General features: G+C 70.8%; 89 protein-coding genes and 23 tRNA genes (2 of these 112 cut by a window edge). 54 read left to right on the top strand and 58 right to left on the bottom strand.

Annotation, left to right across the window (positions count from 1 at the left end; genetic code table 11):
- On the bottom strand, positions 1–1,663 hold the 5' portion of the coding sequence (locus ABEA24_RS10490) for a pyruvate dehydrogenase (protein ID WP_345430493.1). 77 nt of this gene lie to the left of the window's left edge; only the first 1,663 of its 1,740 coding nucleotides appear in the window; its start codon is at positions 1,661–1,663; its stop codon lies off the left edge, out of view.
- A 921-nt stretch (positions 1,664–2,584) separates the two neighbouring features.
- Between ABEA24_RS10490 and ABEA24_RS10485 the strand changes: the two genes are divergently transcribed.
- Positions 2,585–3,715, top strand: a complete 1,131-nt coding sequence (locus tag ABEA24_RS10485) for a hypothetical protein (RefSeq protein WP_345430492.1) — start codon at positions 2,585–2,587, stop codon at positions 3,713–3,715.
- A gap of 137 nt (positions 3,716–3,852) precedes the next feature.
- Here the strand turns inward: ABEA24_RS10485 and ABEA24_RS10480 are convergent, their stop codons facing one another.
- On the bottom strand, positions 3,853–4,473 hold the full coding sequence (locus ABEA24_RS10480; protein ID WP_345430491.1) for a hypothetical protein: 621 nt from the start codon (positions 4,471–4,473) through the stop codon (positions 3,853–3,855).
- A gap of 494 nt (positions 4,474–4,967) precedes the next feature.
- Complete coding sequence (locus ABEA24_RS10475; RefSeq protein WP_345430490.1) at positions 4,968–6,002, bottom strand: PP2C family protein-serine/threonine phosphatase; 1,035 nt, start codon at positions 6,000–6,002, stop codon at positions 4,968–4,970.
- Between the two features lie 404 nt (positions 6,003–6,406).
- Here ABEA24_RS10475 and ABEA24_RS10470 point away from each other — a divergent pair, with 404 nt between their 5' ends.
- Positions 6,407–6,772 (top strand): histone-like nucleoid-structuring protein Lsr2, encoded by a 366-nt coding sequence (locus tag ABEA24_RS10470; protein ID WP_345430489.1) that lies wholly within the window; start codon positions 6,407–6,409, stop codon positions 6,770–6,772.
- Positions 6,773–7,225: 453 nt separating this feature from the next.
- Here ABEA24_RS10470 and ABEA24_RS10465 read toward each other — a convergent pair whose 3' ends face one another.
- Complete coding sequence (locus tag ABEA24_RS10465; RefSeq protein ID WP_345430488.1) at positions 7,226–10,771, bottom strand: FG-GAP-like repeat-containing protein; 3,546 nt, start codon at positions 10,769–10,771, stop codon at positions 7,226–7,228.
- Between the two features lie 217 nt (positions 10,772–10,988).
- Between ABEA24_RS10465 and ABEA24_RS10460 the strand changes: the two genes are divergently transcribed.
- Positions 10,989–11,600 carry a class I SAM-dependent methyltransferase gene (locus tag ABEA24_RS10460; protein WP_345430487.1) on the top strand — a complete coding sequence of 204 codons (612 nt, stop codon included), beginning with the start codon at positions 10,989–10,991 and terminating at the stop codon, positions 11,598–11,600.
- Between the two features lie 19 nt (positions 11,601–11,619).
- On the opposite strand, the gene ABEA24_RS10455 is transcribed toward ABEA24_RS10460, so the two are convergent.
- From ABEA24_RS10455 to ABEA24_RS10425, 7 genes are all read right to left on the bottom strand, one after another.
- On the bottom strand, positions 11,620–12,450 hold the full coding sequence (locus ABEA24_RS10455; protein ID WP_345430486.1) for an ABC transporter permease: 831 nt from the start codon (positions 12,448–12,450) through the stop codon (positions 11,620–11,622).
- Positions 12,447–13,568, bottom strand: coding sequence for an ABC transporter ATP-binding protein (locus tag ABEA24_RS10450; RefSeq protein WP_345430485.1), 1,122 nt, complete (start codon positions 13,566–13,568; stop codon positions 12,447–12,449). Before ABEA24_RS10450 ends, ABEA24_RS10455 begins: the two co-directional genes overlap by 4 nt.
- An 11-nt stretch (positions 13,569–13,579) precedes the next feature.
- Complete coding sequence (locus ABEA24_RS10445) at positions 13,580–14,524, bottom strand: Nif11-like leader peptide family natural product precursor (RefSeq protein ID WP_345430484.1); 945 nt, start codon at positions 14,522–14,524, stop codon at positions 13,580–13,582.
- Positions 14,525–14,560: 36 nt separating this feature from the next.
- Positions 14,561–17,821: a type 2 lanthipeptide synthetase LanM family protein gene (locus ABEA24_RS10440; protein ID WP_345430483.1), complete on the bottom strand. Its 3,261-nt coding sequence runs from the start codon at positions 17,819–17,821 to the stop codon at positions 14,561–14,563.
- Between the two features lie 228 nt (positions 17,822–18,049).
- A complete protein-coding gene (locus tag ABEA24_RS10435; protein ID WP_345430482.1) occupies positions 18,050–18,286 on the bottom strand; it encodes a cinnamycin family lantibiotic in 237 nt (78 codons plus the stop codon).
- 37 nt (positions 18,287–18,323) lie between these two features.
- A complete protein-coding gene (locus ABEA24_RS10430) occupies positions 18,324–18,644 on the bottom strand; it encodes a DurN family substrate-assisted peptide maturase (protein WP_345430481.1) in 321 nt (106 codons plus the stop codon).
- Positions 18,645–18,733: 89 nt separating this feature from the next.
- Positions 18,734–19,513 (bottom strand): AfsR/SARP family transcriptional regulator, encoded by a 780-nt coding sequence (locus ABEA24_RS10425; RefSeq protein WP_345430480.1) that lies wholly within the window; start codon positions 19,511–19,513, stop codon positions 18,734–18,736.
- Between the two features lie 291 nt (positions 19,514–19,804).
- Here ABEA24_RS10425 and ABEA24_RS10420 point away from each other — a divergent pair, with 291 nt between their 5' ends.
- The 4 genes from ABEA24_RS10420 to ABEA24_RS10405 are packed head-to-tail and all read left to right on the top strand — an operon-like array spanning position 19,805 to position 25,514.
- On the top strand, positions 19,805–21,055 hold the full coding sequence (locus tag ABEA24_RS10420; RefSeq protein ID WP_345430479.1) for a hypothetical protein: 1,251 nt from the start codon (positions 19,805–19,807) through the stop codon (positions 21,053–21,055).
- Positions 21,048–21,815 carry a hypothetical protein gene (locus ABEA24_RS10415; RefSeq protein WP_345430478.1) on the top strand — a complete coding sequence of 256 codons (768 nt, stop codon included), beginning with the start codon at positions 21,048–21,050 and terminating at the stop codon, positions 21,813–21,815. Before ABEA24_RS10420 ends, ABEA24_RS10415 begins: the two co-directional genes overlap by 8 nt.
- Positions 21,808–22,449: a hypothetical protein gene (locus ABEA24_RS10410; protein WP_345430477.1), complete on the top strand. Its 642-nt coding sequence runs from the start codon at positions 21,808–21,810 to the stop codon at positions 22,447–22,449. Before ABEA24_RS10415 ends, ABEA24_RS10410 begins: the two co-directional genes overlap by 8 nt.
- Positions 22,446–25,514 carry a hypothetical protein gene (locus ABEA24_RS10405; protein WP_345430476.1) on the top strand — a complete coding sequence of 1,023 codons (3,069 nt, stop codon included), beginning with the start codon at positions 22,446–22,448 and terminating at the stop codon, positions 25,512–25,514. The genes ABEA24_RS10410 and ABEA24_RS10405 overlap by 4 nt, the downstream gene beginning before the upstream one ends.
- 186 nt (positions 25,515–25,700) lie before the next feature.
- Here ABEA24_RS10405 and ABEA24_RS10400 read toward each other — a convergent pair whose 3' ends face one another.
- Together ABEA24_RS10400 and ABEA24_RS10395 are read right to left on the bottom strand one after the other, a co-directional pair.
- Positions 25,701–27,161, bottom strand: a complete 1,461-nt coding sequence (locus tag ABEA24_RS10400) for an AMP-binding protein (RefSeq protein ID WP_345430475.1) — start codon at positions 27,159–27,161, stop codon at positions 25,701–25,703.
- 170 nt (positions 27,162–27,331) lie between these two features.
- Complete coding sequence (locus ABEA24_RS10395; RefSeq protein WP_345430474.1) at positions 27,332–27,967, bottom strand: TetR family transcriptional regulator; 636 nt, start codon at positions 27,965–27,967, stop codon at positions 27,332–27,334.
- Positions 27,968–28,248: 281 nt separating this feature from the next.
- Here ABEA24_RS10395 and ABEA24_RS10390 point away from each other — a divergent pair, with 281 nt between their 5' ends.
- Positions 28,249–28,698, top strand: coding sequence for a cupin domain-containing protein (locus ABEA24_RS10390; RefSeq protein ID WP_345430473.1), 450 nt, complete (start codon positions 28,249–28,251; stop codon positions 28,696–28,698).
- Positions 28,699–28,743: 45 nt separating this feature from the next.
- Here ABEA24_RS10390 and ABEA24_RS10385 read toward each other — a convergent pair whose 3' ends face one another.
- Both ABEA24_RS10385 and nhaA read right to left on the bottom strand, forming a co-directional pair.
- Positions 28,744–29,010 carry a hypothetical protein gene (locus ABEA24_RS10385; protein ID WP_345430472.1) on the bottom strand — a complete coding sequence of 89 codons (267 nt, stop codon included), beginning with the start codon at positions 29,008–29,010 and terminating at the stop codon, positions 28,744–28,746.
- A 94-nt stretch (positions 29,011–29,104) separates the two neighbouring features.
- Positions 29,105–30,991, bottom strand: a complete 1,887-nt coding sequence (gene nhaA, locus ABEA24_RS10380) for a Na+/H+ antiporter NhaA (protein ID WP_345430471.1) — start codon at positions 30,989–30,991, stop codon at positions 29,105–29,107.
- Positions 30,992–31,163: 172 nt separating this feature from the next.
- On the opposite strand from nhaA, the gene ABEA24_RS10375 reads away from it, so the two are divergent.
- Together ABEA24_RS10375 and ABEA24_RS10370 are read left to right on the top strand one after the other, a co-directional pair.
- Positions 31,164–31,454, top strand: a complete 291-nt coding sequence (locus ABEA24_RS10375; RefSeq protein WP_345430470.1) for a hypothetical protein — start codon at positions 31,164–31,166, stop codon at positions 31,452–31,454.
- A complete protein-coding gene (locus tag ABEA24_RS10370) occupies positions 31,451–32,062 on the top strand; it encodes a hypothetical protein (protein ID WP_345430469.1) in 612 nt (203 codons plus the stop codon). The genes ABEA24_RS10375 and ABEA24_RS10370 overlap by 4 nt, the downstream gene beginning before the upstream one ends.
- A gap of 87 nt (positions 32,063–32,149) precedes the next feature.
- Here the strand turns inward: ABEA24_RS10370 and ABEA24_RS10365 are convergent, their stop codons facing one another.
- Both ABEA24_RS10365 and ABEA24_RS10360 read right to left on the bottom strand, forming a co-directional pair.
- Positions 32,150–33,478, bottom strand: a complete 1,329-nt coding sequence (locus ABEA24_RS10365) for an alginate lyase family protein (RefSeq protein ID WP_345430468.1) — start codon at positions 33,476–33,478, stop codon at positions 32,150–32,152.
- A 155-nt stretch (positions 33,479–33,633) separates the two neighbouring features.
- Entirely contained in the window at positions 33,634–33,822 is a 189-nt protein-coding gene (locus ABEA24_RS10360) for a hypothetical protein (RefSeq protein ID WP_345430467.1), read from the bottom strand.
- Positions 33,823–34,049: 227 nt separating this feature from the next.
- Here ABEA24_RS10360 and ABEA24_RS10355 point away from each other — a divergent pair, with 227 nt between their 5' ends.
- The gene (locus tag ABEA24_RS10355) at positions 34,050–34,322 is read left to right on the top strand and encodes a GntR family transcriptional regulator (RefSeq protein WP_345430466.1); all 273 of its coding nucleotides are present in this window, start codon (positions 34,050–34,052) and stop codon (positions 34,320–34,322) included.
- A gap of 122 nt (positions 34,323–34,444) precedes the next feature.
- Here ABEA24_RS10355 and ABEA24_RS10350 read toward each other — a convergent pair whose 3' ends face one another.
- Positions 34,445–36,937 (bottom strand): discoidin domain-containing protein, encoded by a 2,493-nt coding sequence (locus ABEA24_RS10350; protein ID WP_345430465.1) that lies wholly within the window; start codon positions 36,935–36,937, stop codon positions 34,445–34,447.
- 253 nt (positions 36,938–37,190) lie between these two features.
- Here ABEA24_RS10350 and ABEA24_RS10345 point away from each other — a divergent pair, with 253 nt between their 5' ends.
- On the top strand, positions 37,191–38,135 hold the full coding sequence (locus ABEA24_RS10345; RefSeq protein ID WP_345430464.1) for a ricin-type beta-trefoil lectin domain protein: 945 nt from the start codon (positions 37,191–37,193) through the stop codon (positions 38,133–38,135).
- A 101-nt stretch (positions 38,136–38,236) separates the two neighbouring features.
- Here the strand turns inward: ABEA24_RS10345 and ABEA24_RS10340 are convergent, their stop codons facing one another.
- The 5 genes from ABEA24_RS10340 to ABEA24_RS10320 all read right to left on the bottom strand — a co-directional run bounded on the left by ABEA24_RS10340 (position 38,237) and on the right by ABEA24_RS10320 (position 44,702).
- The gene (locus tag ABEA24_RS10340) at positions 38,237–38,635 is read right to left on the bottom strand and encodes a PPOX class F420-dependent oxidoreductase (protein WP_345430463.1); all 399 of its coding nucleotides are present in this window, start codon (positions 38,633–38,635) and stop codon (positions 38,237–38,239) included.
- 69 nt (positions 38,636–38,704) lie between these two features.
- Positions 38,705–39,505, bottom strand: coding sequence for a DUF4253 domain-containing protein (locus ABEA24_RS10335; protein ID WP_345430462.1), 801 nt, complete (start codon positions 39,503–39,505; stop codon positions 38,705–38,707).
- Between the two features lie 187 nt (positions 39,506–39,692).
- Positions 39,693–40,547 carry an SGNH/GDSL hydrolase family protein gene (locus tag ABEA24_RS10330; protein WP_345430461.1) on the bottom strand — a complete coding sequence of 285 codons (855 nt, stop codon included), beginning with the start codon at positions 40,545–40,547 and terminating at the stop codon, positions 39,693–39,695.
- A gap of 144 nt (positions 40,548–40,691) precedes the next feature.
- Positions 40,692–41,672, bottom strand: coding sequence for an alpha/beta hydrolase (locus ABEA24_RS10325; RefSeq protein ID WP_345430460.1), 981 nt, complete (start codon positions 41,670–41,672; stop codon positions 40,692–40,694).
- Positions 41,673–41,888: 216 nt separating this feature from the next.
- Entirely contained in the window at positions 41,889–44,702 is a 2,814-nt protein-coding gene (locus ABEA24_RS10320; RefSeq protein WP_345430459.1) for a family 20 glycosylhydrolase, read from the bottom strand.
- Between the two features lie 248 nt (positions 44,703–44,950).
- Here ABEA24_RS10320 and ABEA24_RS10315 point away from each other — a divergent pair, with 248 nt between their 5' ends.
- On the top strand, positions 44,951–45,673 hold the full coding sequence (locus tag ABEA24_RS10315; protein ID WP_345430458.1) for a TetR family transcriptional regulator: 723 nt from the start codon (positions 44,951–44,953) through the stop codon (positions 45,671–45,673).
- A 170-nt stretch (positions 45,674–45,843) separates the two neighbouring features.
- On the opposite strand, the gene ABEA24_RS10310 is transcribed toward ABEA24_RS10315, so the two are convergent.
- Entirely contained in the window at positions 45,844–46,173 is a 330-nt protein-coding gene (locus ABEA24_RS10310; protein WP_345430457.1) for a putative quinol monooxygenase, read from the bottom strand.
- Positions 46,174–46,237: 64 nt separating this feature from the next.
- Here ABEA24_RS10310 and ABEA24_RS10305 point away from each other — a divergent pair, with 64 nt between their 5' ends.
- Complete coding sequence (locus ABEA24_RS10305) at positions 46,238–46,597, top strand: MerR family transcriptional regulator (RefSeq protein WP_345430456.1); 360 nt, start codon at positions 46,238–46,240, stop codon at positions 46,595–46,597.
- A gap of 67 nt (positions 46,598–46,664) precedes the next feature.
- On the opposite strand, the gene mctP is transcribed toward ABEA24_RS10305, so the two are convergent.
- Both mctP and ABEA24_RS10295 read right to left on the bottom strand, forming a co-directional pair.
- Positions 46,665–48,284, bottom strand: coding sequence for a monocarboxylate uptake permease MctP (gene mctP / locus ABEA24_RS10300; RefSeq protein WP_345430455.1), 1,620 nt, complete (start codon positions 48,282–48,284; stop codon positions 46,665–46,667).
- A gap of 4 nt (positions 48,285–48,288) precedes the next feature.
- Complete coding sequence (locus ABEA24_RS10295; RefSeq protein ID WP_345430454.1) at positions 48,289–48,522, bottom strand: DUF3311 domain-containing protein; 234 nt, start codon at positions 48,520–48,522, stop codon at positions 48,289–48,291.
- A 359-nt stretch (positions 48,523–48,881) separates the two neighbouring features.
- Between ABEA24_RS10295 and ABEA24_RS10290 the strand changes: the two genes are divergently transcribed.
- Together ABEA24_RS10290 and ABEA24_RS10285 are read left to right on the top strand one after the other, a co-directional pair.
- Positions 48,882–51,020: an anthranilate synthase component I gene (locus ABEA24_RS10290; protein WP_345430453.1), complete on the top strand. Its 2,139-nt coding sequence runs from the start codon at positions 48,882–48,884 to the stop codon at positions 51,018–51,020.
- 184 nt (positions 51,021–51,204) lie between these two features.
- A complete protein-coding gene (locus ABEA24_RS10285; protein ID WP_345430452.1) occupies positions 51,205–52,323 on the top strand; it encodes an amidohydrolase family protein in 1,119 nt (372 codons plus the stop codon).
- Here the strand turns inward: ABEA24_RS10285 and ABEA24_RS10280 are convergent.
- The gene (locus ABEA24_RS10280) at positions 52,320–52,901 is read right to left on the bottom strand and encodes a TetR/AcrR family transcriptional regulator (RefSeq protein ID WP_345430451.1); all 582 of its coding nucleotides are present in this window, start codon (positions 52,899–52,901) and stop codon (positions 52,320–52,322) included. The genes ABEA24_RS10285 and ABEA24_RS10280 overlap by 4 nt on opposite strands.
- 172 nt (positions 52,902–53,073) lie before the next feature.
- On the opposite strand from ABEA24_RS10280, the gene ABEA24_RS10275 reads away from it, so the two are divergent.
- Entirely contained in the window at positions 53,074–53,751 is a 678-nt protein-coding gene (locus tag ABEA24_RS10275) for a DUF2218 domain-containing protein (protein WP_345430450.1), read from the top strand.
- A 31-nt stretch (positions 53,752–53,782) separates the two neighbouring features.
- The gene (locus ABEA24_RS10270; protein ID WP_345430449.1) at positions 53,783–54,595 is read left to right on the top strand and encodes an alpha/beta fold hydrolase; all 813 of its coding nucleotides are present in this window, start codon (positions 53,783–53,785) and stop codon (positions 54,593–54,595) included.
- Position 54,596: 1 nt separating this feature from the next.
- On the opposite strand, the gene ABEA24_RS10265 is transcribed toward ABEA24_RS10270, so the two are convergent.
- Positions 54,597–55,241, bottom strand: coding sequence for a carboxymuconolactone decarboxylase family protein (locus ABEA24_RS10265; protein WP_345430448.1), 645 nt, complete (start codon positions 55,239–55,241; stop codon positions 54,597–54,599).
- Between the two features lie 77 nt (positions 55,242–55,318).
- Between ABEA24_RS10265 and ABEA24_RS10260 the strand changes: the two genes are divergently transcribed.
- Positions 55,319–55,687: a winged helix-turn-helix transcriptional regulator gene (locus ABEA24_RS10260; protein ID WP_345430447.1), complete on the top strand. Its 369-nt coding sequence runs from the start codon at positions 55,319–55,321 to the stop codon at positions 55,685–55,687.
- A gap of 151 nt (positions 55,688–55,838) precedes the next feature.
- Here ABEA24_RS10260 and ABEA24_RS10255 read toward each other — a convergent pair whose 3' ends face one another.
- The 4 genes from ABEA24_RS10255 to ABEA24_RS10240 form a co-directional block, all read right to left on the bottom strand.
- Entirely contained in the window at positions 55,839–56,507 is a 669-nt protein-coding gene (locus tag ABEA24_RS10255; protein WP_345430446.1) for a hypothetical protein, read from the bottom strand.
- Positions 56,508–56,561: 54 nt separating this feature from the next.
- Positions 56,562–56,705 (bottom strand): hypothetical protein, encoded by a 144-nt coding sequence (locus ABEA24_RS10250; RefSeq protein ID WP_345430445.1) that lies wholly within the window; start codon positions 56,703–56,705, stop codon positions 56,562–56,564.
- An 86-nt stretch (positions 56,706–56,791) separates the two neighbouring features.
- The gene (locus tag ABEA24_RS10245; protein ID WP_345430444.1) at positions 56,792–58,816 is read right to left on the bottom strand and encodes a molybdopterin-containing oxidoreductase family protein; all 2,025 of its coding nucleotides are present in this window, start codon (positions 58,814–58,816) and stop codon (positions 56,792–56,794) included.
- A complete protein-coding gene (locus ABEA24_RS10240) occupies positions 58,813–59,316 on the bottom strand; it encodes a hypothetical protein (RefSeq protein WP_345430443.1) in 504 nt (167 codons plus the stop codon). Before ABEA24_RS10240 ends, ABEA24_RS10245 begins: the two co-directional genes overlap by 4 nt.
- 96 nt (positions 59,317–59,412) lie before the next feature.
- On the opposite strand from ABEA24_RS10240, the gene thyX reads away from it, so the two are divergent.
- Complete coding sequence (gene thyX, locus ABEA24_RS10235; RefSeq protein WP_345430442.1) at positions 59,413–60,210, top strand: FAD-dependent thymidylate synthase; 798 nt, start codon at positions 59,413–59,415, stop codon at positions 60,208–60,210.
- 9 nt (positions 60,211–60,219) lie between these two features.
- On the opposite strand, the gene ABEA24_RS10230 is transcribed toward thyX, so the two are convergent.
- The 3 genes from ABEA24_RS10230 to ABEA24_RS10220 all read right to left on the bottom strand — a co-directional run bounded on the left by ABEA24_RS10230 (position 60,220) and on the right by ABEA24_RS10220 (position 63,445).
- Positions 60,220–60,615, bottom strand: coding sequence for a PaaI family thioesterase (locus ABEA24_RS10230; RefSeq protein ID WP_345430441.1), 396 nt, complete (start codon positions 60,613–60,615; stop codon positions 60,220–60,222).
- Between the two features lie 98 nt (positions 60,616–60,713).
- Positions 60,714–62,090 (bottom strand): glucosylglycerate hydrolase, encoded by a 1,377-nt coding sequence (gene ggh / locus ABEA24_RS10225; protein ID WP_345430440.1) that lies wholly within the window; start codon positions 62,088–62,090, stop codon positions 60,714–60,716.
- Positions 62,091–62,257: 167 nt separating this feature from the next.
- On the bottom strand, positions 62,258–63,445 hold the full coding sequence (locus ABEA24_RS10220; RefSeq protein WP_345430439.1) for an ROK family transcriptional regulator: 1,188 nt from the start codon (positions 63,443–63,445) through the stop codon (positions 62,258–62,260).
- Between the two features lie 370 nt (positions 63,446–63,815).
- On the opposite strand from ABEA24_RS10220, the gene ABEA24_RS10215 reads away from it, so the two are divergent.
- On the top strand, positions 63,816–64,619 hold the full coding sequence (locus tag ABEA24_RS10215; protein ID WP_345430438.1) for an MmyB family transcriptional regulator: 804 nt from the start codon (positions 63,816–63,818) through the stop codon (positions 64,617–64,619).
- A gap of 248 nt (positions 64,620–64,867) precedes the next feature.
- On the opposite strand, the gene ABEA24_RS10210 is transcribed toward ABEA24_RS10215, so the two are convergent.
- The gene (locus ABEA24_RS10210) at positions 64,868–65,962 is read right to left on the bottom strand and encodes a globin domain-containing protein (RefSeq protein WP_345430637.1); all 1,095 of its coding nucleotides are present in this window, start codon (positions 65,960–65,962) and stop codon (positions 64,868–64,870) included.
- Between the two features lie 477 nt (positions 65,963–66,439).
- Here ABEA24_RS10210 and ABEA24_RS10205 point away from each other — a divergent pair, with 477 nt between their 5' ends.
- Positions 66,440–67,168 (top strand): gamma-glutamyl-gamma-aminobutyrate hydrolase family protein, encoded by a 729-nt coding sequence (locus ABEA24_RS10205; RefSeq protein ID WP_345430437.1) that lies wholly within the window; start codon positions 66,440–66,442, stop codon positions 67,166–67,168.
- A gap of 119 nt (positions 67,169–67,287) precedes the next feature.
- A complete protein-coding gene (locus ABEA24_RS10200) occupies positions 67,288–68,076 on the top strand; it encodes an enoyl-CoA hydratase/isomerase family protein (RefSeq protein WP_345430436.1) in 789 nt (262 codons plus the stop codon).
- Here ABEA24_RS10200 and ABEA24_RS10195 read toward each other — a convergent pair.
- Positions 68,069–68,641: a TetR/AcrR family transcriptional regulator gene (locus tag ABEA24_RS10195; protein WP_345430435.1), complete on the bottom strand. Its 573-nt coding sequence runs from the start codon at positions 68,639–68,641 to the stop codon at positions 68,069–68,071. The two genes, ABEA24_RS10200 and ABEA24_RS10195, sit on opposite strands and share 8 nt — an antisense overlap.
- A gap of 103 nt (positions 68,642–68,744) precedes the next feature.
- Here ABEA24_RS10195 and ABEA24_RS10190 point away from each other — a divergent pair, with 103 nt between their 5' ends.
- Together ABEA24_RS10190 and ABEA24_RS10185 are read left to right on the top strand one after the other, a co-directional pair.
- Positions 68,745–69,095: a hypothetical protein gene (locus tag ABEA24_RS10190; protein WP_345430434.1), complete on the top strand. Its 351-nt coding sequence runs from the start codon at positions 68,745–68,747 to the stop codon at positions 69,093–69,095.
- 496 nt (positions 69,096–69,591) lie between these two features.
- Positions 69,592–70,854: an MFS transporter gene (locus ABEA24_RS10185; RefSeq protein WP_345430433.1), complete on the top strand. Its 1,263-nt coding sequence runs from the start codon at positions 69,592–69,594 to the stop codon at positions 70,852–70,854.
- A 74-nt stretch (positions 70,855–70,928) separates the two neighbouring features.
- Here the strand turns inward: ABEA24_RS10185 and ABEA24_RS10180 are convergent, their stop codons facing one another.
- From ABEA24_RS10180 to ABEA24_RS10155, 6 genes are all read right to left on the bottom strand, one after another.
- Complete coding sequence (locus tag ABEA24_RS10180; protein ID WP_345430432.1) at positions 70,929–71,591, bottom strand: DUF6461 domain-containing protein; 663 nt, start codon at positions 71,589–71,591, stop codon at positions 70,929–70,931.
- Positions 71,592–71,768: 177 nt separating this feature from the next.
- A complete protein-coding gene (locus ABEA24_RS10175) occupies positions 71,769–72,953 on the bottom strand; it encodes a cytochrome P450 family protein (protein WP_345430430.1) in 1,185 nt (394 codons plus the stop codon).
- 203 nt (positions 72,954–73,156) lie between these two features.
- Entirely contained in the window at positions 73,157–74,395 is a 1,239-nt protein-coding gene (locus tag ABEA24_RS10170) for an ROK family transcriptional regulator (RefSeq protein WP_345430429.1), read from the bottom strand.
- Positions 74,396–74,638: 243 nt separating this feature from the next.
- Positions 74,639–76,294 (bottom strand): hypothetical protein, encoded by a 1,656-nt coding sequence (locus ABEA24_RS10165; protein ID WP_345430428.1) that lies wholly within the window; start codon positions 76,292–76,294, stop codon positions 74,639–74,641.
- 16 nt (positions 76,295–76,310) lie between these two features.
- Positions 76,311–79,439: a GH92 family glycosyl hydrolase gene (locus ABEA24_RS10160; RefSeq protein ID WP_345430427.1), complete on the bottom strand. Its 3,129-nt coding sequence runs from the start codon at positions 79,437–79,439 to the stop codon at positions 76,311–76,313.
- 173 nt (positions 79,440–79,612) lie between these two features.
- Positions 79,613–83,236 (bottom strand): glycoside hydrolase family 3 C-terminal domain-containing protein, encoded by a 3,624-nt coding sequence (locus ABEA24_RS10155; protein ID WP_345430426.1) that lies wholly within the window; start codon positions 83,234–83,236, stop codon positions 79,613–79,615.
- A gap of 298 nt (positions 83,237–83,534) precedes the next feature.
- On the opposite strand from ABEA24_RS10155, the gene ABEA24_RS10150 reads away from it, so the two are divergent.
- On the top strand, positions 83,535–84,686 hold the full coding sequence (locus ABEA24_RS10150) for an ROK family protein (protein ID WP_345430636.1): 1,152 nt from the start codon (positions 83,535–83,537) through the stop codon (positions 84,684–84,686).
- A 74-nt stretch (positions 84,687–84,760) separates the two neighbouring features.
- On the opposite strand, the gene ABEA24_RS10145 is transcribed toward ABEA24_RS10150, so the two are convergent.
- From ABEA24_RS10145 to ABEA24_RS10135, 3 genes are all read right to left on the bottom strand, one after another.
- The gene (locus ABEA24_RS10145; protein WP_345430425.1) at positions 84,761–86,818 is read right to left on the bottom strand and encodes an MFS transporter; all 2,058 of its coding nucleotides are present in this window, start codon (positions 86,816–86,818) and stop codon (positions 84,761–84,763) included.
- Positions 86,815–87,282: a MarR family winged helix-turn-helix transcriptional regulator gene (locus tag ABEA24_RS10140; protein WP_345430424.1), complete on the bottom strand. Its 468-nt coding sequence runs from the start codon at positions 87,280–87,282 to the stop codon at positions 86,815–86,817. The genes ABEA24_RS10145 and ABEA24_RS10140 overlap by 4 nt, the downstream gene beginning before the upstream one ends.
- A gap of 104 nt (positions 87,283–87,386) precedes the next feature.
- Complete coding sequence (locus tag ABEA24_RS10135) at positions 87,387–88,139, bottom strand: SDR family NAD(P)-dependent oxidoreductase (RefSeq protein ID WP_345430423.1); 753 nt, start codon at positions 88,137–88,139, stop codon at positions 87,387–87,389.
- Positions 88,140–88,178: 39 nt separating this feature from the next.
- Between ABEA24_RS10135 and ABEA24_RS10130 the strand changes: the two genes are divergently transcribed.
- Positions 88,179–88,835, top strand: a complete 657-nt coding sequence (locus ABEA24_RS10130) for a GntR family transcriptional regulator (protein ID WP_345430422.1) — start codon at positions 88,179–88,181, stop codon at positions 88,833–88,835.
- Positions 88,836–88,903: 68 nt separating this feature from the next.
- Here ABEA24_RS10130 and ABEA24_RS10125 read toward each other — a convergent pair whose 3' ends face one another.
- Genes ABEA24_RS10125 through ABEA24_RS10115 form a run of 3 tightly spaced genes read right to left on the bottom strand, consistent with a single transcriptional unit; the run spans position 88,904 to position 92,181 of the window.
- Positions 88,904–89,731: a fumarylacetoacetate hydrolase family protein gene (locus ABEA24_RS10125; RefSeq protein WP_345430421.1), complete on the bottom strand. Its 828-nt coding sequence runs from the start codon at positions 89,729–89,731 to the stop codon at positions 88,904–88,906.
- A gap of 2 nt (positions 89,732–89,733) precedes the next feature.
- Positions 89,734–90,786, bottom strand: a complete 1,053-nt coding sequence (locus ABEA24_RS10120; RefSeq protein ID WP_345430420.1) for a (Fe-S)-binding protein — start codon at positions 90,784–90,786, stop codon at positions 89,734–89,736.
- Positions 90,787–92,181 carry an FAD-binding oxidoreductase gene (locus ABEA24_RS10115; protein ID WP_345430419.1) on the bottom strand — a complete coding sequence of 465 codons (1,395 nt, stop codon included), beginning with the start codon at positions 92,179–92,181 and terminating at the stop codon, positions 90,787–90,789. It abuts the gene before it with no gap.
- 121 nt (positions 92,182–92,302) lie between these two features.
- On the opposite strand from ABEA24_RS10115, the gene ABEA24_RS53460 reads away from it, so the two are divergent.
- On the top strand, positions 92,303–92,602 hold the full coding sequence (locus tag ABEA24_RS53460; protein WP_425551157.1) for a LysR family transcriptional regulator: 300 nt from the start codon (positions 92,303–92,305) through the stop codon (positions 92,600–92,602).
- Between the two features lie 46 nt (positions 92,603–92,648).
- Here ABEA24_RS53460 and ABEA24_RS10110 read toward each other — a convergent pair whose 3' ends face one another.
- Positions 92,649–94,880 (bottom strand): alpha-galactosidase, encoded by a 2,232-nt coding sequence (locus tag ABEA24_RS10110; RefSeq protein ID WP_345430418.1) that lies wholly within the window; start codon positions 94,878–94,880, stop codon positions 92,649–92,651.
- A gap of 333 nt (positions 94,881–95,213) precedes the next feature.
- Positions 95,214–96,917, bottom strand: coding sequence for an HAL/PAL/TAL family ammonia-lyase (locus tag ABEA24_RS10105; protein ID WP_345430417.1), 1,704 nt, complete (start codon positions 96,915–96,917; stop codon positions 95,214–95,216).
- A 404-nt stretch (positions 96,918–97,321) separates the two neighbouring features.
- Between ABEA24_RS10105 and ABEA24_RS10100 the strand changes: the two genes are divergently transcribed.
- From ABEA24_RS10100 to ABEA24_RS09985, 24 genes are all read left to right on the top strand, one after another.
- Positions 97,322–97,396 (top strand) — tRNA-Trp (locus ABEA24_RS10100).
- A 279-nt stretch (positions 97,397–97,675) separates the two neighbouring features.
- Positions 97,676–97,749: transfer RNA gene (locus tag ABEA24_RS10095), tRNA-Ala, on the top strand.
- A gap of 293 nt (positions 97,750–98,042) precedes the next feature.
- Positions 98,043–98,114 (top strand) — tRNA-Arg (locus tag ABEA24_RS10090).
- Between the two features lie 25 nt (positions 98,115–98,139).
- A tRNA-Gly gene (locus ABEA24_RS10085) sits at positions 98,140–98,211 on the top strand.
- 116 nt (positions 98,212–98,327) lie between these two features.
- Positions 98,328–98,403 (top strand) — tRNA-Pro (locus ABEA24_RS10080).
- 1 nt (position 98,404) lies between these two features.
- Positions 98,405–98,476 (top strand) — tRNA-Lys (locus tag ABEA24_RS10075).
- A gap of 159 nt (positions 98,477–98,635) precedes the next feature.
- Positions 98,636–98,711, top strand: a tRNA-Leu gene (locus ABEA24_RS10070).
- Positions 98,712–98,820: 109 nt separating this feature from the next.
- Positions 98,821–98,896: transfer RNA gene (locus ABEA24_RS10065), tRNA-Leu, on the top strand.
- Positions 98,897–99,193: 297 nt separating this feature from the next.
- Positions 99,194–99,802, top strand: a complete 609-nt coding sequence (locus tag ABEA24_RS10060) for a group I intron-associated PD-(D/E)XK endonuclease (protein WP_345430416.1) — start codon at positions 99,194–99,196, stop codon at positions 99,800–99,802.
- A gap of 41 nt (positions 99,803–99,843) precedes the next feature.
- Positions 99,844–99,917, top strand: a tRNA-Gln gene (locus ABEA24_RS10055).
- A gap of 77 nt (positions 99,918–99,994) precedes the next feature.
- Positions 99,995–100,066 (top strand) — tRNA-Gly (locus ABEA24_RS10050).
- Positions 100,067–100,071: 5 nt separating this feature from the next.
- Positions 100,072–100,146, top strand: a tRNA-Leu gene (locus tag ABEA24_RS10045).
- A gap of 5 nt (positions 100,147–100,151) precedes the next feature.
- Positions 100,152–100,239, top strand: a tRNA-Ser gene (locus ABEA24_RS10040).
- A 5-nt stretch (positions 100,240–100,244) separates the two neighbouring features.
- Positions 100,245–100,318: transfer RNA gene (locus ABEA24_RS10035), tRNA-Ile, on the top strand.
- Positions 100,319–100,323: 5 nt separating this feature from the next.
- Positions 100,324–100,411 (top strand) — tRNA-Ser (locus ABEA24_RS10030).
- 5 nt (positions 100,412–100,416) lie between these two features.
- Positions 100,417–100,506: transfer RNA gene (locus tag ABEA24_RS10025), tRNA-Ser, on the top strand.
- 118 nt (positions 100,507–100,624) lie between these two features.
- Positions 100,625–100,695, top strand: a tRNA-Lys gene (locus ABEA24_RS10020).
- A 21-nt stretch (positions 100,696–100,716) separates the two neighbouring features.
- Positions 100,717–100,793 (top strand) — tRNA-Arg (locus ABEA24_RS10015).
- A gap of 191 nt (positions 100,794–100,984) precedes the next feature.
- Positions 100,985–101,060 (top strand) — tRNA-Asp (locus tag ABEA24_RS10010).
- A gap of 1 nt (position 101,061) precedes the next feature.
- Positions 101,062–101,136 (top strand) — tRNA-Val (locus ABEA24_RS10005).
- Between the two features lies 1 nt (position 101,137).
- Positions 101,138–101,209 (top strand) — tRNA-Arg (locus tag ABEA24_RS10000).
- A gap of 33 nt (positions 101,210–101,242) precedes the next feature.
- Positions 101,243–101,314 (top strand) — tRNA-Val (locus tag ABEA24_RS09995).
- Positions 101,315–101,316: 2 nt separating this feature from the next.
- A tRNA-His gene (locus ABEA24_RS09990) sits at positions 101,317–101,397 on the top strand.
- Between the two features lie 2 nt (positions 101,398–101,399).
- Positions 101,400–101,483 (top strand) — tRNA-Tyr (locus ABEA24_RS09985).
- A 268-nt stretch (positions 101,484–101,751) separates the two neighbouring features.
- Here the strand turns inward: ABEA24_RS09985 and ABEA24_RS09980 are convergent.
- The 4 genes from ABEA24_RS09980 to ABEA24_RS09965 form a co-directional block, all read right to left on the bottom strand.
- A complete protein-coding gene (locus ABEA24_RS09980) occupies positions 101,752–102,645 on the bottom strand; it encodes a hypothetical protein (RefSeq protein ID WP_345430415.1) in 894 nt (297 codons plus the stop codon).
- Positions 102,646–102,756: 111 nt separating this feature from the next.
- Positions 102,757–103,002, bottom strand: coding sequence for a hypothetical protein (locus ABEA24_RS09975; protein ID WP_345430414.1), 246 nt, complete (start codon positions 103,000–103,002; stop codon positions 102,757–102,759).
- A gap of 248 nt (positions 103,003–103,250) precedes the next feature.
- The gene (locus ABEA24_RS09970) at positions 103,251–104,867 is read right to left on the bottom strand and encodes an FAD-binding oxidoreductase (protein WP_345430413.1); all 1,617 of its coding nucleotides are present in this window, start codon (positions 104,865–104,867) and stop codon (positions 103,251–103,253) included.
- Between the two features lie 316 nt (positions 104,868–105,183).
- Positions 105,184–105,381, bottom strand: a complete 198-nt coding sequence (locus ABEA24_RS09965) for a hypothetical protein (RefSeq protein WP_345430412.1) — start codon at positions 105,379–105,381, stop codon at positions 105,184–105,186.
- 350 nt (positions 105,382–105,731) lie between these two features.
- Between ABEA24_RS09965 and ABEA24_RS09960 the strand changes: the two genes are divergently transcribed.
- Positions 105,732–108,998 (top strand): S8 family serine peptidase, encoded by a 3,267-nt coding sequence (locus ABEA24_RS09960; RefSeq protein WP_345430411.1) that lies wholly within the window; start codon positions 105,732–105,734, stop codon positions 108,996–108,998.
- Between the two features lie 66 nt (positions 108,999–109,064).
- Here the strand turns inward: ABEA24_RS09960 and ABEA24_RS09955 are convergent, their stop codons facing one another.
- The 3 genes from ABEA24_RS09955 to ABEA24_RS09945 are packed head-to-tail and all read right to left on the bottom strand — an operon-like array spanning position 109,065 to position 114,102.
- On the bottom strand, positions 109,065–110,381 hold the full coding sequence (locus ABEA24_RS09955) for a hypothetical protein (protein ID WP_345430410.1): 1,317 nt from the start codon (positions 110,379–110,381) through the stop codon (positions 109,065–109,067).
- Positions 110,382–110,413: 32 nt separating this feature from the next.
- Complete coding sequence (locus ABEA24_RS09950) at positions 110,414–111,634, bottom strand: S53 family peptidase (protein ID WP_345430409.1); 1,221 nt, start codon at positions 111,632–111,634, stop codon at positions 110,414–110,416.
- Between the two features lie 11 nt (positions 111,635–111,645).
- Entirely contained in the window at positions 111,646–114,102 is a 2,457-nt protein-coding gene (locus ABEA24_RS09945) for a hypothetical protein (RefSeq protein ID WP_345430408.1), read from the bottom strand.
- A 362-nt stretch (positions 114,103–114,464) separates the two neighbouring features.
- Here ABEA24_RS09945 and ABEA24_RS09940 point away from each other — a divergent pair, with 362 nt between their 5' ends.
- Positions 114,465–115,343, top strand: partial view of an SDR family oxidoreductase gene (locus ABEA24_RS09940; RefSeq protein WP_345430407.1) — the 5' portion only. It continues 192 nt past the right edge of the window; only the first 879 of its 1,071 coding nucleotides appear in the window; the start codon lies at positions 114,465–114,467; its stop codon lies beyond the right edge, outside the window.

The following is a 115,343-nucleotide window of genomic DNA, read 5'->3' as shown; positions in this document are numbered from 1 at the left end:
GGCTCGCGGACAGGGCGAAGCCGGTCACCTGCTCCAGGGTGATTTTGGGCGGGACGGCGAGGGCGCCAGGGTCGGTGACGACGTCCACCAAGGCGGGGCCGTCGTGCGCGAAGGCCTCGCGCAGGGCCTCGCGTACCTCCCCGGGTCGCTCGACCCGAATGCCGTGCGCGCCGGCGGCCGTGGCGACGGCCGCGAAGTCCGTGTGCGGATAGCTGGTGCCGTACGGAGGCAGGCCGTCGACCATCATCTCCAGGTCGACCATGCCCAGGGACGAGTTGTTGAAGACCACCACCTTGACCGGCAGCCCGTACTGGACGAGCGTCAGGAAGTCACCCATGAGCATCGAGAACCCGCCGTCTCCCGACAGCGAGACCACCTGGCGGCCGCGGTCGAGGAACTGCGCGCCGATGGCCTGGGGCAGCGCGTTGGCCATCGAACCGTGGACGAAGGAGCCGAGGATGCGGCGCCGTCCGTTCGGAGTCAGATAGCGGGCAGCCCAGACGCAGCACATGCCGGTGTCCACGGTGAAGACCGCGTCGTCGGCGGCCTCCTCGTCGAGCACGGAGGCCACGTACTCGGGGTGGATCGGAGTGTGCTTCTCGACGTCGCGGGTGTAGGCCCCGACCGCACCCTCGAGGGCGTGCACGTGTCGCTCCAGCATCTGGTCGAGGAACCGGCGGGAGGATTTCTCGCGGACCGCCGGAGTCAGGCAGCGCAGGGTCTCGCGGACGTCTCCCCAGATCGCGAGGTCCAACTGGGTGCGCCGGCCCAGGTGTTCGGGCTGGATGTCGATCTGCACGGTCCGCACGTCGCGTGGCAGGAAGTCCGTGTACGGGAAGTCCGTGCCCAGGAGCAGCAGCAGGTCGCACTCGTGCATCGCCTGGTACGCGGCACCGTACCCGAGGAGGCCGGACATACCGACGTCGTAGGGGTTGTCGTACTGGATGTGCTCCTTGCCGCGCAGCGCGTGGCCGACGGGCGCCTTGACCTTCTCGGCGAAGGCCATCACCTCCGCGTGGGCTCCCGCGACACCACGGCCGCAGAAGACGGTCACCCGCTCGGCGGCGTCCACGAGGCGGACGAGGCGGGCCAGTTCATCGTCGCCGGGACGGACCGCGGGCCGGTCCAGCGGGATCGCGAGTTCGGCGCCGTCCGGGGACTCCTGGGCGGCGACGTCGCCGGGCAGGGCCACGACCGACACGCCCCGTCGGCCGACCGCGTGCTGGATGGCCGTCTGCGCCACACGCGGCATCTGGTGGCGTGAGGAGACCAGCTCCGAGTAGTGGCTGCATTCGGCGAAGAGCCGGTCGGGGTGCGTCTCCTGGAAGTACCCGGTGCCGATCTCGCTGCTGGGAATCTGCGCGGCCAGGGCGAGGACCGGGGCCATCGACCGGTGCGCGTCGAACAGACCGTTGATCAGGTGGAGGTTGCCCGGGCCGCAGGAGCCCGCACAGGCGGCCAGGCGGCCCGTCAGCTGTGCCTCCGCGCCGGCGGCGAAGGCGGCGACCTCCTCGTGCCGGACCTGGATCCATTCCAGGTCGCCGTGTCGCCGGACGGCGTCGACGACCGGGTTGAGGCTGTCGCCGACGACGCCGTACATGCGGCGCACCCCGGCATTGGCCAGGAGGTCGACGTACTGCTCGGCAACGGTCAGCTTGGCCATGACGCTCCTCATGATGATCGGTGCTGGATCCCGGTCAGGCTAGGAGGCGTCGGCGGGTCGGCTTGTCCGCCCGCGCACCGCCCGGAGTCGGACAGTGCACTCGTGTGGGACTGAGGTCGCCGTGTTCTTCTGCGTTCATGGGCGGTGCGTTCCCGGACAAACCGTCTCGGCGACCGGCTCCTAGGTTTCAAGCCGGAGTCCGCAGCGGCGCTTCCAGGCGCCCGCCCGCCGACGTACTGTAACGGAGAGTCACATGGTACTGCTCGCGCCGGTCCCGGGGAGACTGCGACCTGCCCGGACCGATGGTCCGGCCGTCGACCGGGTGCCTGACGACCGGTCGTCAGGCACTCTGGACGACCTGCGCGGGGGCCTGGCGATGGGGACGGCTCGCCTCCACTGAGCGGACGGCGAACGCGCCAGGGGGCTGTGCACGCGCGGCCCCATCGTCATGCACGCAGGGAACAGCCGCCCGCGTGCGGGCGGACAGAATCGGCATCAAGCTGGACGCCGCGGCCCGCAGACGACAGGGCCGGAGCCGACGGCGCCGACCGGCCGTTGCGTGCACGGGCCGCCGAGCAGTCGTTGATCGGCGCCGAGCTTCCGCCTCCAGGAGGCCGGGGTTCGTGCCGTACCTGAGGGACCACATCTCGGTCGGCGTCAGCGGCGCGGATCAGATCTTCCGCGCGGTCACGGTGGCCCCTGAGCCGCCCGGTTTCCGGCCTCCGGTCACGCCGAGCAGTCGCGGCCCGGCCGCCCGTCATGGCGTCCGCTTTACCGAAGCCGGGCCGACCTGGGCATTGACGGGACGGTTTTCTGCGCGCACCGTCGAAAGTGGAGTTTCGCCTTCACTCTCTGAGGTGATTCGACGCGATGCCTGGTCCGGTCCCGTCTTCCGGCGTGTCCCCGAGGCCGAGAGGGAGAGTGCACGGTGACGCCGTCACCGTGCTCGCCGACCGTGTCTTCGCGCACACCCGCCCGTCCGACGCGTCCGACGTGGTCGCGTTGGTCGGCCCGGACGACGGCGGGCTCGTGCTGACCGGCGCCAACCCCGTCCGCGCGGCCCGGCGATGCCGCGAGGAGCAGGCGTTCAGCGGTCCTATCCTGTTCGACCTCGCGGCGGCCGAAAGGAAGATCGCCACCCGGGAGCGGCCCTTCGACGAGAGCGGCGACCGGCTGGTGGAGACCACGCTGGAGGAACACGTCCAGGGACAGATCGACGCGGGCGCCGACGCGGCGCTCACCCCGACCCTGTACCTGCGGGCGGGAGACTTCGGCGCCCTGGAGGCGGCCGCCGAGGGCGCGACCGGGCTCGGCCGCGACGACGTCATCCTATCGCTGCCGATGGACGCCGGATGGCTGGCACCCGGCCTGATCGACAAGGTCATCGGCCTCCTCGTCGGGGTGCCCCTCGCCAAGGCGGTCATGCCGGGCGGCCAGTTCAACCCGCCCCAGCGGGTGATGGACGGCGCCCTGGGCCTGCGCCGCCTGGTCACCGAGGTGCCGAACGTCGCCCTCTTCCGCACGGACCTGGCCGGGCTGGACGCCGTGGCCCAGGGCGCCCTGGCCGCGTCGATCGGGACCAGCAGCGCGCTCCGGCACATCGTCCCGCCGGGGGAGTCCGCGGCGTACGGACAGGCGAACGGGAGGCCGGAGGACCGGTCGCCGAGCGTCCTCGTCCGGGACCTGATGGCGTACGTGCGCGGAAGCGCGCTCGCCGGGCGGTTCGGCGACCGCCCCGCGCCGCCGTGCCGCTGCGCCCGATGCGGCGGCCGGAGCATCGTCAGCTTCCTCCGTCAGGAGGACTGGAAGGACGCGCGGCTGCACGGTGTGGCGGTCTGGTCCGAGTGGGCGCGCAACCTCCTCTACCCGGACTCGCCCGCCGGCCGCCGCCGCTACTGGCGGCAGCTGTGCCGCGACGCGATCGCCGCGCACGCCCGCTACAACACGCTCGTACGAGCCCGCGAACCGGTGTTCGTGCCGCCCGAGTCCCTGTGGGTGTGGGCCGGCGAGGACACCGCGCCCGCGCCCGCCGCGGCGACTCCGGCGCGGTGAATGTCGGCAACTGGAGCTCTTCGAACCGCCGTGGCTACTGCGGCGCGGTGAGCGTCCGGTTGCTGGAGCTCTTCGGACCGCCGCCGCTACTCCGGCGGAGTGAATGTCCGAAGGTGGAGTTCTTCGAGCCGCCGTGGCTACTGCGGTGTGGTGAGCGTTCGCAGGTGGAGTTCTTCGGCGAACACCCATCCGGCGGGGGTGTGCGCCCGGTCGCGGAACGGCTCCGGCGGCACGACGACCTGGGTCCCGGCCGCAAGCCCGACACCCCAGTAGTCGGCCTCCGCCCGCGCCTCATCCAGATTCGCAGGGAGGCTCGGCAGGGAGACCAGCCGCGCGCAGTAGGCGCCGAACCGGCCCGCGCGGTCCAGCCCGGACCGCCACGACATCGCCCGGACGATGGCGAGTTCGGCGCGCACCGGCCGCCGCAACAACCGGACAACGCCCGCCGGGGTGAGATCGGCGCACCCGGCCGGCAGCTCGCGGACGGCACGGATCTCCTTGGCCGAAAGGGCCTCCCAGGGGACCCTCCCTCCGGCCGGCAGTCCGAGCAGGACGTCGAGCAGGTCGACGCGGGTGACGCCGGTGAGGCCGACGGCGGCCCGGCGCCGCTGCTCGGCCTCGTCGGGAGCGTAGGCCATCGTGACGTCGACACCGCGCATCCGCACGCGCGCCAGCCGCGGGCCGGCCGCCGATGACGCCGCCCCGAGCAGGGGTGGCGCGTCCGCGGGGGTGGCAGCTCGGGAGCCGGTCGCCGTCATAGCGGTCCAGCCTCCCACGAATGGCCGGTACGGTCGCACGCGGCCTCACCTTCGCCCAACCCCGAGCCACGCCTCCGCCCGCCTACGGCCTCACCGTCGCAGGGCACGAGGCCGTACCGTCGCGGCGCCCCGGGTATCGCGTTCGTTCGATCCCGGTCGAGCCTGCGCCGCCTTCGGCCGCGTCCGCAGCGCCCGTGCCTTCGTCGGACCTGTGCGGTGTCTTCGTCCACCGACGCCCGCACCGTCGCCGCACCAGTAATCGACCAGGGCCGCATCTGCGCCGTCCGCGGCAGCACGGTCGCCCGACCCGGGCCGCATCTGCGCGCCGTCCGTGCCCGCACCGTCGCCCGGCCCCGGCCGCACTTCGCGCACCCGTGGCCTCACCGTCGCCGGAGACCGGGCCGTACCGTCCGGCGGGCCTCGGCCGCGCCTTCGTCCACCCGTCACCTCATCATCGCCGGGCACCGGCCGTGCCGTCGCCGGATCGGTCGTGTTCACCGTCGCCGGATCAGGAGCATCGCGGCGTCATCGGCGATGCGGCCGCCGACGTGCCGGAGCACGTCTGCGCGCAGGTCGGCGAGTGCCCGCTCCGGGTCGGCGGCCGCGAGCAGGTGCGCACGCTCGGCCAGCGGGTAGAAGCCGCCCGCGCCGTCGCGGGCCTCGATGACCCCGTCGGTGTACAGCAGCATCTGGTCCGCGGGCGCGAACTTGATCGTGTACGGGCGGGGGTGCGCGTCGACGAGGTCGGACAGCCCGAACGGCGGTGCGACGTCCTCCGGTTCGGCGAACGCACCGTCGCCGCCGCCGCGCAGGATGAACGGCGCCGGGTGGCCATAGTTGAGCAGCGTCACGGTCTCGCCCTCGCCGAACTCGGCGAGGACGGCCGTCACGAACTTCTCTCCGGCGCTCTCGTCGACCGGTCCCTCGGACCGCTGTGCGGACAGCCGCCGTCGCAGTGCCGCCTCGATGCGCGTGGCGACACCGGTGAGATCGGGCTCGTCGTAGGCGGCCTCCCGGAAGGCCCCGAGGACGTCGGCCGCCGTCTCCACCGCCTCCAGCCCCTTGCCCTGGACGTCGCCGACGATGACGCGGACGCCGGAAGGGGTCAGGGTGACCTCGTAGAGGTCGCCGCCGATACGGGCCTCGGCTGTCGCGGAGGTGTAGCCGACGGCGATGTGCATGGGGCCGACACGCCGGGGGACCGGGCGGAGCAGCACCCGCTGTGCCACCTCGGCGATGGACCGGACGTCGGCGAGGAGACGCTCGCGTCTCTGCCGGTCGGCGCTGGCGAACACACTCGCCGCGGCCACGCCGGTCATCGTCATGAGCGTGAGCGTGTTCTGTTTGCGGCCCAGCGTGTGGTGGTGGTAGCTGAGAGCCGCGCACAGGCCTAATGCGGTGAGCCCCACGATCGCGGTGCGCCGGATGCCGCACCACAGGCTCGCGAACGCGGGACCCAGGACGAGCATGGGCCGGAATATGATGTCCGGGCCCGCCCAGAAGTCGATCAGGGCGACGATTGAGAGCATGCCGAACGGCAGGCACCGCAGTCGTGGCCCGGGCCTCGAGCCTGGCTTCTCGCTTATGGCGCACCCCCAGCTCGTGAGTCCGTTTGTGGGGAGAATAGCGTCGGCGTGCGGTCGGCTCCGTGCTTTCCAGCAGGTCGGTCGGCTCGGGCGATATGCCGGTCGCCGCTCGAGACTTCGCATGCGACGGGTGATGAGCGGGATATTGCCAAATAATACCGCAAAGAGAGAGGAGAGGGAAAAGTCGTCGAGTGAATGGCGTCCGCCGTGCGGCGATTCCGGGGATCCGTCCCCGGCTGCGGAGCCACCAGGGCCGATGGCCTGTGGCGCGCTGGCGTGCGTCACGGACTGTCGTACGCTCGTATTATCCTATCCCCCGACAAAGTAAGCTGAGAAAGGAACACCTCGTGGCGACGAAAGTCGTAATGGTGGATGATTTGGATGGGCATGACGGCGAAGACGTCGCGAAGCGGGATTTCGAGGTTTCCGGCGTAACGTACACCATCGATCTCGGCGATGAGAACTTCAAGCGCCTCGAAGAGCTCCTCGACGCGCTGGCGCCGTATATCGAGAAGGCGGTCAAGGTCAGGCAGGCGGGCCGGGCGCGCAAGGGCACGGCCGACACGGCGCCGCGCCTGCGCGGCTACTCCAACAGCGACGTTCGCGAGTGGGCCACCGCCGAGGGCATCGAGGTGAGCGAGCGCGGAAAGATCGCCGACGAGGTCTACGAGAAGTTCATCGCCGCCCACCCGGACGCCAAGCCCGAGGAGTGAGGCCGAGCCGCCGCGCGGCCGCCGAAGACGCCCCAGGGCCACCGTCGGCCGGGGGCGGCCGGGCGACGTCCGGTCGAGGTAACGACCGGTCGGGAGGCGCGAGGTGACGACCGGCCATGAACCCTGGCCGGCTCAGCACCCTGTCGGCAGGGCGACGCCTGGCCGACAGGGTGACATCCGGCCGGCAAGGGACCTTCTGTCGACAGGGCGACGTCCGGCTGGGTACACCGTGGCCGACTCGGCCCGCGGGCCGCACGACTGGCCGGTGGGGTGATCTCCGGTCGGCGGGGGACGCCCCGTCGACGGGGCGGCGTCCGGCCGCGCACTCTGGCCGAGCGGGGGTGACGTCGGGCTGGGTACACCGTGGCCGACTCGGCCCGCAGGCCGCACGACCGGTCGGCGGGGTGACGTCCGGTCGGCGGCCCTTGAGCGTCGCCTTCTCGGTAGGGGCTTTCAGAGAGTCACCGGCGGGCCGAGGTTGCCCGCGTCGTCGACGGCCTGGATCACGACCCGCCGCGCGCCCGCCGGAATGGCGATGCTCTGCCGGCCGCCCGCGCCGACCGTCGCGGTGACGGTGGAGACCCGGCCGTCGGCGCTGACGCGGTAGCTCGCGGCACGGCCGGCGTACCGGTCGTCGCCGGGCGCGACGAAGGTCACGGTCGTGCCGTCGCGTCGTAGGTCGCGCAGGACGCCGGGCGGTCGGGTGTCGGTCCCGTACCGTCCGGTGCGCTGCTCGTCGTGATGGTAGGCCCACGACTCGGCGTCCGGCCGCCCGTCGGTCCGCCAGGCGAACAGATAGCCCTCGCGGGTCGTGGTGACCAGGTCCGTACGCCCGTCGCCGTCCAGGTCGCCCGCGGCCGGCGAGAACAACGTCCAGCCGCCGGTGAACTTCGGGAAGCCCGCGGCCTGCCCGGATGAGGTGTACGCCTGCACCGTCGAGGTGTCGCCGCCGTCGACCACCTCGGCCCGGCCGTCCCCGGTGACGTCGGCGATCAGCGGTGCGCCGAGGAAGTCCAGGCCCGCCCGCGCGTGCGGGTACCCCGTCACGGGCAGGGTCGTGGCGGCGTCGTATCCGCGCTCATAGTTTCCGATGGCGGTGCCGCTGCCGGGATACAGCAGCGCGGCGACCAGCGACACGGCACCCGACCCGGACTCGGCGTAGCCGAGCCGTCCGTCGGCGCCGAACCTCCCGAACGCGCCGCTGGTGGTGAATGACGCCGGCAGGTCGATCGCAGGCGACGGCGACGACCCGGTCAGCAGCGCGCGTACGGCGGCCGCGTCGCGGTTCAGCAGCCCGGACGCCGGGTTGTTCAACGGCCCGTACGCGCCTCGGATCGTGCCGTCGCCGCTGACGAGGAAGGTCGCGGAGAACGACGGGCCGGTGGCCACCTCGTCCTTGCCGTCGCCGTCCACGTCCGCGACCGCGGGGCTGTTGGCGGCCTCGGTGATGAACTCCTGCGCGCTCCCGTAGTAGGTGACGATCGACGGCAGGCGCACCGGCCATCCCTTCACCGGCGAGCCGTCGGCGTGGTACGCGTACACGTAGTTCGCGCCGAACGCCTGGATGCCCGCGCCATGGCTCTCGGAGTGCTGGGAGCGTACGACGATCTCCGGCCGGTGGTCGCCGTCGAGGTCGGCCAGGGCCGGGGTGGCGTCGAGCTTCGCGTCGTCGATCGCGGTCAGCCCGGACGCCGGCTTCGGCGGATCGGCCACGGTCACCGGCCAGCCGGGCACGTCGGAGCCGTCGGCGTGCCAGGCGTGCACCCGCCCGTCCCATCCGGCCTGCACGACCTCCAGCCCGGCCTTCCCGTCCAGGTCCGTGAGGACGGGGGAGGCCGTCGCGCCCTGATGGGGGAGCCGGGTGTAGGCCAGGGCGGGCCGGGGGATCGCGGGCTTGGCCACGCCCGTGTCGAGCGTCTTCGGCCAGCCGGGCAGGAGCCGGCCCTGGGCGTCGAACGCGTACGTCCGGCCGGTCGTGCTGGTGGCCACGACCTCCTGACGGCCGTCGTGGAACAGGTCGCCGACCGCGACCGGGGCGACGATCGGCTCATGGCCCGGATCGAAGCCCGGGATCCGGGTCCGGCTCGCGTTGGTCGTCACGGGCCAGCCGGACAGCTCCTGCCCGCTCACCCCGTCGAGGGCGTGCACGCGGCCGTCGGCGTCGCCGAACACGATGTCCTGGTGGCCGGTGCCGCGCAGGTCGGTGAGGGCGGGCTGGCTCTCCCCGCCGATCCCGAAGCGCAGCGGGAAGCCGGTCCGCAGGGTGGCGTCGTGGTGGACGGCGATCGCGCGCCGCTCTTCGCCCATCCGGCCCGCGTCGTCCCAGACGCGCAGCCGCAGCGTCACGGTGTACTGCTCGGTCGACGACAGCTCCTTGTCGCCGGGCATCGCGTACGCCTTGTCCCAGAAGGATGCCGGCAGCCGGCTCAGGTCCAGCGTGCCGACCTTCCCGTCGTACGCCCCGGTGCCCTGGCCGTCGCCGGCCTTGATGAACGCCGAGTCGGCCGGTTCGATCCCCGGCGCGAACCCGAGCTCGTACCGGAAGCTCTTCGCACGGCGCGCCTCGACGTGCCCGGTGACCGGCACGGACGAGGTCGTCTCCGGGTCGTACAGGGCGTACCAGTCCGGGCTGTCGATCCAGGCCGCGGGCGGGATGTCGCCGTGCGCGACCGCCGCGAGGGCCTTGGTGGCGTTCGGCCGGCCGTAGCCGTACTGCCGGTCCCAGCCCGGCCGGCCCGGCCAGCCGAGGCTCGCGTCGTCGACGTCGCTCGCGGTCGCCCGCAGCACCTGCACGGCCTCGGCGTTGGTCAGCGGCCGGTCGATCTTCTTCTCCTTCGCGGCCTGCGCGCCGTACGACAGCAGCAGGCCGAACAGCCCGCCGGTGGTCGGCGTCGACTCGGACGTGGAGCCGCCCTGCGTGGCCACCGAGAACATCGCCTTGGCGCCGTAGGAGGTGAGGTTGGAGCGCTCGCGGTAGGTCGAGGTCAGCACGTTGGCGAGGGCGCCCGGCGCGCCCGCCGCGTTGGCGACCAAGCCGTTGCCGGGGATCACGTGCGGCCAGAACATCCCGCCCTGATGGTCGGTGGAGTCGAAGTCGTTGCTGGACTCCACCATGACCACGCCGTCGTTCCAGAGCTTGTCGACGGCGCGGCGCATCGTGGAGGAGTACCCGAGGTCGGCCGTGGTGCTGACGATGACCTTCGCCCCTGCCCGGCCCGCGTACAGCCACGCCGCCGCGAGGTCGTCCGTACGGTCGAGCGCCTCCGCGCCGGCGCGGATCGGCAGCAGCCGGCACTTCGGGCAGATTCCGGCGCCCAGTTTCCCGTTGTCGGTCTGCGCGGCCGCGACCCGCTGCTGGTCGTTGGCGTGGTCGTACGTCGAGTCGGGTGTGGCCGGGTCGTTCTGGTCGTCGTAGAAGTCCCAGCCGGAGATGTCGTCGGGGAAGCCGTTGCCGTCGTCGTCCTTGCCGTCGGAGAACGCGACGATGAGGTCCTCGGGGTCGATGACACCGTTGCCGTTCGCGTCGCGTACGCGGGGGTCGCCGTCGTAGTCGGCGGCGGTGACCGCGCCGTCGCCGTTCTTGTCGTACGTCGCGGATCCGGCCGGCTTGGGCAGTTCACCGGTGTTGAGGAACACCTTGTCGGCGAGGTCGGCGACGTCCCCGGCGTGCCAGTTGATCCCCGCCTCGACGTAGGCGATCACCGTGTCCGGCGATCCGGTGGTGTAGTCCCGCCAGGCCGTGTCCACCGACATCCCGGCGGCGCCCTCCGGGTCCTTCGCGCCGGGGGTGCAACGCGGCAGGAAGGAGTAGAGATTGTGCTGCTCTCCGCCCGGAGTGGCCGTGGTCAGGCAGCTCACCGGCGCGCCGTTCTCGACCGGAGCGTAGCTCGGATCGTTCGGCGACCCCGCCGGGAAGCCGCTCGCCGCGACGCCCGGCCGGGCCAGCAGGACGAGCAGGGCGGGGACGACGGCGAACGCGACAGCCGGGAGACGCCTCATGGGACCACCTCGAAGAGTTGACCGTGGATCACTGTCCGCCAACCCTCAGGTGATGAGTAGTCCTCTGGCCGGATGAGGACATGAGTTTTTCTCGCGTTAGTCCCGGAGATCGCGGTCTCGGTCAGGTGCCTCGGCACCGGTCAACGAGGACGTGAACGGGCGCCGCGTCCGGACGGTCGGTTTCCCGGCCCGGCGATCGTTCCGAGATCATTAACCGGTGACCCACACTGACGACTACTGGAACCACAACACGCACTACCACCGGCTCGTGCTCGGCGCGATGCCGGACCCGTGCGACGCGGCGCTGGACGTCGGATGCGGTGAGGGCCTTCTCGCCCGCAGGATCGCCGGCCGGGCGCGCCACGTGACCGGTGTCGACCTCTCCGCGGAGATGATCGAACAGGCGCGTGAGCGCGCCGCCGACTCGAGCGCGTCCGGGACGATGGAGTTCGTCCAGGCGGACTTCCTTCGGCACCCGTTCCCCGAGGGCGCGTACGACTTCGTCTGCTCGGTGGCGGCCATCCACCACATGGACTTCGAGCGCACCCTGACCAGGATGGCCGAGCTGCTGCGGCCGGGCGGGACGCTGGTGGTCGTCAGCCTCGCCCGAAACCGTACGCCCCTGGACTGGGTGCTCAGCGGCGCCGCGCTGCCGGCCGTCAAGGTCATCGACCGCGTGCGCGGTGTGGGAGGTCCGGCGGGCATGCCGGTGATGGACCCCGAGATGAGCTGGGGGCAGGTCCGGCGAGAGGCGCTACGGCTGCTGCCCGGCGCGCGGTTCCGGCGGCGCCTGCTGTGGCGCTACTCGGTGCACTGGCGCAAGCCCTGACGATCGCCCCGGCCGTCCGTCAGTCGAGGCGGGAGAACCGGTGGGCGGAGACGGCCAGGCAGATGGCGATGAAGGCGGCGACTACCCCGAGCTCGGCGAGGGGCGGTGGGTGCCAGCCACCCCAGGCCACCGGCTGGAACAGCAGGGATGACGGGCGTGCCCGCGCGGCGATGGTCTGCCGCATGGCGTCGACCGCGTAGGTCAGCGGGTCGGCCAGCGCGGCCCACGCCATCCAGCCGGGCATCGCGCTGACCGGGAACATCAGCCCAGACAGGAAGACCAACGGAGTCATCAGCACGCCGAGCACCGTGCTGAAGGTCCGGGGCCGCCTGATGGTGACCGCGACCATTGCTCCGAGCAGGGTCATCGCCAGCCCGGTCAGCGCCAGCTCCGCCGACAACAGGGCCACCAGCCCGAGCCGATACGGCAGGTGGACCAGGCCCCCGCAGGCCAGAACGATCATCCCCTGGCAGGTCGCCACCGTCGCGCCGCCGAGACACTTGCCGGTCAGGAGAGTGCCCCGGCGCACCGGGCTGACCAGCATCTCGCGCAGGAAGCCGCTCTGGCGATCCCAGACGATCGACGCGCCGACGGATATCGCGGGCGGTTGCGCGGCCATCACCAGGACCCCTGGGAAGAGGAACATCAGGTAATCGGAAGTGTGGCCACCTCCGGCACCTGCGAACATCCGAGCCAGGCCGATGCCGAGCACGAACAGGAACAGCAGCGGTTGCAGCAGTGAGACGAGGCTGGCGGCACCGCCGCGCACGAAGTGCAGCAGCTCCCGGAGCCAGACCATCCGCGCGGCGCGCAGTTCGGCGGCGCAGCGCGCCGTGACGACGGCGGTCACCGTGCGCCGCCCACCGGCTCGTCGCGGATGCTGCGCCCGGTGTGGTGCAGGAAGACGTCGTCGAGGCTCGGCCGGGTGACCGTCACCTCGTACACCGGGACGTCGAGGCCGGCGCACAGCCGGGGGACGAGGAGCGCGCCGTCCTCGGTGTGGACGCGCAGGCCCTGCGGGCCGGCGACGGCCGCCAGCCCGAATCGGTCGAGCAGAGCGGCGGCCGCCTTCTCGTCGTCGCCGGTGCGCAGGTCGACCCGGTCGGCACCGAGCACCGACTTCAGCTCCGCCGGGGAACCCTCCGCGATGATCCGGCCGTCGTCGATGATGGCGATGCGGTGGCAGCGCTCGGCCTCCTCCAGATAGTGCGTGGTCAGGAACAGCGTGGTGCCCTCGCGCTCGCGGACCTCCTCGAGGTGGTCCCACAGCAGGGCTCGCGACTGCGGATCCAGGCCGGCCGTGGGCTCGTCGAGGAACAGCACGCGCGGTCGGTGCAGGATGCCACGGGCGATCTCCAACCGGCGGCGCATGCCGCCAGAGAGGGTGCGTACGAGACGGTCCCGCGACGCCGTCAGGCCGGTGAGGTCGAGCAGGGAGTCCACCCGCGCCGCCAACTCCGCCCGCGGTATGGCGTACAGGTCGGCGTGGAAGCGGAGGTTCTCGGCGGCCGTCAGGTCACCGTCGAGTGTGCTCTCCTGGAACACGAGCCCGATGCTGCGGCGCACGAGCCCGGGCGCGGTGCGCGTGTCGTGACCGGCGACCTCGACCCGTCCAGCCGTCGGGCGGACCAGGGTGCACAGCATCGCGATCGTGGTGGTCTTGCCCGCGCCGTTCGGGCCGAGGAAGCCGAAGGTCTCGCCCTGGGCGACGGTGAGGTCGATGCCGCGCACGGCCTCCACGCCGGGGTACGACTTGCGCAGCCCGCTAACCCGGATCGCCGGCGCGCCGCCGGCCGGAACGTCCGCCATCAGGGTGCCCGTCGTCAAGGCGTCGGCGGCCGTGGCGTCGGCGGCCGTGGGCCTCCTGACGAGGGCGCCCGCCCGGGGAGAGGCACCGGCCTCGGGAGGGACGCCGGCCGGGTCGGTCGCCGCCCGGCGTGCGGCCGGCGGCCGTCTGGCTCTCAGCATCCGGCCGCCCTTCACGCTCGTACGGAGAGTCGGGCCATCCAGTCGTCCGGCACGACGAACCCGAAACTCCACCGATGCCGGGTGGTCGGATTGACGATGCAGTGCCAGAACAGCCGGGTGGGGTCCTGCTCGGCCTTGAAGAACCGCACCATCCGGGGGCTCTCGCGGAGCGTCACGATCTCCTCGGTGTATGGGTTCATGTACCGGAAGAACGACGTTTCGGCCGGGTCGGGGAACGGTTCGTCGTGGTCGACGATGTACATCCGCCAGCCTGGCTGCGTCTCGTTGGTGTGCCACAGGCGGTAGCTCTCGGGCGGGTACCACAGGCTGCCGGAGAAGCGCACCTCGGTGCCGAACGCGGCCTCGAGCTCCGCGATCGTACGGTGCTTCGCCGCGAAATAGCGGTCATATCCCGGATGGTCGACGTGTTCGTCGAGGTTGATGAGATGGAAGTCGCGCCGGGGAGCGTCCGGGCCGACGGCCGGATCGCGCCATCCGGTCCGGGCCCTCTCCTGATGCCAGGCGCGATACTCCGGGTCGGCCGGGGACCGGTCCGTGGAGCGGAGGTCCTCGTCCCGGAACGTCCGCCGGAACCGGCCCATGTCGACCGACGACGGCTTGATCTTCAGGTGCTGCAGCTGCTCGGCGACGCCGCCGAAACCGGGCAGGTCGGTCAGGCGGTATTCATGGTGCAGGATGCGGGTCGGCGTCGGGTCCGGGCGCGCGGCGGCCCGGATGTCGCGAGTGGCGGGGGCGGTCGCCGCTGGGCGCCCGGCCGCCGGCCCCGGTGCCGTGGAGGACGACGCCTCCATCAGCTCGGGAACCGTGAAGGTGTACCCGTGACGGGAGCCGAGGCGCACCAGCTCCTGGACTCCGGTCATCGCCCGAAGCTGCTCCGACAGCTCGGGCGTGCCGTACGCGATCCGCAGGAACGCCTGGCCGGCTTCGACGGACATCGTGCCTTACCTCCTGGGTCGATCGATCGGGCGACGTCATCGGTCTTCCGGTGATGCGGACGGCGGGTCGAGCAGGAGCACCGAGGGCACCCGGTCCGGCGCGGCGAGCCTGAGGAAGTGCATCCCGAAGCCCGACATGCCGACCATCAGCCCGGGGAAGAAGCCGGCGCTGTGCTCCACGACGCCGGCATCGGCGTCGTCGATGCTGCGCCACTGGGTCCGCACCTGGACGTTGGCCTCCAGCCGGAAAGCGGGTTCGTCCCGCAGGAGCGCGAACCGCAGGAGCAGTTCGGCGTTGCCGGAGCGGCCATGGCAGAGCGTGTCGTTCATCAGCCGGGGGAAGTTGCGCATCGTGGCGGAGAGCGCCTGGTACGCCTCGCGGAGCATGGATTCGTCATCGCCACCGAGCGCCGCCCAGCTCGCGATGCGGCTCAGGCCGATGCCGGAGGCTCCGTTGCACCAGGCGTTGGCGTAGCGGCGTCCGTTGCGGAGTATCCCGCCGGCGACCGTGCGCAGGTCGTACCAGTCCTGGTCGACCGGGTCGAAGTGGCGGGCCTCGTAGGCGAAGGCGCGGCGCCCGGCGTCGACGTACGACGGCCGGTCCGCGAGCCGGCCGAGCTGGATCAGCGCCCACCCGGCACCCGCGGCGCCGTGGGCGAAACCGGTGAGGTTGGCCGCCGCATCGCCGGGATCGGCAAGCGGCCAGCTGAGGGTGTCGCCGTCCGCGTCGGCGTGGCGGAGGAGCCGGGCGGCGCAGCGATGGGCGGTGTCGAGCCCCCGGCCGTCGGTCTCCCGGGCGAGGCCGAGCAGCACCGGGATCAGCCCGGCGCTGCCGCCGAACACGTCGAAGCGGGTGTCGGCGTCCACCCCGCCGGGCAGATCGCGGCTCAGCCGCTCGGTAAGTTCGAGCAGACCGCGGTCCTGCCAGAGGTGATGCAGGTGGGTCAGCAGGTAGATGAGGCCGCCCACGCCGGAGAAGGCGCCGATGTTCTCGCGGTCGGCGCGCGCGATGGCGTGGGACAGGGCCCGCTCGGCGGCCCGGCGGAACTCCGGGCGTGGGACCAGTGAGTCGAGGTAGGCGAGGAACAGGGCGATCCCACCGGACCCGTGGTACAGGTCGCCTTCGACGTCGGCCTCGGTGATCGTGCCGCCCGCGAGCTCGTACGAGGTCCAGGGCGAGGGCGCCGACGGCTCGCGCAGGCCCGCGCACAGGCGCTCGCCGATGCGCGCCGCGTAGTCGAGGCACGCGGTGACGAAGGCCGGGCTGGTCACCTCCCCGGCCGCCAGCCCGGCGGTGATGTACTGGCGCTGCTGCGCGCGATTGCGCGCCGACAGCCGCCGGATGCGCTGCGCGGCGTGGTCGACGGGGGAGACGTCGAGGAAGGACGGCAACTCGGTGGCGTGGTCGTGGACGAGCCGGTGGCCGTGGGCGTCGGTGGTGAAGATCGGGATGTCGAGCCGCCACAGGGAGATGAGCTCGCGGTCGGCCAGGACGCCCTCGTGGTCCCAGGTGCGCGGGAACGTCCGCACGGTGTTGGCGAGAAGGTCGACTTCCAGAGGATCGACGAGGCATTTCGGGTGCCGCGCGGACAGCAGCAGCTGTGCGTAGATCTGCGTGCCCCAGTTGATGAACCGCACCGACGCGTCGGTGAAGGTCTCCGAGATGAAGCGAACCGCGTCCTCCGGCCGCTGCTCGAACCACGCGTAGACGCGGTCGAACCCGTTCATGATGGCGTCGGTGAAGTCCTGCGGCTCCGTCAACCGGTCGCCGAGGAAGACCCGGTTGGACGCCTCCGACTCGACGTGCACGTCGGTCCGGTGGGTCACCGAGGCCTCGAAGCCGAGGCGGGGACCGTCCAGCCGGGGGACCGGAACGGGCACGTCGTACCCCTCGCCGCCGGAGTATCCGCTGATCCGCATCTCGGCGGCGGAGGTCGTGGCCCGCGGCCACTCGAGCAGGCCGGTCTTGAAGACGGAGTCGAGCAGTGTGCCGGCCGGGCGTTCCTGTCCGCGGGGCAACACCGCGAGAGCGGTCTCGCAGTCGCACACGTGGGCGTGGCCGTCGGCGACGAGGATGTTCTCGAAATGCAGGTCGCCGCCGCCGAGCACGTAGAAGATCGCCAGGTGCCCGCCGAGCTCCCGGTAGACGTGCTCCACCTGCTCCCGGGAGTCGAGGTGGTTGCGGCCCGCCGGGATCAGCGCCTCATATCCGTACCCCTGCCGGGGCAGGACCGGACGGGACGCGAAGCCGAGCACGCCGTCGTGGTGCAGCCGGTCGAGTAGTCGTTGCATCGCCGCCTCGGACCTGATGCAGCGCGGTTTGTACACGAACGATCCGGTGCGGCCGGAGGCGAGCTCGACGTCGACGATCGCTACGGTGCGCGCTCCGGCATGGTGATCGGACCGGCCTTGGCGTATGGACCGGAAGACCGCGATCTCCTCGCCGAAGATGGCGTCGCCGATGTCGGCGGCGTCGGCCGCGAGGCGGTGGACGAGGCTCGTGCCGAAGTCGGAGAGCAGCTCGGTCACGTGGGCGAGCCACCGCCCGAGCACGGGGAACGCGAGGTAGAAGCGGTGGTAGGCGGCCGCGTCGGCGAACGTCGCGTCGAGGTAGGCGAGGTAGTCGTCGCGCGTCGCCCGCGCCTTGTCGATGCCGTGCCGGGCGCAGTGCACATTGGCGTGCGCCTCGAGCGCCCAGGCCAGGGGGAGTTCGAAGCGGTCGAGGAGATGCCCCTGGAAGTCGTCGACCAGCCGCCGGTCGAACAGCCCGGGATGGCGGGTGCGGGCCTCCTCCAGCCGACGCCCCAGCTCGAGCAGGAAGGGCTCACACGCCTTGGCCCGTCGGCCGTAATACACATCGGTGGCGCGCCAGCTCGGGTCGGCACCCTCGGCGGAGGCCTCCGCCCGTACGGCGGTGGATCCGGGGTCGGGATCACCGAAGCGGCTCAGGGCCGCCTGGTAGGTCGGCAGCCAGGAGGCGTGTACGCCGGCGAACACCGACCTGGTCGACGCGTCCGCGGTGGCCATCCCCAGCTCGTGCCGGCGGTACGCGGTGAGGATCTCCACCAGGCGCGCCCTGCCGGGGCGGGCCGGACCGGAGCGGTTCAGCGCCTCCTTGCCGAACTTGGCCTCGAGCCGGTCGGCCATCCGCGCGATGTGCCACGCGTCGAACGACGTGAGGGACGGAACCGGATCAGGAGGGGTGCCGCCCCGGCTCTCCAGCGCGGCGACGATTCGCATCCGCTCCGCCAGGTTCGCGGCCCGTGCGGCGAGATCGAGGTAGGGGTGGTCACCCATGGGACTGGCTCCTGCTAGGGCATCGGGAGGAAGGACCGGGAACGGTCCCGCGGTGACGGCTGGATGACCCGGGGCCCCTTCCGGCCATGGGCCGAAGGGCCTCCGAGATCCTGCGGGCGAGATCCGGCGGCATTCCGGGACGGCAGGCTGCCGGCCGCTCGTTGCGTCGGGACGGTGGGCCGGCCGGGCCGACCCACCGCGGCGAACCGAGAGACGTGGTGCGGACGCCTACTTCGTGGTGCCGTCGCAGATGAAGGTGAGGGGCCCGAAGCTGCACGTGCTCGCGCAGGCGTAGATCTCCACGGCGGCGGCGCCCTCGGTCCAGAAGTCCAGCGACTCCTGGTCCGGCTGCTCGACCGGGGCGGGCAGCGTCGACACTGACACGCCGAAAGCGTCCGGGTCGGCGAGCATCTCGGCGCGGAATCCGTCGTCGACGACGGCCCTAAGGGCCAATTCTGTGGACATGGAGTACCTCCCTGTGAAACGTGGTGATGGATGTCGGTCAGGCCTTCTCGGCGGTCAGTTTCACGCCGATCTGTCGCTCGACGTTCGTGAGCTCCTGAATGGCGGCCGCCATGTTGTCAGTGTTGTTCTGCCAGTCGACCAGCTCCTTCACCTCGGGGCCGACGCCTTCGGACGCCCAGAGGGCCTCGAGCCACGCCTTGACGGCGTGCGGATGCAGATCCTCCATGGGCGTGACACGGGAGAGAATGGGCTCTTCGTGCAGGGACAGCGCGAGCTCGATGGCCTCACGCAGTTTTCCGTCCGGGGGCAGCAGCGAACACAGGATCACTAGCCCTTGAATTCGCCGGATGATGTCCACGCCCGGGTATATGGTGGGGCCTTTCGCGCTCATCGTCGACCTTTCTCGCTCGGCGGATACCACGCTAGGAAAGGCCTCTTTCAACGCTCTTACACTTTGCTGTCGCTCCGGACCGCCACCAAGGGAACGCCGCGCAGGATCGCCGTGTGCAGGTCGCGCGTCTCCGGGCCCGGGCACACGCCGAGCCGGTCACGCAGGCACGCGCTCATCGCGGCGTACGCCTCCAGCGCCTCCGCCGACCTTCCGCACCGGCACAGCGCGAGCATCAGGTGCCGCCAGAACCGCTCGTGCAAGGGGTGCCGGCCGGTGAGAGCGCGCAGCTCGCCGATGAGGCGGTCGTGACGCCCGAGGGCGAGGTCGGCCTCGTGGCGCCGGTCGAGGGCCCGAAGCCGCTCCTCGATGAGACAGGGGACGACGTCGCGGTGCAGGGAGTCCGAACGGACGTCCGGCAGGACCGGCCCCCGCCACAGGGACAGCGCCTCGGCGAGGTCGGCCGACTCGCCGGCGATGTCCCCGCGCTTGCCCGCGGCCCGGGCCCGCGCGACGAGCTCGCGGAACCGGATGAGATCCAGATCGGCGGGAGAGACCTCGATGAGGTACCCCGCGGCCGAGGTATGGATCAGGCCGGCGGTGGGTCGGCCCAGCGTCTGGCGGAGCCGTGTGACGTAGGTGTGCACCGCCCCGCGTGGCCGGCGCGGCGGGGAGTCGTCCCACAGGCGCTCGGTCAGTTCGTCGAGCGACACGATCTGGTTCGCGCCGAGGAGGAGGGTCGCGAGCAGGGTGCGCTGCTTTCCCGCGGGCACGGGGACGCGGCACCCGTCGGCGGTGACCTCCAGGGGACCGAGGATTCGGAAGGATGGACGGTGCACGGCTGGGCTCCCGCTCGTGTCGCAGGCGATTCGGCTGGCGTTCGCGTCGAAGGTGGGCTGTCCGGCGGTCGGGGGCGGATCGGTTGACGCCTTCTTGAGATTAACGCAAAGTAGCAAGATCTTACTTTGCGTAGTTGGTTCACGGTGTGCGACAGGGCCCGGGATCATGTCGTTCGCCGACCGCGGGCGGCGACGCTCTCGGTGCACGGGATGTCCGCCGACTGGGCTACGGTCGTGCTCCGGACGGCAGGGGGGGTCCGGACGACAGGGGGGTGACGAATGACCGGGCAGATGCGCTTCGAACACGACGACGTGATCGCCGTGCGCGAGGCGTTCCACCGACGGCTGAAGGCGTTCGCCGCGCCGGTCGCCGGCGACCGCGGGGCGGTCACCGAGGACCTCGACCAGCTCGAGGTGGCGCGCGCGATCCACGCCGCGTTCGGCGACCATGAGGCGTACGGCGGCCTCACGCGCGCCGAGCTGGCCCAGGCCTGCGCCCACATCTGCGGCCGCTCACAGTTCGACCGGTACTTCGAGCTGTTCTGCAAGATGGACCTGATCGAGCCGTTCACCCAGCGCGACTACGAGTGGCGTTACGTCCTCAACCCGGCCTCGTCGGCGGCGCTGCTGGTGTTCCGCCGACTGGAGGCCAGCGGCGGTCTGCAGGAGCTGGTCACGCTCCTCGACGCCACCTACCGCGAGTTGGAGCGCGGCAGCGCGACGAGCCGCGAGGTGGCCGAGGCGCTCGTGCAGGCGCGCCGCGAGTTCACGATCCGGTCCGGGCACCTGCGCCGACTCGTGCGCCACCGGCCCTTGGAGGAGCTGATCGCCGAGCAGCGCCACCACGGCGACGCCAAGCGGCTCTTCACCCAGGCCGAGCGCATCGTCGAGCGGGTCAACCGCGACTTCGGCGAGCACCGCCGGGCCGCCGAGCGGATGGCCGAGGCCGCCCTGCAGTACGTCAACGCCGTGCAGGAGTACATGGCGCGCCTTCTCGACCAGGCGGCGCAGCGCCGGGACTTCACCCTCCTGGACGCCGAGGCCTACCTCACCGCCGCGATCACCGGCAGCCCCGAGGCCCTCGCCGCCGTCTTCGAGGGCATCGTGTTCGACCCGCCCCGGCTCCACCTGTCGCCGCACGAGATCCTCCGGACGATCGAGACGCACCAGCCGCGCCCGCGGCCTCGGCAGCGCCGCCCGCGGCGTGAGGACCCGCTGCCCGAGGGCGACCCGGTCGAGGAGGCGGCCGAGCGTCTCCGCGATTACCAGGCGTCCCGGCGCGCCGCGATCGAGGCGCACATCGGGCCGGCGGACGCCGTCGACCTCACCGACCGGCTGCGGGGCACGCCGTGGCGGCAGGCGGCGCGTGTCATCGCCGACGTCCTTGTCTCCGCGACCGACCCCGACCTGCCGTTCGAGCCGGTGCTGGGCGACCGGCTGCACGTCGCCGCCGACGCGCCGACGACGTACGTCAGCGAACTCGGCGTGCGCACGACCGAGTCCGACCGGGCCACGACGACCCAGGGTGACCGCGATGGCTGAGCCGGCCCCCTCCGCCCTGGCACTGGCTCGGCTTCGGGCGCTGGGCGGCGCGTCCGCGGAGACGTCGACGGCCGTGTCGGCGGCCGCCCGCGCGGCCGGGCGCGAGATCGTTCTGGCGCCTGGCGCAGCAGGCCAGGTCGCGCTGCTGACCTGGCCCGCCGACATCGACCTGGCAGAGCAGGCGGACCACTCGCTGTGGGCGACGCCGTCGACCGCCCTGCAACTGACCTTCGCCGCCTGTGTGCGGCTCTGCTGGGAGGACCCGCACCTGCACCCCTACCCGGGACGTGTCGTCGCTCCGGAACGCGTGTTCGCGCTGCTCGCCCGCGTCAACGCCCGCCCGGACGAGGCGATCCCGATCTTCGACAACGCGCCGAAGCGCTCCCTGGCGTGGCTGCGGCGCGCGGCGTGGATCGACCAGGACGACGAGGGCGTACGGTTCGGCGTACGGCTGGCGGCACTGCCCGACGACGATGTGGCCGCGCTCCGTCGCGTGTACGAGGCGATGCCGGGCCCCCAGGACGAGGAGGCGGCGACTCCTGGGGACGGGGCGGTGCCGGGTCGCGAGGACGAGGAGGCGGCGACTCCTGGGGACGGGGCGGTGCCGGGTCGCGAGGACGAGGAGGCGGCGACTCCTGGGGACGGGGCGGTGCCGGGTCGCGAGGACGAGCAGGCGGCGACTCCTCAGGATGAGGTGGTGCCGGGTCGCGAGGACGAGCAGGCGGCGGCTCCTGAGGACGGGGAGACGGCGGATGAGTGACGGTGTCCCGGCCCTGGAGACGCTGCCGCACGAGCTGAGGCTCGCCGTGCGGCGGGCGGTCGCGGCGGTCGAGGAGGCGGACCAGCCGGTGCCCGTGGCGATGTACCGCGGTCTCGCGCCGGACCTGCGGCCGTACGTCGAGGCGATGCTGGCCGCGGCCGGCCGGGTCCTCATCGAGCTGCGCGAGGGATTCATCTCCGGGTACGACGACGCCGTCGCGCGCGAACTGGCCCGCGAGGGCATCGGCGCCCTGGAACCGATCGACGCGGCCGTCCTCGCGCTGGTCCTGCTGCACGGGTTCGTGATCCCGAAGGCCCAGGGGGAGCTGCCGCGCACCGCGCGGGCGTACCAGGCTCGCCGGGTGAGCTTCGAGACGCTCGTCAACTCGCGCATCCGCTCCCGTGAGCAGATCCGGCTGTCGCTGCAGCGGCTGCGCGACCGGGGCCTGCTCCAGCCCGGCGACAGCGCGCCGATCCGGCCGGGCCCGCAGTTCCTGCGACTGACGCCGCAGGCCTCGAACCTCATCGAGGAGAACCTCATTCTGCTGGCGGACCCGGACGGCGCACTCGCCGACGCCATCCGCCGCCGGCGGGCGCAGGCACGATCCCAGGCCATCGAGGGGGAGAAACGGTGACGAGCGAGATCGACATCGAGGCGGCGGGCCTCGGCGGAGTGGTCGGCCGGCGCGACCTCATCGCGCTGCAGACGCTCGAGATCGGCACGCTCACGTCGCACCCGATCCCGATCGTCCCCGGGCAGTTCATCACCGTCGCCGGGCGTGGCCCGGTGGACAGCAACGGCTCGGGCAAGACGACGTTCCTGTCCGCCATCACGCTGATCCTCGCCGATCCGCAGTGGCGGCTGCACGAGAGCGGGAAGTACGCCGCGCGGCTGCTGTTCCGTCCCGAGCCGGTGGGCCTGTCCGCCAAGGAGCACGCGCCCGCGACGGTCGGATACATCGTCGGGGTGTTCGGCGAGCGCGACGCCGACGAGCGGTCGGCCCTGTCGGTGTGGATCCGTCTGCAGTCCGGCGGCAGCCCGTACGCCGAGGTGCGCTGGAGCGACGGCCTGGTCCTCGCCCGCGGTGCGGACGACGCTCAGCGCCTCGAGACCGCGCACCGTACGTGGGCCACCCTGCGCAACCGCGTGCCGGTGACGCGGATCGGCGACGTCCTGTACGGCTCGTCGCCGCGCTGCATGTCCTACCTCCACACCGACGGCACCCGCCCGGAGGCGCCGTCGCTGGTGTCGGAGGAGCTGTCCCACCTCAAGCCGGAGGAGATCGGCGACTCCCTCATCGCTCTTGCCGGGCTGACCGACCTGGTCGACAAGGAGAGCGACGCGCGGGCCAACCGGGTCGAGATCGAGTCCCGGTACGCCGAGGAGCGCAGCCGCGATGAGCAGCGCCGCCTCGAGGAGGAGAGCGACCTGGCGGCCGTCGCGGACCGCGACCGCGCGCGGGAGCACGTGGCCCGGGTCACCGTGCTGCGGCGGCTGCACGCCGCCCGCCGTTTCCTCGACGTCCGCGCCGACGACGCCGCGCTGGGCGATCAGATCGAGGGGCTCGGCGCGCGGGTGGAGGAGCGCCGCGAGGCCGTCCGGCAGACCCAGGAGGAGCTCGACGAGCTCGCCGTCCCCGAAGAACTGCAGCAGCGCGTCGCCGAGCTCGAGGGCGTCCACCAGTCACTCCAGGAGGATCTGAGCGGCCTGATCGGCGAGGAGGGACGGTACGAAGGGGAGCTGGAGCGGTTGGGCGGGTCCCGCCCGGCGCTCGCCCGGCTCGCGGAGCTGTGGGACGGCACGCCGGCGGAGACGCTGAGCGCCGACCTCGAGGCGTCGGCCCCCGAGCTGATGGAGGCCGAGTGGGCCGTGCGCCAGGCGACCGGGCAGCTCGGGGAGGCGCGTACGGCCCTGGAGCGCATCCAGGCCGGCCACGACCCCGACACCGCCGCGAGCCTCGCGCGGCTCGACGCGGCCGGGCTGCCCGCCGCCGGTCTGCTCGACGCCGTGACGCTCGACGACCAGGTCCGTGGCGCATGGGAGCCACGGCTGTGGCCCTACCGGCACGCCGTGGTGGTGGCCCCCGGCGACCGTCCCGCCGCCGTGGACGCACTGCGATCGCTGCCCGGATCCGTCCTCGTGACCGCCGACGGCCCGCTCGACGGCGCGGCCGACACCCCGCTGCCCACCGGTGTGACCAGCCGGATCCCGATCCGGCGGTTCCTCGCGTCCGTGGAACACCGCACCGAGGCCGTGGCAGACCCGGCGAGCGCCCACGACGGCGACTCGGGCGTCACGGTGATCGGCGGGTTCCCCGAGCCGATCGCGGGCCGCGACGCCCGCATCCGCCAGGCGCAGGCCCGCTTGGAAGAGGCGGAGGGGCGCGCCGAGGCCGCTCAGGAGTCCCGCGCGGCCGTGGCGAGCCGTCGGGCCCACCTGGAGAACGCCTTGAAGCACGCCACGGCCGCCGGGCAGCTCGCCGAGCTGGACGAGAGACTCGCCGAGCTGAAGGAGCGCCTCACCGACGTGCGCCACCGCCGTACGGCCCTCAGGGAGCGGGTCGACGAGGCGCGCACCGTCTGGATGCACGCCCGGACCAAGGTGGACACCTTGGAACAGCAGCGGCGGTTCCTCGCCCAGAAGACGACCCAGGCGCGCCAGCAGCTCACCGACGTCGAACGCGAGCTCGCCAAGCTCACCTCCCGGCGCGCGGACCTGCCCCTGCGGTACTGGACGGACCAATGGGGCGGCGACGCCGCCGCGGCCGAAGAGCTGCTCGGGGCTCAGGAGCCGAAGCTGCGGTCCGCCGGCCCGGACGCCCTGATGAACCACGCCCGGGACGCGCTGAACGAGGCGGTGCACGCCCTGTACGCGCGGACGCCCGCGCCGTCGGACGTCCAGGACCTCGTCGACCGGTTCCGCGACTCGCTGTCCACCGAGTCGCTCGCCGACCGGCTTCGCCGGCTCCAGGCGCTCACCGAGGCCCTCGACGACGTGCTGACCGGCATGGCCGAGCACGACCGGCGCACCCGCGTGCAGATCGAGGAGGAGCGCCGGCGCCGGCAGCTGGCGCTCGGCGAGCTCGACACCGTGCGCGAGGAGCGAGAGGAAGAGCTGCAGACGGTGCAGAAGCTGGTGAGGGAGGTCGTCAAGGGCCGTCTCGAGGCGGTCAGCGCGACCTACGACCGGCTCGACCGCGCCCGCGGCGGGTTCGGCGCCCGGCTCATCATCCAGGCCCGCGAGCCCGCCAAACCCGAACAGCCCCGCCGGTGGGCCGTCACCCCGGCCTGGGTCCGCGACCTCGGCGGGGAGGCGATCCCGTACAAGGAGACCGGCAACAGCGCGCAGAAGAAGATCCAGGCGATCCAGCTGGTGCTCGCGGCCCTGCTCAGCGACGAGAACGCCGAGGGTCGCGTCCTCGTCCTCGACGAGCTCGGCAACAGCCTCGGCGACCAGAACCGCTCCGACATCCTCGCCGCGCTGCAGCGCGCCGCCAACTCCCAGCGCGTCACGGTCCTCGGCACCTGCCAGGACGCCGTCTTCCCGCACGCGGCGAGCTACACCGGCGAGATCCTGTGGTTCAGCCGGCACGCCGTCACGTCGCCGTTCAACGACCCGACCCGGGTCTGGGGCTTCGACGAGAACAACGAGCGCGTCGAGCTCACCCACGACTGGATCACCCGCGGCGCCCCCGGCTGACCGGATACGACGCACTGATCCCCGGAGGCCGCCGCGCGGCGGCCACCGGGGATCACGGGACGGTACTCCCGAGAAGGAGGCGATCGATGGGATTGGGCGGCAGGCTTCCCTGGGTCAACGGACTGCCGGACGGCGTCCGGGCCTGGCTCGGCGGGTCCGCAGCGTGATCATCGGGCCGAGGGCGAGTCAGCGGCCCGCCGTGGTGCAGGACTCGGCGGGGAGGCGGGTGGCGCGGAGGGCGGACCGGCGGATCTTGCCGGCGTCGTCGCGCAGCGACTCGGTGACGAACTCGAACGTCCGGGGGACCTTGTAGGGGGCGAGCCGGTCGCGCAGGTGGGCGAGCAGGGCCGCCTCGTCCACGTCGCCGTCGGCATGGACGATGGCGTGCGGCACGGAGCCGAGGTCGTCGTCGGGCAGCCCGATGACGGCGGCCGAGCGTACGGCCGGATGCTCCTCCAGGACGCCCTCGATCTCGGCCGGGTACACGTTAGAGCCGCCGACCAGGATCATGTCGGTGTCGCGGTCGGTGAGGTAGAGGTAGCCGTCGGCGTCGGTGTAGCCGAGGTCGCCGAGGCACTCCCAGCGGCCGTCGCTGCGCGCCGTCGCGCCGATGTAGGTGTAGGTCGGGCCGGCGTCCGGCCGCATCCAGACCTGGCCGACCTGGCCTGGCCCGAGGGGGCGGCCGGACTCGTCGCGCACCTGGATGTCGCCGGTGAGCGGGCGGCCGACCGAGCCGCGGTGCGCGAGCCACTCGGTGCCGTTGATGCGGGTGACGGCCTGGGCCTCCGTCCCGGCGTACAGCTCCCAGATCCGCTCCGGGCCCAGCCAGTCGATCCACGCCTGCTTGAGCCACTGCGCGATCGGTGCGCCGAGGTGGAACACCACGCGCAGCGACGACAGGTCCGCGGCCGTGCGCTCGGCCTCCGGCAGCCGCCAGATCCGGTGCATCATCGTCGGCACGGCGTACATCCAGTCCACGCGGTGCCGCTCGGTGAGCCGGAGCGCCTCCGCCGCGTCGAACCGCTCCATCAACACGACGTGCTTGCCGAACAGCAGCGCCGCGGTGAGGGACATGAAGGGGCCGTTGTGCGTCAGCGGCGCGGTGACCAGCGCCGTCCCGCCCTCGGGCATCTGCACCGCCAGGCCGAACAGACCCGCGCGCTCGGCCACGCCCGGCTCGACGGCGGCGATCAGCTTCGGCCGTCCGGTGCTGCCGCCCGAGGTGAGGATCTTCCAGGGCTCCGGGATGACGCCCGGCGGCGCGGACTCCGGCTGGTCCGCTCCGGCCGAGGGCGGGAGGGTGTCCGGCCCGCTCTCGGCGACCACGACCCTGGGCTGGGCCAGCTCGAGGACCGGCCCGCGTTCGGCGGCCGGCATCCGATCGGAGACCGGGACGGGCGTGCCGCCGGTCTTCCAGGTGCCGAGGAGGGCGACGACGAAGTCGACGCCGTTCGGCAGGACGATCGCGACGCGGTCGCCGACGCGGACGCCGTGGTCCCGCAGCTCCCACGCGAAGCGGTTCGCGCGCTCGTCCAGCTCCCGCCGGGACAGGGTGGTCGTACCGCAGGTCAGCGCCGGTCTCGCGGGATCCTCCGCCGCAAGCCGCGTCAAGGCGACGCCGAGCGGGGTTCCGGGGACTGCGGACATGGTCTTCTCTTCCTCTGCGGCTCCGGCAATCACCACGCGGCGGCCGGTTCGTCGCGGGAGCGTTCGGCGGGGTCAAGCGGTGAGAACAGTAAGTTACTTCACGTAACATACGGTCCCCTCGTACGGGCGTGTCAAGCGTTTCCCGAATGCCGCTCTGGAAGATGATCTCATCAGTCCGTCGTCCAGTCGGCATCCCGGAAACCGTTCCACAGTAGGTCCGTCAGCTGGTCGACGAGCTCCTCCCGGCTGACGTGGCGGCGGTCGAGCCACAGGTCGGCGCTGCTGCGCACCAGCCCCACCATGGCATGGCCCCACGTCAGCAGCAGAATCCGGCGTTCGGGGCTCTTGTCCTTGTTCACCGACGACATGAAGTCGGCCAGATCGTCCCCGATCAGGCGCATGAAGGCGTCCAGCGCGTCGCCGAGGGCCGGTGCGCCCTCGGCGCTGCCCCGGGTCAGGAAGCGGTACGTCTGAGGCGCCTCGTCGATGCGCCGCAGGATCACCTCGATGGCGGCGTGCGTGCGCTCGCGCGGGTCCGCGTGGGCGCCCAGGGCCGCGTGCAGCTCGGTCATCAGCGCGACGGAGAACCGCTCGCCGACCGCGTGGGCCAGGCCGTTCTTGTCGCCGAAGTGCCGGTAGACGATCGGCTTGGAAACCCCGGCCTCGGCGGCGATGTCGTCCATCGAGACCTGAGGCCCCTCGCGGATGATCACCCGCTCGGCGGCGGCCAGCAACTGGTCACGCCGCTGAGCCCAGGGCAGGCGCTTGGTGGCCGGTGGGTCGTCGCCGACCGTCGCCGGTTCCATCGCGGCACCCCCTTCGGGTCAGGGGCCAAGAGTACGCAACGCCCGGAGCCCACGCCGTGCGCATGTGACGCCGGGAGCCCGCGCCGCGGGTAGGCGACGCCGGGAGCCCGCGCCGTGCGCATGTGATGCCCGGAACTCGCGCCTCGAGTACGCAACGCGCGGAGCCCGCGCCGTGCGCGTGCAACGCCCGGAACTCGCGTCGCGAGAACGCGATGCCCGCGCCGCGTACGGTTCGCTGGGCGAGCCGAAACGCGTGGGCCCTGGCCGGAGATGGTGAGGGTATGCGGACCGCCTGGAAGGTCTTAACGCTCACCGGCTGTTCGGTCGCCCTCCTGGCCGGTGCGGCCGGGGCGGATCCCGAGCCGCCTCCGACCGCCGTCACGCTGGCCGACGGCACGATGCAGGGCCGGGTCACCATCCGGACCGGCCGGGCGACCGAGGTCGTCGTACGGACGATCACGATCCCGCCCGGCGGCACCACCGGCTGGCACTATCACCCCGGACGCCTCATCGGCGTCGTCCGGTCGGGGACGCTGACCCGGTACGAGGCCGACTGCCGGCCTCGCGTGTACCCGGTGGGCAGCGCCCTGGTCGAGCCGAGTGGACCCCGCGAGGTGCACCTCGGGCGGAACCTCGGCCGGACGCCGGTCGTCCTCGTTGTCACCTACCTCGACCCGGTGGGCGCGCCGCTCGCCGTCCCCGTCGCCAACCCGGGCTGCCCCGTGTCGTGACCGCTGGAGCGCGGCGGGGACCGCGCTCCGGCCGGGTCCGCCCGATCAGTTCTGGGCGCTCGGCTCCCAGATCGCGGCCAGCTGCCACACCCCGTGGTCGCGGCGCAGCTCGTACGTCGCGGGCGTCTGGCTTCCGGTCGCCTGGGCCCGGACCTGCCACAGCTGGGTGTCGACGTCCTCTCGGGGCCGCTGCAGCCCGAGCATCTTGACGAATGTGATCACTTCATAGCCGCGCCCGTCCCAGGTGAAGTGGGTCGGTCGATCGGCGAGGACCTCTACCTGGACCGGTTCGTCGTACACACGCCGTCTCATGCCCTCATTCTATTCGAACACGTGTTCGAATAGCGAGTTTTGCGTCGACCCGACACGCCCGATTCCGATGTTTCGGTCGGCGGGCCGGCCCGGGTCAGGCGCTGATCACCGCGCGGGCCTTGGCCGCCCGTACGGCCGCGGTCAGCGTCTCGATGTCGTACGCGCCGTGATGGCGGCGGCCGTTGATGAAGAACGTCGGGGTGCCGGAGACGCTGCTGAGGTCGGCCGACTCCAGATCATCGGCGATCCGGGGCGCGCCGGTGTGCTCACGCAGGTCCCGCCGGAAGCGCTCCAGGTCGAGCTCCAGCTCCCCGGCGTAGCGCATCAGGTCACGGACGGTCAGAGCGCCCTGGTGATCGAGGAGGATGTCGTGCATCTCCCAGAATGCGTTCTGTTCGGCCGCCGCCTCGCTCGCCTCGGCGGCGAGCTGGGCGTGGGGGTGGACGTCGTGCAGCGGAAGGTGCCGCCAGACGTACCGCACGTCGCCGTACCCGGCGAGCAGCTCCCGGACGACCGGCTCGGCCTGGCCGCAGTACGGGCACTCGAAGTCGCCGTACTCCACCACCGTCACCAGGGACTCCTCCGGTCCCCGGATGTGGTCGCGGTCCGGGTCGACCGGTATGGCGAGGTCGACGATGCCCTCGGCGGTGCCCATCAGCGCCCGCAGCCGCGTCCGCGTCGGGAGCATCTGGGTGACGCGGAACAGGAGCCAGGTCAGGATCGACGCCGCGAGCGCGGACCCGAGGATGCCGAGCTTCGCCTCCTCCAGTTCGGTGCCGGTGAAGGCGAGCGTGGCGATCAGCAGTGACACCGTGAAACCGATGCCCGCGATCATTCCGCCGCCCGTCACGGCGACCCAGCCGACCGGAGGGCGGATCCGGCCGCGGCTCAGCCGGGTGACCAGCCAGGTCGAGCCGGTGATGCCGAGCGGCTTGCCGACGACGTAGGCGATGAGGATGCCCAGCGTGATCGGGGAGGTGAACGCCCGGACCAGCAGGTCGCCGCTGACGGTGATGCCCGCGTTGGCGAGGGCGAACAGCGGGACGATCAGGTAACTCGTCCAGGGGTGGTAGAGCAGCTGCAGGCGTTCGTTCGGGGAGATCGCCGAGGCCAGGCCGCTGGTGGCGGTCCGTGCCAGCTCGGCCGTCGGCTGCTCGCGGAACAGCCGGAACAGGTCGCTCGCGCGCTCCAGGTCCGTGCGGGCGGCCGGCGACGCGTACGTGATCAGGCCCATCGCCAGGCCGAGGACGACGGGCTCCACCCCGGACTCGAGCATCGCGACCCACGCCGCGATGCCCAGCAGCGCGTACACGAGGCCGTACTGCACACCCAGTGCGCGGACGCCCAGGATCAGCGCGAAGATGAGGATCGCGATCAGCAGCGGCGTGAAGCTGACCGCTTTGCTGTAGAACACGCCGATGACCGCCAGGGCGACGAAGTCGTCGACGACCGTGACCGTGAGCAGGTAGGCGTGCATGCGCGCGGGGAGCTTCGCGGCGGCCAGGCTGAGCATGCCGAGGGCGAACGCCGTGTCGGTCGACATCGCGGTGCCCCAGCCGTGCGCCGCCGGGCCGCCGCCGTTGGCCGCGAGGTAGATCGCGATCGGGACGACCATGCCACCGACGCCCGCGATCAGCGGGAGGACGAGCCGGCGGCGGTCGCGCAGCTCGCCCAGGTCGAACTCCCGCCGCGCCTCCAGGCCGACGACGAAGAAGAAGAAAGTCATCAGGCCGCTGTTCACCCACGTCCGCAGGTCCAGCGACACCTTCGAGTCGCTGATGCGCACGGACAGCACCGTGCGCCAGGTGCGTTCGTACGAGGACGGGTCGACATTCGCCCACATCAGCGCGACGAGCGTGGCGGACAGCAGCACGACCGCGCTGCCGGTCTCGGTCCGCAGGAACTCCCGCAGCGGCGTCTTGAGATTCCACGCCCACACCGTCCGTCCCGAGAACGGGGCGGCCTCCCGTGATTCGGTCATACACGAATTCTCACGCAGGGGAGGAGGTGGCCGGGCACGGCGGTCGCCGTCCGGCCATGAGGGCCGCTCTCCTGCGGCGATCCGGACGTCGCCCGGTTCCCGGCGGCCCCGACCTCTTGGGCGTGTCAACGAATCCTTGACATGAAGGCGATGTCAACCCATCCTTGACGTTATGACTCGTCACGCCTCTCGCGGCTCGTCCCCCGGACTCCTGCCCGTCGCCGTCCTGCTGCCGCTGGCGGGCATGCTGCTCGTGGCGCAGGCCGCTTACGACAGCCTGGTGCTGTGGGTCCTGTTCGTCGTCGTCGGATTCGGGGCCTTCGTCGCGCTGGTGACGACGGCGGCCTCCGCCTTGCGCGATGGGACCGTGCGCGATGGGGGCGTGTCCGCCGCCGACGCCGCCCGCCTGGACGAGCTGGAGCCGCTCCCTCCGACCGCCGGTGACGAGGGGGAGCGGCAGTGAGCGTGACCCGGAGCCGTCTCACCGACGACCAGGCCGGTGCCATCAGGGAGGCCGTGGCCGAAGCCGTGCTGACCGTGTGCGAGCAGGGACGCGAGGGGCTCGACGACGACCCGGACGCCCACCTGCTGATGGTCGCCGCGTCCAGCGTCGCCGCCGAGGAGGCCGGCCGGCTGCTGCGCCAGTCGATCACCGGAGCCCGCACCGCCGGGCACAGCTGGGAGGCCCTCGGACGGCTGCTGGGCATCAGCCGGCAGGCCGCCCAGCAGCGTTTCGGCGCCTCGGCCGTCGCTCGCGACGGCGCCGTCGCGAGCGACGGCCCCACCCGGAGAGTGCTCAAGCCGCTGCACGCCTTCAACGAGATGGAGGCGTTGGCCAGGGAGGGCCTCCGCGGTTGGCATGCCGTCGACTACGGCTACCTCTTCCACCTCGTCGAGGCCTCGCCCCACAAGTGGGAGCACCGGCGGTTGTGGTGGCCGTCGCGTCGTCGCCGGCGCCACATGGAGGAGCAAGGGTGGGAGCTCATCGTCCCCTCCGACTTCGACTCGCCCTGGGCCTACTACAAGCGTCGCCTCGACGAACCCGCCGAGGGCGCCGAGCCGCGACCGTAGCGACCCTTCCGCCGCCCAAGAGAAGGGCAGCGCCGCTCCCGCCGATGCGGAGACCGGAACGGGCCTCACCGAGGTGAGGGCCGCCGCTCACTTCTGCAGCGGCGGCTGCGACAGGTCCTGCCAGCAGGTGGGCTCGACGGGCCACAGATCGCCGCCCGCAGGGGCGGGCACCCGGGCGAGCGCGGCCCGCGCCGGGCCGTCGTTCGCCTCCGTCGCGGCGGCGTGCAGCTTGTCCAGCGCCAGACTCCGATCGAACACGTCGAGATCCGGGTAGGGCCAAGCGCCGGCGCCGTTCTCCGCGGCCGGGATGAGGAAGTCGATCGCCTTCGCGATGCTCCCGCCGCTCGGCGTGGTGTAGGACCACAGGTCGACCCCGACGTGCCGGCCCGCGTCGGCCAGGCGGCAGAACGCCTGCGCGTTGAAGTTCGCGTAGTGCCAGGGCCGGGTGCGGCTCAGCTCGCCCGGCTGGCTGCCGTCCGCGGCGATCTGCGGGTCGATCCGCTTCGCCTCCGCGCCGACGATCAGCTGCTTCGCGAGATCGGTGCGCCCGAGGTAGAGCGCGATCGCGGCGTCCTGCAGATCCTTGAAGGTGCCGTGGTTGTTCTTCGTGGCGCTCTCCGCCTGACCGAACGGGCTGGTCAGCATCCAGTCCAGGAACTGTCCGAGCCAGTCGCGGATGCCCACGCGGTCGCGGGCGGTCCAGCCGGGCGCTCCGGAGTCCAGGAGGGCGAGCGCGTCGATCACCTGCGTGATCGCCTGCGCGGACTCGATGATGCCGTAGTTACGGCCCTGCGGGTTGTCGCCGCACGGGATGGCCTGGGCGTAGTTCATGTTCGGGTTCATCCGGGTCGCCGGATCGAGGAACCACCTGCGGATGTCGAGCGCGGCGCGCCGGGCGTACGCCGGCCGCCGGGTGTAGAACCACGCGAGGGACAGGTCGGAGATCGCGGTCCACGACGCGTGCAGCGTGGGCAGGTCGCCGGTCGTGGCGACGTCCGGCGCCCAGTGGCCGTCTTTCTGCACGAACGGGCAGCCGTACGGGTTGTCCGGCGTCTTCGGCTGGCTGGGCCACCAGTAGGTGGCCAGGCTGTAGTAGTCGTGCTTGTCGGCGCTGACCGTGGTCGCCTTGTCCATCACCGACCAGGGGCCGGTCCGCAGCTCGGCGTCGGCGGCGCGCGTGAGCTCGCCGAGGGCCGTACGAAGCCGCCGGTCGGGCCGGGTGGCGAGCCGCTGCCGGATCCGCACGAGCCGTGCGCCGTCCAGCACGACGGTGCGGGGCACGCGACCGACGCCTCCGTGTCCCGTGATCGCGCCGGTGCCCGGCGGGGACGCCGACGCGACGGGCGCTGCCGCGAGCGTCAATCCGGCGGTGGCGCTGAGAGCGATCAGCCGGCGCGTCCAGAGGCGTCGTCGCATGGGGTCTCCCGGAGGCGAGGGGAATGTCCGCACACGAGATTTACTCCCGGCCTGCCGTGCGGTCAAGGATTCATCGGATGTATTCCTCTGATCCTCGCCTCAACCTCCATCGCCACGGCCGCGCCGTGGCCGACCCATCGGATGTATCGCCCGCTTCACGGGTCGTCCTCGAGATCGTCGAGAACCCGGCGAGCGGCCTGCGGGTTGCGCCGGATCAGCTCGGTGAGCTGCTCCACCTCGGTCCAGTGCGCGACCCCGACCACCGGGACACTCGCGAGCGTCGCGCGGAAGTCGTCCAGTGCCGCCTGGATCCGGCGGGCGCGCTCGCCGTCGATATGGCTCATGGAACCCCCCGTCGTCCCCTGGGGCGGCGGCGTCACCGTCGACTCCCCGCTTGCCGCCGCCCCATCCCGGCGCTCGCCCCCCACGGCCGGCGAACCCACCGAAAGCGGCCAGGGGAGGGAGCGCCCGTCCTCACCGTGAGTAACGTAGCAGATACATGACGCGGTGTATAGCGGCATGCCGCTACCTGTGGATTTGTGCAGCTGGGCAGTGCTCTAACGTGAGCCACGTGAGCGACGAGAAGCCGGTTTTCGACGGATCTGACCCGGAATACCGCTACAAGCAGGTCGCGGACCATATCGCCGGCCGCATCGAACGGGGCGAGCTGCGGCCCGCCACGCGGCTGCCGGGGGAGCGCGACCTCGCGGTGGAGTACAGCGTGGCACTCGGCACCGCACGGCGCGCCATCCGCGACCTTCGCGAACGGCAGCTGGTCATCACCCTTCCGGCGAAGGGCACCTACATCCGCGCGCCGAAGAAGGGCGACGGCGACACCGCCTGATCGCTACCGGCATGCGGACCGCATCCGGGCCCTGAGGCCGATCCGGCGGACACGACGCCCAGGATCACGCCCCCGGCCCGACGTGGGTCACGACGGCCGATCAGTGCGGACCGAGGTCTGGATCACGACGGCCGATCGGTGTGGACCGCGATCTGGATCTCGGCGGCGGACGCGTAGCCGCCGCCGGCCGTCAGCGCGGTGAGCCGGACGAAGCGCGCCGTGACGCCGGACAGGTCGATCTCCTTGCGCGTCGTGTCCAGCGGCCACGAACCGCTCGCCGCCGGAGTGAACGTGACGCCGTCGACGCTCGTCGCGAGGTCGTACCGGGTGATCACACCGTTGCCGTTGCCGTCCTCGCGCGGCTGATAGGTCACCTTCGCGATCGGGCGCGCCCGGCCGGTGTCGACGGTGATCGACTGGGGCAGCGACGTGCGCGGCGACCATTCGTTGTGCCACATCGACTGCGCGCTGCCGTCCACGGCCTTGCGCGGCTCGTAGCCGTGATGGAAGCTCGTGCCGGTCGCGGTGAGCGACTGGGCGGGCAGGTAGCGCACGCTCCCCGCCTGCCGGACGGGCGTCACCGCGAGGTCGTCGAACTCCGCGTGCCGCCACGGCGACACCCCGAGACCCACCTGTCCCGAGGCGTGCACCGTACTGCCGACCTCGGCGATCGACGTCCCGTCGAGGAGGGCGGTGATGTGGTCGCCCGCGAACCGGAGCCCGAGCCGGTGCCATGCGGCGGCCGTACGGCTCACCCGGCCCAACGCGAGGGTCCGGCGCTGCACCGGCTGCGGCCGGGGCGCCGCGATCCCGGCGCAGGACGGATTGCTGGGCACGCACAGGCCGGAGTCCTGCCCTTGGAGGTTCTCGTCGTACAGCTGCCACTGCCCGTCGCTCGACAGCCGCAGGTGGACCCCTGACACGGCGTCGCCCCACTGGCCGTCGACGCGTCCGAGAAGTTCGGTCCAGCCGTCCTCGTCGAGCCGTACGTCGACGGCGGCGGTGTAGTCGCGCCAGGACTTGAGGTCCCCGACGAGCGTCACGGGCCGTTTCAGCCAGCCGTTCCACCACACCGGCCGGTCGCCGATCGCCTGGCGCAGGCAGCGGCCCGGCCGTCCTGAGCACGGCGCCGCCTCGAACGCGCCGTCCAGGTCGGACAGGTACCGCGGGGTCGCCCCGTCCGCGTACGAGCCGAACCCGTCGCGGTAGGGCAGCCGCAGCGGCGCGGGCGGTGGGGAGACGGCGCGGCCCCTGCCCTGTCCGGTCGTCGTCGTGAGCGTGTACACGTGGCCGGGCTCCAGGGTCAGCGTGTCGCCGGGCCGTACGGTCCCGGCGTTGGTGAACCAGCGCCCGGGGTCGGCCGACGACAGGTCCGACGTCCAGACGCGCAGCGGTCCGGCCGGCAGCCCGCCCGTGACGGTGACCTCGACGTCCTGTGGGGCGGTCGCGTCGATCGTCTCGATGACGGCGCTGTAGTCGCGGGAGTCGGGGGACCGCAGGGCGACGTGGCTGCCGCCGCCGTCGAGATACCCCGAGGCGGAGTCGACGTACCGCCAGCCCGGCCGGGTGAACTGCGTCGTGTGCGCGATCGCCCAGACGCTCGCCCCGGCGACGTACGCTCCGGACCACGGTTCGTTCGCGCCCATGAGCCCGGCCGCCTGGAAGGGCATCGTGTCGTACCAGGAGGCGATCAGCGACCAGTTGATCGTCGAGGTCATCGCCCCGTCGATGTACGGCCGGTTGAGGGCGCGCGCGAGCGGCGCGGCGCCGGAGTCGTACGGCAGTGAGCCCTGTTCGCTCGCGTGCAGCGGAATGCCGAGGCCCCGGGCCGCCTGCGGGCTGGGGCAGCGCAGGTAGTCGCTGAGGTATCCGCAGACGTAGTGCTGGCCGACGACGTCGACCGCGGACCGGAACGCCGGGTCCTCGGTGAGCGGCTTGATGACGTCCCAGTTGAAGCTGTCGTCCGCGACGACCTTGACGTCGCCGTACCCGTGGTCGCGCAGCGCCGCGTGCAGCCGCCCGTACCAGGCCGTGTCGAACCACGCCTCGTTCCATCCGCCGAGGTAGTCGATGCGCAGGTGGTGGCGGCCGGCGCAGCCGAGCCAGGCCAGCAGGTAGTCGATGTCGCGGTCCGTCCAGACCGTGGGCCGGGCGTCTCCGCTTCCGGTCCAGCCCGGCGCGCCCCACTGCAGCGCGGACAGCTTGATCCGCGGGTTGCGTGCCTTGGCCTGTTCCATGAGCCACCACTCGTACCCGCGGTCGCAGTTCAGGTCGGACGGGGTGCGCATGTGGCTGGGCTCGGCCCCGTCGGTGGAGTTGGTGTCCCCGCCGATCTCGACCTTGAGGATCTGCAGGGCCGCTCCGTAGCCCGGCTTGAACAGGTAGTCGAGGACCTGGCGGCGCTGCGGCTCGGGATAGTCGACGAGCAGCCGGGAGGACGCCCCGGCGCTGAGCGCGCCGATCCCGTCGAACGTCCGCCCGCCGGACGCCGCGTCGACGACGATCTGCTGCGGCGCCGCCGTACGCCTCGCGCCGGCCGGCGGGCCCGCCCACACGGCCGCGACGACAAGCCAGGCTCCGAGAAGTGCGGGAATCCATCGGCGGTGCGCGCGCATGTCGTCTCCTCGCGGACGTCGCTCCCGCACCACGGATTTTCACGGACTGACCATTGCGTCAACGTGTCTGTCCAGTAGTGGCAACTCACCGAACTCCGGCGAACCCGTTGACGGGCCTTTTGACCGGGAGTACGGTCCTCCCAGAAATAGTAAGGAAGACTTCCTAACTAATTTCGTGCGCCGGGCTCGGGTGCGGCGGGAGCGCTGGGCGCAGGGCTCAAGCCTGTGACGACTCGCCGCTGAGGGAGGCACCATGGGTTGGCGCGCGTACGGCGCGGCTCTGATCGTCGCCTGTCTGGCGTTCCTCGGGCTGCAGGGCGCCTCGCAGGCGTCCGCGGCCTCGAAGACGCAGCAGACGTTCCTGACGTTCTACGGCTGGTGGGACAACACACCGCCGGGCGGCGACATCTCGTACCCGCAGATCCATGACACCGCGGGTGGCAAGGGCACCTATTCGGACCCGATCACGTTCGCCACGTCCAAGTCGGAGCTGCCCGCGGGCACGGTCGTGTGGGTCCCGCGCGTGCGCAAGTACTTCATCATGGAGGACAGCTGCGAGGAATGCGGTGAGGACTGGAGCGGCCACGGTCCCAACGGCGGGCCGGGACTGCGCCACATCGACCTGTGGCTGGGAGGCAAGGGCGGCAACGCGATGCGCGCGATCGACTGCGAGGACGCGCTGACGCACTACAACGCCGACAACACCCCGACCATGGAGCCCGTCGTCGTCGACCCGCCGTCCAACGAGCCGTACGATTCGACTCCGCTGTTCAACAGCGGCACCGGGGAGTGCTACGGCGGCGCTCAGCCCCATACGACGGTCGGCCAGTACAAGAACGGCTCATCGGGCCAGTGCATCGACGACCCGGGCAACAGTTCGACCTCGGGGACCGTGCTCAAGACCGCGGCCTGCAACGGCGCTACCGACCAGCGGTTCACGTTCCACGGCGCGTTCCTGGTGATCAACGATCTGTGCGCGGCCAACTCCAGCGGAAAGATCGCGCTCAAGACGTGTACCGGCGGACCGTCGCAACAGTGGTCGATCAATCCGAACGGCACGATCTCGGATATCCAGACCGGAGAGAAGTGCTTCCGCGCGTCGGGCGGCACCGTGGTCGCGGGCAGCTGCTCGGGCTCGGCGAGCCAGTGGACGTTCACCCCATCGGCGACGACGACGCCGGCGACGACGCGACGGTGAGCTGATCGACTCGGCCGTCCCGGGGCGGAAGGCGATCGCCGCCCCGGGACCCCGGGCACGGTCTGGTTCAGGAGATCCCTCGTGCTCACGAGGGATCGAGATCACCCGCCGGGGGAGTAGATGACCTTCTCGGCCGGTATGCGCACCGTGATGCGCTGCTCGCCGGACTGGCGGTACGGGTAGGTGTCGACGCCGAGGTACTTCTTGGCGAGGCCGTCGATGACCGCGTCGGCGCCCTCCTCCTCCAGTCGTGCCTCGCCGGAGACGCTGACGGCGTGGAAGGCGTCGTTCGGGTCGAGGACGCTGATCGAGACCCGGGGGTTCTGGCGGAGGTGCCGCTCCTTCGCCCGGCCGATCGCGGTGTTGAAGATGACGTCGTCCCCGTCCACGTCGGCCCAGACGACGGTGCTGTGCAGAGAGCCATCCGGGCGGACCGTCGTCGCCCAGGCGAAGTACGGCTTGCGGAGCAGTTCCTTGGCGTCGTCACTCAGTCCGGACATGTCCTGTCTCCAGTCTGTCGTCCTACGGCATGACGAAGGGCGCGGTCCGGGGACTTTCGGACGCCCGGATCACTCCCACCAAAAGGACCATATATTGCTGCCGCAGATCTGCTCCGCGTGCCCCTCCAGGGTGCCCGGGCCCTGCAGGATGATCTCCGGGCAGAACGTCCAGTGCTCCGCCGCGACGTGCAGCGCGTGCCGGAAGGTCGTCGGCGGCGCGGCGACGCTCAGCTCGAGCGTGTTGAAGCCGACCCCGATGAGCCGCGCTCCGAACCGGTCCTCCCAGCTGCGCACCACCGCGGACAAGGGGGCGGTCCAGAGGTTGTGGTGGCGGGCGCCCTGCCAGCCCATGACGGCCAGCGTGTCGGCGCCGCGTGCGACGGGCACGAGGCCGAGAGAGCGCTCGCCGAGCACCTCCGCGCACCGGCCGGCGAGGACGTCCGGGTCCTCCTGCAACTCGCCGGGCGGAGCCGGACCGGGGGAGTAACGGCCGAAGGGGGTGACGTCCGCGGCCGGCTCCTCCCATCCGGCCCAGACCTCGGCCATGAACGCGTCGGCGTTGTAATTGTCGATCTCATCGACCGGTTCGGGCGCGATCTGACCCATCGACCATGGCTGGGTGGTGTCCTCCAGCATGACCGGCCACAGGCCGGACGCGTGGTGCTCGGCACGGAGCCGTGACCACAGCGCGCACGGCACCGGATCGTCGCTGATCCAGAACGCCGGCTGCTTGGCCGGCTGGTGCTGGGGGTATCCCGGGTCCGGCCATACTACGTATCCGTACGGGAGCGTCACGGACAGTGTTCGTCCGGCGCCGCCGTCGGGGAAGAGTTCAGCCACTTCTGGCGGCAGCCGTTCGTGATAGTCCATCGCAGTCGCTCCGACGCCGAGCGGGTCCCGGCGCTGCGGAGATCGTAGTGCGGCCGGGCGTTCGGCGCGCGGGCGGCCCGGCACCTCAGTGTCCGACGGCTCCGTCCGGTCGGACAGGGGAATCGACCGGGCGGAGCCGTCGGGTGAGGTGGCCGGGGATGTGCCCCTCGGCCGACCTCGGCGGACGTCAGCTCTTCTTGGACGCCTTCGCCGCCTTCGCCGCCTTCGCCGCCTTGGCGGCCGTGAGGGCCGGTGCCGTGGCGGTGAACACCGGCAGGTATCCGCTCGCGTGGCCGGTCGCCGTCGGGTGGTAGGAGTTGCCGATCGGGATGGTGACCGAGTTGAGCCAGCCGTCGCCCGAGCACAGCTCGTGCCCGGCGAACTTGCTGCGTACGTCGGCGAAGGTGAACCCGGCGTTGGCCGCGCCCTTGCTGATCACGGTGTCGATCTCGTCGGCGCCGGAGTTGAGTGCGGCGTGCTTGGTGTGGCTCATCCCGACGCAGAAGGAGTCGTTGGTGATGTACAGGTGCGGATAGTCGAGCACGACGACGTGCGCGTTCGGCGCCTTGGATTCAATGGCGGAGAACAGCGTGCTCAGCCGGCCCGGGAGCTGGGTGTCGGCGTAGTTCTTGGCGTTGTTGACCGCGGTCGTGCAGTCCGAGTCCGAGCCCAGCACGCAGGTCTGCATGACGCTGCTGAAGCCGGCGTCGTTGCCGCCGATCGTGATGCTCACCAGCGAGGTGCTCGAGCTGAGCGACCCGAGCTGGTTGTTCAGCACGTCGGTGGTCTTCGCGCCGGAGCAGGCGGCGAACTTGAACGAGGAGGGCGAGTGAGCGGCGGCCCACTTGGCGGGGTAGGCCCGGCTGCTGCGCTGGCAGGTGCTGTCCAGGTCATAGGAGCCGGTGCCGGTGCCCGACGAGTAGGAGTCGCCCAGGGCGACGTAGTTGACCGTGGCGGCCGAGGCGGAGGTCGCGGTGCCGACCATGGCGGCCGAGACGGTCGCCGCGCATGCTGCGGAGACGACGAGGCGGGGGAGTTTCATCGACTCTCCTGATTGGGGGACGGAGGCTCGACTTACTCAAGCACCGAAACCCCGATTTGAGGAGGAGCCGAAATCGGCCAATTTCATGACCGATTCAGTCGTTGACAGCTGACGAAACGAATGTCAGATTTGTTGCTTATTGCCTCAGGCGGGGGTTACCTGCGCGGTGCGGCCCAGCACTATCAGTGCGAGGTTGCGCAGCGACACGGAGCCGGGCCGCAGGTAGTCGCTGTGGCTCGCCGTTCCGGCCGCGAACACCCGCGCGCCGAAGCCCGACGACACCGGGTCGGTGCCGAACCCCAGGCCGAACATCCGCACGTGCGGGACCAGACCGATCCAGTCGTTCGCGCCGCGCGCCGCCCAGACACGCGCCCGCGTCCCGAGCCCGGCCGCGCTGGAGGCCGACATCCCGGGGCTGCCGAAGGCCGCCACGTCGCTCACGGGCAGGCCCCGGACGGCCTCCCCGCACACCACGGAGCCGTAGCTGTGGCAGAGCAGGGTCGTACGGGCCAAGGGGTTCAGGCGGTGCAGCTCGGCGACGAAACGGCGTAGCCGCGCCGCCCCGGTGTCCGCCCGGAAGTCGGTCATGACCCCGGCGCTCGTGATCTTGGGCGGGCTGTAGTCCAGCCAGGCGACGACGGCCAGGTTCGGATCCCGCTCGATACGCCGCGCCTGGTCGAACAGGGCCCGCGCCCCGCCGCCGGGCGTGTCATACGGCCGGTGCCCGCGCACGTCGAACGTCGTCAGCGTCGTGTCGGCGCCCGGCACCAGGATCGCCACCCGGCGGGCGTGGGCCAGGTCGCCGAGGACCTCGACGGTACGGCCGGTGCCGCGCGCGTCGAAGGAGAGGAACTGCCGTCCCGGCGTGAGCAGGCGGCTCAGCGACCGGGCCATCGCGAAGTCCTGGATCCGGCGGGCCGTCTTCATCGCCTCGCCCATCGCGCGGCGGTTCGCCTTATAGCGGGCGGCGAGGGTGGACACCGACAGGGCGGGCAGCGCGTCCGGCTTCGCGTACACGTTGACGCGGCCCGCGCCCAGGGTCGTCACCCAGACCGCGATCACCACCGCGACGGCCGCCAGGCACCTGCTCAGACCGCGGGTACGAGGCAGTCGAGGTGTGATCATACGGGGGACCCTCCAGGGAGAAGCGCGTTCGGTGGAGCGGGGACCGGATCCCGGCGAAGCCGGGTTTCAACCCCGCCGACCGGTCTCTGGGAGAGCCCCCACGCGGCACCGGGCCACAGCATAGGCCACGTCGACCGCGACGAATCCCGTGGTAGTGCCGCCGGGATGTGAGACGGGCGGCCGGGGACTTTTGTTCGCCCGGCCGCCCGACCGATCTTATTGGACGAGCGTCCAGGAGGTGGGGGACGTGTCCGGGGCGGCCGACGTGTTGGCGCGGGTCGCCCGGTAGATCTCGCCCTGGTGGTCCACCAGGGCGCCCGCCGGGTAGGCGGTGCCCGCGTTCCAGACCGGCAGGCCGACCGGCGAGATCCGGCCGGTCCGCCCGTCGGCGGCGCGGGTGCGCAGCAGCACGGTCGGTCCGGTCTTCACCGGGCCGTCGTACCGCTTCCAGGAGACGCCGTCGGCGGAGTACTCGATCGCCAGGCCCGGGTTACGGACGTTGGCGGTCAGCGTTCCGCCCTGCACCTGCCCGCCCGGCAGCGGGATGCGGTAGTTCACCCCGACACCCGGCAGCTCGACGGGCTTGTAGAAGGACAGCAGCGGGAAGGTCACCTGTCCGAGCGTGTTCTCGAACACGTTCCACGCCGCCGGCATCTGGGCGGTGTTCGGCGTGTCGCGGTTCCAGGCGCGCTCGGCGACGCCGAGGAGCTTCGGGAACGCCTGGTACTCCCGGATCTCCTGCGACTTGCCGTTCTCGGCCCACAGCTGGGCCTCGATCCCGAGGATGTTCTTGCGGCCCTCGGGCGTGAGCTTCTCCCAGCTCGGGTCCGGCTTGATCGGGTTGCCCCACCGGTCCTCGGTCGCGCTCGCGTACACGTCGTACGGCTGGTACGTGAAGGTGTTCTTCTCGTCGACGTAGTTGGCCCAGTAGTAGCCGGGCTCGTCCGGGTCCTTGTTGTAGGGCATGTCCAGGTAGAGGTTGGTCGCGTGCGCCAGGACCACCGGCTGCCCGTTGTTGGCGAAGTGGTACGCCCAGGCCTCACGGCCCCAACCCCAGACGTTCTGCCACGGCAGCGCGATGAAGTGGTCGAGTTTCAGCGTCCGCGGGTCGTCGCGGACGACGTCCTCCCATCCGGCGGTCGTCGGCGCGGCCGTCAGCGCGATCTGGTTCCACTTCGTGAAGAAGTAGTTCATCAGCGCGGCGTCGTCCTTGCCGGCGGTCTCCGGGTTGCTCTTGCACGCCGGTGACCCCTGCCAGCGGTTCGGGCCCGGTGGCTCGTCACCGCCCAGGTTGAAGGTGCCGAGCGTGGCCCCTGCCCTGGCGTACAGGCCCTTCACCGTGGTCACGACCTTGGAGAGGAACGCGTACGTGCTCGGCAGGCACGGGTTGACCAGGTTGTCGGTGTAGCCCTGGACGCTCTTGTGCTGGGACGTGTCCTTCGGGTCCAGCAGCCGGTACGTCGCGTCCCCGGTCGACTGGTAGCGGTGTTCCATCGACTGCACCGCGGCCCGCGCGTGCGCCGGGAAGTCGAACTCCGGGACGACCTGGACGTGCCGCCGGGTGGCGTACTTCAGGATCTCGGTGAAGTCCGCGGTCGTGTAGTAGCCGCTGCCCTTCCCGACGAAGTTCAGCGTGTCCTGCTCGAACCCCTGGTACGCGGGCTTGCGCCCCAAGTTGGCCTCCGTCTCGCTGCGGGCCTTGCCGGTCACGCCGTCGCCGCCGCCGAGGTCGTTGCCTGAGCCCATGCCCTGGTGCAGCTGGTTCTTCTGGGCGGTGTCCAGGCCCCGGTGCGCCCCGAAGCCGGTCAGCTCGGGCAGCCCGGGGATCTGCAGCCGCCAGCCCTCGTCGTCGCTGAGGTGGAAGTGCAGCCGGTTCAACTTCAGGTACGACATCAGATCGAGGAACTTCTCGATCGTCTGCTTGGTCTCGAAGTGGCGTGCCACATCGATGCCGAGGCCCCGGTAGCCGAACAGCGGAGCGTCCGCGATCGTCGCCTGCGGCACGTCCACCTTCGACGGCTTGGCGCCGCGGGCGGCCGCCTCGTACGCCGACGCGGGGATGAGCTGGCGCAGCGTCTGCACGCCGTACAGCACGCCCGCCGGGTCCGCGCCGACGATGTCGACGCCGCCGGCGGTCGAGCGCAGCGTGTAGCCTTCGGCGTCCGCCTTGCCGTCGTGGTCGACGTCCAGCTTCGGGTCGACCGACAGCCGTACGACGGTCCCGCCCTTGCCGCCGCCCTTGAGCACATCGCCGAGTGCCGAACGCAGGTAGCCCGCCTCGCCGGACAGCGCGGCCGGGTTGCGGATCTCCGTTCCTCCGTCGAGCGCCACCGTGCCCTGGCCGGCGGTGGCCGACAGAGGCTGGGGGAGGAGCCGCTGCCGGAGGGTGAGGTTCGCCCGCTGCGCGGTGTTGTCGCCGAACCGCGTCGCCGCCGTCTGCACCGGGCGGTTGTCGCCGGAGAACGCCTTGGTCTGCTTTGGATCCGCCGGATCGAGCAGGACCTTGGCGGGCACCCACTGCGCGGGCCCGCCGTCGAACGCGATGCTCCAGCCCGCGGGCGCGTCGGTCTTCTGGACCGCCCAGAGCTCGATGTTGATGTCGATCGCGCGGCGCTCGCCCGGCCCGAGGGGCTTGAACCCGCTCGTGGGTTTCAGGACGTACAGGTCTCCGCTCTGCGCGGTGTCCGCCCGCGCCACGGACAGCCCCTGGCCGGCCAACTGGGCGCGCGCGGTGTCGCCCGCCGCGCCCGGCAGGACGGCTTCCGGCTGGCGCACGGAGTTGAAGTACAGCGCCCAGTCCGTCCCGAGGGCACACCGGCCGCCCCGGTTGGCCAGTGTGAGCCGCGCCAGGAAGTACTGCGCGTCGGTGACGGTGTGGTCGACCGGCTGGAAGGTGACCGACAGGTCCCGCCCACGGGGATGACAGGAACCGGTCACCGCGTGCGCGGGTGCCGTGGTGAAGACGAAGGATGAGGTCAGCGCCGTAGCCGCCAGCAGGCGGAGCGCTGCCGATCTGATCGGGGTGCTCATGATGGGATGTGCCGCTCTCCTGGGAGTTCGGTAGGGGCCATCGTCGGCGATGGTGGGAACGTGCGGAGGACGCAGCGGGGCGAGGACATGGTCAGGGACCGTCGCGCGGCCAGGGCCGAGACATGAATAGGAAGCTAACCTGTTTATTTCTCCAAAGGCAGTGAGTCCGCTGACCTCGTTCGGCCATGAAGCTTCGCGTCAGAGCCTCTGACGAAGCGGGTCAGCCAGGGCCGACTAGTCTCGGAGATGTGATCAAGGGCGCACGAGACGAGGAGACCGCTCCGCGCGGCGACGACCACCCACCCACGGCCGCCGCACGGACGAGCGCGCCCGCCCGGACCGCCGGTGCATCGAGCGCGCCCGCCCCGGCCGCCGGTGCGTCGAGCACGCGGGCGGGCCGCGACCCGCGCCGCCGCCGGGCCCTGCTGGAGGCCGCCGACCGCATCATCCTCCGCGAGGGACCGGAGGCCTCGATGGCCGCCATCGCCTCCGAAGCGGGCATCAGCAAGCCAATCCTCTACCGCCACTTCGGCGACAAGTCCGGCCTCTATCAGGCCCTCGCCGAGCGGCACACGCGGGCGCTGATGGACGCCGTGCGCGCCGCCTTCCTACGGCCCGGCGACATCCGCACCCGATCCCGCGCGGCCATCGACACCTACCTTGCCGCCATCGCCGCCAACCGGCACGTCTACCGCTTCCTCGTGCACCGGGCCAGCGCCGAGGACACCGCCACGCACAGCGCGATGGGCACGGTCATCCGCGGCCTCGGCGGCGAGATCGCCGAGATCATCCTCCGGGAGGGCCTCCTGCCCGACCCGGTCCGCGTCCACATCTGGAGCCACGCCACCGTCGGCATGGTCCAGGCCGCGGGGGAATGGTGGCTCGACCACCCCGACGTCCCCCGCGCGACCGTCACCGACAGCATCGTCGACCTCCTCCTCGACGGCCTCCCCGACATCACCCCCCGCTGAGCGTCCGCGTCCGCCTCACGGCGCTCGGTGCTGTTGACCTCGACCATCGGGGAAGCCGCACAGTGGCCTTGCCGGGCATTCCGTCCTGATCCCGAACCCGGCCGGCGGGAAGGCCGGGCACGAGAACGAGTTCGCCGTGCCGCTGCGCTGACCTTGGCCTCTGCGTTCCCTCAGGCCACGGAGGCCGGGTAGGGACTCCTCATCGCGCCGAAGTAGGCCTCGGGCGTCCCTTCCAGGTGCTCGGGCAGTTCGGCCATGAAGGCGCGCAGCAGCGGGGTCGCGTTGTGCCGGTCGAGGTCCTCCTGTGAACGCCAGACCTCATAGAGGAAGAACCGGCCGTCCTCCTGCTCGTGAAGGTGGTACTCGAGGCTGCCCTCGTGTCCCCGGGACGGCTCGACCAGGTCGATCAGGAGCTTCCTGAGCTCGTCAGAGTGTCCGGGCTTGGGGGTGAGGAATCCGTAGAGCGAAACGGGCGCTTGTGCCGTCGATGTCGTCGTCATGTGATCGACCGTAGGATGTGACATCAGTGTCAGATTCAAGCGGCATTCCTGTGGGGTGGGTCACATGAAGATCGGGGAGCTGTCTCGCGAGACGGGCGTGGCCGTGCGTCTCCTGCGCTATTACGAGACTCAGGGGCTGCTCACCTCTCACCGCAGCGAGGGCGGCCACCGTCATTACGGTCCCGAGGCCCCCGCCACCGTCGCCCGTATCCGCGCCCTGCTCGCCGCCGGGCTCCCCACCAGGGTCATCCGTGAGCTCATGCCCTGCTTCGCCGGCGACGGCGCCGAGCTCCAGGCCTGCGTGCTCGACCACCTGAGAACCCAGTTGGCCGAACTGGACTCCCGTATCACCGACCTCACCCAGGCCCGTACGGCTCTCGGCGGCATCCTCGAGGCCTCCACCCGAGCCATCGCCACCGCCTGAGCCGGAGCACGCCGACGGCGGCCGTCCCCTCCTGGGAACGGCCGCCGTCGGTCTCACCGGAGAACCGTCAGGCGAGCTCCGCCTCGATCTCGCGGGTACCGTCGACGATCTTGGGGTCGCCCGCGTCGGCGTAGTAGTCGTCCGAGCGGGTGGCGTCGACGCCGTCGGCGGCCTTGACCGCCTTGAGGACGAGCGTCGCGACGACGGCGATGACGAGGTTCACGAGGAGGGCGAGCATGCCCACGTACACCGTGATCTTGGTGTCGAACCCGAGGTCGCTCAGCGGGTACGCCGAGCCGCCGAAGTGCACCTTCTTCGTGGCCGGGTTGGGGATGCGGTACAGCATCCACAGGCCGGCCGCCAGGCCCGCGGCCCAGCCCGCCATCAGCCCGCCGCGGTGGAACCACCGGGTGATGAGGCCGAGCCCGACCGCCGGGAGCGTCTGCAGGATGATGACGCCGCCGATCAGCTGCAGGTCGATGGAGAACTGCGGGTCGAGCAGCAGGATGCACGCGACCGCGCCGACCTTGACGACCAGCGAGACGAGCTTGCTGACCTTCGCCTCCTCGGCCTCGCTCGCGTCCCGGCGGAAGTACTCCCGGTAGATGTTGCGGGTGAACAGGTTCGCGGCGGCGATCGACATGATCGCGGCCGGCACGAGTGCGCCGATGCCGATCGCGGCGTACGCGACGCCGGCGAACCAGCTCGGGAACGCGTGGTCGAACAGCAGCGGGACGACCGTGTTGCCGTCCACCTTGCCCTTGGCGGTGATCGGCTTGATGCCGGCCGCGATGGCCATGAAGCCGAGCAGCGCGATGAGGCCGAGCACGAAGCTGTAGGCCGGCAGCGCGGCCATGTTCCGCTTGATGACGTTGCGGTTCTTGCTCGCCAGCACGCCGGTGACGCTGTGCGGGTAGAGGAACAGCGCCAGCGCCGAGCCGAGCGCGAGCATCGCGTAGTTGAGCTGGTTGTTCGCGTTGAGCAGGGTGCCGTCGGCGGGCGCGGGCGTCTTGTCGAACTTCGCCTGCGCCGCGCCGAAGATGTGGCTCCAGCCGCCCAGCTTGTGCGGGATGTACAGCACCGCGACGATGATCACGAGGTAGATCAGCGCGTCCTTGATGAACGCGATCAGCGCCGGGGCCCGCAGGCCCGACTGGTAGGTGTAGGCCGCCAGGATCGCGAACGCGATGATGATCGGCAGGTGGCCGGTCACGCCCATCGCCTTGAGCGTCGCCTCGATGCCGACGAGCTGCAGCGCGATGTACGGCATGGTCGCGACGATGCCGGTGATGGCGATCAGGAGCGCGAGCAGCGGCGACCCGAACCGTGCCCGGACGAAGTCGGCGGGCGTGACGAAGCCGTGCACGTGCGACACCGACCACAGGCGGATCAGCACGAGGAAGACCAGCGGGTAGACGACGATCGTGTACGGGACGGCGTAGAAGCCCGCCGCGCCCGCACCGAAGACGAGCGCGGGCACCGCGACGAAGGTGTACGCGGTGTAGAGGTCGCCGCCGATGAGGAACCAGGTGATCCACGAGCCGAAGCTGCGGCCGCCCAGACCCCACTCGTCGAGGGAGTGCATGGTGTCCGGGCGGCGCCAGCGGGCGGCCACGAAGCCCAGCACGCTGACGAGGAGGAACAGGACCCCGAAGACGATGATCTCGGTGAGGTGCCGACCGGTCATCGGGTCAGCCCTCCTTCGAGCCGGAGCCGCCGCGCGTCATCAGGTACACGACGGTAGTGCAGCCGACGCCGAGGATGATGAACGCGAACTGGGCCCAGTAGAAGAAGGGGAATCCGGCCAGCCGTGGCCCGTTCTTGTTGAACAGGAAGGTCAGTAGCGGCACGACGACCGGAAGGACGAGCAGCCAGTTCCAGGGGCTGCGGTCGCCGCGGCGCGGCCTGGGGTTGGTCTCGGCCAACGGTCCTCCTCGTTGATGAAACACGCGGGAACGCTGCCCGGAGGACATTCCGGACAGCGTTAATGGGATTTCTTAACACAAATTTCACCAGCGCCGGGTCTCGGTTGGGTCTCAGCGGTATACGGCTTCGGCCTCCGGCTGCCGTCCTGGTCAAGGCGGGTGCGACATCGCGTGGCATACGGTGGCGCAGCCCGTCGCGACCGGGTAGCCTTCGACCTATGCGAACCCGGATGACCCAGTGGTGGTGGCGCCGCTAGGCGGCGCGGGTTACGCATTCTCTGACACCGCAGCGACCGCCTTCGTCCGGCGGTCGCATCACCATCTCCGCCGGGAGAAGGCCCGATACCGAGGGGCCGATCGTGGAGACGACGACCGAATATGTGACGGCCGGCGGCATACACGTCACACGTACCGACACGCCGGTGGACTCCGACCGCAAGAGCGACGCGCTCGACGCGCTCGTCCAGGCCGTGGGCGAGCGCCGGGGCGGCGTGCTGAGCTCGGGCATGGAGTACCCCGGCCGGTACAGCCGGTGGCACATGGCGTACGTCGACCCGTGCCTGGAGATCGTCGCCCGGGGCCGCCGGCTCGCCGTCCGCGCGCTGAACGACCGCGGGCGCGTCCTCCTGCCCGCCGTCTCCGAGGCGGTCGCCGCCACCGGCGACCCGGCGGACATCCCCGACGGCATCGAGGTCTTCGTCCCCTCCACCGACGAGGTCTTCACCGAGGAGGAACGCAGCCGCCGGCCCACCGTCTTCACCGCCCTGCGCGCCGTCACCGACCTGTTCCGCGGCGACGACCCGCACCTCGGCCTGTACGGCGCCTTCGGCTACGACCTGGCCTTCCAGTTCGAGCCGATCCGGCTCAACATCGACCGCCCGGCCGACCAGCGCGACCTCGTCCTCCACCTCGCCGACGAGATGATCGTGGTGGACCGCAAGCGCGAGACCTCGGCCCGCATGTCGTACGACTTCGAGATCGGCGGTGTCAGCACGCGCGGCCTGCCGCGGGCCACCGAGCCGACCCCGGCGCCGCGGGTCCGGGAGCTGCCCCCGCAGCCGACGCCCGGCGCCTACGCCGACGTCGTCCGCGAGGCCAAGGAGAAGTTCATCCGCGGCGACCTGTTCGAGGTCGTGCCGGGCCACGTCATGTACGGGCCGTGCGACTCCCCGGCGGCGTTCTTCGAACGACTACGGGTCACGAACCCGGCCCCGTACGAGTTCTTCTTCAACCTCGGCGAGGGGGAGTACCTCGTCGGCGCGTCCCCGGAGATGTTCGTGCGCGTCACCGGCGACCGGGTCGAGACCTGCCCGATCTCCGGGACGATTCGGCGCGGCGGCGACCCGCTCGAGGACGCCGACAACATCCGCGAGCTGCTCAACTCGGCCAAGGACGAGTCCGAGCTCACCATGTGCACCGACGTCGACCGCAACGACAAGTCGCGGGTCTGCGTCCCCGGCAGCGTCAAGGTGATCGGCCGGCGGCAGATCGAGATGTACTCCCGGCTGATCCACACCGTTGACCACATCGAGGGCCGGCTGCGCTCGGGCTACGACGCGCTCGACGCGTTCCTCACCCACATGTGGGCGGTCACCGTGACCGGCGCGCCGAAGACCTGGGCGATGCAGTTCATCGAGGATCACGAGGAGACGCCGCGCCGCTGGTACGGCGGCGCCGTCGGCTGCATCGGCTTCGACGGCTCGATGAACACCGGCCTGACCCTGCGCACCGCCCAGATCCGCGACGGCGTCGCCGCCGTACGGGCCGGGGCGACCCTGCTGTACGACTCCGACCCCGATGCCGAGGAGCGCGAGACCTATCTGAAAGCGAGGGCGCTGCTCGAGGCGCTGTCCCCGACGGGGGAGGACGAGGCCGCAGCCCGCGCCGGGCGCGAGCGCGCCGGCGAGGGGCTGACCGTCCTGCTCGTCGACCACCAGGACTCCTTCGTCAACACCCTCGCCGACTACTTCCGGCAGCAGGGCGCGGACGTGACGACGCTGCGGTTCGGATTCCCCGACAAGATGCTCGACGAGATCCGGCCCGACCTGGTCGTGCTGTCCCCGGGCCCCGGACGGCCGTCGGACTTCGACACCGCCGGGCTGCTCGACGCCGTCTACGCCCGGAACATCCCGTCCTTCGGCGTCTGCCTCGGCCTGCAGGCCATGGTGGAGCACGCGGGCGGGGAGCTCGCCCTGCTGCCCGAGCCGTCGCACGGCAAGCCGGGCCGCGTGGCGGTCACCGGCGGTGAGCTGTTCGCCGGACTGCCCGCCGAGTTCACCGCGGCCCGCTACCACTCGCTGCACGCCAAGGCCGACCAGGTCCGCGGCGACTTCACGGCCACCGCGATGCTCGACGACGTCGTCATGGCCATCGAGGACCCGGCCCGCCGCCGGTGGGCGGTGCAGTTCCACCCCGAGTCCATCCTGACCGCGAACGGCGAGACCGGGCACCGGATCATCACCAACCTGCTGCGCCTCTGCCGCAAGACCCCGCGCTGACGACGCCACGGCGTGCGAAGCGGCCGGGTGAGGTACGCACCCGGCCGCGAAGCCCGGCGGGTGAGGTGCGCGCGCCGGGCCGTGAAGTCCGGCGGGTGAGGTGCGCGCCGGGCGGCGGAGCTCGACGCGCGGGCCATGAACACTCCCCGGCATGGCCGAACCCGTGCCGGGGCATTGTTCAGGCGTGACGGCAGGCGACGCGCTCAATGAGGCCCTGGCGATGCCGCTCGTTGACCACCACTGCCATGGCGTGCGCCGCGACGACCTCACCCGCGCCGCCTTCGAGGGGCTCATGACCGAAGGCGGCCCGTCGCCGGCCGGCACCACGTACTTCGACACCCCCGTCGGCCTGGCGATCCGGTGCTGGTGCGCGCCCGTCCTCGGCCTCGAACCGTACGCAACCCCCGGCGCCTACCTCGACCGGCGGGCGGAGCTGGGGGCCGAAGAGGCGAACCGGCGGTTGCTCCGTGCCGCCCGCATCGCCGACTTCTGCGTCGACACCGGCCTGACCGACGAGGCGCTGCTGACGCCGGAGGAGATGGGCCATCTCGGCGGCGCCTGGTCACATGAGATCGTCCGGATCGAGTCGGTGGCGGAGACGGTGGCCGGCCGTGGGCCGCCGGCGACGGCCTACGCCGCCGAGTTCGCCGACGAGCTCGCATGGCGCGCGGACCGGGCCGTCGGGCTGAAGACGGTCGTCGCCTACCGGATCGGCCTGGACTTCGACCCGCGCCCGCCGAGCTCCCGCGAGGTGACGGCGGCGGCCACACGCTGGCTCGCCGGGCCGGGGCGGCTCACCGACCCGGTGCTGCTGCGGCACGCCCTGTGGACCGCCGCCGAGATCGCGGGCGACTACGGGCTGCCGCTGCAGGTCCACACCGGGTTCGGCGACCCGGACCTGTCACTGCACCGGGCGAACCCGGCACTGCTGACCGACTTCATCCGGGCGGTGCCCGCGCCGATCGTCCTCCTGCACTGCTATCCGTACGTCCGGGAGGCCGCCTATCTGGCCGCGGTGTTCCCGCACGTGTACGTCGACGTCGGGCTGACGGTCACCCACACCGCCGCGTCGTCGGCGCGGGTGATCGCCGAGGTCCTGGAGCTGGCACCGTTCCACAAGATCCTGTTCAGCACCGACTGCTACGGCCTCGCGGAGCTGTGTCACCTCGGCGCGCACTACCACCGGCAGGGCCTGGCCGCCGTGCTCACCGAGCGCGCGGGGGAGTGGTCGGTGGCCGACGCGGCCCGAATCGCCCGCCTCATCAGCGCCGACAACGCCCGCCGCCTGTACTTTCTCGATTAGGCAAGGTCGCTTGGTCGTAGGCCGGTCAGGATGGTCTGAATGAGGCGGCCAAGCGCCGCCGGGTCGTGCAGGTCCATGGCTGCGGCCAAGGCGTGCAGGCAGTAGAGGGTCAGTTCGTCGGCGGGGACATCCTGGCGTACGGCTCCGGCCGCCGCCGCATCGACGACCAGTTCCTGGACGAATTCGCGCAGGCGCTTATGGGCTGCCGCGACGTGCTCACCGCTGTGCAGCATGCCGGCGAGGTCACCGTCATGACGTCCGTGGTGCGACGTCGCTTCCGCGTAGGCCGCGAGCACGGCCTCCAGCCGCCGCGCGGCGGATTCGGTCTGGTCGCGAATCTGGAGCAGTTGCGTCAGGTGTTCGTCGATCTGGCGTTCGTGCCAGGCGCGCAGGATGGCTTCGACGTCCGGGAAGTACTTGTACAGCGTCGCGCGCCCGATGCCGACGTCCTTGGCGATCTGGGACATCGTCACGCCGGTCAGTCCATGCTCGGCGACCAGAGCCGCGGTGGCGTCCAAGACGGCCTCGCGGACCGCATCGCGGTGTGTGGCGATGGTCTGGCTCCAGAGTCTCGGCATGTCACTGATCATACGCTTTGGCGTCACGCGAGACAGTTGTATTGATCGCGACATACTGTATTGTAAAACGCGTCCGGCGGCGGCTCCGGGACGTCGACGGCGATGCGGTACCAGCGCCGGCCTGGCTGCTCACCGTGCCCCGGACTCCCCGACCTTCGACAAAGGACTTGGCATGCTGACCTCGGAAACCGCCCTCCACATCGACCGGCCGAGCCGCTACCTGGTGCAGCTGTGCCGACATGCGGAAGCCATGGGAAAGACCGGCGGCGGCCACCGGCCGTGCCCCCACGCCGCCACCGCCGCGCTGGCCCGCGGCGACCTGCGCGTCCACGCCGAATACTCCGACACCCATGGCGTCATCACCATCGACCCCTGGGGCCAGGCGACCCTGGACGCCACCGACGACACCCTCACCCTGCGCGTGGACGCCGCCGATGAAGAGGCCCTGCACCAGATCCAGGCCATCGTCACCAGAGACCTGGAACGGTTCGGCCGGCGGAGCCGGATAAGCGTGACCTGGCCGCCACCCAGGACCTCGATCGGGGACCCGGCAACCGTGGACAGCACCGCAGAGGCGTCGACCGAGGCAGCCACCGCGGCTCGCCGCCGCTACCGCAACACGATCCTGCTCACCCTGGTCATCGTGGTGGCCGTCGCCGTTCATCTCGGACTGGGCGCGGCGATCATGGGCAAATCGCGGTGGGCCGGTCTGACCATCGACATCGTCCTGGCCATGGTCGCCGGGAAGCTCGTCCTGCTCACGCTTGGCCGCCGCGTCCTCCGCAGCAGGCACATCCCCCACCTGGGCACGCACCTCCGCGCCCGGACACGAAGCCACCGGCCGCACTAGGCCATCTCCGCGACCCCCTTGCGAGGAACCCATGGACATCGTTGACGTGCCCGGCGCAAAGCTCTACTACGACATCCGGGGCAGCGGCCCGTTGCTCCTCCTGATCCCCGGAGCCAGCGGCGACGCCCGCCCGTTCACGGCACTCGCCGAGCACCTGACGGCCCACTTCACCGTGGTCACCTACGACCGGCGCGGATTCTCCCGCAGCTCACTCGACGGTCCCCAGGACTACTCTCGTCGCCTCGACACCGACGCCGACGACGCCCGCCGTCTCATCGAACACACCGGCCACCGGACCGCGATCGTATTCGGCACCAGCTCCGGCGCTCTCATCGCCTTGCACCTGCTGACACGGCACCCCGAAGCGGTCGGCCATCTCGTCCCGTACGAGCCGCCGGCATTGCGGCTACTGCACGACGGGCAGCACTGGATCGACTTCTTCCACCAGATCTACGACCTGTACCGCAGCTCAGGCATCGCACCGGCGATGACCCTGTTCCGCGAGCGAACCTTCGTCGCCTCGGATGGCTACGCCATGGCCCGCGCAATGGACCTCAGCAACCCGCGCGTCCGAGCCAACGCCACCTACTGGTTCGAACACGAGCTACGCCAGTACCCCGCCATCGCCTTCGACCTGGACACCCTCAAGCGTCACGCCGGCCAGGTCATTCCGGCCGCCGGACACCAATCGCAAGGACGCCCCTGTTACCGGGCCACCGCGGAACTCGGCGCCCTACTCGACCGGAAACTGATCGAACTCCCCGGCGGCCACGTCGGCTTCGCCACCCACCCCACCGAGTTCGCCGACCGACTCCGCGAATTCCTCGAACATCACGCACCGTGATCTAGAGGACCGGGGTCTGTCCAGTGGCGTCCGTGAGCGCGTCTTCGGAGTCGCGCTCGTTGGGGCGTGGGCGCCGATAGTCGGAGAAGGCCGGTGTACCGGGCTCGGGTGGCAGGCGCAAGGCGCGTGCGACGAACGAGATCGCGTGGTACCACCCGCAGACCAGCAGAAGGTCGACCGCCGCCTCGCTGCCGACCGCGGCGATCAGCTCCTGCCACTGGTCGTCCGCCAGGTCGCCCGCGCCGTACAGCCCGTCCACGGCACGGATCACCGCGCGGTCGGCCGGTTCGGTCCAGCAGGCGTCGTCCGGAGTCCCGGTGACGAGGGAACGGATCTGCTCGGCGTCGAGGCCGACCTTGTCCGCGAAGAGCGCGATGTGGATGCCCCATTCGTATTCGGCTCCGCAGCGGGCGGTCGTCCGGTCGATCACCAGCTCGCGATGGCGCAACGACAGCGCTGATCGGCGTGACATGTAGTACCGCCCCCACTGGCGGATGCCCTCGGCCCGCTCCGGCCGCCGGGCGAAGATCCGGAACAGGGCGAGGGGCGGGCCCAGCGCTCGGAGGGCCTGGGCGGTTTCGGGGTCGTAGGGAGGTTCGACAGGCGTGAGACGCGGCACCAGCGTCTGCTTCGAAAAACGAGGCACGCGAAGGACGCTAACATGAGTGCTTCGAAAGTAGAAGCACGCAGCCGATCAAGCACTCTTCGTTGGCAAGGACAGGGATGGCCCGCGACTCAGACGACCGCTCGGCGACACCGCTGCCAGGCCGGCCGGTCCGTGGCTCGGCAACGGGACGGCCGATCATGGCCCTGCTCGATCTGCTCGGCCACCGATGGACCCTGCGCATCATCTGGGAGCTCGCGCAGACCCCTGGGCCCACGTTCCGCGGGCTCCAGCAGCGATGCGATGGCGTCTCCTCCAGCGTGCTCGCCCAACGCCTCGCCGAACTCGGTGAGGCGGGGATCGTCCACCGCACGGAACGCGGCTACGCCCTGACCCCCGATGGCCAGGACCTCGCCACCGACCTGACGCGACTCCACCACTGGGCCGACCGCTGGGCGACCCGCATGCAGCAGCGGCCGCTCACGTGAACGGCCGCCGTCGCCGGAACGATTCGCCGGTCACCATCGTGCACGCGTGTCTGCGGGACGGGGACGGCGGGAGCCCGACCGCGATCGTGACCGAGCAGACCTGGCCCGCCGGCGACGACCGTCGAGGCGTTCACCCGGCCGACACATGGCCTCAGTCGAACATCGCGTCGATCGAGTCGACGGTGGCGGCCCGCTCCACCCAGGCTTCGAGCACGGTGAGATCGGTGCACCCCATGATGCGCCCTCGAGCCTCATCGGAGACCGGAATGCCGCGCGCCGCGAGCACCTTGAGTATCGCCGTCGCCTCTCCTTCAGCTTTGCCCTCGGCCTTGCCCTGAGCGACGTACCTACGCGCAAAGTCGCTTTTGTACTCGTACGTTCCGCTCAACATCATTTCCTCCAGCTCCTGCTTCGCGATCTGAGGAAGAATCGCGCACACGATGTCAATGTACAGTTTCGCGCGCTCGTCATCGATGGCAGCGGCTCCCGAGAGCAGGGCATTGAACACCTCCCGCCGATAGGGCCCCGTACCGTGTGCCACGGCCGACAGCGTCGCGAGCTCTGGAGAGCGTATGGCCTCCTGTCGGTCGGTCACCACGGGCACGGCGTCGGGCTTGAGCACCAGCGGCGTGAGCGTCAAGCCGGGGTGCCCCAGATCGATGGGCTGCGCACACCAATCGGCCACGGTCGCGCTGACGCACATGACGAGAAGGATCACGGGGCAGCGCTTCCGGGCGCGCAGGCCGGCGATGTACACCGGCCAGCTCCACCGCTTCTCCGGGTCGCGCTTGCGCTGCACTTCGAACACCACGGCCAGCACGGGGTCGCCGGACTCGTAGGTGATGACCCTGTCGGCACGGTATTCGGCCGGATGCTATTCGGTGAGGTCGCCCGACTCGATCAGCGCTTTGTCGTAGGCTGGAATCGGAACTTTTAACGCATCTCGGAGGATTTCCGCTGCGAGGTCGGGACGGTTGCCGAAGAGCATGGCGAGTGCTTCGTGTTCGAGTGACGGCATGGCCGGAAATTTAGGCTGGGATTGCCATCCTCGCAAATTGATCAGTCGCGAAACGCGCTATTTCGGAATCGTCTTGGCCAAATCCGTTATATTGCGTGTATCTCGACGCGGTTGTCGTGGAAGACGGCGCCGCCGCCCATGTCGGAGTCGCGCTCGTCGATGGTCGCGTTGACCGTCGCGCCGCCGTTGAACTTCGCCCAGTGCCCCTTCGACGTCGCCGCCACTCCGGGCCGTACGCGGTCGGACACCTGGGCGACGGCCTCGAACGAACCGCGGGCGTTCGACACCCGGATGCGCGCTCCGTCGGTTATGCCGCGTGCGGCGGCGTCGTCCGGGTGCACGGTGACCGTCGGGGCGCCCGACCGCCGTCGCAGTTCCGGGTTGTTGCCGAACGTCGTGTTGAGGAAGTGGTGCGACGCCGCGGAGATGAGGACGAGCCCGTCGCCGGGATCGGCGGGCGGGGTGTAGCCGGGCAGCGGGTCGAGCCCGACGCGCGTCGCGCGTGTCGAGTAGAACTCCAGCCGGCCCGACGTCGTCGGGAACCCGTCGGCGAACGGCAGGAACGGCCGGGCGACGTTCAGCCGGGCGAACCCCTGCTTGCGCAGCGTCTCCACGGTGATCCCGGCGAGCGACGGGTGCGGGAAGTCGATGAGCTGCCGCGCGAGGTCCTCGTCGGAGTCGTACAGGCTCGGCTCGGTCAGGTCCATCCGGCGCGCGAGGCGGCGGAACGTCTCCGAGGTGGACAGGCACTCGCCCGGCGGCGCGACCGCGGGCTCGTTCCACACCAGGTACAGGTGGCCGTACCCGGCGATCACGTCCAGGTGCTCGGTCTGCATCGTGGCGGGCAGCACGATGTCGGCGTAGTCGGTCGTGTCGGTCGGGAAGTGCTCCAGCACGACGGTGAACAGGTCCTCGCGGGCGAGACCCCGGCGCACCTTGGTCTGGTGCGGGTTGCTGCCGACCGGGTTCGCGGCGATGACGAACAGCGCCTTGACCGGCGGGCCGTCCACGTCGAGCAGGCCCTCACCGAGCCGCGTCATCGACAGGGTCCGGACCGGGTGCGGCAGCAGATCGATCCGCACCAGCCCCGGGAGGTTCAGCTTGAAGTGCCCGCTCGTCGAGTAGCACAGGCCGCCGCCGGGCAGCGCCCAGTCGCCGGTCACGCCCGGCAGGCAGGCGAGCGTGCGCAGCGCCATGCCGCCGCCCGCGTGCCGCTGCATGCCCTGCGTGGCGCGGATCGCGGTGGGGCGGGTCCGGGCGATCCGCTCGGCGAGCGCGACGATCCGCTCCTCCGGCAGGCCGGTGATCTCCGCGACGCGGTCCGGCGGGAACTCCTCGATCCGCGCCCGGAACTCCTCCCACCCGAGCGTGTGCCGGTCGATGAACTCCTGGTCGTGCGCCCCCATCCGTACGATCACGTGCATCAGCCCGAGGGCCAGGGCCGCGTCCGTGCCGGGCAGCGGGGCCAGGTGCTCGTCGGCCTGCGCCGCCGAGCGGGTGCGCACCGGGTCGATCGCGACGACGTACGCGCCGTCGCGTCGGGCGTCCTGGATGAACTTCCACACGTGGTGGCCGCTGGTCAGCGGGTTGGTGCCCCACAGCAGGATCAGCTTCGAGCGGGCGAAGTCCTCCGGGTCCATGCCGCCGGCCGTGCCCAGGGTGTACTTCAGACCTCTGCTGCCCGCGATGGAGCAGATCGTCGGGTCATGGATCGACGCGCCGAGTACGTTGAAGAACCGGCGGCCGGCGAACCCTTCGAGGCCCTGGATGTAGCCGAGGGACCCGGTGCCGTGGAACGGCCAGATCGCCTGCCCGCCGTACGTCTCCCGGATCTCACCGAGCCTCGAGGCGATCTCGTCGAGGGCCTCGTCCCAGCTGATCCGCTCGAACCGGCCCTCGCCCTTGCGCCCGACACGGCGTAGCGGATGCAGGATCCGGTCCTCGGCGCGGGTCTGCTCGAGGTACCGGTTGACCTTGACGCAGAGCGCCCCGCGGGTCACCGGGTGGGCCGGATTGCCGCGCATGCCCACGGCCTCGCCGTCCTCGACGCTCACCACCCAGGAGCACGCGTCCGGGCAGTCCAGCGGGCACGCGCCCCAGACCTTGTTCAAACCTCTCCCTCGAAGTGCTCGGCCAGATAGGCCTCGACGTCGGCGCCGTCGGCGTTCTTGAGGACATTCTCCAGCCAGGCACGCCGCTCGAAGTCGGTGACCGCGAGCTCCCGTACGGATCCGATGGCGGGCGTCGGGTGCGGCCGCATGGCGCCGAGGCGGTTCGGCAGCGCGGAGAAGATGCGCTGGTGGACCTCGTTCTCCCCGGCCCACCAGTGGTAGAGGACGAAGGCGTAGTCGACGGCGTCGTGGACGATGACGAAGCCGACGCCGTACCGGTCGATGTCGTACGGGTCGTCGCCGCCGCTGTGCGCCCCCGGGCTCGGCAGCGCTGTGGGGACCAGCAGCTCGGCGGTCCTCACCACCTCGGGCCTGGGGCCCTCGCCGTCCGCGGCGATGCCGTAGAACTTCAGCCGCCAGCCGGCCGACTCGTGCAGCTTCAGGAAGCCGATCGGCCGGGGTCGATGGGCGCCGGTCCTGGTGATCGTGGTCTCGGTCACGGCTCCTCCTGGGGCAGGTGCTCGACATCAGTTATACCTGTCAGGAGTGTTCGGATAAGACGTCCATTACCCGGTCAGCCACTAGGCTTGGGCGTCATGAAGAGCGTTGAACCCGAGGTCTACCTGGTCGCACGTCCCGAGTTCGACTACGACGAGGTGGCGCGCTACCTCGCCGAGGTCGGGGGCGAGAGCTGGCTGGAGCGACTCGACCGCGGTGATCTCGACGCGGAGCTGAACGACCCGGAGAACCTCGCGGAGTTCGCCGGACGGCTGTGCTACCGCTCCTGGGAGCCCGGCCTGAACCCGAACGTCACGCGGGTCCGCACCGACCAGGCGGCGTACCTGGAGAACATCCTCCGGAGCCTGCACGGCTCGGTGCTGGAGCACGTCAGCTTCTCCTTCGTCCTGCACAACGTCAGCAGGGTGCTCACCCATGAGCTCGCCAGACATCGGCCCGGCGTGGCCATCTCGCAGGAGTCGCTGCGCTACGTAAGGCTCCAGGAGATCCCGTTCTGGTTCCCCGAGTGGGCGCGGGCCGACGCCGAGCTGATGAAGCGCGCCACGGCCGTCCTCGACCAGCTGGAGGAGTTCCAGGGGTGGATGACCGGGCACTTCGGTCTCGACGACGAGGGCGTGCCGTTCAAGGAGAAGAAGCACAAGACCAGCTTCATGCGCCGCTTCGCCCCGGAGGGCGTCGGCACGGGTCTCGTCTGGACGGCGAACGTCCGTACGATCCGGCACGTGATCGAGGCCCGTACGGCGGCGGGCGCCGAAGAGGAGATCCGCCTGGTCTTCGGCAAGGTGGCGGAGCTCATGCGCAAGGAGGCGCCGTCCCTGTTCGGCGACTACACCGTCGAGGACGGCGCCTGGGTCCCCCAGTGGCGCAAGGTCTGAGCAGGTAGGTCAGCCGGTCAGGACGGCCTGGGTCTGGGTCGTCTGGGCGACGCGGCGGCCTTCGGTGTCGTACAGGTCGGTCTGCACGACGATGGTCGTCCGGCCCGTGTGCAGCGGCCGGGCCACGGCTCGTACCTCGCCGCTCCGCACGCCACGGAAGAACCGCGTGCTCGTTTCGACCGTGGTGGTGTTCGCGCCCGGCGGGAGGTTGAGGAAGGCACAGGCGGCGCCGACGCTGTCGGCGAGCGTGATGAGGGCGCCGCCGTGCATGGCACCGCCGGCGGTGCAGCGCTCCGGCGCCCAGGGGAGCCGGCCGGTGACCTCCTCGGCGGACGCCGACTCGATCACCAGACCGGTGGTCCCGGCGAACGGCATGGCGGCCAGGAGCTCGTCAGGAGAGATCATGACGACAGTCTGCCGACGGCGGTAGCGATGTCCATTACCCGCCTGGTAATCGACGGTCGGCTGCCGCCGCGATCGCGACCCGGCAGGGTGATCGGCCGTCAGCCGGCGGCGAGGTCGAGGGCGACGGCGGCGCTCCAGGATTGGGGCCTGCTGCCCAGCGGGTGCGCCGTGAACGGGTCGTAGTACTCCGCGAAGACGCCGTCGGTGAGCTGATAGAGAGCCGCCTCGCGGAGCCGTTCCGCCGCGTCGTGCTCCCCGGAGCGCTCCAGGCCCCAGATGATCAGCAGGTTCATCGGCGGCCACTGCGGGCCGCGCCAGTACCGCGCGGCGTCGAACTCGGGCGCCTCCGGGCTGGTGCTCGGGGGCAGGGGATAGGCGAGGTCCGGGTTCCCACACCAGGCGGGGGAGAGCAGCAGGTCCACCAGGCGGCGCCGGTGCTCCGGATCCAGCCCGCCGGACAGGAGCGGCGCGAACCCGGCGATGGTCTTCGTGCGCAGGGCCGTGTCCGTGCGCAGGTCGACGTCGGCGGCGAACCCGTCGTCGTCGGTCGTGCCGAGCACGCCGCGTCGGAACCGCTCGGCGTATCCGCGCAGCTCGTCGACGGCTCCCAGGCCGAGCTCCTCGGCGACCTGCGCGAGATCCTCGTTCGCGACCGCGAAGATCGCGCTGGCGAACACGTCGGCGACCCGGAAGCTGAGGGACTTGCGGGCGAGTTCGTCGTCGTAGCGCGCCTGCCGGAGCTCTTCGATCAGCCACTGGTACTTGACGTAGTCCGCGTCGGTCGGGCGCTGCGACTGCTCGCCCAGGGCCGCCAGGTCGGAGCGGCGGAACGGCCGGAACCCCGGATCGGGGACGACGTCGGCGTAGGGGGTGTCCCAGCGGGGGGAGTTGTCCATCCCGCTCTCCCCGCCGTGGTAGATCATCAGCAGTCCCCGGCCGTCCGCGTCGCGGTGGTCCGCCAGGTAGCGGTGCCAGGTGAGCAGCTTCGGCCACAGGATGCGGATCCGGGCGATGACGTCGCGCCGCCCGGCGGCGTCGGTGTTCCGCACCGCGTCGAGGATGCGGCGCAGGGCGAGCGCGTGGACCGGCGGCTGGATCAGCCCGCTGGTCGCGGCGTGGTCCGGCGCGTGGGGTGAGGTCTCCTTCGACGCCCACCGGTCCGGGCCCGGCTCGTACAGCGGTGCGTTGGCGGAGAAGACGATGTGCGGGACCATGCCGTTGCGCCACTGCGCGGCGAACAGCGTCTCGAGCTCGGTCAGCGCGCGGCTCGCCGACATCCGCGCCAGGCCGATGGCGATGAAGGCGGCGTCCCAGCTCCACATGTGCGGGTAGAGCCGGGGTGCCGCGACGGTGTGGAGTCCCCGGTCGTTGCCGCGCAGCACCTCCGCCGCCCGTTCGGCGACCTCGGCGCGGCTCAGCCGGTTCACCACCCAGAGCCGATGGCGTTCGTGTCCCGGTCTCTCGCTGTCCGTCATCTCGCTTATCTCCGCACCAGGGAACTTTGTCCGGCATGATGGCAACTTCGTCCATGATCATAGACATAGTCGCCTACGTCGATCCTGCGCCGTCGCTCGGGGCATGACAAGTGGCGGCTCTGTAACCGCTGTGTAACTTTCGTAATCGACCGGAAACGTCGGCCCGGTCAGGCGCGCAGAGACTCCGCGGCGGCGATCCGGGCATCGACGACCTCGGGGGAGAAGACCCGGTCGATGACCATGGACGCCGCGCCGACCACGCCGGCGCGCGAACCCAGGTGCCCCTCGCCGATCTGCAGCCCGCGCGTCGAGCGGTACTGCACTCCCCGGAACACGGTCTCGCGGATCTCTCCCACCAGGTGCTCCCCGGCGCCCGCCAGCGACCCGGAGATGATCAGGGAACCGGGGTTCACCACGCTCACGACCACCGCCAGGACCTCCCCGAGCGCCCGCCCGGCCTCCCGCGTCAGCCGCACCGCCTCCGGGTGGCCGGCCAGCGCCAGCCGGGCGACGTCGGAGGAGTCGCGGACCGACGGGTCGTACGCGGCCAGTTCGCGCGCCAGCGCCGCGCCGCTCGCCACCGCGGCGAGACAGCCGTGGCGCCCGCAGGAGCACACCGCGTCGTCTCGGCCCGGCACCCGGACGTGTCCGATCTCGCCCGCCGCGCCGCCGACGCCGCGCAGCACGCGGCCGTCCTCCACGATCCCGGCGCCGATGCCGGTCGCCACCTTGACGAGAAGGACCGGCGGCGCGTCAGGGCCCGCGGCGGTGTACTCGCCGAGCGCCATGACATTGGCGTCGTTGTCCAGCATGACCGGACCGGGGAACTCGGCGGCGATCGCGGCCGGAATGTCGTACCGCTCCCACCCCGGGGCGATCGGGGTCTGGACCGTGCGGCCGGTGCGCACGTCCACCGGGCTCGGCAGGCCGACGCCCACGCCGCACACCTCGGCGACGGACCGGCCGCAGTCGGCGAGAAGATCCCGGAACCGGGCCGTCACCCAGGCGAGGGCCTTCTCCGGCCCCTCGGAGCTGAGCATGCGGCCGGTGGTCTCGCCGAGCGCCCGGCCGGCGAGGTCCGTCACCGCGACCCGGCCGTGCGTCGCCCCCAGATCCGCGGCGAGAACCACGGCGGACCCTTCGTTGATCTCCAGGAGACTGGGGCGGCGGCCTCCGGTCGAGGCGTCGACGCCGCCCTCGCGCACGTAACCGGCGCTCACCAACTGGTCCACGCGCTGCGCGACCGTGGAGCGGGCCAGACCGGTCAGCTCCATGAGATCGCGGCGGGTGCGCGCCGCACCGGACCTGATGAACCGCAGGAGGTGCCCGGCCGAGGGCGCGCTGACGTTCGGCATGCCGTCGACTCCTCCCCTCGGCGGCGCGCGCCGGGCCCGGGCGAGTCACATCACCGCGGGCGAGATGCGCCGTACCCGGATTTTCCCACGAGCCGCCCACCCGCCGCGTCGCCCGGGTCCCGCGGTGGCGGCGACGATCCGCGGGCCTGCAGCATCGTCGACCCACCACGCCGGTCGGGTCTCGCCGTGGTAGCGACGATCTGCCGCGCCGGTCCGGTCCGGGGCCCGCCGACGATCCGTCGGCCTGCCGCGTCGTCGACCCACCGCGCCGGTCGGGTCTCGCGGTCCGCCGCCGGGGGTCGCGTCATCGTGTCGACTACCTCACAGGTAATCGCCGGAAGGCGGCCGCGCCGGATAGCGTCTGATCATCATGGTCACCGCCACACTCACGCGACCCGTCGGCGATCTGCTGCGCGACTGGCGTCGCCGCCGCCGGCTCAGTCAGCTGGAGCTCGCCCTCGAGGCCGACGTCTCCACCCGCCACCTCAGCTTCGTCGAGACGGGGCGCTCGCATCCCAGCCGGGAGATGGTCCTGCGCCTGGCCGAGCGCCTCGAAGTGCCGCTGCGCGAGCGCAACGACCTGCTCATCGCGGCGGGGTACGCGCCCGTGTACGCGCAGCGCTCGATCGACGCCCCGGAGATGGGCCCGGCGCGTCAAGCCCTCGTCCGGGTCCTCGACGGGCACGAGCCGTACCCCGCGATCGTGGTGGACCGGTTCTGGAACCTGGTGATGGCCAACAACGCCGCCATGCTGTTCCTGGAGGACGTGCCCGAGGAACTGGTCCGGCCGCCGGTCAACATCCACCGGCTCGCCCTGCACCCGAAGGGGTTGTCGGCCCGCGTGGTCAACCTGCCCGAGGTGCGGGCGCATCTGGTCGCCCGGATGGCCCGCCAGGTGTCGCTCACCGGCGACCCGGATCTCGCCGCGCTGCACGAGGAGACGAAGGCCTACGGTCCCGACGTCGACGAGGACGCCGCCCACGAGCCCGCGCACGACATCGCCCTGCCCACGATGCTCCGGTACGGCGACCGGGTGCTGAGCTTCTTCAGCACGGTGACGACGTTCGGCGCGGCGGCCGACGTCACCCTCGCCGAGCTCGCCATCGAGGCGTTCTTCCCGGCGGACGACGAGACGGCGGCGGTGCTGCGCGAGCGCGCCGAGTCGGGCGCGTAGACCGCCGACGTCGGCGGGCTCGGCGTCGTCGCTGGGCTCGCGGTCGGCGTCGGAGTCGGCGCGCTTGGGAGAGTCGGCGGGTTCGCGGTCAGCGGTGTCGGGCGCGTGGACCGGCGGCGCGGGTCAGTGGCCCGGCGCGTAGACCGGCGATGTCGACGGGCTCGCCGTCGGCATCGGCGGGCGCTCGCGAGTCAGCGATGTCGAGCAGGTGGGCCGGCGACTCGCGGTCGGCGCTGGTGGGCTCCCGGTCAGCGGTCCGGTGCGTCGTAGTGGATCCGCTCGGCCGGGACGCCCAGCTCCTGCAGGTTCGTCACGGTGCGCGAGACCATGCCGGCCGGTCCGGCAACGTACACGTCGTGGCCCGACCGGTCCTGGAAACGGCCGAGGACGTCCGACACGAGCCCTCGTACGCCGTCGAACTCGGGGTCCTCCGAGACGACGGGCACCACCGTGAGCCGCGTGTGCCGCTCGGCGAGCGCCCGGAGCGCGGGCAGGTCGTACAGCTCGGCCGGGGTGCGGGCGCCGACGACCAGCCGGACCTCGCGCTCTCCCGCGGGCCGGAGCGCCTCCTCCGCGAGGGCCTTCAGCGGGCCGAGCCCGGTGCCGCCCGCCACGCACAGGATGTCGCGATCGGACTCGGTGTCGAGCACCATCGAACCCGCCGCCCGCCCGAGCAGGAGCGCGTCACCCACCGCGGTGTGGCGGACGAGCGCCCCGCTGACCCAGCCGGCCGGGAGCGCCCGCACATGGAAGCGCAGCAGCCCGTCGTCACCCGGGGCGTTGGCGATCGAGTACGGCCGCCAGACCCGGGGCCAGCGGGCGGCCTGAACGGTGACGTACTGCCCCGCGCGGTATGGCAGCGGCTGGCTCGGCCGTACGGTGAGCACCGCGATGTCCGGGGCGCGCCGCTCGTGCTCGACGACCTCCCCGATCCACCAGGGCGGCGTGTGCTCGGCGTCCTCCTCGGCCGCCTGGATCATGATCGCGGTCGCCGTCGCGAACATCGCCGTCCAGGCCGCCTCCATCTCCTCCGTCCACGCCTCGCGCACGTACGCGCGGAACGTCGCCAGCATCGCCCGGCCCATCGCCTCGTAGTGCGCGGGGCTGATGCCGTACTTGCGATGATCCCGCCCGAGCCGGGACAGGAAGCCGGTGAATGTGTCCGGGCTGTCGAGGCTCCCGCTGATCTGGGAGAGGGCGCGGAACATCCGTTCTCGCTGTCCGGCCATGCCCGGCGGAAAAAGCGCGCGAAGCCGTGGGTTCTCCGCGAAGAGCCGTCCGTAAAAATATGAAATGCTCTTTTCTGCGTACGGCTCGATGAGGGCGTAGATTTCCTTGATCACCTCAGGTTTCAGCGACTCCACGGATTTCACGGCCTGTTCCCGTCACTCGTTACCACGCGCCCCCGTACAGCGAGTTTCGCATCTCACCAGGGAGAACATCAACCTCTTGGAGAGGGCCAATTCCGAGATGTACGAACAGTAATCGAATGCGGATTACGTGTAATCGGAGAGTGATTGCCAGTGAATCACGCATACCGATCGGTATGAAATCGACTAGGCCATACGCCTGGCTGCATACGGGGAGGGTTAGAAGAAATATCTACGGGTTTGAAGAAATCTCTACTTCTGATCTCCCCTGAGTACGGAAGGATGTTCCCCGCGACTCCCCATGCCCGGCCGTACGCGGTCGGGCGTCGAGGAGTCGGGCAGGCTGGGCGCGCCACGCGTCACGAGCGGCCGTCCACCGGCTCCGTCATGCGCCATGATGACCCAGAGCAACAACGACATCGCCGCAGGCGTTCGGGAGGAGGCCCCGGGATGGCAGGGGCGACGTACGGCACGGGGCCCGCGCTCATCGGAATCACCACCGACCTGGAGCCCGCGCGCTGGAGCGACTGGGTACGCGAGGCGGCGCTGCTGCCCGTGTCGTACCTTCGCGCGCTGGAACGCGTACGGGCCGTCCCCGTGCTCGTCCCGCCGTCCACCCGCGCCGCCGTCTCGGTACACGTCGAACGCCTCGACGGCCTCGTCATCGCGGGCGGCGCCGACCTCGACCCCGGCCTCTACGGCGAGGGACGGCACGAGCGGACCGGCGCGCCGCAGCCGCAACGCGACCGGTTCGAACTCGCCCTGCTGCGCACCGCCATCGAGAGCGACCTGCCCTTCCTCGCGATCGGGCGCGGCATGCAGGCGCTCAACGTCCTCCAAGGAGGAAGCCTGGTCCAGCACCTGCCCGACGTCGTCGGCGGAGACGCTCACGCCCCGGCCTCCGGCCGAGTGGGCGCCCACCGCGTCCAGATCGGCTCCTCCAGCATCCTGGGCCGGATCCTCGGCGAGCAGGTTGAGGTGCCGACACGCCATCACCAGGCCGTCAAGCGCCTCGGCAAGGGGCTCGTCGCCGTCGCCTGGACCGAGGACCAGGTCGTCGAGGCGGTGGAGTTGCAGGGGCACCGGTTCGGCGTCGGCGTGCAGTGGCATCCCGAGGAGAGCGACGACCCCCGCCTCTTCGAGGCGTTCGTGCACGCCGCGACCGAAGGCCGCCTCTGAGCCCTCCGCTCGGCGAACCACCGGCTGAAGCGGGAGGGCCCGGTGCCCGGCCCGGCCGGACGCGACGGCTTTCGATCTTCCCGATAGGCTCGGGCCAGCCTGACGCGGAGGTCGGACCGATGAGCTATGAGGCGTACGAGCGGCTACGGATCGACTGGGCGCGCGAGGGCGTGCTCCGGGTGACGATCAGCGCCCCCGAACGGCTCAACGCCGTCGACGCGACCGGCCATCGCGAACTCGCCCAGATCTGGCGCGACGCCGACGCCGACGACGAGGTGCGCGCCATCGTCGTGCGAGGAGCGGGCACCGCCTTCTCCGCGGGCGGCGACCTCGCCATGATCGAGGACATGATGGCGGACTACGAGGTCCGTTCCCGGGTCCTGCGCGAGGCCCGCGACATCGTCTACAACGTCCTCAACTGCGGCAAACCGATCGTGAGCGCGATCCAGGGACCCGCCGTCGGCGCGGGCCTGGCCGTCGCCCTGCTCGCCGACATCTCGGTCGCGGGCCGCACCGCGAAGATCATCGACGGCCACACGCGCCTCGGCGTGGCAGCCGGCGACCACGCCGCCGTCGTCTGGCCGCTGCTGTGCGGCATGGCCAAGGCCAAGTACCACCTCCTGCTCTGCGAGCCGCTCACCGGTGAGGAGGCCGAGCGCATCGGCCTCGTCAGTCTCTGCGTCGACGACGACGCCGTCCACGAGAAGTCCCTGGAGATCGCCGGACGGCTCGCCGACGGGGCCGCCCAGGCGATCGGGTTCACGAAGTACGCCCTGAACAACTGGCTGCGCATGGCCGGTCCCGCGTTCGACGCGTCGCTGGCCCTGGAGTTCTACGGTTTCGGCGGCCCCGACCTGCGCGAGGGCGTCCGCGCCCTGCGCGAGAAACGCCCGCCGCGCTTCAGCTAGGCGCGGGCAGGCTCAGGTAGCGGGCGACGAGCCGCGCCAGGCGCTCGGCGACGACCTCGGCCGGATCCGTCGGCAGCATGACGTGACTCATCGTCAGGCGGATGACCGCGTCGGCGAGCTCGGTCACCTCCGCCGCGTCGAGCTGCGGCCACTGGCGTACGGCATGGCTGACGATGCGCTCCCGCGCGGCGAACAGCACCGGCTCCGCGCGCGTGGTCATCAGGGGGAGCAGGTCCTCGCTGCCCTCACCGGTCAGCGTCGCCTTCTTCAACGGGTCGTCGGCGGCGGTCCGCAGCGTGTACGACACCGCGGCCGCGACCGCCGAGTACAGGTCGGCATGGTCGGACAGCGCCGTGTCGACGCCGTCGAGATACCGCTCGTTCTCCCGCAGGGTCAGCGCCTGAGCCAGCCCCCACTTGTCGCCGAACTCGTTGTACACCGTCTGCCGGCTGACCCCCACCGCGTCCGCGACGTCCTGCATCCGGACCCGCCGGAACCCGCGCTCGATGATCAATCTGGCGGCAGCGTCGAGCAGGTCTTCGCGGAGCCGACGGGGTTGCTGCATGCCTCCAGACTCTCAGAGACGACAGCGCGCGAACATCCTTGTCATCCGAGCGGCGGTCTGATGCGTCCTTCTTGGTGTCGGCAAGAACGAGGAGATGGACGTCATGAAGGTGTGGCCCCCGGGCAAGCATGACCGCCCGGTGTCCCGCGCGGTCACCACGCACGAGCCGCGCCGCCACGGAACCGACCTCGCCGACTGGGACATCCGCGAGGAGAAGCTGCTGGTGGAGGCCAAGTTCGGCGGCGACATGGAGCTCTATCGCGCCTGGCGCGACCGCCTGTGGAGTGAGATGCACGATGCCGTGCACCATTCCCGGCCGGTACGGAAGACCAGCGATGACGAGGAATATGTCGTAATGAAAGCCTTCGGCGGCGACTGGGCGCAGTACCGTGTCTGTCGTGACCGGCTCCGCGAGGAGCTATGGCAGATCATGAAGGTCACCGATCGGCGCTGAGCGCCCCATGGACCGCCGCGCGGCCGGGGTCATCCCCCCGATCCCCGGCCGCGCGGCCCTGACCAGCAAAAACATCGGAATAGGGCAAAGCCCAGATCTCCGGTGAGGCAGTCTTCCTCTTGCACGTGTCGAATTCGGACTCCTTCACGAGTCAACCTCCTCTCGTCGCCACGTTCGGCGTGGGGGGAATCTAGGCAGCGTGCAAGCACCCGCGGACTGGCCTGTGCGGCCACAAAGGGGGCTCCAGCGGCCAGCCCGTTGACCGGCCTGGCACGGCGCGGGCCGGTGGACCTTGCCGCTCGGCTGGTGGTGAGCCGGTCTCCTGAGGCACCGCCCGGGCCATCCGCTCCTGGCCGCCAGGGTCCTCCGTGTGGCCGTCGGTGTCCTCCGTCGTGCCGGTCCGTATTCCTTCGCGCACGCCGGCCCGTCCACGGTCCGTGACAGGAAGAGGGCCCCCATGACCGCATCCGTCGGAGCGACGGCTCCGCCTCGGTCCGTGAGAAGTGGCCCGCTCGCCGGAGCCCGTCGCGTCACGGCCACCGTGTTCGCCGCCCAGGGCGTGGCGGTGGCCGCCGTGTCCACCACCGCGCCCGCCGTGGAGAGTCATCTGGGGCTGTCGTCCCTGGCGATGACCGCGCTCACGATCGTCCTGACGCTGGCCGCGGGCGCCGGCAGTTTCGCGGGCCTGGCCGCCGTGCGCCGCTCGGGTCCCGTCGCCGTCATGCGCGCGGCGGTGCTGACCGCGGCCGCGGCCCTGCTGTCCGTGGCGTGGGCACCTGGCCGGCTCGCCGCCTCGGCGGCCTATGTTCTCTTCGGGTTGGCCCTGGGCGCCATCGACGTGTCCGTCAACACCCGCGCGGCCACCGTCGAACGCCACTACGGGCGCAGCATCCTCTCCTCCTTCTACGCCGCCTGGAGCGCCGCGGGCGTGGCGGCCGCGCTGCTGACGGCGGGCGTCTCCCGGCTGGGCTGGCCGGTCGAGTACGTCCTGACCGCGCACGCCGCGCTCGTGGCCCTCCTGGCGCTGACCGTCCGGCCCCATGTCCTCCCGCCCGCACTCTCCTCGTCCGGCGACAGTCCGGCGGCCGCTCAGGAGGTCCTGGGCCGGCGGGTGTGGGCGCGGCTGGTCCCCTTCGGTGTCGTTCTCCTCGTCGCCTACGTCGTCGACTCCACGGTCTCGGCATGGTCGACCGCCTACCTTCACCAGACCCTCGCCGCGTCCCTGGCGGCCGCGCCGCTCGCATACGCGGCCTACCAGGCGGGCACGGTGACCGGCCGGGCGAGCGCCGACCGCATGGTCCGCCGGGTCGGGCCGGTGGCGGTGGTCCGCGGTGCCACCCTGCTCGCGGCCGCCGCCCTGGCCGGTCTGGCAGCGGCCCCGAGCTGGCCGTACGCGGTCGTCGCGGCATGCTGCGCGGGCCTGGGGACCGCTGCTCTCACCCCGTTGTGCGTCGCCTCCGCCGGCCGGCTGCGGCCCGGCGCCCCCGAGACGGTGCTGGCCCGGCTCAACGTCTTCAACTACGTCGGCGTTCTCGTCGGAGCCGGCGCGAGCGGAGGCCTGGGGGCGACGGGCCACTTCCGGATCGCCTACGCGGTACCCGCCGTCCTCGCCCTGATCCTGGTGACCACGGCACGCTTCTTCCAGCACGGCGGCAAGCCCCCCGCCGTTCCTGCCCCCGGATATGTCCCGCCTGGCGCAACAGCACCGAGGTCACCGAGACCGTTGGCAGGAAGCACTGTTACTCAACTGCAGGTCTGAGGCCCCAGGACTCAGGCCATCGCCCTCCGTCACCACTCCACAGACTCACGGTGCCGTCGCCGCCGAGAAGGTGATCATCTTTCCACGATAGGCCCCATCAGCATCGGGCGGCCGAGCATGTCCGGCGTGAACGGCACCCCGGTGACCTTCGCCGCCAGGGCGAAGCCCCTTGGTACGGCGGTGTCGTAGTTGTCCTCCCAGGCGGCGTCCCACGCGGCCTCATTCTCCGGCTTGTCCAGCCCCATGCCCAGCTCCAGCATGAACCCGTTGAGCCGGTCAGGGTCGGAGCCGTAACGCTCGTACGGGTGCCGCAGCCGGTAGCCGGTGATGATCGTGCCATCGATCGCGTACTCGAAGCTGTGCTCGGCGGCGTAGTCGTGCCGGGTGACCGCCAGCACCTCGCAACCCCGTGACAGCTTGGTCACCACCTCGTGGAGCGTGACCATCCAGCCGTAGGGCTCAATGGCCACGCACCACTCGCCGGCCTGGAAGACGCCTACGTAGCCGCCGCCATCCCCGCCTGCGGTCTCGTTGACGAACTCGTCGGCCTTCTCGTTGAGTTCGCCGAAGTCCGACTCTTGGCCGGAGTCCTCGCCGCAACTGAAGCGGCGCACCACCTCCGCCGGGTCGAGCCCGTGGAAGAAGGCCACGCTGAAGATCACGTCCAGTGGGCCGCCACCCTCGTTCTCGGGCACGTTGAGCCACTGGAACGGGGCCAAGAGGCCGGTTGTCGCCATGCGGGCCATGGTGACAGGCCGTGCCGACAATCAGCCAAGATCGACCAGCCTTCGGGCCGACGTGGACGGCGTTCTTCCGCCGACAAGACCGCGCTTGCCGTCACCGTCGCATGCCACCGGACACCCTCTAGGCCCCTCGCCGTCCCAAAGGCAGCGCGGCGAGGGGCACGGTGCGGTTCAGTACAGGTGGACCGGGAGCGAGGCGGGTCCGCTCGTGGTGAACGAGGTGTACATCACCTCGGACGGGTCGACGGCCATGCGTAGCTTCGGGAAGCGCTGGTACAGCGCGGACAGGCCGATCCTGCCTTCCAGGCGGGCGAGCGGCGCGCCGACACAGAAGTGCGGCCCGTGCCCGAAGGCCAGGTGGGCCCTGTGGGTGCGGGTGATGTCGAACCGGTCGGCGTCAGCGCCGTGCTGGGCCGAGTCGGTGCCGGACAGGGACAGCAGCAACGGGGCGCCGGCGGGGAGTTCCACGCCGGCCAGCGTGGTGTCCTGGGTGGTGAACCGGAAGACGGCCATCGGCACGGAGGGGTAGCGGCGCAGTGTCTCCTCGACGACCTGTTCCCATAGGCCGTCCCGGATGGCGAGGTCGCGCTGGTCGGGGTGCAGTGACAGCGCCACGATGGCGTTGTCGAGCAGGTGCATCGTGGTCTCGTGCCCGGCGATCACGAACAGGAAGAGCATGCCGGCGAGTTCGTCGTCGGAGAGGGTGACCTCGCCGTCCTGCTGCACCTTGATCAGCATTGAGGTGAGGTCGTCCTGCAGGTCGGCGCGTCGGCGTTCGGCGAACCGGGCGAGGTAGCCGAGCATCGCCAGCTGTGCCTCGACCGACTGGTCGCCGGCGTTGATCACCGATTGGGTCCAGGCCCGGAGCGGTGCCCGGTCCTCCTCCGGGATGCCGAACAACTCGCAGATCACCTTGATCGGCAGGGCCTCGCCGAAGGCCGGGACCAGGTCCACGCCGTCCCCGGCCGCGGTCAGATCGTCGATGAGCGCGGCGGTGATCTCCTCGATGCGGGGTGCCAGAGCCGTCACCCTGGACGGGGTGAACGCCTTGTTCACCATCGTGCGCAGCCGCCGGTGGTCGAGGCCGTCCGCCGTCGCCATGTGGTCGGCCTCGATGAACGGCCGGAACGGCCAGTCCGCCGGGATGCTGCCGTCGTGCAGCGCGGGGTAGTTGCGGGCGTTGCGCGCGTACACCTTGTCGTTGGCCAGGACCTCGTGCGCCGCGGCATGTGTGGTCACCGCCCACACGCCGACGCCGCCGCTGAGCTCGATCGGCACGACGGGCCCGATGTCACGGAGCCGCGCCTGAGTGTCGTAGATGTGCTCTGTCGGTACCGGGATCCGCTGCGGGGTCACGTGTTTCTCCTGGGGGAAGGCATGGAACGTTCCGACCTCACGAACTGATCATCGTGGATCAACGCGCGGAATGCGAGCCGTCGGCTGAGTCCGCGATGTGGGAGGTGTAACGATGCGATCTGGCCGGGAGCGGGGACCGCCGTGGCGTTCGAATCGGCGAAGGTGGACGGCCTGGAATCCAGGAATCGACCTGCACCTTCTCGTCACTGGAGCGATTGAGTGGAGGTCGCCGGGTGCTGGTCCCCGCCGCGTTCCGCGGAGGCGATCCGGTCGGCGAGTATCCGGGGGGCGTGGGCGAGGACCATGCCGGCGGCACCGCGTACCTCGGCTTGGTCACCGAGTTCGCCCGGCACGACGGTGACGTTGTCCGCGGCGGGTGCCAGGGCGTAACGCCGGATCGCCCGTTCCAGCGGCGCGAGGAGCCTCGGGCCGGCGGCCGCCAGATCACCGCCGACGACGATCAACTCGGGATTGAGCAGGGTGACGAGGTCGGCCAGGGCGATGCCGATGTGGTCGGCGGCGTCCTCCAGCGCACGGATCGCCCCCCGGTCGCCCTCCTCGATCAGGCGCAGGAGATCGGGGACGGTGACGCGGCGGCCGCGGCTCTCCTCCAGGAGCTTGGCGATGGCGGCCGGGCCGGCCACGGTCTCCAGACATCCACGGTTCCCGCATCGGCACATGTCGCCGCGGGGGTCGGACAGGAGATGACCGACTTCACCGGCGAGGCCGCCCGCGCCGGTCAGCGGCCGGCCGCCGCTGACGATTCCAGCGCCGATGCCGGTGGAGAGCCTGATGTACACCATGTCGGACGTGCCACGCCCGGCGCCGTAGAGCCGTTCGGCGAGGGCGCCGGCGTCGGCGTCGTTGGCGAGCCGAGCCGTCAGCCCCGTTCGCTCTTCCAGCTCACGGCCCGGCCGCAGACCCATCCAACCGGACTTGATGCCGTGCGCCTCCAGTCCGCCGTCGGTGGCGCGGACCGGAGCGGCGATATCGACGCCCAGCCCCAGGACGTCGCCGACGGCGATGTTCTTCTCGCGGATCGCCTGATGGATCAGGTCCGCGGTGAGGTCGAGGGTCTCGTGCGGTGCCCGGTCGGTGTCGTTGGCCACGACGGTGTCCCAGATCGGGTCTCCGTTGAGATCACATACGGCGACACGGACGTGCTGATGGCCGATGTCGGCCGCGACCGCGTAGGCGGCGGAGGCGTTGACCGTCAAGGGCTGTGCCGGCCGGCCGGTCGGCCGGCCCCGTGACGCCGACGTGTCCGGGGCTTCCCTGATCAGACCGGCGGCCAGCAGGTCCGCGACGATCGAGGAGACCGTCGCCCGGGACAGTCCGGTGAGTCTGGTGAGCTCCGCACGACTTGATCGACCGACGTGATGAAGCGCCTCGAGGACCCGAAGCCGCCCAACCTCGCGGAGGTTCAGCGGAGTATCGATCACTGGCTCCTCGGCTTCGACATGTCCGCCCTCACGTTAGCAGGCATAGTCGGCGAAACTAGGTCCCAGAACGTCGGCTAAGTCTTGAATTAAGGTGCAAAACCGGAGGAATTCCCCTGGGTCGCCGGACGCCCGTCATGGGCGCCCGGCGACCCGCGCGGGTCGGTTCCGTGGCCCGGTCGCCGCCGGAGCGGGCGGCCGCCGACGGTTACGGCGGGCAGGGCCGCGACCGCGTCGCGCCGGCCGTCATGACACGACGAGGTCGAACTGCTCCCACTGGCCGATCGATGTGCGGTTCGCGATCAGCGCCGAGGCCCCCGCGTTCTCCGCGGTGACGTACATGCTGTTGGCCAGTGCGAGCAGGCTGACGGTGCCGCCCGCGTTGCGGATCAGGCGGAATGTCTCCCATTGACCGACCGCCGTGCGATCGGCGATCAGCGGTGAGGCCCCCGCGTTGTCGGCGGAGACGTACTGGTTGTCGGCGTGGGCGCGCAGCGCGATGTTGCCGCCGCCCGCGTCGACCACGTCGAACTGCTCCCATGGGCCGATCGCCGTGCGGTTCGCGATCAGCGCGGAGGCGCCCGCGTTCTCCGCGGTGACGTAGTCGTTGTCGGCGCGGGAGCGCAGGCTGATGACCTTCAGGGTGCCGCCGGTGACGACGGGCTGGGTGGGCCGGGTGGCGGTGAGGGCGATCTGGCCCTTGAGCATCCGGCCGCCGTCGCCGGTGAGCCGCAGGTAATAGTCCGACGAGCAGGCCATGCCGTCCTCGTCCAGCGCCCGCAGGCCGGATCCCGACGGGACCATGGAGGCGTTCTCGGCGGTCTTGGCGATCTGGTTGCCCTCGCCGTACTCGTCGAACATGGAGATGTAGATGCCCTGCACCCCCGCCCGGACCATGTTGTAGAACTGCCGCCACATGAAGTCGCCGTGCGTGCGCTGCTGCGGTATCGACACGTCGCCGGGCAGCACGCACGGCTGGTAGTCGATGCCGTGGGCGTTGCAGTACGCCTGGTCGGGCACGGTGTAGGTGTTGTAGGCGTTGTCGGATTCGGCGGCGCTGCTGATCGCGCCGACCATCCAGGGGCTGACCATGTTCATCGCCAGGTAGACGTCGTCGTACCCCGGGCGGCCACCGCTGCCGCCGACGTGCCACTCGCGCGGCACCCCGCCGATGACGTAACAGCCCTGGCCCTTGAACCAGTTGACGACGTCGAGGCAGGCCGACGCGCTCCAGGGATGGTTGCCATCGCTGAAGCCGAAGCCCCAGATGCACACGACCGGCTTGCCGTTCTGGCGCGCGTACGCGGACGAGGCCGTGTACGCGGACATCTTGGTCGTCCAGTCGGTTTTGATCTCCGACTGCATGCTCGTCCATCCCGTGACGTCGTACATGATGTAGAACTTCACGCCGTGCGACTCGGCGGCGCTCCGCACCTTCTGCGCCATCGCGTCGCGCGTCGCGCCCTCGCCGCCGTTGGGGTTGAACCGCTGCAGGGCGGCGGTGTCGCAGCCGTACTGCTTCATCCACGCGAAGTGGGTGTCGACGGTCTGCTGGTCGTAGGAGGAGAAGAGGGTGGCGGCCCCGCCGCCGTTCATGTCGGCGTACGCGGTGGGGTACGCATTGGCGTACTCCCGCATGTCGGGCCACGCCTTGATGGCGTTGTTGGTCGGTGAGGGCGCCTGTTCCCATTTCTGGCTCCAGTGCCACCAGCCGTTGATCGGGGCCCCGTCGCCCGCGCAGGCGAACCACCCCTGGTAGCCGACGGTGATCTTGCCGACCACGTCGCCGGGCGCGCTGGCGGCGGCGGCAGGTCTCGCCTCGATCCCGAGCGCGGCCAGGCCGAGAGCGGCCGACCCGCCGGCGGCGAAGCCGCGGATGAAGGTGCGGCGTGACAGTTCCATGGTGGCTCCGTTCAGGTCACATGTCGTCGGGGCAGAGGTGGAGGGCGAGGACGTTGCCGCCGGTGACGGCGACGTGGACCCGCCCGATGGTGCCGGTGTCACCGCCGTTGGCCAGGCGGAAGTCGCTCCCGGCGTTCTCGCGGTTGCCGAACGCCGCGTCGTCGACGGTGAACGTCGCGGTCTTCCACGTGTCGGTGCCGGTCTTGGCGACCGGGGCGGTCTGCTGGTAGGCGCCGTCCGTGGAGTCGTACTGCAGGCTCCAGTTGCCGGTGCCGTGGTCGTAGTAGTCGATCGTCACCGTCGCCGTGTAGTGGCCGCCGGGGACGATGGTGTTGTCGACGTCGAAGTACTCGTAGGGTGAGCCGTCCGTCGTGGAGCGCCCGGAGCGGCCGCCGACGGTGACCGGCGTGGTGTGGCCGTCGCCGTTGTCGCGCAGCCGCAGCCCGCACTCGGTGTCGGTGCTGCCGAGCGTGTCGCAGGCGGTCGCGGCGGCGTCGGCCGCCGGTACGGTCACCACGACCGCGCCGCCCGGCAACGTCGTCCCGCCGGCGGCCCGGAAGGTCACCTTGACCGGGTGGTAGCCCGACGCCGTGCCGCGGGCGACGGCGATCGTCACGGGTACGTGGGCGCTGCCGGCGCGGGTGAGGTCCAACGTGCCCGACGACGGGGTCACGCTCACCCCGGCGACGTCGGAGGCGGCGGTCCAACCGACCTTGCCGGCGTGTCCGGCGAGCGTGGAGGCGCCGACGGTGGCCGGCAGGCTCGTGCCGCCGCGGGTCACCTGGGTGCCGGTCGGGGTGATGTAGCCGACCGCCGGCACCTCATGGGCCCGGTAGGACGGAGGCGCGGCCTTGTCGCCGGTGGCCCAGTGGGTGTCGGGCCGGGTGGACAGGCCGATGTCCAGGGCGCCGCCGCGTGTGGCGAACGACGCGGGCAGGCCGGTGGACTCATGCGGCCGGCCGTTCAGCCGCATGCCGGTGACGTACGGCGCGTCGTCGGCGGCCTGCGGCGCGCTGATGGTGATCTTCCGGCCGGTGCCCAGGCTGATCACGGCGCGTTTCACCAGCGGGCTGTTCAGCGCCAGGGCCGGGGTGCCGGGGGTGGCCGGCATCATGCCGAGCGCCGCCCACACGTACACCGACGACAGCGCGCCGAGGTCGTCGTTGCCGGGGAGTCCGTCCGGCGCGGTCGTGAACAACTCGGTCTCGATGCGCCGGGTGACCTCCTGGGTCTTCCACGGCTGCCCGACGTAGTCGTACACCCAGGGCGCGGCGGTGTCGATCTCGTTGCCGGCCCAGTCGTACGGGTCGTTGCCGCCGACGTTCAGCCTGCTGAAGAAGTCGTCCAGCCGCGGGATCACCTTGTCCCTGCCGCCCATCGCGGTGACGAGACCGGCGAAGTCCTGCGGGACCAGCCAGTTGTACTGCGCCGCGTTGCCTTCGTCGTAGCCGTCCTGGCCGAAGACGCCGGCGGGCGGTTTCTGGAAGCCGGGACCGGCCGGGAAGGCGCCGTAGTCGTCGCGCGGCCGCAGGTAGCCGGTGCTCGGGTCGAAGATGTTCTGCCAGTTCTGGCCGCGCCTGGCGTATTCGGTGGCGGTCGCGTCGTCCCCGATCGCCTCGGCGAGCCGGGAGATGGCGAAGTCGTCGATCGCCCACTCGAGGGTCTCCGAGGCGCCCTGCAACCCGTGGTCGCCCTGGGAGGTGGCGTTGTTGGGCGCGTAGCCGAGCCGGACGTAGTCCTCCACGCCCGGCCGTTCCACCCAGCCCCAGCCGACCTTCTGCGACCGGGTCGCGGCCTTCTTCATGATGGGCAACGCGCCGGCGATGTCGACGCCGCGGGCACCGAACGCGACGTACTGGGCGAAGAGCGGCACCCCGTTGTCGCCGTTCATCACGTTGCCGGTCATGTTCTGCGCCGGCCACTTCGGCCACCAGCCGCCCTGCTGCCGCGCGTCGCGCAGCAGCGAGTTCGCCATGTCTCCGGCGCGGTCGGGGTACAGCATGGCCTGCAGCGGCGCCAGCGACCGGTAGATGTCCCAGTCGGAGAACATCTCGTACTGCGCGTGCCCGGCGGGCACCCGGTGGACGACGTCGTCGAAGCCGATGTAGCGGCCGTCCACGTCGTTGAACACGCTCGGGGCCTGGAAACACCGGTACAGCGACGTGTAGAAGACGGTCAGCTCGTCGGCGGACGCCCCTCCGACGGCGACCTTGCGCAGCAGGGTGCGCCACGCCTTGCGCGTGTCGGCCTGCACCCGCGCGGCGTTCCAGCCGGGGATCTCGGCCGCCGCGTTCTTCGCCGCGCCGTCGGTGCTCACGTACGACAGGCCGATCTTGGCGGTCACCGTGCTGTCGGCGGAGGTGTCGAAGGTCAGGTACGCGCCCGAACCCGAGCCGGTGGCGCTCGACGAGCCGGGCGTGACCGTGCCGCCCTGCCAGGTGCCGTGCGCGGTGAACGGCCGGTTGAACGCGATGTCGAAGTACACCGTGTACCGGTGGTTGCTGCACAGCCCGTGCGCCGTGGCGGTCCCGGCCAGTTCGTGGTCGTTCACGACCTTGGCGTCGGCGGCCAGATCGCCGCCGAGGCTGGTGCCCGACTTGACCAGCACCTGAGCCTGGCTGCCGGCCGGATAGCGGAAGGTGGCGATCCCCGTCCGCTCGGTGGCGCCCAGCTCGACCTGGACGTTCGAGTCGGTCAGTCGCACCGAGTACGAACCGGGCGCCGCGTGCTCATCGCCGTGCGAGAAGTGCTCGGTACGGCCGGCCGGGGCGGTCCCGATCGCGCCGGTCACCGGCAGGATCGGGATGTCGCCGAACGACGAGCAGCCACCTGAGAAGTGCGTGAGGCTGAAGCCCTTGACGGCGTCGTCGGCGTACGCGTAGCCGGTCGGTCCCGACGGCGTGTCGGGACTGAACTGCACCATCCCGAACGGTGCCGTCACACCCGGGAAGGTGTTCTCCCAGTCGACGCCCTTCTCGGTGCCGATGAACGGATTGACGTAATCGGTCGGATCGGACACCAGCGTGGCCGGTGCCGCTTGCGCGGGTGCGGGGGCGACCGCGGACGGGGCGCCCAGCACGCACGCCGCCAGTCCCATCGCCACGATCCCGAGCCGTCGCCATCTGCCGCTTCGTGGACGCACCACGAGCCTCCCTGGTCTTCGGCCGCGTCACTCGCCGGGCGCGAAGTACGCAAGAGCGGAGTGCGCGAAGAAAGGACAACGTTGTCATCGCGCGGTCGCCGAGCTGCGGTGACCGCGGCGGGAAGGGTGAGGGCCGGGCGGTCGGCGGTACCGCCGACCGCCCGGCCTCGTGACCGCTATCCGTCGGTCGCGACGGCGAATACGTGCATGGCGGTGGTGCCGCCTCCGCCCTGGCTCACGAAGGGCAGGGTGACGTACTGCACCTTCTTGCCCGCCTGCAGCTTGACGGTGGACATGTAGAGGTGGACGGTCTGGTTCTGCTTCCCCGACTGGTTGTTGATGTAGGGGAAGGTGGCGACCGTGTCCCCACCGCTCGCCCACCAGTCGGGGAAGCTGATCGAATACGGCTGGGTGGTGCCGTCGGTGTAGGTGATCAGCCCGCTGCCCGAGGCGGTGCCGTTGTTCGCCAGCCCCAGGAACGCGAGCTGGGACCCCGATCCCGAGAAGTCGAACGCCTGCCCGCTTCCGAGGACGTTCTCCGGCTTGCCCGCCGGGACGTCCGGCCAGGTGAAGGTGAACCCGCCGTGGGTGACCTTGCCACCCGGCGTGATGCCCTCGGCGGCGAGTGCCTGGGCCGACAGGCTGAGGCCGCCACCGTCGAGGTTGCCCTCCGACGGCCGGGCGTCATCGCTGATGGCGGTGTTGTTGTAGGCCGCGGCCAAGGACGCGAAGGGGATCGCGACATTGGTCGTCGCGTCGCCGCTGCCCTGGCCGCCCTGTGCCGTGTAGGCGACCTTCGCCTGGAGGTCGTAGCCGTTGCGCGGCGCGCCGGCCGGGACCTTGACGGCCCAGGTCGTCTTCACCGTCTGGCCGGCGGCGACCTGGGTGAACGAGGCCGGGGAGGTGGCGCTCGCGGTCCAGCCGTTCGGCGTGGTGAGCGTCATCGTCACGCCGCTCAGCGCGTTCGGGCCGGAGTTCGTGAACGTGGTCGTGGCGCTCAGGGTGTCGCCGGGTTCGACGGTCGAGGGCGCGGTCACCGAGAAGGGGTACTTCGCCGTGATGACGGCCGAGCCGGTGACCCCGCCCACCTTCGCGGTGAGGGTCGTGACGCCGGAGCCGACCACCTTGACGTGCCCGCTGGAGTCGACCGTGGCCACGTGCGGGTCGCTGCTGCCGTAGTGGACCTTCGCGTGGGCGAGGTCGACGAAGGACTGGTCGTTGTTGACGGCCTCGACGATGCGGTCGGCGGTCACGTTGAGGTTGCGCTGCTCCTTGCTGTGGTCGGTGTCGTCCTTGATCCACTGGTTCTTGCCGGTCAGGTCGATGGTGTCGCCGACCTTGTACTCGACCGCCTCGGGCTGCACGGTGACGTACTGGACCTTCGGGGTGATCCGCCCGGTGACCCGCACCGAGGGCGCGGCGGCGATGCCGGCCGAGTCGGCCCCGACCTGGAACCGATAGGTGCCGTTCGGTACGAACGACCGCATCGCCTTGGCGTCCCAGACGGCCAGGTCGGCGGCGTTGACCGTGAGGGAGACATGCTCGGTGGCGCCGGGCTTCAGCACCGCGGTCTTCTTGAAGCCCACGAGCCGTTTCTTGGGCAGCTCGACGCCCGCGACGGTGAAGGGGGTCGCGGCGTACAGCTGGGCGACCGTGGCGCCGGCGACATGGCCGGTGTTCTCGACGTCGAACCGGACGGTGACCTTACCGTTCGCGGTCACCGAGCCGGTGGTCGCCCGGATGTGGGAGTAGGCGAAGCCGGTGTAGCTCTTGCCGTAGCCGAAGGGGTAGGTGGGGGTCCCGGTGAAGTACCGGTACGTGCGGCCGATCCCATTCGTGCTCGCCGAGGTGATGTTGTAGTTGGACATGGCGGGGAGCTGGGAGTCGTCCTTGTACCAGGTGAAGTTCAGGTGCCCGCTGGGGTTCTGCCTGCCCGTCAGCACGTCGGCCAGCGCGGTGCCCTGGCTCTCGCCGTTGAATCCGCTGAAGACGATCGCGGGGAACTTCGCCTGGACATCGTCGATCTTCACCGGGCCGCCCGTCTGCATCACCAGGGCCATCTTGGCGTTGCCCAGCGCGGTGGTCTGGTCGATCAACGAGTGGTAGTTGCCGGGGATCGCGAGCGTGGTCCGGTCCTTGCCCTCATCGGCGACGCCATGGTCCGTGCCGATGAACACGATGACCAGGTCGGCGCTCTTGATGTCCGCCTTCGTCTGGTCGCTGAGCTCCGCGGGCGTGGTGGCCGTGGTCGACGTCTTGGCGTCGTCGAAGACGATCGAGGCGTCCGGGCTGGCGGCCTTGACCGCCTCGGTGATGCCCTTGACCGAGCTGACCTGCAGCGTCGGCTCACCGGAGTAGTTGCCCAGGTTCACCGTGTTCGCCTGGTCGCCGAGGATCACGACCTTCTTCAGCTTCGACGCGTTCAGTGGCAGGAGGGGGTTCTTCGTCCCCGGCACGTCGTCGTTCTTGAGCAGCACGAGCGAGTTGTCGGCGACCTTCCTGGCCAAAGCCTGGTGCGCGGGGCTCTGGATGACGTCCTTGGTGATCTTGGTGTACTTCACCCGGTCCGGCGGGTCGAACTCGCCGGTCTCCATCCGGACGGTGAACAGGTGCACCAGCGCGGTGTCCACGACACCCTCGCTCAGCGCACCGACCTCGATCGCGTCCCGGATGTTCTGCGTGGTGGCCTCATCGCCGGTGCAGTTGACGTCGGTGCCGGCGCGCAGCGCGTACGCCTGCCCGCCCGCCTGGCCGGACAACTTCGCTCCGGTCGCGGTGTTGGTCCAGGTGGGGTTGCCCTGGTGGTCGGTGGTCCAGCCGGGCGGCGCCCAGTCGTGCCCGCCCGCCGGGAGACGCCAGGTGGTGCCGACCGCGCCGCAGTCGGAGGTGATGTAGCCGCCGAACCCGTAGGTGCGCTTGGCGAGCTGGTCCACCGTGTAGGTGTCGGCGACCGCCGGGGTGCCGTTGATGGCGTTGTACGAGGTCATCAGCCCGGACACGTGATCCTTCTCGATCAGGTCACGGAACTGGGCGGTGTAGTACTCCCGCAGCGTCCGGTCGTCGGTGTCGGAGCTGATCCCCGTACGGTCGTGCTCGGTGTTGTTCAGCGCGTAGTGCTTGGCGGTGGCGGCGACCTTCAGGTAGCCGGTGCTGGGCTTTCCGCTTTCGTTCTGGCCCTGATAGCCGTTGACGAACGCGCCGGCCATCCGCCCGGCGAAGTAGGGGTCCTCGCCGAACGCCTCGTCGGTCCGGCCCCAGCGCGGGTCGCGGTCCAGGTTGACGGTCGGCGCCCAGTACGTCAGCGAGCCGTAGCCGTTCTTGTCCGGGCCGATGTTGTTCTGCCCGACGCCCCACAGGGACTTGTCCAGGAAGCCGCGCGCCTCATCGGAGATCGCCGTGGTCTCGTCGTAGATCAGCTTGGGATCCCACGACATCGAGGAGGCGAAGTTGGTGGGAAAGCTGGTGGCGTGCACCCCACCCGAGGCCGAGCCGTGGTCGGTGTTCGCCCCGAGCGTGTTGACTCCGTGCTGACCCTCGTTCCAGTAGGTGTACTGCTGGACGCCGAGCCGCGGGATGGCCGGTGCGCTGTTGGTGTGCAGCTGGGCGGCCTTCTCGTCCAGCGTCATCCGCGAGACCAGGTCCGCGGCCCGTTCTTCGAAGGAGTAACGGGTGTTCAGGTAGATCGGTCGGGTGTCCGCCCGCGCAGCCGGCGCCGAGACACCGGCGAGGCCGATCGCGCAGGCGAATGAGCAGAGTGCGGCGAGGAAGGAGCCCCGCCTGGGGGAATGGCGTCCTGCCATCTGGTGACTCCTGATCATGGAGGTGACGGAGTGGAACCATGCGCCGTTGCCGGTGGCGCTACCGTCCTCCCTTCGCGGATCAAGCCCCGATCGGACCGGATCGGCTCCCGCGGACGTACACAAAGTGCCGTGATGCCAGGTTTAGTCGTTCGTTGCGAGGTGGTTACCTGACAGGGGACATAATTACGATGAGATTAAGCGCAAGTCAACGAAATGTCCGCCTACGGACAGCGATGTCAGGCCGAAACCGAACAAACCCAGGGAGTCAGCGATCGATACCCCCCTGAACTTGCGTGAGGTGGGCAGGCTCCGGGTGCTGCAGGCGTTGTTCGACACCGACAGCACGAGCCGCTCCGAACTCGTCCAGATCACCGGCCTGTCCCGGGCCACCGTCTCCTCACTCGCCGCCGACCTGCTGGCGGCCGGCCTGGTCGAGGAGAGCGAGCCGGACGCCCAGGCGAGATCCACCGGCCGCCCGGCGCAGGCCCTGAGCATGCGCGCTTCGGCGGCGTACGCCGTCGGGACGGACATCGGCCATCAGCACGTCCGGGTCGCCCTGTGCGACCTGAGCGGCATGCCCATCTGGAACGACGTCGTCGCCACGGAGGTCGACCGGGCACCCCGCGAGACGCTCGACCTGGCCGCCGGCCTGATCCGCCGCGCGCTGCGGGAGCGGAACGTCGACGCGCGGCGCGTGCTCGGCCTCGGCGTGGACATCGCCGCCCCGGTGCGCGACCCCGACGGGGTTCTGGAGGCCCACGGGATCATGCCCGGCTGGGTCGGTGTGCAGCCCGGCGCCGAGCTCGAGCGGCGTACCGGCCTGACGACGCGACTGGCCAATGACGCCAACGCCGGAGCCCTCGCCGAGCGCAGGTACGGCGCGGGACGCAACGTCGACGACATGATCTACGTACGGCTGTCGGCGGGGATCGGCGCCGGGATCATCTCTGGAGGTCGGCACCTGCACGGATCCGGCGGGCTCGCCGGCGAGATCGGCCACATCAGGTCGGTACCGGACGGACGCGTCTGCCGCTGCGGCAACCGCGGCTGCCTGGAGACCGTCGCCAGCCCGATCGCCATCGCCCGGCTCCTGGAGACCAGCTGGGGACATCCGGTCGCCGTCTCCGACCTGCTGCCTCTCATCAAGTCCGGCGACCGCGGCGCCGTTCGCGCGCTGGAGGAGGCGGCCGAAGAGATCGGCCGCGTCCTCGCGAACCTCGTCACACTGCTCAACCCGGAGCTCATCGTGGTCGGCGGTGACCTGGCATCCGCCGGGGAACGGCTCTTCGAACCGATCGCCCGAACGGTCCGCCGCTACGCGCTGGCCCCCACCGCCGAATCCGTCCGGGTCACCGGCGGACATCTCGGTGACCACGCCGAGGTCCTCGGTGCCGTCGGCATGGTCCTCGCCGACGCGCCCCGGATCCTCGCCGCCGACCTCGCCCGCTGAACCGGATCCCGGACAGCGCGCGGCGTACCGCTGCGCCCACCACACCACGGCCGCGGTACGCCACGCAGTCTGCGTCAGGCGGACCGCAGCAGCTCGTTGAGCTGGGTGGTGTCGATGACGTGGGCCCGGGACGGGAACACCTTGTTCACCAGCACCTCGTGGGCTTCGGCGTCGGGGTCGGCGACGCCGTCCGACAGGACGTAGACGCGATAGTCGCGGTCGGCGGCGTCGATGAGGGTGGAGAGGACGACGCCGCTGGTGCTGACGCCGGAGAGCACCAGGGTGTCGATGCCACGGTCGCGCAGTTGCCGGTCGAGGTCGGTGGTGGAGATCCCGCCGAAGCGGATCTTGCGTACCACGATGTCGCCCTCCTGAGGGCTGATCCGCTCGATGATCTGGGTGGTGGTGTCCTCGTGGTGCATCATCTTGGCCGCGGCGGCCGCGGCGAAGGTCTTGTTGGTCTCCGGTACGGCCGCCCAGTCGTCCTCGGTGAAGGCGACGCGGACGTACCCGATGGTGCAGCCGGCGGCGCGGACGTCGGCGATGGCGCCGTTGACCCGCTCGAGCAGCGCGTCGGGGTCGGGGATGTGGGTGACGATCCCGTTCTGGAAGTCCATCGCCAGCAGGGCGGTCCGCTGGGGATCGATCGCCGGGACTGCAGTGGTGCTCACGCTCTGTTCTCCTTGGGGGGTGTTGGTTTCGGTGCCGATGTGCTGGTTCATCTCGTGGCGGCCCATCAGCCGGCGGTCCAGGACCGTCAGCAGCAGGACCACGACACCCGCCGCGACCAGCACGACGCCGAGGGTGTGCAGGCCGTGGTCGCCGACCCCGTCGCGGAAGACGATGCCGCCGGCCACGGCCGAGACGATGGTTCCGAGGTACCCGAAGGTCCGGAACAAGCCGGAGGCGGTGCCGATCTGGTCCGGCGACGCCGAGAGGTAGAGGGCGGTCTGATTGCCGACCGTGGTGACCGCCGAGGTGACGCCGAAGATCAGTGACACCGCAACGATCGCGACCACCGGGCTGTGCGAGGTGAGCAGCACGATGCCGATGGACCCGACCAGCATGGTCACCGCCGAGGCGATCAGCGGACCGCGCACCAGGTTGCGGCCGGCGAGCGGGCGTGACAGCAGCGCGGAGACCGCGCCCATCGGCAGCAGCAGCAGTCCGGCGTCCTCGGCGGAGATCCCGCGTGCCGCCTCCATCCACTGCGTCATCCCGTACATCACGGTGTAGATGCCGAGCAGAGTGAACGCCTGCCGCAGGTACGTCCGGCCGAGGGCGCCGTTGGCGGCGAGCCCGCGGATGTCGAAGAACGGCCCGGTCGTGCGCAGCTCCCACCACACCGTCGGTACGGCGACCACCACGAAGGCGGCGAGCGCGTACCAGTCGGCGTGCGGCAGCCCCATCAGGAAAATGATCAGCGAGGTCATCGCCGCGGCGAAGCCGAGGATCCCGGGCAGGTCGATCAGGTCGGCGACCTCGCGGAAGCCGCGCCGTCCGCCCTCGCGCACCGGGTCCTTGGGCACCCAACGCACGGCCATCGCCATCGCGATCGCGGTGACCGGAATGTTGATGAGGAAGGCCCAGCGCCAGTCCGCGGCGCCGACCAGCAGGCCGCCGATCGGCGGGCCGATGGCCACGGTGGCCATGCCGGTGACCGCGATACCACCGAGCACGCCGCCCGGCGGCGACGTCAGCCGGGCGTCCTCCGCGCGGCGCCGGATCAGCACCATCGCCGACGGGAAGCCGGCCGAGGTGCCGACGCCGATGAGCACGCGGGCCACGGTCAGCATCGCCAGGTTCTGCCCGAAGCCGCCGACCAGGCCGCCGAGCAGCACCAGGAGGATGCCGCCGAGGAAGACCTTGCGCGGGCCGAGCACCTCCGCCAGATTGCCCGCCGTGGGCTGCGCGATGGCGCTGGTCAGATACAGCGAGGTGACCAGAACGGAGGTGCTTCCCACCGAGACGTGCAGGCCGGTGGCGATGGGCACCAGCGCGGTCGCGATGATGGAGCTGTTGATCGGGTTGAGGCTGGAGCCCACGTAGAGCGGCGCGGTGAACGTCCAGGCGAAGGGATCGCGTTCGCTGCCACGCGCCGGCGAGTCCGTCCGAGCGAGGCCGGTGTTCATGCTCCGCCGCTCAGATCCGCCTCGGCGAGACGTTCCAGCAGTTCGATGGCCTTCTCCAGGTCCTCGCGCTCCTTGGGGGCGACGACGTGGTCGATGGCTCGCGCCAGGAAGGACTCGCGGCCGCTCAGCAGCGAGGTGATGAGCTCGGCAGCGGAGGGATCGGCGCTGATCAGCGTCTTGCGGCGGTCCTGCGGGTCCGGCTCGCCGCGGACCAGCCCGGCGGCCTTGAGCACCGCGAGGCTCTGCGCGATGGACTGCGGGCTGACGTGCTCCAGTGTTGCGAGACGGGCCGCGGTGATCGGGCCCTTGTCCACCACGCTGCGCAGCACCGAGAGCTGGGTGATGGTCAGCCCGACGGAGTACATCCCCGACTCGGTACGCAGGCGCCCTCGTAGGCGCCTGATCGCGAAGTCGAGACGCCGCGCCGTCGCCGCCGACCGGGTTGACCCGAGATTTTCCTCCATGTCCCTAACGCTAGCAGTTAGACAAGCAACTTTGCCAAGTTGCTTGTCTAATCTGCGGCGCGACCGCTGCTGATCGCGCAGGGGGCAGTCGTCACTACCGCGGTCTACGACTCGCGCGTGGTCGGTTGTGGACGCAGCGTCGTGAGTCCTCCGTCGATGGTGATGGTGGAACCGGTGAGGGACGCGGCGCCGGGGAGGGCGAGGAAGGCGATCGCCGCCGCCACCTCCTCAGGTCGTACGAGGCGTCCGTGCGGCTGGCGGGCGTTGAGGGCGGCGCGCTCGGCCTCGGGGTCGTCGGCGGCGTCGAGCAGGCGCCCGACCCAGGGCGTGTCGGTGGTTCCGGGCAGGACCGCGTTGACCCGGATGTCCTCGGCGAGGAGGTCGGCGGACATGGCGAGCGTCAGGGACAGCACCGCGCCTTTGGTCGCGCTGTAGAGGGCCCTGTTGGACAGGCCGGTCGTCGCGACGACGGAGGAGGTGTTGACGATCGCCGCCGACGGGGAGCGGCGCAGTGCCGGCAGGGCGGCGCGGGTCACGCGGACGAGCCCGACGACGTTGACGTCGAACACGCGGTGCCACTCGTCGTCGGGATTGGTCTCGACGGTGCCGGCGGCGCCGATGCCGGCGTTGTTGACCAGGATGTCGAGCCCGTCGAGCTCACTGATCAAGGCCGCGGTCGCGCGGCGGACGGCGGCGTCGTCGGTGAGGTCGGCGAGGGCGAAGGGCGTGCCGCCGCTCGGCGGCTCGTTGACGTCCAGTACGGCGACCCGCACGCCGTGCTCGGTGAGCTTGGCGACGGTGGCCGCCCCGATGCCGGACGCGCCGCCGGTCACGATCGCCTTGAGCGGTACAGCCACGTGCTCCTCCTGAATTGTCAGACGTGTAATCATGTCTCTATGTCTCGATCGGGTCTCTCGACGGTTACGGTGGTCGACGCGCTGGTCGAGGCGCTGCGGGGGCAGATCCTCGACGGACAGTGGCCTCCGGCGGCGCCGGTCGCCGAGGTGGAGGTGGCGCGGCGTTTCCAGGTGTCACGGCCGACGGCGAAAGCGGCGGTGCGCACGCTGGTGTTCGAGGGCCTGCTCCGACAGGACTCACACCATGCGGCCGTTGTCCCATCCCTCTCCGCGCAGGACATCGAGGATCTGTACTTCGTCCGCATTCCGCTGGAACTGGCGATGGTCGAGCGCCTCAGCCAGGCGACCGGTGTCCGACTGGACGACGCCGAAAACGCGATCGGTGCCTTGGAGAGGTTGCCCGATGACGCGGTGACCAGCTCGTTCGTGGCCGCGGACCTGGGATTCCACCGTGCGCTGGCCGCGGCGACCGGCAGCTGGCGCCTCGAACGCTCCTACAACGCGCTGGCGGGGGAGGTTCACCTCTGCATGATGCAGACGCGGCAGGCCCTCGGTCGTACGCGGATCGCCGGCGAGCATCGCCAGATCCTCCAGGCGATCCGTCGCGGGGACGCGCCCGGCGCGGTGGAGGCCGCCCGGCGGCACCTGACCGGAGCACGGGACGCGCTGCTGACGAGGGCGGACCGGACGGCCTGAGGAAGCACCCGACTCCGCAGCCGCCGGGTACACGCGTCCGGTCATCGCCGCCCACCGCGTCCGCGACATCAGGCCTGCCGGAACCGCTGACGCTGCCGGCCGAGACCGTCGATCTCCAGCTCGACGACGTCGCCCGCCTTCAGGTAGTCGGCGGTGGCCGATCCCATCGCGACACCGGCCGGCGTTCCGGTATTGATGACGTCGCCGGGCCGCAGGACCATGAACTGGCTGAGGTACCAGACGAGATGGTCGACCCCGAAGATCATGTCGGCGGTGGTCCCGTCCTGGCGCAGCTCGCCGTTCACCCACAGCCTGAGGCCGAGATTCTGGGGATCGGCGACCTCGTCCGCGCTGAGTATCCATGGGCCCAGCGGATTGAAGGTCTCGCAGTTCTTACCCTTGTCCCACTGGCCACCGCGTTCGAGCTGGAATTCGCGCTCCGACACGTCGTTGCTGATCGCGTACCCGGCGATGCAGGCGCGGGCCTGGTCGACCGAGTCGAGGTAGCGCGCGGTGGCGCCGATGACGACCGCGAGCTCCACCTCCCAGTCGGTCTTCTTCGAACCGCGAGGGATCAGCACGTCATCGTCGGGACCGACGACGGTGTCCGCCGTCTTGAGGAAGACGATCGGCTCCTCGGGCGGGGTGGCACCGGTCTCGCGCGCGTGGTCGGCGTAGTTGAGCCCGATGCAGATGATCTTCCCGACCCGATCGAGCGGGGGACCGAACCGCCCCGGCTCGATGACCGGCAGAGCGTCGACGTCGAGCCGTTCCGCGGAGCTCATGAGCTCGAGGTCGATGGTGTCGGTGAGCGGGGTCGGATCGCGCCAGAGGCCGTCGGATCCGGACACGATGGGCCGCTCGGCTCCCGGCGCACCCGTACGCGCGAATCTCATGATCAGTGTGATCCTTTCGTTGAGAGGGCGAGGAACTCGGTCAGGTGCACCGCGCGGACACCTGAGCGGTGTCGGCGCAGTGCCTGGCGAAGCTGGCGCAGGCAACCGGGGTTGACCGCGACCACCATGTCGACGCCGGCGGCCTCGATCTCGGCCACCTTGGCCTTCGCCAGGGTCCGCGATTCGCGTGGGCGGACCAGTGCGTACGTGCCGGCGGCGCCGCAGCAGGTGGCCGCCGAGGGCAGTTCGACATATTCGGCGACGCTCTGCAGCAGTCGCCGCGGTTCGCGCCACACGCCGAGGCCGTTACGAAGGTGACAGGAGTCCTGCAGCGTCACCCGGGCGGGCCGGCCGTCGATCATGATCGGCTGGAACCGCTGGTCCTGGACGTACTCGGAGAACTCCCGAACCCGCTCCCGCCCGATCACCGAGGCGAGATGGGCGGCGCATCCGCCCGAGGTGGTGACGATGGTGCCGGGCAGGTCGTCGCCGAGGCGGCGGGCCATCGCCGCGCCTTTTTCGGGTTCTCCGTTGTGCGCGTGCAGCGCGCCGCAGCAGCCCTGGTCCGGATCGGCCGCGAGGCCCGGCGCCAACGCGAGCGCGGCACGGCTGACCCGCGGGAACAGCGTCCGCTCCACGCAGCCGAGCATCAGCTGGTCGGCCTCGGGGGCCTTCCGCCGGGCCGCGCGCCGGAGGATCCCGGCGAGCCGGTGGGCCGGGCGCAGCCTCACCAGCAGGACGAGGGCGCGCACGATCAGCGGACGGCGGCGTCCCTGCCACTGCGCGCCGCGCCACTCTTCGAGCAGTTGGCCGTACTCGACACCGGCGGGACAGACCGGTTCGCAGGCGCGGCAGCCGAGGCAGAGAGACGCCTGCTCGGTCAGGGTGGGATCGTCGGGTTCGAGCCGCCCGGCTTCGAGCGCTCGCATGAGGGTGATCCGGCCGCGGGGCGAGGAGGCCTCGTCACCGGTCATGGCGTAGGTGGGGCACGCCGGGAGGCAGAACCCGCAGGAGATGCAGCGGCTGAGCCGGTCGGCGTCGAAGAGGTCGGCCACTTAAGATCCCAGCTTTCCGGGGTTGAGAACGCCCGCCGGATCGAAGGCGGACTTGATCCGGCGCAGCAGGGCCGTCTGTTCCGGTCCGAGCCGTTCGGCCAGGTAGGGCAGCTTCGCCGCGCCGACGCCGTGCTCACCGGTGATCGTCCCGCCCAGGGCGATCGCGGTTCGGAAGATCTCTCCGAAGGCGCGTTCGGCGCGTTCGATGGCCTCGGTGTCCTCCGCGGAGGGCAGGACGCACGTCGGATGCAGGTTGCCGTCACCGGCATGCCCGAACGTCGCGATCACGATGTCGTGCCGGCGCGCGATGTCGTCGATGCGGGCGACCATCTCGGCGAGACGGGGCCGGGGCACGCTCGCGTCCTCGAGGATCGTCAGGGAGCCGAGCCGGGACAGCGCCGGAAGGGTGCAGCGGCGGGCGGCCAGCAGCGGCTCGGCTTCGGCGACGCCACCGATCTCGACGGACAGGGCACCGCTGTCGAGACATGCCTGTCGCATCCGCGTGAGGCTCGCGGCCACCTGATCGTCACCGCCGTCGTCGCCGAAGAGCAGCATCGCGCCGGCCGTCGCGTGCAGCCCGAGGTGGGCGTAGGCGTCGACGGCGTCCATGCATCGTCGGTCGAGGAACTCCAGCGTCGCGGGCAGAACGCCGCGTGCGATGATCTCGGTGACGGCACGGCCCGCCGCCTCGAGGTCGGTGAAGTAGGCCAGTCCGGTTCCCGTCGTCTCGGGCGCGGGCAGCAGGGCGACGGTGGCCTCGGTGATGATACCGAGGGTTCCCTCCGAGCCCGTGAGCAGCCGGGTCAGGTCGTATCCCGCGACGTCCTTCCACAACCGGCCACCGGTGGCGACGATCTCGCCGGTCCCGAGCACCGCGGTGAGGCCGAGGACGTAGTTCCGGGTGACGCCGTACTTCAGCCCGCGCAGTCCGCCGGCGCAGGTGGCGATGTTGCCGCCGATCGTGGAGACGGTGTGGCTGCCCGGGTCGGGCGGATAGAACAGGCCGTGCTCGCCGGCCGCCTTCGCCAGCGCGGCGGTCGTCACGCCGGGCTGGACCCGGGCCAGTAGCTCTGCCGGGGCGATCTCCTCGATGCGCCGCATCCGCGCCGTGGTCAGGACGATGCCGCCCTGCTGGGCCGAGGTGGCGGCGCACAGGTTCGTCCCGGAGCCTCGCGGTATGACCGGGAGGCGATGCTCGGCGGCGATACGAACGATCTCGGCGATCTGCGGAGCGTCGTCGGGTTCGACGATCGCCTGTGGGTAGGCGCGGAACAGTGGCGTCGCATCCCGCGCGTACGCCTCAAGAACGCCGGGGTCGGTGCGCACGTGTTCGTCGCCGACGACCGAGCGGAGCTTCCGCAGGACATCGGTGGAAAGAGACTCATCGCTGAACATTGTCTGACATGTAAGCATGTCAGCAGGGCGCCGTCCAGAGCCGGGATCGATCGGAGCCGACGCGGACCGGTCGTCCTCGCACTCGCGGGGCTGATTAGGGTGAACGGCAGTGGAGGTGCCTATGACCGATCTGGAGCTCGCCTGGCTGCGCTCCTGGCTGGAGGTCGTCGACTCCGGCGGCTTCGCCCGAGCGGCTGTGCGCGTCCACTTGTCGCAACCCCGCATCTCGGCGCACGTCGCGAGCCTGGAGAAGGCGCTGGGATGCCCCCGTCTGCCTGCTCGCCGGCACGTACGAGTCCGTCATCGAGGGGCTGACCGCCGCCATCGGCACGTTGAGCGCGGCCGAGACTGCAGCGCTCTTCGGCGGCACGGCTCACGCCTTCTACCGTCTGGGCGACCGTTCCAAGGGCTGACCGGGTGAGGCCAGGCCCCTTGGGACCTGGCCTCACCCGGTACTACGGATCCCATCACACCCCGTCGGTCACCGACATGCTGACACGGGTTCCCGCGTCCATTACGGCGCGTACCTCGATCAGCATGGCTTGTTCGGGGTTGAGCGTGGGCATGGGAACGCCGGTCCGGGCGAGGACCGCGCCGGGAAGGGCGACCCACTCATCGCTCGCGCGGGCGACCCACGCGGGCGGCGCCGCCTGGTGTGCGGAGGGGTGTCCGACGTCGGCCCGGATCCGTACGCGGTAGTCGCCGGCCGCGTCCAGCCCCGGCAGCCGCACCCGGCCCGACTGCGCCTCGGGGGAGGTGGCCAGGCGGGCCCAGCAGTACAGCGCGCTCGTCCGGTCGCGTGCGACCACGCCGTGCAGGAACGTCGCGTCGTCACCGGTGTCCGCGCGGACCACCCGGCCGTGGTGCAGCAGCGGACGGAACTCCCGGTACAGCGCCGCCCACGACGCCAGCCGCTCCAGTTCCTCGGGAGAGCACCGCGTGAGGTCCGCCTCGATGCCGGCGTGCCCGAACAGCGTGGTGATCAGGCGGAACGAGTCCGTGGTCACCCGATGCGTGGTGTGCGCCTCCGCCGCGCCGACGTGCGCGCCGACGAGCTCCGGAGGCAGCAGCTGGCCGGTCCAGCGCTGGATCGCCTGGCGTTCGACCGGGTCATTGCAGTCGGAGGCCCAGACGCGGTCCGTACGCGCGAGGATCCCCAGGTCGACCCGCCCGCCGCCGCCCGCGCACGACTCGATCTCCAATGCCGGATGCCGCTCCTTCAGGGCGTCGAGCAGGCGGTACAACGCCACGGTCTGCGCGTGCACCGCGGGCCGGTCGGCGCCGGTGGCGTCGCGGAACACCGCCTCGTGCAGGTCGCGGTTGTGATCCCATTTCAGGTAGTCGATCGCGTACCGGCCGACGAGCGCGTCGACGCGCTCCAGGATGTAGGACCACGCCCGCTCGTCGGCGAGGTTCAGCACGTACTGGTGCCGGGCCGGCGGGCCGAGACCGGCGGATGGGCCGAGGACCCAGTCGGGGTGCTCGCGGGCCAGCCGGGATTCGAGGTTGATCATCTCGGGTTCGAACCAGAGGCCGAACTGCATGCCGAGCCCGTGGACGTGGTCGACCAGCGGCGCCAGCCCGTGCGGCCAGACCTTCTCGTCCACGAACCAGTCCCCAAGACCGGCGGTGTCGTCGCGCCGGCCGCGGAACCAGCCGTCGTCGAGCACGAGCCGCTCGACCCCGATCTCGGCGGCACGGTCCGCCAGGGCGGTCAGCCGGTCCAGGTCGTGGTCGAAGTAGACCGCCTCCCAGGTGTTGAGCGTCAGGGGCCGGGGACCGGCCGGATGGGCGGGCCGGGCGCGGAGCATGTCGTGGAAGCGGTCGGCGAGGCCGTCCAGGCCGGCGTCGGACCAGGCGAAGTGGCAGACGGGCGTCCGGTAGGTCTCCCCGGGGCCCAGCGCGATCTCGCCCGGTTTGAGCAGCTCACCGCCGCCGAGAACGGCCGCGTGCACGCCCGCGCCCTCCGGCAGCTGCTCGACCAGATACCGCTGGTTCCCGCTCCACGCGACGTGCAGGCCCCAGACCTCGCCGTACCGGAAGCCGAAGCCGGGCACGCCGGCGACCATCAGGTACGGGGAGTCGTGGCCCGGCTTCCCCCGCCGGACCTCCCGGACGTGGCCGCCGAAGGCGAGCGGCCGACGCTGCGGCGCCCGCTCCCGGCACCACTTGCCGGTGAAGTCGAGGATCTCGCCGGCCCGCCGGGGCAACGGCAGGAGAGTGGACACGCCTCCGAGCTGGTAGCGCCCCTCGCTCCGCGCCGTGCCACGGCGGGTCACGGCCGCGTCGACGGCCAGGACGCCTGAGGCACCGAGCCGGTAGCCGACCACGATGTCGACCTCGGAGATGTCGTCGGCGAGCGTCATGACGAGTTCGGCGCCGCCGTCCGGCAGCGGCCGGTGCCGCGCGTCGGTGAGACGCGGGCGCGGCGTGGTCGCCGTTCCGTCGAGATGTCCCTCGTGCGCCGGCGTACCGGACCATCCCTCGGCCTCCGTCGGCCAGATGGACAGGTGTCTCGGCACGTCGGGGGAGTTGTTCAGGATCGCGGGCTCGGCCGTCAGCCGCAGCGCGGCGCGCGCGTCGTCGGACAGCTCGCCGAGGTCCTCACCCCAGTGGAGCACCCTGGGAACCGGTTCGGTCAGCTCCATGACGACGCTGGTGCCGCCCGCGCGCAGCTGGACGATGTTCGGGACATGCATGGTCGAGCCTCTCCCCGATGCGAAGCCGGATGTGGACTCCTGCGGCGGACGGCCGCAGGGCGGTGCCCGGCACGGTACCGGCACCCGCGGAGACGCCAGGCCACACCATCTCTCGGTTCGGAGCGTAAGCCAGCGTCCCGAACCGGGGTATTTCTACTGCCTTGGACGCCCGGGAGCCGCGGAAGCCGGCCTCGGACTTGCGATGGTCGAACGCCCGAATCCAGATCCACTGGTCCTGACCCCAACACTCGCGCAAGTACCCGGGGCGTATTCCAAGCATGCGGTATTCGGTGGCCGTGGCATCTGGCCTGGCGCTGTCGGAGCCGGTCCGGCCTACGCGCTCTTACCGGAGGTGCTGGTCGTGGACTCGGCGTGTCGTACGGCGTCGCGGAGTTCGCCGTTGTTGACCATGTCGGTGGCGGCCTGCAGGTCAGGGCTCATCCAGCGGTCGTCGATGAGTTTTGGGACGCGGCGGCGGACAGCGTCGTGGAGTGCCTGCGTGCCCTGGCCGAGCGGCAGCCCGGCCATCTTGTCACGGATCAGGTCGATGCCCTGGGTCGTCATGAGGTACTGCACGGCCAGGATGGTGGCGAGCCGGTCGACGTTGGCGTCGGTGTGGCGGACGGAGGCCATCGCCATGGTGTTGTGGTCCTCCTGCCCGTCCTTGACGGGACGGGACAGCACGCCGGCGGGGAAGGCTCCGGCCTGCATCTCCGGGACCAGGGCGGCGGCCACGGTCTGCACCTGGACCATCCCGGAGTTGAGGCCGACCTCCCCGCCGGCGAGGTTGGCCGGCAGCCCGTAGCTCCAGCGCGGCGAGAGCAGGCGCCCGGACAGCTCCTGGGACAGGACACCGAGGTCGGCCAGGTCGGCATTGAGGCTGTCGGCGGCGTGTCCCATCATGGCGCCGTCCCAGTTGCCGCCCATCACAAACTCATACCCGCCTGCGGTGGGGAAGACCAGCGGGTTGGACGTGGAAGAGTTGGCCTCCCGCTCGACGATGACAGTGTCAGCGGCCAGGTCACGGCGCAGGACCGCCATGATGTGCGGTGCGGCGCGGACCGCGACGGAGTCCTGTACGCGGGGGTGCGGCTGCTGCCCGAGGGCGGTGTCCAGCTGCGCGCGCCCGCGATCGGTCATCCATTGGGTGCCGCGGATCAGCGTCCGCAGCCGGGCGGCGATCGCGCTCTGCTCCGGGATGTGTCGCTCGTCGTGGGTCCGCGGGTCCAGCGCGCTCTGCTCGGCGCGGGTCGCCTCCAGGAACAGCGCGAATGTGCCCTCGGCGACGTCGGCCAGCGCCTCGGCCCGGTGCATGACGTCCAGGAACAGGGCGGCCACGACCGTACTGCCGCTGATCATGGGCAGTGCCTCGCCCTGCTGGAACTCGAAGTCGCGGCGCAGTCCGGCCATCGCGAGGATCCGCGCGGCCGGTGCCTCCGTACCCCGGTAGCGCGCCGGCGCCGGGCCGCCGATCGCCACCAGCCCGGCCGCGGCCTGCGGTTGCAGGTCGCCGGTGCCGAGGGAGCCGATCTGTGGCATGACCGGGGCGATGCCGGCATTGACCAGGTCCAGCAGGCGTTGAGGCAGCTCGGGGCGGACGCCCTCGTCGCCGCGAGCCATCTGGTTCGCTTTGAGGATCAGCGCCAGCCGGGCGACCCGGTCGGGCAGCGCCGGGCCGACCCCGGCTGCGTGTGACAGCAGGACGTTGAGCTGGAACCGGCGTTGCTGCCGGTCGTCGAGCGGGCGGTCCTTCAACGGGCCGAGCGCCTGATTCCACCCGTAGACCCGCGCCCCCTTGGCCAGAGCGGCGATGGCACCGGCCCGGGACCGGCGCATGGCGGCGACAGCCGAACCGGCCAGCCGTACGTCCACCGGCCTCCCGTCCAGCACGTCGTAGGCGTCGCGCACGGTGAGATGAGAACCGTCCAGCACGAGCCGGACCGGGGCGTCCGGCCGTACCGGTTCCGCGGCCGCCACCTGTCCCGTACCGACCACCATGGCGGAGGCCAGCACCGCCACGAGCGCACGTCGCGCCATCCCCGCCTCCGACCTTGATCACCAGTTCGCAGCGGCGATCTTCCCAGGCGGGAGCGGCCGGGAAACCCGGCATACCCGATTTTGGATTGCAGCGGGATTTCTTTGCCCGGCACTGTCCCAAGCGGCCTACCGGTTCTGCGGAACCAGGCGCGCCCAGCCATCGTCAATCAGAGAGTGGCTCGCCGCAGAAAAAACCTGTTGATCCTCGACGGCGAGTTCCTAAGATGGACATCAGAAAGCGACCGGGAAGGAAGCCGACAGTGACATACGCGCCTATCGACGGCTGGCATGGGAAACCGTGTGGCCTGGCCGGACAGCGCCCCATGTTCCTGGAGGCCCCTGGGTAGAGACGATGAGTCGCACTCCCAGAGGCCGCCGAGGAACATCCCCAGCGGCCTTTTCTTATGGGTGAGCCAGCGGATAGGCAGCCGGTCTCCAAAACCGGCAGGATGCAGGTTCGACTCCTGCCGCCCATGCCAGACCCCTTCTTACGGGCGGGGGCACGGAATCACTTGATAACTCCACAGCGGAAGACACCAAATAAGCAGGCGCAGTCCATACCCGTCCCACGGGAAATATTCGGCTTCGGCCGAGAACAACCCCAGCGACGCCAAGGACCGCACCTGCGCACGTCACCGGCGAGCCGTTGCACTGCGGCGGTCCGGTGACCCTCCCGGCCGGCGGTCACCTGAAGTCCAAGCGACGGTGGCCGCCGAGCGGGAGCGATCCCCACGCCCGAAAAGAGGCGCGGGGACCAAGGGCCTCTAGCTCCAACCGGCAGAGCGTCTCCCCTGCAAGGAGAGGGTTCTCGGTTCGAATCCGAGGGGGTCCACCGCGACGGCGTACGACGTCGCACGTCAGAACATGATCCGGTTCAACTCCGGTCACGGTGGAGCGGGACACGGCGGCCACCATCCCGGAGAAGGGTTCGACTCCCGGCGTCGACCGGCTGGTGACCGGCGACGCCCACGTGATGCCGCCTGTGCGCGCGGCCTGGTCCACCACCAGGACGCCCATGCAAAGCGAGTGGCTGCCCCAGGTGGGCAGATGCGCACAGCGCAAGGGAGCCGTGATTTCGGCGTGCACCATCCCGGGAGCTGATGGGCGGGCCGCCTCCTTGCACCAGCCTTCGTAGCTCAATGGACAGAGCACCCGTCTACGGAACGGGCGATCCGGGTTCGACTCCTGGTGAAGGCGCTCCGCCCGCCGAGCGCGGGCACTTGCCGCAGAAGCCGAAGTGGTGAGGCACCTGCCTTCCAAACAGGGGAACTGGGTTCGACTCCCGGGTGCGGCTCGCCGACTGCGCCGACGGGAGTAACGACCCCCGGGCGGTCATCGTCAGTCCCGGCCGGACGGACATCACCGGCCGCCGGGAGAAGCTCACGATCAGCGGCCCGTTCCGGGCCGCAACGGGATGTAGGTCAGTAGGGAGACCGCCGTTCTCGGGGAGCGGAGGCCGCCGGTTCGAGTCCGGCCATCCCGACCAGGCGCCGTGAGCATGGCTGGTTATGCAGCGGACTCTTAATCCGTGGAGCGGGGTTCGATCCCCCGACGGCGTACGTGGAGGGCGGCGGGCCCAGTTCGAGGGGCGATGTTCGGGTTCGAGTCCCGACCGATCGACGTCATGAGAGCTCGCACTGCCCGGACCGGGACGGCGCGGGTGCGACGTGACCACCGGGGCTGTGGGCGGTTCCCCGCAGCGCCGGTGCCTCCATCTTGCGGGAGTGAAGGGAATTGGCACACCTCACCGGCTCAAACCCGGTGGTCTTGCGGGTTCGAGTCCCGCCTCCCGTACTCGATGCTGGGTCATCCAATGGCAGGATGCGAGGTCCTGGCCCTCGTCATGCGGGTTCGACCCCTGCCCCAGCAGTTGCACCAGAGCAGAGCCTCGCTCTGGGCGTGAGCGCCTGTAGCCCAATCAGGTACGAGGCGTCTGGTCGAGAGCTAGAAGGATGCGGGTTCGAGTCCCGCCGGGCGCATGCAAAAAAGGGGGCTGGTGGCGGCGGCCACCGAACCGGTCCACAGGCCGGGGTCCGCCGGTCGGGCGGCAGCCCAGGCCGGCCCGCCGGAGGGAGAACCCGCGCACCATGGGGCGCGGGGAGGGACCCCCGGCGGCCAGGAGTACATGCCTTCGTAGCTCAGCAGGCCAGAGCACGCGACTCGTGCCTCTTGGACTGGTGTTCGCCTGGCCTTCGTAACGCCGGGTTGCCCGGTTCGACTCCGGGAAGAGGCTCTGAACCCAAGAAATGTCGGTGGTTGTCGGTATGTTCTCAGGTATGCCGAATCACCGCACGTACACGGACCAACAGCTTCGCGACGCCGTCGCGTCGGCGGCCTGCTGGGGCGACGTCCTCGAGTCCGTGGGCAAGACGCGTAAAGCCGACAACACCTGGGTCCGCCGGAGAGCGGAGCAACTCGGTCTCGACACCAGTCACTTCGCGGCCCGACGGGGCAGCATGATTCCGGCTGTCCGTGGCGACATGCCGTTCAAAGGCGGTCCGCCTCACCGCGTACAGGGCCGACTCGGGACTAGCGCCGCGATCCAGTGGTTCCTCGAGCGCGGCTACATGGTGTCGATGCCGATCGAGCCGACGGCGTACGACCTGGTCGTCGAGTCAGACGACGGACTGCAGCGCGTGCAGGTCAAAACCACCGAGTACCAGAAGAACGGCATCTACTACGCCACGATCACCTGGACGCAGTACGTCGCCGACGCCCAGTCGAACGCGCACGGCCGGTACCGTCACGCCCCCTACGCGGACGGCACCATCGACTACTTCTTCATCGTCGCCGGTGACGGCAAGCGCTATCTGATCCCCCAGAGCGTCGTCCGGGGGCTCAAGCAGATCGGACTAACCAGGAAGTACAGGGCCTTCGAGGTGTAATCGCGCGGTCCCGGGTTCGATTCCCGGCGGAGGCTCAACGATCCGGGATGCCGCATCGGCGTCGGCACCGTGGCCCTGAACCACGGCTTTGCAGGTTCGACTCCTGCTCCCGGAGCTACGCCCTTCGGACCAGCGTCCGTCTGTTCTTGGTAGGAACGGCCCGCCCGGGGCGGCACCGGGGAGGGGCTCTGTGTGGGTGAAGTGTTGTCGGAGGCATCCGGGCTCGCCATGCCCGGGGGGCGGGTTCGAGTCCCGTCACCCACTCTCAAGCCGTCCTAGCCCAATCAGGTAGAGGCACCGCGTTCAGAGCGCGGATGGTCCGGGTTCGAGTCCCGGGGACGGTACGCAAGGAGGGTTGCCCGAGCTGGGAAAGGGGCCGGGTTGCTAACCCGAGGCCGGGGATCACCCCCGCGTGCGTTCAAGTCGCACACCCTCCGCTCAATCCCCGGTGGCCAAGCAGGTTAAGGCACCCGTCTGATACGCGGGAGATCGCTGGTTCGATCCCAGCTCGGGGAACTCTAGGAAGGCGTCCGGCTGGACGAGGAGCGCCGTTGGAAGCGGCGTAGCACGGCCCGTGCCGTGCTGGGGGTTCAAGTCCCTCGCCTTCCGCACCTGGAAGGTTGGCAGAGTCCGGTATTGCGCCCGCCTCGAAAGCGGTGGCCAGGGTTACACCTGCGGGGGTTCGAATCCCTCACCTTCCGCCAGATCGTCCTCGGCCGCCTGGCCGCAGCGCGCCGGCAGCAGCGCCGGATCGCTGCGGTTACGGCTGGGACGTCGAGCATGGCCGCGACCCGCCGGATTTGGGGAGTCGTGGCCGCCCAAGCCCCTGTAGCTCAAGGCAGAGCAGGCGCCTTTTAAGCGTCGAGGTGCGGGTTCGAGCCCCGCCGGGGGTACTCGGTCGTAGACACCCGTCTGCGTCGCCAGCTCAACAGGACAGAGCAGCGGCCTTCTAAGCCGACGGTTCCGGGTTCGAGTCCCGGGCGACGCACCAAGCCGCGTTGGTCGAGTAGGAAAGACGCCTGACCCTCTCTCAATCATGAGATCACGGGTTCGAACCCGGTACGCGGTACTCCTTCCGACGGCGACCCTGACCTGGTGACCCGAGCTGACCATCATCGGTTCCCGGTCACCGCCGGAAGGCCGAGGCCCCTTCGACTATGGGTAGGTCGCAACGCTTTCCCTGCTTGTGTAGCTCAGCGGCCAGAGCACCTCGTTGTCAGCGAGGAAGACGCCGGTTCGAGGCCGGTCGCAAGCGCCATGCCCGGTTGGTTCAGCAGCGAAACACCGCCTCGACACGGCGGAGGTCGGAGGGGCAGCACCTCCACCGGGTACCACGCCCTCATAGCTCAGTGGACAGAGCGCCGGCTTGCGGAGCCGGGAGCGCAGGTTCGACTCCTGCTGGGGGTACGCGAGCGCTGCCGGTGATGCCGGCGGTTACGAGCCCGGTTAGCTCAACAGCAGAGCACCCGTTTCACATGCGGGAGGTCGGAGGGGCGGCACCTCCACCGGGTACTGTGGCCGATCCTCAATGGCAGAGGGCCAGGTTGTGATCCTGGGGACGTACGTCCAAACGGGTTCGATTCCCGTCGGCCACCCCGCGCGAGCTGGGCACGTGGCGAGCCCACCCCGCTGTAAACGGGACGTCTCGACTGTGGCGGTTCGACTCCGTCCTCGCGCACCACGCCAAAGACCCGGCCGCTCTCGGTCGCAACTCCGAGTGGCGACGCGACCGGGCCTTCATTCTTCGACCGGCAGGAAGAGAGTGATGGAAACCTGCCTGCCCGTTCTCACGGCCGCGTCATTGAATCCCCGCAGATCAACGGCCACAAGGCGATAGACGGGCCGACGGGTGTCTTCCCCTGTGGAGCGTCTCAAGTGTCAATCCCCGCACAGCGTCCGATGGCGTGATGTTCCGGGGCAACAGGGCCCCGGTGACGCTGTTGCACTCGTTAGGTGTTGTCCGTGAATCGCCGAGTGCGCTGTGCCGGCAGCATGCGTCGAACCGTCCGTACGGTGAGGGAGCGCCTCGGGTGCCAGACATCGCGATCTTCGAAGGGCCACGCGTAGGTCATGCTCCCATCGCGGATGCACCCGAGGAGTCCCGGCGCGCCGACTTCCTGGGCGGACCATTCGTAGAGCCGCTGGAGGCGGGGCAAGATCACGCCGTAGTCCAGCACACGGCCGAACCCGAGTTCGTGATCGAGGTAGGCACCGACGTCCCCGGTGAGCGGATACGCGTCGGGCAGCACACGGGACAGGCTTAGAAAGATCCCGGTCATCCCGAGCCGGGGATCTCCGAGCAAAGGCGCGAGGGGACGAAGCCACCCGAGCGCCAGGCGAGGCGCGGCGACGAGAGCGTGCGCGTAAAGAACCCGGCAGAGCACAACGTTCATGAAGAATCGCTCAGCAACGTTCTCGGCCTCGGCAAGCTCACGATGCTCGAGATAGGCGGCGACCACGCTCGCGTTGTGCGCCCGATACCAACGCCGGGCGGTCGGGCGGCCCGCGAACGACGTCCAGTAATCGACCGTGTATGCGGACACTGGACCCGGCAGATGGCCGCTGAGTGCCACAGCCTCACAACCGTCGCGCAGCAGCCGCTCGTTTACCGCCCGCCACCACGGGCTACCAGGGCGAATGCTGTGCGACGGTTCCAGTACACCGCGTCGGAGCTGCCACCGCATGAACGACATCGCCGCCCGTCGATACGGCAGATGGCGCGAGGCATGACCGAACGGGCCGTGGTAGGTGCGCTCGATGAGGGCAAAGCGGGCTCTCGGGTCGTCTCGCACGGCAGCGACCTGTGCAGCAGCCCAGGCCGCAGCCGTGTTCGCGGACTTCACGTATCTGATTGTTCCAATCGCCCGCCCATTGAGCTATCTGGAGTTCTAAAGTTCGACGGCTTCGCCTCGTTCGGCGCGTTGCCGGATGGCTTGGTGGCTGCAGCCCATGCGCTACCAGTCCAGGCCGGCGGCGGCCTGGCTTCTGATGTAGGCCGGGATGTCCTCGGTTTCCGCGGCGGTCAAGGCCGAGTCGGTCGTCATGCCGTCCCGCAGCACGTGCTGGCGGAAGACCGCGTACATCGGGATGTCCCAGTACTTGGTGTTCTGGTAGTTCTGCAGCACCGCGTTCGAACCCCAGTAAACGCCCGACGTGTCGACGCCGGCGAGCTCCGGAACGGCCTTACCGAAACCGTTCACGACCGCCGGGGTCCGCAGAACTCCCTTGATGGCGTGACGTGACAGCTCGAGCGTCCAGAGTCCGCTGCCGACGCCGCTCCCTGCCCGATCAATGGCTTCGCCGCGACGCCGAGCACCCCGAGTTTGAGCACGGTTCTCCGGCTGAACATCCGCCATCCTTTCCATCAGCGCTATCGCGCAGGAAAAGGTTTTCCTCAATCTAAGCGCGGGATGAGGGGTGGTCAACAGGGCTTCTCCCCGCGAGGGGTTCAGGCGGGACGGATCGACAGCGCGTGGTGGAACACGTTGCGTGGATCCCAGCGGCGCTTGACCTGCTGAAGCCGTGCGTAGTCGTCCTTGAAGTAGAGGGCGTGCCATGGAGTGCCCGACGTGTTGTACCGAGGATCGGCCAGGTCCGCGTCCGCATAGTTGATGAATGCGCCGTCGTCGTCCTCACCGGCCGGAACGCCGCCGCCACCGGTGTAGAAGTCGCGGTAGAACTCTCGGATCCACGTCAGGTGCCGGGAGTCCTCGGCCGGATCCTGCCAGGCGGCGAGGAAGCCGATCAGGAAGATCGAGTCACGGTGCGGCATCGCGGTCGTGCCGGGGGAGACGGCGTTGACGCGCCCGCCGTAGGTGTTGATGAACATGCCACCGGACGGATCGTCGTCACCGGCCCGGGTGAGGTGCCGGTAGGCGGTGGCGATCTGCTGGTCGGTGAAGCGGCGCCGTCGATACCCCGACTTCAGCTTGAGGCGGCGGTCGAATGATGTGGGGTCGTTGATCGCCTGCGTCGCCGAGGCGAGCCAGGGCAGGGTGGACGACTGCCGCACCGGCCGTGCGCCGACGCCGCGGCCGAGCGTGTTCACCAGGTCGTCGAGTAGCCGCTCCGCGCCACTGTCGGCGGTCACCTGACCGGAGATGCCGATGGTCTCGCTGGGCTTGCCGGCGAGGGCGAACTCGCCGTAGAGGGCGGCCGCGGGGGAGCCGGATGCCGAGTTGCGCTCGCCCCATTCCCCGTAGTTGCGCATCAGCCTGACGAAGGAGTCCCGGTCGAGTTCCGCCCACGGCCAGTCCACGGAGTAGCTCAGGACCGTGGAAGGCGGCCTTGGCAGAAGCCGGCCGGGGTCGGTGCCCTGGGCGTCCGGGGAGCGGAACCAGTAGCGGGTGGCGATTCCGAAGTTGCCGCCCCCGCCTCCGGTGTGCGCCCACCACAGGTCCCGGTTGGGATCCGACGGTTCCCGGGTGGCCACCACGCTTCTGGCCTTGCCCGACCGGTCCACCACGACCACCTCGACCGCGAACAGGTGGTCGACGGTCAGGCCGTACATCCGGCACAGCGCCCCGTATCCGCCGCCGCAGATGTGCCCACCTGCCCCGACGCTGGGACAGGTTCCGCCGGGGATGGTCACGCCCCAGCCCAGGAACAGCTTCCGGTACACCTCTCCCAGCGTCGCTCCCGCCTCGACCATGAAGGCGTTGCGGCGCCTGTCGTAGTCGACCTGCGTCATCGCGACCATGTCGATGAGCAGGCGTACGTCCGGGTCGTCCACGAAGTTCTCAAAGCAGTGGCCGCCGCTGCGCACGGCGACCCGCCGCCCCGTTCGCACCGCTTCGTCGACCGCGCGTACGACGTCCTCTGTCGAGCCGACCACTCGGATCTGCTCGGGTCTGCCCTGAAAGCGACGGTTGTAGGCCCTGAGCGCCAGCGAGCGGTAACGCGGGTCGTCCGGGCCCACCGTGACCGAACCGAACGCAGGGACTTCTTCGAGCTGCGGAGCGGCCTGTGCCGTCGCACGCCAGGAAGCCGCGAGCGCGGCCGCAGGGCCCGACACGGCGGCTGCCGCGCCTGCACGCAGAAGGGTGCGTCGGGTGGACTCGACCATGGTCGTCCTCCTTGAGGCGATCACGCGCGATCGAGCAACCGCCTCGCCCCCACCGCTGCATAGCCCGACCGCGATTTTTGTACGGATCTTCGAAGGCTAAGCAGCCGCCGTCCGGCCGGAAATGGAGTCATCACCCTCCTACAGGTGGAGCCAACTCACAGAGGATTCGGCGGCTGGCCCGCTTCTCTCCACCGCGGCGGTTTGGTATTGGGAGCCCCTGGCCTCCCATCCGGTCAGTACCGCTGGCCGGGAGGCGTACGAGCAGCACAACCGTGCCGCTTTCGTGGAGGCGGACACCGGCTTTCACCGGACGGCGTCACTTGCTGGGCTGGGGAACCTTGCAGTAGGCGCTCGGGTTGAGGCCGATGTAGTTGAGCGGGCCGGCGATCATCGTGATGCCGATCGTCGCGAACTTCGCGCAACTCCCATCGAACTGGGAGTAGTAGTGGCGCTGCCCTGCGGCGAGCCCTCCGATGATCAGCCAGACGACGACCACCCACCGGCTCGTCCGCATCGTCACCTCCGATGATCTCGCCGCAGACCCTGGAGGTACGACCATAACGACAAGATCGCCCAATAGTTGTGCAAGTCGGCTGGCCGTGTCGCCTCATCGGCGCCTGGACACCGGGTCCCGCCGGGCGCCGACCTTATGAAAGCGATTCTCCCTGTTTTCAGGATTCGTCACGGCGGGTGACGCCGCGCGGGCGTCCATGACGTGCGGTTGTTGCCGATCGCGCCCGCCGGTTCGCGGTACGGCCCGTCGCGGTCGGCTTGACCCCTCGGCGCGGCCCGCGACACGGTCGAGACCGCGCGCTGGGCCGGCTAAGTCCGGCATTTCGGTGACCCCGAGTGAGAGGACCGGGAATGCGGAAGCGAGGACGTGGCGGCCGGGTCGCGACCGCTTTCGCCATCGTCGTCTCGACCGTCGCCGCCGTGGGAACGTGGACGGAGGAGCCGTCCAGTCCGGCGGCCGGCGATTCGCAGCGCCCGCAGCCGGCCGTGACACACCAGGTCACGCTGCTGACCGGCGACCGGGTGACGGTACGGACCGGTGACAGGCCATCCGTACAGGTCGTCCGCGGACCCGGCCGGGCGGAAGTCCCGTACGCGGTGAAGGCGTACGCCGGACACGTGTTCGTGGAGCCGGCCGACGCCGCGAGCCTGATCGCCAGGGGACGGCTCGACGAGCGGCTGTTCGACGTGAGCCGGCTGGCGGCGTGGGGGTACGACGACGCGCACACGGCCGACATCCCGGTCATCACCAAGGGCGCCGCCGTCCTGCCGTACGGTCACGGCACGAAGAATCTGCCCGCGTTGGGCATGTCGGCGACCCGCGTGCCGAAGTCGAACGCCGGGGCGGCCTGGCGCGACCTCACCGCAGGAGCCGCCGAGCCCACCACGTTCGCCACGGCGACGACGAAGATGTGGCTGGACGGCAGGTCGCGGGTCACCGACGACGTGAGCGCCGCTCAGGTGGGCGCGCCCACGGCATGGAGCAGGGGGCTGACCGGCGACGGCGTCACCGTCGCGGTGCTCGACAGCGGGTACGACCCGGCGCATCCCGACCTCGGCGGCGTGGTGACGCAGAGCCGCGGGTTCACCGACGAGGGCGCGGCGGATGTGACGGATCGCTTCGGGCACGGCACCCACGTCGCGTCGATCCTGGCCGGTTCGGGCGCCGCGTCGAACGGGCGGTACAAGGGCATCGCGCCCGGTGCGAAGCTCGCGATCGGGAAGGTCTGCGACGACGCGGGGTGGTGCGACTCGTCGTGGGTGCTGGCCGGCATGGTCTGGGCGGCGCAGACGGCCAAGGCACGAGTGGTCAACCTGAGCCTCGGCGGCGCCGACTCGCCCGGCGTCGACCCGCTCGAAGAGGCGGTCGACACGCTCACCGCACAGACCGGGACGCTCTTCGTGATCGCGGCGGGCAACGACGGGCGGGACGGCACGATCGAGTCGCCGGGCGGCGCGGACGCGGCGCTCACCGTCGGTGCGGTCGACTCCACCGACGCGCTCGCGCCGTTCTCCTCCCGCGGCCCGCGCGTCGGCGACCACGCCGTCAAACCCGACGTCACCGCGCCGGGCGTGGAAATCACCGCGGCCAAGGCGGCCGGTTCGGATCTCGGCACGCCCGTGGGCACGGCGTACCAGAGGCTGTCCGGCACGTCGATGGCGACCCCGCACGTGGCGGCGGCCGCGGCGATCGTGGCGCAGCAGCACCCGGACTGGACGGCCCCGCGGCTGAAGGCCGCGCTGACCGGTTCCGCGCATCCCGGCGCCGACAGGTCCGCGTATCACGAGGGCACCGGACGTCTCGACATCGCGCGGGCCGTCACCCAGCAGGTCGCCGCGACGCCGAGCAGCGTGTCGGCGGCGCTGGCCTGGCCGCACGCCGCCGGGCAGTCGGCGGCCCGTGCGTACACGTACGCCAACGACGGCACCGCCCCGGTCACGCTGGCGCTGCGCACGTCTGGCGTTCCGTCCAACCTCGTCCGGTTGAGCCCGTCATCGGTGACGCTGCAGCCAGGCGCGACCGCGCGGGTCACCGCGACCATCGGGGCCGACGGCGTGGCCCCGGGCACCTACAGTGGGCTGATCACCGCCACCTCCGCGGACGGGAAGGTCGTGGTGCGTACGGGCGTCGGCGCATACATCGAGCCGGAGGCGTACGACGTCACGGTCTCGGCGGTCGGCCGCGACGGACAGCCGAACGACACCGGGGTCGACTTCTTCGACCCGGCGACGGGTGCCGTCACCCGGGCGCAGACCGCGGGCGGCACGGCGACCGTACGGCTGCGGGCGAAGCGGTACATCGTCCACGCCGCCGTCTTCACCCAGGGGACGGACGTCAGCAGCCTGCTCCAGCCGTACACCGTCGGCGTGAGCGACCATCACGTCACGCTCGACGCCCGTGCGGCGAAACCGGTCACGGTCACCATCGACCGGGCCGACGCGACCGCCACGCTGGATGCGATGTCCGCCTACAACGGCCGGGGCGGGGCCTTCGTCGGCATCGGTGGCGGCAGGCCCGGACGGGTGAGCGTGCTGCCGGTCCAGGACCACGACGTCGTCTTCAACGTCCAGTCGCTGTGGACACGGCAGGACGCGACCGAGACCGCGCCCAGTGCGTACCGGTACGACCTGGCCGACGTCGTCCGCGGCCAGGTGCCGGCCGACCCGACGTACCACCACAGGACGGCCGAGCTGGCCGCGATCCGGATGAACTGGCGGACACCGGCCGCGGAGACCATCGGCAGCCACGTCTGGGCGCCCGTGCTGCCCGACGTCTTCCTGTCGGTGGGCACCGGGATACCGATGCGACTGCCGGCGGCGCAGACGGAATACGTCACCCCGCGGCAGACCTACTCGCGGTCGCTGTACTGCGGTCCGGACGACCGGAGCCTGCTGCAGGGGAGCACGCTCACCGCGCCCAACGCCTCGTACGCCGCCAAGGCGTATGCGGAGACGTGGAACGCGGCGGCGGTCGGCCCCGCCTTCCCCGGCACCGGAGGCGGCGACCGCACCGGCGACGTGCTGACCTACGGCGGCGACGGGCTGTTCAGCGACGCGGCCTCCGGGCACGTCGGCAGGGACGTGCGGGCCACCGGCACGGTCCGGCTCACACGCGGTTCGACGGTGGTCAAGACGGCGACGCTGAACGGCGGGTACGCGGCCCTGACGGCGACGCTGCCCGCGGCTCCGGCGACCTACACGTTGAGCGTGTCGGCCCAGCGGCCAGTGGCACCGTCCACCGCGGTGACCACGGCGTGGACGTTCAGGTCGGGGCACACCGCGAACCGGCGTCCGCTGCCGCTGCAGGCGGTGCGGTTCCCGGTGCCGGGGCTCGACGACGCCAACCAGGCCGCGGCGGGCGCGACGGTGCGCCTCCCGGTGCGGGTCGTCCGAAACCCGGGCGCCCCGTCGGCGCCGGTCGCCGAACTCACGGTGCAGATCTCCACCGACGACGGTAGGACCTGGCAGAACGTACCGGTCGCACGCTCCGGCGGCGGCTGGGTCGCCACCGTGACCAACCCGGCGACGGCCGGGTACGTCTCGCTGCGGGCCACCGCCACCGACAGCGCGGGCGACTCGGTAGAGCAGACGATCGTACGGGCGTACTCGATCCGCTGATCACTCATTCGGTGTACGGCCAGGCCGGGAGCCGCCCCCCGGCCTGGCCGTATTCCGTGTCGGTGGTCAGCGCGTACAGCCGTAGTGGAAGAGCTGCGGAGCCATCGAGGAAGCGCCGGCGTTCGGCACCTCCATCCGCCCGGCCGCCCACACGTTCGTGGCGGAACTCGCGGAGACCGACGACAGCTCTGCGGAGTCGGCCGGGGAGCCGCCGGGCGCGGGCACCGCCGTCCACTTCTGCCCGTCCCAGTGCTCGATGAGGTTGGCGCCCCCGTTACCGGGTGGTGTGGGGCCCTGCTTGTAGGCGCCGACCGCCCAGGCGTCCGAGGGGGAGATGGCGGCCACCGAGGAGAGCGTGCCGACCGGCGAGTTGCCCGGGACGGGCGCCGGAAGGATCGTCCACTTGGCGCCGTCCCAGTGCTCGGTCAGCGGCTGTATGCCGTTCGGTCCCTTCCAGGCGCCGACCGCCCACAGATCGTGGGCGGACGTCGCCGACAAGCCGCTGATGGTCCAGTTGCCGGCGCCCGTGGGCAGGGGCATCGGCACGACGGACCACTTGGCGCCGTCCCAGTGCATCGCGTCCTCACCACCCTGGATGCCGGCCGCGAGCCAGATGTCGTTCTTGGCCCGGCCGTACAGCGCGGTGATGACGGGAACGGCCGACGTCTGTGCGAGCGGATAGTCGACGTAGGCCCAGGACTTACCGTCCCAGTGCTCCACCAGGCTCGGGTGCAGGCCGCTGCCGCCGACCGGCCGGGCCACGCTGATCCAGGCGTCCGTGGCCGAGAAGGCTGCGAGGCCGGTCACCGTCCCGCCCGGATCCTGCTGGGCTGGAAAGCTCAGCGCCGGGCTGATCGTCCACCGGCTGCCGTCCCAGTGCTCGACCAGCGGGCTGAAGGGCGCGCTCATGTAGTATCCCGCGGCCCACCCGTCATCGGGCGAGTCGAACTTCAGGCTGGTCAGCGTCGCCAGGCCGGAACCCGGATCGAGCGGGACGCTCGGGCTGTGGCTTCGTACCCAGTTGGATCCGTCATACCGCTCTATGTCGGAGACGTTGTTGCCGGAGGGATAGGGAGCCTGCGTCCAGGACCTGTCGGTGGCCGTGATCCAGACGCTGTGGTCGGACAGGGCGTCCACCGCGCCGATCGGGGCGCTGGTGTACACCTGACCGGAGTTCGAAGAACTCAGATTGAACGCCTCGGCGTTGTTGGGTGCCTTGACGGCCGACCAGGTGGCGTGACACGAACTCGCCGCTCGCGACGCGGTGGGCGTGTCCGCCGACACCGCGCCGGCCGGGACGGCGATCAGGGCGATGCCCAGGGACATCGCGGCGATGGCCGGCCGGGCCGAGGCCCCGGGTTTCCGCCACGGAAGAATCTTCATTCTGAACATCTGGCGCCTTTTCGTTCGGAGGCCTAGAAGGCGTCTGTGCCGTTGGGGGTGCCGAGTCCGGTCGGACCGTCGTAGCCGCGTCCGGCCGTGCAGAGATAGGCCGGGTAGCAGCTCGCATTGGTGCCGCTCGTGACGTCGAAGAGCCGCGTGCGATGGGCGTAGGGGTAGGCCGCGGCGTTCACCGTCGCGGCGTTCCCGGCGAGGGCGTAGACGGCAGCGATGATCGGTGACGATGCGCTCGTTCCGCCCACGGTGACCCACCCGCCGACGCCGTAGGTGTCATAGACCGCGACACCGGTGTAGGGGTCGGCCACGGCGGCCACGTCCGCCACCGTACGGTGCGTGCAGACCTTGTCGGTCTGCCAGGCGGGCTTGGCGAACTGGGTGGAGCATCCGCTGCCGGCGCCCCACCAGGCGGTCTCCTGCCAGCCCCGCGCGTTGTCCGCCGGCCACAGCGTCGTCCCGCCGACCGCGATCACGTGCTCGGACGCGGCCGGGTAGCCCACGCCGAGCCCGGAGTCGCCCGATGACGCGGTGATGGCGATGCCCGGATGGTCGAAGTGGCCCTCCATATGGGCCACCCCCACGTACTCGGGTTCGCCGTAACTGTTCGAGATGGCGTTCGCGTGCAGCGCGGCGGCGGTGTCCACCGAGGCCCCCAGGCTCTCGTCCTGGTTGTCGTCCGCCTCGACCAGCAGGATGTGACAGTTCGGGCAGACCGCCGAGGCCATCTGGACGTCCAGCGACTCCTCCAGGGCCCACCCGCTGTCGGGCGACGGGAGCGGTGTGGCGGCGCCTCGCTGGTTGACCTTGTGGAAGCAGCCGTTGGCCTCCGTGCAGGGCGGGAGCCCGTACTGGCGGCGGTAGACCGCCAGGTCGGCCTCCGCGTTCGGGTCGTCGAACGCGTCGACGATCGCGATGGTCTGTCCGGTGCTGCCCTTCGCCGCCGACGCGAGGCGGTATGCGGCCTGCAGGTCCGCGGGCCCGTATCCGACCGGGCTCGTTGCGGTCAGAGCCGGTCCGGCGGTTCCGGAGGTGCGCACCACCGCCATGCAGCTCGGGCGCCCCGGCGAGGGCGTGCCACACGCGTTACGTACGGAAGGGGCCGCAGCGGTCGCGTCCGCGGGCCGGGGACCGGTGTCGGCGCGCGTGCTGCCGCCGGCGAGCAGGGCCGCCGCGCAGACGGCCGCGCCCAGCAGGGCGCCGCGGCGCCGCGCGTGACGTGAGGATCGGCGTCGGTTCATCGGGGATCTCCTCACCGGCCGTGGGACACGGCGGCCGTGGTCGGCAGCGCGTAGGCGCGGATGATCGTCTGTGACAGCGCACTTCCGGAGGTGTCGGACAACCGGGTCCGGAGTGAGACGTAACCGGTGGACTTCCCGCCCGCGGGCGGACCGGCGGGCACCGTCACCGCGAAGCCGCCGTGGTCCGCCCGTACGTCACTGACGGCGGCCCAGGTCGCTCCGTCGTCGAAGGAGACCTCGACCGCCGCCTTCGTCACCGGCGAGGCATTCGTCTCATGCGCCTGGTGGTAGCCGGTGAGCCGGAACGTCTCCGGCCGGGACGCCGGCGCCCGGCCCGACTGGTCGACGTCGAGGCCGTAGCTCGCGAAGACCAGTGGGAGCAGCGAACATCCGCGGGTGACGTCCGGACCGCAGTACTCGAACGATGGGATCTTGTCCGGCCGGTCGGGGTGCCGCGACGTGAACGTCCACACCGATTCCACCGTGGAGTCCAGCGGCGACCCGGTCGCGGCGGGATGCGTGACCCAATCGATCTTGTACGAGGCGCTGCCCGGGAGCATCGGGAAGATGCCGCCGGAGCGCGGCTGTTCCTGCGTCAGCACGTCGTCGCGGTAGAACTTCAGGTCCTCGCCCGTTCTCGGGAGATACGCCCAGTGGCCCGCCGCGTCGCCGTAGTCGGTGACGTCGAAGAGCATGGTGTCGTCCTGCCGGCACACCGGGCACATGGAGCTGTGTCCGTCTCCGGCGGCGCTGGGCGCCACCAGTCCGGACTCGGCCGTGGGAGTGGGCACCAGCGGGCCCGCCAGCCAGCTCTCGCTCGTCCGCCGGCCGGGCTCGTACGCGCGGGCGGTGCCGATGACCGACGCCGCGGCGTCGTTGACGTCGTCGAAGACCGCGGGTTGCCAGGCCGGCGAGCCCGCGCCGCCGAAGTAGTTGGTGCGCGTCCCCGGAAGGGCGAAGTTGTACACGCTGAGGTAGGTGTCGTACGGGCTCCAGGAGTGATGGGGTGAGAAGTACTCGGCCCCCTGACCCGGCTGGTCGGCGGCATAGTTCTCCTGGACCGTGGCGAGATCGCCGGCGCCGAGGTCGTGATCGAGCCGTGCCGGCACGCCTTCGTCGCCGGCGTAGTCCAGGTAGTAGGCGTAGGCGGGATTCGCGCCGAAACCGCGCCCCGGTGGCTCGAGCAACCACGAATCCGCGAAATGAAGGGCCCCGACGCCGTGCGCGCCGGTCGGCGTCGCGAAGGCGCGCAGATCCGGGTACTCCTGCCCGGGCCCGAACACCTGCAGCAGTTCCGACCGGCCGAACCCGAGAACGGTGCCCGCGAACGCCCGGCCGTCGGCCCCCTCACGCGTGTAGCTGAGGCCGACCATCCCGGTCTCGGCCGGCCGGGGCGTCGTGATCGTCATCGGCTTGGCGGTGCGCGCGTCGGCGGTCACCGACCGGTCCCGGCGGACGGAGACGTCGGGCAGCGCCACGAACGTCGAGTTCTGGAACAACGACGAGGCGACCGGCGTCCCGACGAACGCCTCGATGCTGTACCGGCCGGCCGGCACGCTCAAGGCGACCGGCTGGCCGGGCGCCACCCAGCTGACGCTCCAGTAGTGCCGCAGGTCGTCCAGGTTCTGGACGTCGATCCGCGCGTATCCCGGCTGACCGTCCCGCTCGATGGCGTCGATCGTCAGCGTGTACAGCCGGACCCCGTTCGCCGCGTTGTCACCGCCGTCCGGCGTGCCGCCCACCGTGGCCGGCGGTGCCGCCGGCCGGCCGGTAGTCGGGGCGGCCCCGCCGGATGCCGGGAGGAGCGGTCCAGACTCGGGCACGGCGAGCGAGACGGCGTTCACGTCGTTCAGGCCACCGGCCTTCCCGGTGATCCTGGCCGACGTGCGCCCTGCGGGGACGTGCCGGTCGGCGGCGAACCTGGAGGCCAGAGCCGCGCCGAACGCCGTGGCCCGCGACTTGTCGACGGTGCCCGAGGTCGTCCTCCCCTTGATGGGGGCGGTGACTCCCGGCGCGGCGACCGGGTGCCGGTCCGTCTTCCAGCCGACCGTGACCGGGATGGCCTTCTGACGGGTGTCGTCGAAGCCGAGCCGGGTCAGCAGGCTGACGTCGAACAACCGCCGATCGAGCAGCGTTCCCAGGTACGGGCCCGCGTCACGCGGCACCACGTACAGGTCGCCGCTCACGGTGAACGTGTCGACCAGGGGCACGGCGCCCGACGCGCTCGGGGTGACGGAGACCTGCTGGTGACCTGCGGCGCCGTTGACGTGAACGCGCTCACCGGTGATCAGCGTCACGGTCGTACCGCCGCGCCCGCCAGCGGTCGCGGCGGCCTGGGCCGCGGACGCCTGCGGCAGCACGCTCAGCGGGCCGGCGGGGTCGGCCGGTGCGGTCCTCCCGCCCGAGAGGGCCGCCGCGGAACCACCGGCACATCCCAGGAGGGTCGCCGCGAGCGCGGCGGAGAGCAACCAGCCCCTCTTCCGGCGTCTCGTCGATCTCGGCGCCGTGCGCCCAGGAGGTTCTGACCACTGCATGAACGGTGACTCCTTACCGAGCCCGATCGGTGCCCCCACCCGGCCGGAGATAACCATGATCATCTGCAGGATGGCCCGGAGATCCGGCAATTGGAAGATCTTGGTGTGGCGAGGATCCGCCGACGACGTCTTCCCGCCAGTCCCGTGCGATGCCGGCGGTGAGTGGCCCGCCTCGGGCTTACGAGCGGTGTCTCGGCCACGCCGATCGAGTTGCTGGAGGCCGGCGCCGGGAGGTACCGGGGTGGCCCCGGGTGGCGGCTCGTGATCCGCAATATCGGGGACACCGCGGTCACAGCATGTTCTACTCGCGGTTGGTGCATCGGGCGGCAGGGGTGCTCGGCGGTGAAGCGGGTACGCCGAACCGGGTGCTCGTGAACGGCGAGCCGCATCCGCAGCCGGTGGGACGGCACGACCTGCTGCCCGGCGACGTGATCGAGATCGAGTTGCCGAGCGGGGGTGGGAAGTTCCCCGCCGCGGAGCGTTCCCCCGAGGCGATCCTGGCCGACCTGGCCGAGGGAATCCTCACCCCGGAGGGTGCCCGGGGCACAGTACGGCTGGAGCGAGTGATGGGGCTGCTGGACGGAAAGATCGCGATCGTCACCGGTGCCGGGACCGGGATCGGCCGGGCGTCGGCGGCCCGGCTGGCGGCGGAGGGCGCGAAGGTCGTGCTCGTGGGCCGGCGCCGGCACGTGCTCGATGAGGTGGCCACGGTCATCAAGGAGGCCGGTGGCGAAGCGTTCGTGAAGGCCACCGACATCGAGGACGGCGACGAGGTCCGGGATCTGGTGGCGTGGACCCGGGACCGAGTCGGCCCGGTGGACATCCTGGTCAACAACGCCGGCAGCGCCGGCAAGGTGCGCAACGTGCGCTGGATCGAAGAGGAGGAGTGGAACGCGGTGCTGGGTGTCAACCTGACCGCGGTCTATCTCCTCACGCAGGCCGTTCTGCCGGACATGCTGGCCCGGGGCGACGGAACGATCGTGACGGTGTCCTCGCTCGCCGCCGCACGGCCCAACCTGTTGGGCGGAGCGGCCTACGGCGCGGCGAAGGCGGGGGCCCGCAATTTCATGACCTACCTGCACAACACATTCCGCAACGACGGTATCCGGGCGACCTGCATTCTGCCCGGCGAGGTGAACACACCGATCTTGGACAACCGGCCGAGCCCGCCGAGC

The organism is Actinoallomurus vinaceus, from assembly GCF_039542055.1.
Lineage (GTDB): Bacteria > Actinomycetota > Actinomycetes > Streptosporangiales > Streptosporangiaceae > Actinoallomurus > Actinoallomurus vinaceus.
This window is presented reverse-complemented; position numbering and strand designations above follow the sequence as displayed.

Bases quoted from the DNA above. Each gene is read 5' to 3' on its own strand.
- ABEA24_RS10250 (WP_345430445.1), bottom strand. From the start codon at position 56,705: ATGCCGTCACTCGAACACGAAGCACTCGCCATGCTCTTCGGCAACCGT.
- mctP (WP_345430455.1), bottom strand. From the start codon at position 48,284: ATGACCGGTCGGCACCTCACCGAGATCATCGTCTTCGGGGTCCTGTTC.
- ABEA24_RS09965 (WP_345430412.1), bottom strand. From the start codon at position 105,381: ATGCGGACGAGCCGGTGGGTGGTCGTCGTCTGGCTGATCATCGGAGGG.
- ABEA24_RS10130 (WP_345430422.1), top strand. From the start codon at position 88,179: ATGTCTCGATCGGGTCTCTCGACGGTTACGGTGGTCGACGCGCTGGTC.
- ABEA24_RS10310 (WP_345430457.1), bottom strand. From the start codon at position 46,173: ATGACGACGACATCGACGGCACAAGCGCCCGTTTCGCTCTACGGATTC.
- ABEA24_RS10335 (WP_345430462.1), bottom strand. From the start codon at position 39,505: ATGGACTATCACGAACGGCTGCCGCCAGAAGTGGCTGAACTCTTCCCC.
- ABEA24_RS10195 (WP_345430435.1), bottom strand. From the start codon at position 68,641: ATGCAGCAACCCCGTCGGCTCCGCGAAGACCTGCTCGACGCTGCCGCC.
- ABEA24_RS10125 (WP_345430421.1), bottom strand. From the start codon at position 89,731: ATGAGATTCGCGCGTACGGGTGCGCCGGGAGCCGAGCGGCCCATCGTG.
- ABEA24_RS10395 (WP_345430474.1), bottom strand. From the start codon at position 27,967: ATGGAACCGGCGACGGTCGGCGACGACCCACCGGCCACCAAGCGCCTG.
- ABEA24_RS10475 (WP_345430490.1), bottom strand. From the start codon at position 6,002: ATGCTCTCAATCGTCGCCCTGATCGACTTCTGGGCGGGCCCGGACATC.
- thyX (WP_345430442.1), top strand. From the start codon at position 59,413: ATGAAGAGCGTTGAACCCGAGGTCTACCTGGTCGCACGTCCCGAGTTC.
- ABEA24_RS10215 (WP_345430438.1), top strand. From the start codon at position 63,816: ATGGTCACCGCCACACTCACGCGACCCGTCGGCGATCTGCTGCGCGAC.
- ABEA24_RS10445 (WP_345430484.1), bottom strand. From the start codon at position 14,524: ATGTCCGTCGAAGCCGGCCAGGCGTTCCTGCGGATCGCGTACGGCACG.
- ABEA24_RS10410 (WP_345430477.1), top strand. From the start codon at position 21,808: ATGAGTGACGGTGTCCCGGCCCTGGAGACGCTGCCGCACGAGCTGAGG.
- ABEA24_RS10275 (WP_345430450.1), top strand. From the start codon at position 53,074: ATGCTGACCTCGGAAACCGCCCTCCACATCGACCGGCCGAGCCGCTAC.
- ABEA24_RS10230 (WP_345430441.1), bottom strand. From the start codon at position 60,615: ATGATCTCTCCTGACGAGCTCCTGGCCGCCATGCCGTTCGCCGGGACC.
- ABEA24_RS10190 (WP_345430434.1), top strand. From the start codon at position 68,745: ATGAAGGTGTGGCCCCCGGGCAAGCATGACCGCCCGGTGTCCCGCGCG.
- ABEA24_RS10320 (WP_345430459.1), bottom strand. From the start codon at position 44,702: ATGAGCACCCCGATCAGATCGGCAGCGCTCCGCCTGCTGGCGGCTACG.
- nhaA (WP_345430471.1), bottom strand. From the start codon at position 30,991: ATGACCGAATCACGGGAGGCCGCCCCGTTCTCGGGACGGACGGTGTGG.
- ABEA24_RS10340 (WP_345430463.1), bottom strand. From the start codon at position 38,635: ATGTCCGGACTGAGTGACGACGCCAAGGAACTGCTCCGCAAGCCGTAC.
- ggh (WP_345430440.1), bottom strand. From the start codon at position 62,090: ATGACGGACAGCGAGAGACCGGGACACGAACGCCATCGGCTCTGGGTG.
- ABEA24_RS10450 (WP_345430485.1), bottom strand. From the start codon at position 13,568: ATGCTGAGAGCCAGACGGCCGCCGGCCGCACGCCGGGCGGCGACCGAC.
- ABEA24_RS09970 (WP_345430413.1), bottom strand. From the start codon at position 104,867: ATGGTCGAGTCCACCCGACGCACCCTTCTGCGTGCAGGCGCGGCAGCC.
- ABEA24_RS10205 (WP_345430437.1), top strand. From the start codon at position 66,440: ATGGCAGGGGCGACGTACGGCACGGGGCCCGCGCTCATCGGAATCACC.
- ABEA24_RS10435 (WP_345430482.1), bottom strand. From the start codon at position 18,286: ATGTCCACAGAATTGGCCCTTAGGGCCGTCGTCGACGACGGATTCCGC.
- ABEA24_RS10440 (WP_345430483.1), bottom strand. From the start codon at position 17,821: ATGGGTGACCACCCCTACCTCGATCTCGCCGCACGGGCCGCGAACCTG.
- ABEA24_RS10260 (WP_345430447.1), top strand. From the start codon at position 55,319: ATGGCCCGCGACTCAGACGACCGCTCGGCGACACCGCTGCCAGGCCGG.
- ABEA24_RS10155 (WP_345430426.1), bottom strand. From the start codon at position 83,236: ATGGCAGGACGCCATTCCCCCAGGCGGGGCTCCTTCCTCGCCGCACTC.
- ABEA24_RS10105 (WP_345430417.1), bottom strand. From the start codon at position 96,917: ATGGCGCGACGTGCGCTCGTGGCGGTGCTGGCCTCCGCCATGGTGGTC.
- ABEA24_RS53460 (WP_425551157.1), top strand. From the start codon at position 92,303: ATGACCGATCTGGAGCTCGCCTGGCTGCGCTCCTGGCTGGAGGTCGTC.
- ABEA24_RS10325 (WP_345430460.1), bottom strand. From the start codon at position 41,672: ATGATCACACCTCGACTGCCTCGTACCCGCGGTCTGAGCAGGTGCCTG.
- ABEA24_RS10115 (WP_345430419.1), bottom strand. From the start codon at position 92,181: ATGTTCAGCGATGAGTCTCTTTCCACCGATGTCCTGCGGAAGCTCCGC.
- ABEA24_RS10360 (WP_345430467.1), bottom strand. From the start codon at position 33,822: ATGAGCCATATCGACGGCGAGCGCGCCCGCCGGATCCAGGCGGCACTG.
- ABEA24_RS10350 (WP_345430465.1), bottom strand. From the start codon at position 36,937: ATGCGCGCGCACCGCCGATGGATTCCCGCACTTCTCGGAGCCTGGCTT.
- ABEA24_RS10330 (WP_345430461.1), bottom strand. From the start codon at position 40,547: ATGAAACTCCCCCGCCTCGTCGTCTCCGCAGCATGCGCGGCGACCGTC.
- ABEA24_RS09950 (WP_345430409.1), bottom strand. From the start codon at position 111,634: ATGAACCGACGCCGATCCTCACGTCACGCGCGGCGCCGCGGCGCCCTG.
- ABEA24_RS10390 (WP_345430473.1), top strand. From the start codon at position 28,249: ATGCGGACCGCCTGGAAGGTCTTAACGCTCACCGGCTGTTCGGTCGCC.
- ABEA24_RS10145 (WP_345430425.1), bottom strand. From the start codon at position 86,818: ATGAACACCGGCCTCGCTCGGACGGACTCGCCGGCGCGTGGCAGCGAA.
- ABEA24_RS10165 (WP_345430428.1), bottom strand. From the start codon at position 76,294: ATGGAACTGTCACGCCGCACCTTCATCCGCGGCTTCGCCGCCGGCGGG.
- ABEA24_RS10060 (WP_345430416.1), top strand. From the start codon at position 99,194: ATGCCGAATCACCGCACGTACACGGACCAACAGCTTCGCGACGCCGTC.
- ABEA24_RS09955 (WP_345430410.1), bottom strand. From the start codon at position 110,381: ATGAAGATTCTTCCGTGGCGGAAACCCGGGGCCTCGGCCCGGCCGGCC.
- ABEA24_RS10180 (WP_345430432.1), bottom strand. From the start codon at position 71,591: ATGGCGACAACCGGCCTCTTGGCCCCGTTCCAGTGGCTCAACGTGCCC.
- ABEA24_RS10465 (WP_345430488.1), bottom strand. From the start codon at position 10,771: ATGAGGCGTCTCCCGGCTGTCGCGTTCGCCGTCGTCCCCGCCCTGCTC.
- ABEA24_RS10305 (WP_345430456.1), top strand. From the start codon at position 46,238: ATGAAGATCGGGGAGCTGTCTCGCGAGACGGGCGTGGCCGTGCGTCTC.
- ABEA24_RS10110 (WP_345430418.1), bottom strand. From the start codon at position 94,880: ATGCATGTCCCGAACATCGTCCAGCTGCGCGCGGGCGGCACCAGCGTC.
- ABEA24_RS10140 (WP_345430424.1), bottom strand. From the start codon at position 87,282: ATGGAGGAAAATCTCGGGTCAACCCGGTCGGCGGCGACGGCGCGGCGT.
- ABEA24_RS10280 (WP_345430451.1), bottom strand. From the start codon at position 52,901: ATGCCGAGACTCTGGAGCCAGACCATCGCCACACACCGCGATGCGGTC.
- ABEA24_RS10375 (WP_345430470.1), top strand. From the start codon at position 31,164: ATGACTCGTCACGCCTCTCGCGGCTCGTCCCCCGGACTCCTGCCCGTC.
- ABEA24_RS10385 (WP_345430472.1), bottom strand. From the start codon at position 29,010: ATGAGACGGCGTGTGTACGACGAACCGGTCCAGGTAGAGGTCCTCGCC.
- ABEA24_RS10270 (WP_345430449.1), top strand. From the start codon at position 53,783: ATGGACATCGTTGACGTGCCCGGCGCAAAGCTCTACTACGACATCCGG.
- ABEA24_RS10220 (WP_345430439.1), bottom strand. From the start codon at position 63,445: ATGCCGAACGTCAGCGCGCCCTCGGCCGGGCACCTCCTGCGGTTCATC.
- ABEA24_RS09960 (WP_345430411.1), top strand. From the start codon at position 105,732: ATGCGGAAGCGAGGACGTGGCGGCCGGGTCGCGACCGCTTTCGCCATC.
- ABEA24_RS10400 (WP_345430475.1), bottom strand. From the start codon at position 27,161: ATGTCCGCAGTCCCCGGAACCCCGCTCGGCGTCGCCTTGACGCGGCTT.
- ABEA24_RS10200 (WP_345430436.1), top strand. From the start codon at position 67,288: ATGAGCTATGAGGCGTACGAGCGGCTACGGATCGACTGGGCGCGCGAG.
- ABEA24_RS10345 (WP_345430464.1), top strand. From the start codon at position 37,191: ATGGGTTGGCGCGCGTACGGCGCGGCTCTGATCGTCGCCTGTCTGGCG.
- ABEA24_RS10415 (WP_345430478.1), top strand. From the start codon at position 21,048: ATGGCTGAGCCGGCCCCCTCCGCCCTGGCACTGGCTCGGCTTCGGGCG.
- ABEA24_RS10365 (WP_345430468.1), bottom strand. From the start codon at position 33,478: ATGCGACGACGCCTCTGGACGCGCCGGCTGATCGCTCTCAGCGCCACC.
- ABEA24_RS10420 (WP_345430479.1), top strand. From the start codon at position 19,805: ATGCGCTTCGAACACGACGACGTGATCGCCGTGCGCGAGGCGTTCCAC.
- ABEA24_RS10480 (WP_345430491.1), bottom strand. From the start codon at position 4,473: ATGACGGCGACCGGCTCCCGAGCTGCCACCCCCGCGGACGCGCCACCC.